The 113,928-nt window shown below is 75.0% G+C and carries 95 protein-coding genes, 1 tRNA gene and 1 pseudogene (1 of these 97 only partly in view); 57 read left to right on the forward strand and 40 right to left on the reverse strand.

Annotation, left to right across the window (positions count from 1 at the left end; all coding sequences use genetic code 11):
- Positions 1-422: 422 nt before the first annotated feature.
- From gcl to KDL28_RS22010, 3 genes are read right to left on the reverse strand one after another with little or no spacing between them, the layout of a single operon-like run.
- Positions 423-2,099, reverse strand: a complete 1,677-nt coding sequence (gene gcl, locus KDL28_RS22000; protein ID WP_252441510.1) for a glyoxylate carboligase — start codon at positions 2,097-2,099, stop codon at positions 423-425.
- 8 nt (positions 2,100-2,107) lie between these two features.
- The gene (locus KDL28_RS22005) at positions 2,108-2,989 is read right to left on the reverse strand and encodes a 2-hydroxy-3-oxopropionate reductase (protein ID WP_252441357.1); all 882 of its coding nucleotides are present in this window, start codon (positions 2,987-2,989) and stop codon (positions 2,108-2,110) included.
- A 25-nt stretch (positions 2,990-3,014) separates the two neighbouring features.
- Positions 3,015-3,872: a hydroxypyruvate isomerase family protein gene (locus tag KDL28_RS22010; protein WP_252441358.1), complete on the reverse strand. Its 858-nt coding sequence runs from the start codon at positions 3,870-3,872 to the stop codon at positions 3,015-3,017.
- 119 nt (positions 3,873-3,991) lie between these two features.
- Between KDL28_RS22010 and KDL28_RS22015 the strand changes: the two genes are divergently transcribed.
- Complete coding sequence (locus KDL28_RS22015) at positions 3,992-5,371, forward strand: MFS transporter (protein WP_252441359.1); 1,380 nt, start codon at positions 3,992-3,994, stop codon at positions 5,369-5,371.
- 6 nt (positions 5,372-5,377) lie between these two features.
- Here the strand turns inward: KDL28_RS22015 and KDL28_RS22020 are convergent, their stop codons facing one another.
- Positions 5,378-6,100 (reverse strand): GntR family transcriptional regulator, encoded by a 723-nt coding sequence (locus KDL28_RS22020; protein WP_252441360.1) that lies wholly within the window; start codon positions 6,098-6,100, stop codon positions 5,378-5,380.
- A gap of 263 nt (positions 6,101-6,363) precedes the next feature.
- Between KDL28_RS22020 and KDL28_RS42165 the strand changes: the two genes are divergently transcribed.
- Both KDL28_RS42165 and KDL28_RS22025 read left to right on the forward strand, forming a co-directional pair.
- A complete protein-coding gene (locus KDL28_RS42165; protein ID WP_372497045.1) occupies positions 6,364-6,429 on the forward strand; it encodes a putative leader peptide in 66 nt (21 codons plus the stop codon).
- Between the two features lie 100 nt (positions 6,430-6,529).
- Positions 6,530-7,480 (forward strand): LLM class flavin-dependent oxidoreductase, encoded by a 951-nt coding sequence (locus tag KDL28_RS22025; protein ID WP_252441361.1) that lies wholly within the window; start codon positions 6,530-6,532, stop codon positions 7,478-7,480.
- A gap of 28 nt (positions 7,481-7,508) precedes the next feature.
- On the opposite strand, the gene KDL28_RS22030 is transcribed toward KDL28_RS22025, so the two are convergent.
- Positions 7,509-8,768, reverse strand: a complete 1,260-nt coding sequence (locus KDL28_RS22030; RefSeq protein ID WP_252441362.1) for a heparan-alpha-glucosaminide N-acetyltransferase domain-containing protein — start codon at positions 8,766-8,768, stop codon at positions 7,509-7,511.
- Between the two features lie 367 nt (positions 8,769-9,135).
- On the opposite strand from KDL28_RS22030, the gene sbnA reads away from it, so the two are divergent.
- Genes sbnA through sbnB form a run of 5 tightly spaced genes read left to right on the forward strand, consistent with a single transcriptional unit; the run spans position 9,136 to position 20,596 of the window.
- Positions 9,136-10,191, forward strand: coding sequence for a 2,3-diaminopropionate biosynthesis protein SbnA (gene sbnA / locus KDL28_RS22035; protein WP_252441363.1), 1,056 nt, complete (start codon positions 9,136-9,138; stop codon positions 10,189-10,191).
- On the forward strand, positions 10,188-15,200 hold the full coding sequence (locus KDL28_RS22040; RefSeq protein WP_252441364.1) for a Pls/PosA family non-ribosomal peptide synthetase: 5,013 nt from the start codon (positions 10,188-10,190) through the stop codon (positions 15,198-15,200). Before sbnA ends, KDL28_RS22040 begins: the two co-directional genes overlap by 4 nt.
- A gap of 35 nt (positions 15,201-15,235) precedes the next feature.
- On the forward strand, positions 15,236-18,508 hold the full coding sequence (locus KDL28_RS22045; protein WP_252441365.1) for a non-ribosomal peptide synthetase: 3,273 nt from the start codon (positions 15,236-15,238) through the stop codon (positions 18,506-18,508).
- A 22-nt stretch (positions 18,509-18,530) separates the two neighbouring features.
- The gene (locus KDL28_RS22050) at positions 18,531-19,535 is read left to right on the forward strand and encodes a TauD/TfdA family dioxygenase (RefSeq protein ID WP_252441366.1); all 1,005 of its coding nucleotides are present in this window, start codon (positions 18,531-18,533) and stop codon (positions 19,533-19,535) included.
- A complete protein-coding gene (gene sbnB, locus KDL28_RS22055) occupies positions 19,532-20,596 on the forward strand; it encodes a 2,3-diaminopropionate biosynthesis protein SbnB (RefSeq protein ID WP_252441367.1) in 1,065 nt (354 codons plus the stop codon). The genes KDL28_RS22050 and sbnB overlap by 4 nt, the downstream gene beginning before the upstream one ends.
- 60 nt (positions 20,597-20,656) lie before the next feature.
- Here sbnB and KDL28_RS22060 read toward each other — a convergent pair whose 3' ends face one another.
- Complete coding sequence (locus tag KDL28_RS22060) at positions 20,657-23,104, reverse strand: Hsp70 family protein (RefSeq protein ID WP_252441368.1); 2,448 nt, start codon at positions 23,102-23,104, stop codon at positions 20,657-20,659.
- Positions 23,105-23,472: 368 nt separating this feature from the next.
- On the opposite strand from KDL28_RS22060, the gene KDL28_RS22065 reads away from it, so the two are divergent.
- From KDL28_RS22065 to KDL28_RS41620, 4 genes are read left to right on the forward strand one after another with little or no spacing between them, the layout of a single operon-like run.
- Entirely contained in the window at positions 23,473-24,036 is a 564-nt protein-coding gene (locus tag KDL28_RS22065; RefSeq protein ID WP_252441369.1) for a sensor histidine kinase, read from the forward strand.
- Positions 24,027-24,692, forward strand: coding sequence for a response regulator transcription factor (locus KDL28_RS22070; protein ID WP_252441370.1), 666 nt, complete (start codon positions 24,027-24,029; stop codon positions 24,690-24,692). The genes KDL28_RS22065 and KDL28_RS22070 overlap by 10 nt, the downstream gene beginning before the upstream one ends.
- A 10-nt stretch (positions 24,693-24,702) precedes the next feature.
- On the forward strand, positions 24,703-26,004 hold the full coding sequence (locus tag KDL28_RS22075) for a sensor histidine kinase (protein WP_252441371.1): 1,302 nt from the start codon (positions 24,703-24,705) through the stop codon (positions 26,002-26,004).
- Positions 26,001-29,906, forward strand: a complete 3,906-nt coding sequence (locus KDL28_RS41620) for an ATP-binding protein (RefSeq protein WP_252441372.1) — start codon at positions 26,001-26,003, stop codon at positions 29,904-29,906. The genes KDL28_RS22075 and KDL28_RS41620 overlap by 4 nt, the downstream gene beginning before the upstream one ends.
- A 10-nt stretch (positions 29,907-29,916) precedes the next feature.
- Here KDL28_RS41620 and KDL28_RS22085 read toward each other — a convergent pair whose 3' ends face one another.
- Positions 29,917-30,480: a TetR/AcrR family transcriptional regulator gene (locus KDL28_RS22085; protein ID WP_252441373.1), complete on the reverse strand. Its 564-nt coding sequence runs from the start codon at positions 30,478-30,480 to the stop codon at positions 29,917-29,919.
- Positions 30,481-30,541: 61 nt separating this feature from the next.
- On the opposite strand from KDL28_RS22085, the gene KDL28_RS22090 reads away from it, so the two are divergent.
- Together KDL28_RS22090 and KDL28_RS41625 are read left to right on the forward strand one after the other, a co-directional pair.
- Positions 30,542-31,411 carry an alpha/beta fold hydrolase gene (locus tag KDL28_RS22090; RefSeq protein ID WP_252441374.1) on the forward strand — a complete coding sequence of 290 codons (870 nt, stop codon included), beginning with the start codon at positions 30,542-30,544 and terminating at the stop codon, positions 31,409-31,411.
- A gap of 77 nt (positions 31,412-31,488) precedes the next feature.
- Complete coding sequence (locus KDL28_RS41625; RefSeq protein ID WP_308216041.1) at positions 31,489-32,469, forward strand: DedA family protein; 981 nt, start codon at positions 31,489-31,491, stop codon at positions 32,467-32,469.
- 564 nt (positions 32,470-33,033) lie between these two features.
- Here KDL28_RS41625 and KDL28_RS22100 read toward each other — a convergent pair.
- Complete coding sequence (locus tag KDL28_RS22100; RefSeq protein ID WP_372497041.1) at positions 33,034-34,422, reverse strand: RNA polymerase sigma factor; 1,389 nt, start codon at positions 34,420-34,422, stop codon at positions 33,034-33,036.
- 195 nt (positions 34,423-34,617) lie between these two features.
- Between KDL28_RS22100 and KDL28_RS22105 the strand changes: the two genes are divergently transcribed.
- A complete protein-coding gene (locus tag KDL28_RS22105) occupies positions 34,618-35,532 on the forward strand; it encodes an inositol monophosphatase family protein (RefSeq protein WP_252441375.1) in 915 nt (304 codons plus the stop codon).
- A gap of 25 nt (positions 35,533-35,557) precedes the next feature.
- Here KDL28_RS22105 and cei read toward each other — a convergent pair whose 3' ends face one another.
- Both cei and KDL28_RS22115 read right to left on the reverse strand, forming a co-directional pair.
- Positions 35,558-36,376, reverse strand: coding sequence for an envelope integrity protein Cei (gene cei, locus KDL28_RS22110; protein WP_252441376.1), 819 nt, complete (start codon positions 36,374-36,376; stop codon positions 35,558-35,560).
- Positions 36,377-37,468, reverse strand: coding sequence for a phosphotransferase family protein (locus KDL28_RS22115; RefSeq protein ID WP_252441377.1), 1,092 nt, complete (start codon positions 37,466-37,468; stop codon positions 36,377-36,379).
- Positions 37,469-37,750: 282 nt separating this feature from the next.
- Here KDL28_RS22115 and KDL28_RS22120 point away from each other — a divergent pair, with 282 nt between their 5' ends.
- Entirely contained in the window at positions 37,751-38,053 is a 303-nt protein-coding gene (locus KDL28_RS22120) for a DUF4193 domain-containing protein (protein WP_252441378.1), read from the forward strand.
- A gap of 33 nt (positions 38,054-38,086) precedes the next feature.
- On the opposite strand, the gene KDL28_RS22125 is transcribed toward KDL28_RS22120, so the two are convergent.
- Entirely contained in the window at positions 38,087-38,587 is a 501-nt protein-coding gene (locus KDL28_RS22125) for a DUF3093 domain-containing protein (protein WP_252441379.1), read from the reverse strand.
- 25 nt (positions 38,588-38,612) lie between these two features.
- On the opposite strand from KDL28_RS22125, the pseudogene dut reads away from it, so the two are divergent.
- The 6 genes and pseudogenes from dut to KDL28_RS22155 all read left to right on the forward strand — a co-directional run.
- A pseudogene (gene dut / locus KDL28_RS22130) lies at positions 38,613-39,164 on the forward strand (dUTP diphosphatase); the annotation flags it as partial.
- Positions 39,165-39,319: 155 nt separating this feature from the next.
- The gene (locus tag KDL28_RS22135) at positions 39,320-43,141 is read left to right on the forward strand and encodes a DUF3710 domain-containing protein (protein ID WP_252441380.1); all 3,822 of its coding nucleotides are present in this window, start codon (positions 39,320-39,322) and stop codon (positions 43,139-43,141) included.
- Between the two features lie 770 nt (positions 43,142-43,911).
- The gene (locus KDL28_RS22140) at positions 43,912-44,292 is read left to right on the forward strand and encodes an OB-fold nucleic acid binding domain-containing protein (protein WP_252441381.1); all 381 of its coding nucleotides are present in this window, start codon (positions 43,912-43,914) and stop codon (positions 44,290-44,292) included.
- 51 nt (positions 44,293-44,343) lie between these two features.
- On the forward strand, positions 44,344-45,006 hold the full coding sequence (locus KDL28_RS22145) for a DUF3159 domain-containing protein (protein ID WP_252441382.1): 663 nt from the start codon (positions 44,344-44,346) through the stop codon (positions 45,004-45,006).
- 191 nt (positions 45,007-45,197) lie between these two features.
- Complete coding sequence (locus KDL28_RS22150) at positions 45,198-45,956, forward strand: SAM-dependent methyltransferase (RefSeq protein ID WP_252441383.1); 759 nt, start codon at positions 45,198-45,200, stop codon at positions 45,954-45,956.
- 80 nt (positions 45,957-46,036) lie between these two features.
- Positions 46,037-48,097, forward strand: a complete 2,061-nt coding sequence (locus KDL28_RS22155; protein ID WP_252441384.1) for a putative bifunctional diguanylate cyclase/phosphodiesterase — start codon at positions 46,037-46,039, stop codon at positions 48,095-48,097.
- On the opposite strand, the gene KDL28_RS22160 is transcribed toward KDL28_RS22155, so the two are convergent.
- Together KDL28_RS22160 and KDL28_RS22165 are read right to left on the reverse strand one after the other, a co-directional pair.
- Complete coding sequence (locus tag KDL28_RS22160; RefSeq protein WP_252441385.1) at positions 48,091-48,747, reverse strand: potassium channel family protein; 657 nt, start codon at positions 48,745-48,747, stop codon at positions 48,091-48,093. The two genes, KDL28_RS22155 and KDL28_RS22160, sit on opposite strands and share 7 nt — an antisense overlap.
- Position 48,748: 1 nt before the next feature.
- A complete protein-coding gene (locus tag KDL28_RS22165; protein ID WP_252441386.1) occupies positions 48,749-49,411 on the reverse strand; it encodes a potassium channel family protein in 663 nt (220 codons plus the stop codon).
- 78 nt (positions 49,412-49,489) lie between these two features.
- Between KDL28_RS22165 and KDL28_RS22170 the strand changes: the two genes are divergently transcribed.
- Positions 49,490-51,550: an APC family permease gene (locus tag KDL28_RS22170; RefSeq protein ID WP_252441387.1), complete on the forward strand. Its 2,061-nt coding sequence runs from the start codon at positions 49,490-49,492 to the stop codon at positions 51,548-51,550.
- A 127-nt stretch (positions 51,551-51,677) separates the two neighbouring features.
- Here the strand turns inward: KDL28_RS22170 and KDL28_RS22175 are convergent, their stop codons facing one another.
- A complete protein-coding gene (locus tag KDL28_RS22175; RefSeq protein WP_252441388.1) occupies positions 51,678-51,986 on the reverse strand; it encodes a hypothetical protein in 309 nt (102 codons plus the stop codon).
- Positions 51,987-52,162: 176 nt separating this feature from the next.
- On the opposite strand from KDL28_RS22175, the gene KDL28_RS22180 reads away from it, so the two are divergent.
- From KDL28_RS22180 to KDL28_RS22190, 3 genes are all read left to right on the forward strand, one after another.
- Positions 52,163-52,990, forward strand: a complete 828-nt coding sequence (locus KDL28_RS22180) for a helix-turn-helix domain-containing protein (protein WP_252441389.1) — start codon at positions 52,163-52,165, stop codon at positions 52,988-52,990.
- Positions 52,987-53,184 (forward strand): DUF397 domain-containing protein, encoded by a 198-nt coding sequence (locus tag KDL28_RS22185; RefSeq protein ID WP_252441390.1) that lies wholly within the window; start codon positions 52,987-52,989, stop codon positions 53,182-53,184. Before KDL28_RS22180 ends, KDL28_RS22185 begins: the two co-directional genes overlap by 4 nt.
- Before the next feature lie 119 nt (positions 53,185-53,303).
- Positions 53,304-54,518, forward strand: coding sequence for a class I SAM-dependent RNA methyltransferase (locus KDL28_RS22190; RefSeq protein WP_252441391.1), 1,215 nt, complete (start codon positions 53,304-53,306; stop codon positions 54,516-54,518).
- A 1-nt stretch (position 54,519) separates the two neighbouring features.
- Here the strand turns inward: KDL28_RS22190 and KDL28_RS22195 are convergent, their stop codons facing one another.
- On the reverse strand, positions 54,520-55,080 hold the full coding sequence (locus KDL28_RS22195; protein WP_252441392.1) for a CGNR zinc finger domain-containing protein: 561 nt from the start codon (positions 55,078-55,080) through the stop codon (positions 54,520-54,522).
- A 164-nt stretch (positions 55,081-55,244) separates the two neighbouring features.
- On the opposite strand from KDL28_RS22195, the gene KDL28_RS22200 reads away from it, so the two are divergent.
- From KDL28_RS22200 to KDL28_RS22215, 4 genes are all read left to right on the forward strand, one after another.
- Complete coding sequence (locus KDL28_RS22200) at positions 55,245-57,776, forward strand: Tex family protein (RefSeq protein WP_252441393.1); 2,532 nt, start codon at positions 55,245-55,247, stop codon at positions 57,774-57,776.
- 567 nt (positions 57,777-58,343) lie between these two features.
- The gene (locus KDL28_RS22205; protein WP_252441394.1) at positions 58,344-58,547 is read left to right on the forward strand and encodes a hypothetical protein; all 204 of its coding nucleotides are present in this window, start codon (positions 58,344-58,346) and stop codon (positions 58,545-58,547) included.
- A gap of 234 nt (positions 58,548-58,781) precedes the next feature.
- Positions 58,782-60,515: a DEAD/DEAH box helicase gene (locus KDL28_RS22210; protein WP_252441395.1), complete on the forward strand. Its 1,734-nt coding sequence runs from the start codon at positions 58,782-58,784 to the stop codon at positions 60,513-60,515.
- 132 nt (positions 60,516-60,647) lie between these two features.
- Positions 60,648-61,262, forward strand: a complete 615-nt coding sequence (locus tag KDL28_RS22215; RefSeq protein WP_252441396.1) for a DUF1707 SHOCT-like domain-containing protein — start codon at positions 60,648-60,650, stop codon at positions 61,260-61,262.
- 7 nt (positions 61,263-61,269) lie between these two features.
- Here KDL28_RS22215 and KDL28_RS22220 read toward each other — a convergent pair whose 3' ends face one another.
- A complete protein-coding gene (locus KDL28_RS22220; RefSeq protein WP_252441397.1) occupies positions 61,270-62,211 on the reverse strand; it encodes an NAD(+)/NADH kinase in 942 nt (313 codons plus the stop codon).
- Positions 62,212-62,306: 95 nt separating this feature from the next.
- Between KDL28_RS22220 and KDL28_RS22225 the strand changes: the two genes are divergently transcribed.
- Positions 62,307-62,984: a FadR/GntR family transcriptional regulator gene (locus KDL28_RS22225; protein ID WP_252441398.1), complete on the forward strand. Its 678-nt coding sequence runs from the start codon at positions 62,307-62,309 to the stop codon at positions 62,982-62,984.
- 82 nt (positions 62,985-63,066) lie between these two features.
- On the opposite strand, the gene KDL28_RS22230 is transcribed toward KDL28_RS22225, so the two are convergent.
- From KDL28_RS22230 to KDL28_RS22255, 6 genes are read right to left on the reverse strand one after another with little or no spacing between them, the layout of a single operon-like run.
- Positions 63,067-64,035 (reverse strand): ABC transporter substrate-binding protein, encoded by a 969-nt coding sequence (locus KDL28_RS22230; protein ID WP_252441399.1) that lies wholly within the window; start codon positions 64,033-64,035, stop codon positions 63,067-63,069.
- A 47-nt stretch (positions 64,036-64,082) separates the two neighbouring features.
- Positions 64,083-65,111 carry an ABC transporter permease gene (locus KDL28_RS22235; RefSeq protein ID WP_252441400.1) on the reverse strand — a complete coding sequence of 343 codons (1,029 nt, stop codon included), beginning with the start codon at positions 65,109-65,111 and terminating at the stop codon, positions 64,083-64,085.
- Positions 65,108-66,694, reverse strand: coding sequence for a sugar ABC transporter ATP-binding protein (locus KDL28_RS22240; RefSeq protein ID WP_252441401.1), 1,587 nt, complete (start codon positions 66,692-66,694; stop codon positions 65,108-65,110). Before KDL28_RS22240 ends, KDL28_RS22235 begins: the two co-directional genes overlap by 4 nt.
- On the reverse strand, positions 66,691-67,554 hold the full coding sequence (locus tag KDL28_RS22245) for an amidohydrolase family protein (protein WP_252441402.1): 864 nt from the start codon (positions 67,552-67,554) through the stop codon (positions 66,691-66,693). The genes KDL28_RS22240 and KDL28_RS22245 overlap by 4 nt, the downstream gene beginning before the upstream one ends.
- Complete coding sequence (locus KDL28_RS22250; protein WP_252441403.1) at positions 67,551-68,504, reverse strand: aldo/keto reductase; 954 nt, start codon at positions 68,502-68,504, stop codon at positions 67,551-67,553. The genes KDL28_RS22245 and KDL28_RS22250 overlap by 4 nt, the downstream gene beginning before the upstream one ends.
- Positions 68,497-69,783 (reverse strand): enolase C-terminal domain-like protein, encoded by a 1,287-nt coding sequence (locus KDL28_RS22255; protein WP_252441404.1) that lies wholly within the window; start codon positions 69,781-69,783, stop codon positions 68,497-68,499. The genes KDL28_RS22250 and KDL28_RS22255 overlap by 8 nt, the downstream gene beginning before the upstream one ends.
- A 145-nt stretch (positions 69,784-69,928) precedes the next feature.
- Here KDL28_RS22255 and ilvD point away from each other — a divergent pair, with 145 nt between their 5' ends.
- A complete protein-coding gene (gene ilvD / locus KDL28_RS22260) occupies positions 69,929-71,620 on the forward strand; it encodes a dihydroxy-acid dehydratase (RefSeq protein WP_252441405.1) in 1,692 nt (563 codons plus the stop codon).
- Positions 71,621-71,627: 7 nt separating this feature from the next.
- Here ilvD and KDL28_RS22265 read toward each other — a convergent pair whose 3' ends face one another.
- Complete coding sequence (locus KDL28_RS22265; protein WP_252441406.1) at positions 71,628-72,989, reverse strand: PLP-dependent cysteine synthase family protein; 1,362 nt, start codon at positions 72,987-72,989, stop codon at positions 71,628-71,630.
- A 112-nt stretch (positions 72,990-73,101) separates the two neighbouring features.
- Between KDL28_RS22265 and KDL28_RS22270 the strand changes: the two genes are divergently transcribed.
- Positions 73,102-73,689: a class I SAM-dependent methyltransferase gene (locus KDL28_RS22270; protein ID WP_252441407.1), complete on the forward strand. Its 588-nt coding sequence runs from the start codon at positions 73,102-73,104 to the stop codon at positions 73,687-73,689.
- 4 nt (positions 73,690-73,693) lie between these two features.
- Here KDL28_RS22270 and KDL28_RS22275 read toward each other — a convergent pair whose 3' ends face one another.
- The gene (locus tag KDL28_RS22275; protein WP_252441408.1) at positions 73,694-74,512 is read right to left on the reverse strand and encodes a shikimate dehydrogenase; all 819 of its coding nucleotides are present in this window, start codon (positions 74,510-74,512) and stop codon (positions 73,694-73,696) included.
- Positions 74,513-74,621: 109 nt separating this feature from the next.
- Here KDL28_RS22275 and dprE2 point away from each other — a divergent pair, with 109 nt between their 5' ends.
- The 5 genes from dprE2 (at position 74,622) to KDL28_RS22300 (ending at position 79,279) form a co-directional block, all read left to right on the forward strand.
- Positions 74,622-75,359 carry a decaprenylphospho-beta-D-erythro-pentofuranosid-2-ulose 2-reductase gene (dprE2, locus tag KDL28_RS22280; protein ID WP_252441409.1) on the forward strand — a complete coding sequence of 246 codons (738 nt, stop codon included), beginning with the start codon at positions 74,622-74,624 and terminating at the stop codon, positions 75,357-75,359.
- Between the two features lie 146 nt (positions 75,360-75,505).
- Entirely contained in the window at positions 75,506-76,372 is an 867-nt protein-coding gene (locus tag KDL28_RS22285) for an ABC transporter permease (protein ID WP_252441410.1), read from the forward strand.
- Positions 76,369-77,244 (forward strand): ABC transporter ATP-binding protein, encoded by an 876-nt coding sequence (locus tag KDL28_RS22290; RefSeq protein WP_252441411.1) that lies wholly within the window; start codon positions 76,369-76,371, stop codon positions 77,242-77,244. The genes KDL28_RS22285 and KDL28_RS22290 overlap by 4 nt, the downstream gene beginning before the upstream one ends.
- A gap of 70 nt (positions 77,245-77,314) precedes the next feature.
- Positions 77,315-78,067 carry an ABC transporter permease gene (locus tag KDL28_RS22295; protein WP_252441412.1) on the forward strand — a complete coding sequence of 251 codons (753 nt, stop codon included), beginning with the start codon at positions 77,315-77,317 and terminating at the stop codon, positions 78,065-78,067.
- 36 nt (positions 78,068-78,103) lie between these two features.
- Complete coding sequence (locus tag KDL28_RS22300; protein ID WP_252441413.1) at positions 78,104-79,279, forward strand: ABC transporter substrate-binding protein; 1,176 nt, start codon at positions 78,104-78,106, stop codon at positions 79,277-79,279.
- Positions 79,280-79,354: 75 nt separating this feature from the next.
- Here KDL28_RS22300 and pip read toward each other — a convergent pair whose 3' ends face one another.
- The 7 genes from pip to KDL28_RS22335 all read right to left on the reverse strand — a co-directional run bounded on the left by pip (position 79,355) and on the right by KDL28_RS22335 (position 83,457).
- Positions 79,355-80,338: a prolyl aminopeptidase gene (gene pip / locus KDL28_RS22305; RefSeq protein WP_252441414.1), complete on the reverse strand. Its 984-nt coding sequence runs from the start codon at positions 80,336-80,338 to the stop codon at positions 79,355-79,357.
- A complete protein-coding gene (locus KDL28_RS22310) occupies positions 80,335-80,952 on the reverse strand; it encodes a class I SAM-dependent methyltransferase (protein ID WP_252441415.1) in 618 nt (205 codons plus the stop codon). The genes pip and KDL28_RS22310 overlap by 4 nt, the downstream gene beginning before the upstream one ends.
- Positions 80,952-81,344, reverse strand: a complete 393-nt coding sequence (locus KDL28_RS22315) for a PaaI family thioesterase (RefSeq protein ID WP_256502417.1) — start codon at positions 81,342-81,344, stop codon at positions 80,952-80,954. Before KDL28_RS22315 ends, KDL28_RS22310 begins: the two co-directional genes overlap by 1 nt.
- Positions 81,341-81,838, reverse strand: coding sequence for a DUF309 domain-containing protein (locus tag KDL28_RS22320; RefSeq protein ID WP_252441416.1), 498 nt, complete (start codon positions 81,836-81,838; stop codon positions 81,341-81,343). Before KDL28_RS22320 ends, KDL28_RS22315 begins: the two co-directional genes overlap by 4 nt.
- An 89-nt stretch (positions 81,839-81,927) precedes the next feature.
- A complete protein-coding gene (locus KDL28_RS22325) occupies positions 81,928-82,716 on the reverse strand; it encodes a CPBP family intramembrane glutamic endopeptidase (RefSeq protein WP_252441417.1) in 789 nt (262 codons plus the stop codon).
- Entirely contained in the window at positions 82,713-83,213 is a 501-nt protein-coding gene (locus KDL28_RS22330) for a Clp protease N-terminal domain-containing protein (protein WP_252441418.1), read from the reverse strand. Before KDL28_RS22330 ends, KDL28_RS22325 begins: the two co-directional genes overlap by 4 nt.
- Positions 83,200-83,457: a helix-turn-helix domain-containing protein gene (locus KDL28_RS22335; RefSeq protein WP_252441419.1), complete on the reverse strand. Its 258-nt coding sequence runs from the start codon at positions 83,455-83,457 to the stop codon at positions 83,200-83,202. The genes KDL28_RS22330 and KDL28_RS22335 overlap by 14 nt, the downstream gene beginning before the upstream one ends.
- Before the next feature lie 242 nt (positions 83,458-83,699).
- Between KDL28_RS22335 and KDL28_RS22340 the strand changes: the two genes are divergently transcribed.
- Positions 83,700-84,074: a hypothetical protein gene (locus KDL28_RS22340; RefSeq protein WP_252441420.1), complete on the forward strand. Its 375-nt coding sequence runs from the start codon at positions 83,700-83,702 to the stop codon at positions 84,072-84,074.
- Between the two features lie 32 nt (positions 84,075-84,106).
- Here the strand turns inward: KDL28_RS22340 and KDL28_RS22345 are convergent.
- A tRNA-Leu gene (locus KDL28_RS22345) sits at positions 84,107-84,180 on the reverse strand.
- 142 nt (positions 84,181-84,322) lie between these two features.
- On the opposite strand from KDL28_RS22345, the gene KDL28_RS22350 reads away from it, so the two are divergent.
- The 6 genes from KDL28_RS22350 (at position 84,323) to KDL28_RS22375 (ending at position 91,165) form a co-directional block, all read left to right on the forward strand.
- Entirely contained in the window at positions 84,323-84,958 is a 636-nt protein-coding gene (locus KDL28_RS22350) for an ANTAR domain-containing response regulator (protein ID WP_372497042.1), read from the forward strand.
- Between the two features lie 454 nt (positions 84,959-85,412).
- The gene (locus KDL28_RS22355; protein ID WP_252441421.1) at positions 85,413-86,660 is read left to right on the forward strand and encodes a branched-chain amino acid ABC transporter substrate-binding protein; all 1,248 of its coding nucleotides are present in this window, start codon (positions 85,413-85,415) and stop codon (positions 86,658-86,660) included.
- An 88-nt stretch (positions 86,661-86,748) separates the two neighbouring features.
- Entirely contained in the window at positions 86,749-87,681 is a 933-nt protein-coding gene (locus KDL28_RS22360; RefSeq protein WP_252441422.1) for a branched-chain amino acid ABC transporter permease, read from the forward strand.
- Positions 87,678-89,447 (forward strand): branched-chain amino acid ABC transporter permease, encoded by a 1,770-nt coding sequence (locus KDL28_RS22365; RefSeq protein ID WP_252441423.1) that lies wholly within the window; start codon positions 87,678-87,680, stop codon positions 89,445-89,447. The genes KDL28_RS22360 and KDL28_RS22365 overlap by 4 nt, the downstream gene beginning before the upstream one ends.
- Before the next feature lie 70 nt (positions 89,448-89,517).
- Complete coding sequence (locus KDL28_RS22370; protein WP_252441424.1) at positions 89,518-90,372, forward strand: ABC transporter ATP-binding protein; 855 nt, start codon at positions 89,518-89,520, stop codon at positions 90,370-90,372.
- Between the two features lie 70 nt (positions 90,373-90,442).
- Complete coding sequence (locus KDL28_RS22375; protein WP_252441425.1) at positions 90,443-91,165, forward strand: ABC transporter ATP-binding protein; 723 nt, start codon at positions 90,443-90,445, stop codon at positions 91,163-91,165.
- A gap of 22 nt (positions 91,166-91,187) precedes the next feature.
- Here KDL28_RS22375 and KDL28_RS22380 read toward each other — a convergent pair whose 3' ends face one another.
- Positions 91,188-91,577: a hotdog fold thioesterase gene (locus tag KDL28_RS22380; RefSeq protein WP_252441426.1), complete on the reverse strand. Its 390-nt coding sequence runs from the start codon at positions 91,575-91,577 to the stop codon at positions 91,188-91,190.
- Positions 91,578-91,958: 381 nt separating this feature from the next.
- Complete coding sequence (locus tag KDL28_RS22385) at positions 91,959-92,774, reverse strand: class I SAM-dependent methyltransferase (RefSeq protein ID WP_252441427.1); 816 nt, start codon at positions 92,772-92,774, stop codon at positions 91,959-91,961.
- A 280-nt stretch (positions 92,775-93,054) separates the two neighbouring features.
- Between KDL28_RS22385 and rpsA the strand changes: the two genes are divergently transcribed.
- The 5 genes from rpsA to KDL28_RS22410 all read left to right on the forward strand — a co-directional run bounded on the left by rpsA (position 93,055) and on the right by KDL28_RS22410 (position 98,375).
- On the forward strand, positions 93,055-94,527 hold the full coding sequence (rpsA, locus tag KDL28_RS22390) for a 30S ribosomal protein S1 (protein WP_252441514.1): 1,473 nt from the start codon (positions 93,055-93,057) through the stop codon (positions 94,525-94,527).
- Between the two features lie 271 nt (positions 94,528-94,798).
- A complete protein-coding gene (locus KDL28_RS22395; protein ID WP_252441428.1) occupies positions 94,799-95,422 on the forward strand; it encodes a hypothetical protein in 624 nt (207 codons plus the stop codon).
- Positions 95,423-95,448: 26 nt separating this feature from the next.
- The gene (gene coaE / locus KDL28_RS22400; RefSeq protein ID WP_252441429.1) at positions 95,449-96,642 is read left to right on the forward strand and encodes a dephospho-CoA kinase; all 1,194 of its coding nucleotides are present in this window, start codon (positions 95,449-95,451) and stop codon (positions 96,640-96,642) included.
- 273 nt (positions 96,643-96,915) lie between these two features.
- Positions 96,916-97,653, forward strand: a complete 738-nt coding sequence (locus KDL28_RS22405; RefSeq protein ID WP_252441430.1) for an RNA polymerase sigma factor — start codon at positions 96,916-96,918, stop codon at positions 97,651-97,653.
- Entirely contained in the window at positions 97,650-98,375 is a 726-nt protein-coding gene (locus tag KDL28_RS22410) for a hypothetical protein (protein WP_252441431.1), read from the forward strand. The genes KDL28_RS22405 and KDL28_RS22410 overlap by 4 nt, the downstream gene beginning before the upstream one ends.
- A gap of 18 nt (positions 98,376-98,393) precedes the next feature.
- Here KDL28_RS22410 and KDL28_RS22415 read toward each other — a convergent pair whose 3' ends face one another.
- Positions 98,394-98,909, reverse strand: coding sequence for a ribonuclease FAU-1 family protein (locus KDL28_RS22415; protein WP_252441432.1), 516 nt, complete (start codon positions 98,907-98,909; stop codon positions 98,394-98,396).
- A gap of 85 nt (positions 98,910-98,994) precedes the next feature.
- On the opposite strand from KDL28_RS22415, the gene uvrB reads away from it, so the two are divergent.
- Genes uvrB through KDL28_RS22430 form a run of 3 tightly spaced genes read left to right on the forward strand, consistent with a single transcriptional unit; the run spans position 98,995 to position 102,894 of the window.
- A complete protein-coding gene (gene uvrB / locus KDL28_RS22420) occupies positions 98,995-101,172 on the forward strand; it encodes an excinuclease ABC subunit UvrB (protein WP_308216044.1) in 2,178 nt (725 codons plus the stop codon).
- 52 nt (positions 101,173-101,224) lie between these two features.
- Positions 101,225-102,559, forward strand: coding sequence for a glycosyltransferase 87 family protein (locus tag KDL28_RS22425; protein ID WP_252441433.1), 1,335 nt, complete (start codon positions 101,225-101,227; stop codon positions 102,557-102,559).
- Positions 102,556-102,894, forward strand: a complete 339-nt coding sequence (locus KDL28_RS22430; protein WP_252441434.1) for an MmcQ/YjbR family DNA-binding protein — start codon at positions 102,556-102,558, stop codon at positions 102,892-102,894. Before KDL28_RS22425 ends, KDL28_RS22430 begins: the two co-directional genes overlap by 4 nt.
- Positions 102,895-102,924: 30 nt before the next feature.
- On the opposite strand, the gene KDL28_RS22435 is transcribed toward KDL28_RS22430, so the two are convergent.
- Positions 102,925-105,957: an ATP-binding protein gene (locus KDL28_RS22435; RefSeq protein WP_252441435.1), complete on the reverse strand. Its 3,033-nt coding sequence runs from the start codon at positions 105,955-105,957 to the stop codon at positions 102,925-102,927.
- Between the two features lie 65 nt (positions 105,958-106,022).
- Between KDL28_RS22435 and KDL28_RS22440 the strand changes: the two genes are divergently transcribed.
- Positions 106,023-106,517, forward strand: coding sequence for an anthrone oxygenase family protein (locus tag KDL28_RS22440; RefSeq protein ID WP_252441436.1), 495 nt, complete (start codon positions 106,023-106,025; stop codon positions 106,515-106,517).
- On the forward strand, positions 106,514-107,542 hold the full coding sequence (locus KDL28_RS22445) for an alpha/beta fold hydrolase (RefSeq protein ID WP_252441437.1): 1,029 nt from the start codon (positions 106,514-106,516) through the stop codon (positions 107,540-107,542). Before KDL28_RS22440 ends, KDL28_RS22445 begins: the two co-directional genes overlap by 4 nt.
- Positions 107,543-107,562: 20 nt before the next feature.
- On the opposite strand, the gene KDL28_RS22450 is transcribed toward KDL28_RS22445, so the two are convergent.
- Positions 107,563-108,474 carry a LysR family transcriptional regulator gene (locus KDL28_RS22450; RefSeq protein WP_252441516.1) on the reverse strand — a complete coding sequence of 304 codons (912 nt, stop codon included), beginning with the start codon at positions 108,472-108,474 and terminating at the stop codon, positions 107,563-107,565.
- Between the two features lie 71 nt (positions 108,475-108,545).
- Here KDL28_RS22450 and KDL28_RS22455 point away from each other — a divergent pair, with 71 nt between their 5' ends.
- Positions 108,546-109,478 carry an EamA family transporter gene (locus KDL28_RS22455; RefSeq protein WP_252441438.1) on the forward strand — a complete coding sequence of 311 codons (933 nt, stop codon included), beginning with the start codon at positions 108,546-108,548 and terminating at the stop codon, positions 109,476-109,478.
- 222 nt (positions 109,479-109,700) lie between these two features.
- The gene (locus KDL28_RS22460; protein ID WP_252441439.1) at positions 109,701-109,913 is read left to right on the forward strand and encodes a MerR family transcriptional regulator; all 213 of its coding nucleotides are present in this window, start codon (positions 109,701-109,703) and stop codon (positions 109,911-109,913) included.
- Positions 109,914-109,944: 31 nt separating this feature from the next.
- Here the strand turns inward: KDL28_RS22460 and KDL28_RS22465 are convergent, their stop codons facing one another.
- The 3 genes from KDL28_RS22465 to KDL28_RS22475 form a co-directional block, all read right to left on the reverse strand.
- Complete coding sequence (locus KDL28_RS22465; RefSeq protein WP_252441440.1) at positions 109,945-110,850, reverse strand: ABC transporter permease; 906 nt, start codon at positions 110,848-110,850, stop codon at positions 109,945-109,947.
- 5 nt (positions 110,851-110,855) lie between these two features.
- Complete coding sequence (locus tag KDL28_RS22470; protein WP_252441441.1) at positions 110,856-113,693, reverse strand: alpha/beta fold hydrolase; 2,838 nt, start codon at positions 113,691-113,693, stop codon at positions 110,856-110,858.
- Between the two features lie 111 nt (positions 113,694-113,804).
- Positions 113,805-113,928: the 3' portion of an antibiotic biosynthesis monooxygenase family protein gene (locus KDL28_RS22475; protein WP_252441442.1), read on the reverse strand. 227 nt of this gene lie beyond the right edge of the window; the window shows 124 of its 351 coding nt (coding positions 228-351); the start codon falls outside the window, past its right edge; the stop codon is at positions 113,805-113,807.

A 113,928-nucleotide genomic window follows, 5' to 3' on the forward strand; every position in this document is an offset into this window, starting at 1 on the left:
GAGCAGGGGTTCGGCCCCTGCCGTCACGTCGACCCGCCCAGGGTTGCACTCCCGGAGAAACCCCCGCACGCCTGGCATCGAGCACGCTGCGGCTGGCATCAGAGGGTGCGGGGGCCTCCGGGCGTGCACGCTGAGCGCGCCGACGTGACGGCAGGGGCCTCGGGTGGGGTGTGGGAGCTTCGCGCCCACCAGGGCTCGCGCCCTCCGCGCCCCGGCCCGGCCCCGTGAGCGAGCGGCGCGTTCGGCCAGTGTTGGGCGAGAGCGCCTTTCGCCCAACACGATCGCGACTTCGTCAGGCGGGTGGCGCTTCCGCTCGGGTCGCCGGCGGAGCCCGCTGCAACCGCGCGACATGAACCTGATGGGGCTCGGAAGCGCCGATGAGCCCCATCAGGTTCATGTCGCGGGGGTGGGGATCTTGAGGGTCAGGGGGTGGGTTCGAACTCGGTGATGGCGTCGAGGGACGGGCCCATGGCGGCGTTGGCCTCGCGCTCGACCATGATCTCGACGAGCACCGGCAGCTGCGCCCGTTCGGACTCCGCGCCGGCCCAGGCCAGCGCGGCGGCGATGTCGCCGGGGCTCTCGACGCGTCGGGCGGGGCAGCCGAAGGCGTCCATGAGCTTCACGTGGTCGATGCCGCCCTCGCCGTAGTGCAGGTCCACGGCGTAGTTCATGTCGTAGCCCAGCTCGGCCTGCCGGATCAGCCCCAGGTACTCGTTGTTGACCATGACGATCACGAAGGGGATCCGGTACTGCGCGGCCACCGCGACCTCCTCCATGAGGAACTGGAAGGAGTAGTCGCCGACCACCGCCACCACGGGCCGGTCGGGGAACGCGCACTTGACCCCGATCGCCGCGGAGACCTCCCAGCCCAGTGGGCCGGCCTGCCCGCAGACCAGGTAGTGCCGGGGCCGGTAGGTGTGCTGGAACTGCCCGGACCAGATCTGGTAGAGCCCGATCGCGGTGACGAACGTGGTGTCCGGGCCGAAGTGCGCGTTCAGCTCGCGGTACACGCGCGGCGGCTTGATCGGCACGTCGTCGAAGTCGTCGCGGCGGGGCAGGGTGGCGCGCAGCTCGCCCACCCGGCGCACCCACTCGCCCGCGCGGCGGCCGCCTGCCTGGGCCTGCGCCTCCTTGGCCAGCGCGGCCAGCGCCGGCCGGGCGTGCCCGACGATGCCCAGGTCGGGTTCGAAGACCCGGCCGAGCTGGGTGGGCTCGATGTCGACGTGCACGAACCGCCTGCCGCGCCGGTAGGTCTGCAGGTCGCCGGTGTGCCGGTCGCCGAAGCGGGCGCCGACGGCCAGCACCAGGTCGCTCTCCAGGAACGCCGCGTTGCCCCAGCGCGTCTGGGTCTGGATGCCGGCCATCCCGGCGAACAGCGGGTGGTCCTCCGGGAAGGCGCCCTTGCCCATCAGCGTGACCTGCACCGGCACCTGCAGCTGCTCGGCCAGCTCGCGCAGCTCGGCGCACGCCTCGCCGCCGACGACGCCGCCACCGGCCAGGATCAGCGGGCGCTCGGCCTCGAGCAGCATCCGCACCGCGGCCCGGACCGGGCCGGCCGCCGGGACCGGCACCTCCACCGGCAGCGGGGCGTCCAGCTCGGGGTCGTAGCGGCACAGGCCCTTCTGGACGTCCACCGGCAGGTCGATGAGCACCGGCCCCGGTCGGCCCGAGCGGGCGATCCGGAACGCCTCGCGGAACACCCACGGCGCCTGCCCCGGCTCCTTGAGCTGCACCGCCCACTTCGTCACCGGCTTGGCGATCTCGACGATGTCGACGGCCTGGAACGCCTCCTGGTGCAGCTTCGCGAGCGGCGCCTGCCCGGTGATGCAGACGATCGGGACCGAGTCGGCCAGCGCCGTGTACAGCCCGGTGACCATGTTCGTGCCGGCCGGTCCCGACGTGCCGATGGACACGCCGACCTTGCCGGTGGCCCGGGCCCAGCCGTCGGCGGCGTGGGTGCCGCCCTCCTCGTGGCGCACGGTCAGGTGCCGGATGCCGCTGTGCTGCAGCGCGGCGTAGAGCGGCAGGATCGCCGCGCCCGGGACGCCGAACACGACGTCGACGCCCTCGGACTCCATGACCGCGACCGCGGCCCGCATGCATCCGATCACCGGTAGTCCCTTCCTGAGATCGTCTCCAGCACCATGAGCAGGGCGGAGTGGTCCAGGGCGCCCAGGCCCTGGGCGCGGGCGGCGGCCACCAGCTGGGCGACCACCCCGGTCACCGGCAGCGCCACGCCGGCGTCGCGGGCCGCGGCCAGCGCGATGCCCATGTCCTTGTGGTGCAGGTCGATGCGGAAGCCGGGGGTGAACTCGCGGGCGATCATCGAGGCCCGCTTGAGCTCCAGGACCCGGCTGGCGGCCAGGCCGCCGGCCAGCACGTCCAGCGCCGGGGCGGGGTCCACCCCGGACGCCTCCAGCAGCACGATCGCCTCGGCGACCAGCGCGTACGTGCCGGCCACGACGAGCTGGTTGGCCGCCTTGACGGTCTGGCCCGCCCCGCTCGGCCCGACGTGGACGACCGTGCCGCCGACGACGTCGAGCACCGGGCGGGCGGCCTCGACGTCCCCGGTCGCGCCCCCGACCATGATCGAGAGCGTGCCGTCGACGGCGCCCTTCTCGCCCCCGCTGACCGGTGCGTCCAGCGCGCGCACACCGCGCTCGGCGGCCTCGCGCGCCACCCGCTCGGCGACGTCGGGCCGGATCGTGGACGCGTCGACCAGCAGCAGGCCGGGCTTGGCGTGCTCCAGGACGCCGCCCGGCCCGAGGACGACCTCCTCGACCTGCGGCGAGTCCGGCAGCATCGTGACGACGACGTCGGCCTCGGTCGCCGCGGCCACCGAGCCGGCCGCGGTGCCGCCCGCGGCGACCAGCTGCCCGACGCGACCGGCGTCGACGTCGTGGCCGAGCACCTCGTGCCCGGCCCGGACCAGGTTGGCCGCCATCGGCGTGCCCATGATCCCCAGCCCGACGAACCCGATCCTGCTCATCGCTCTCCCCCGCTCGCGAACTCGTTCACCGGACCGCCTCCCGCGTTCCCCGCCGCTCCCGCGGCAGCCAGTCGAAGCTGTCCGCGCTGGGGCCGACGGGCCGGTACTCCAGCCCGACCCGGCCGCGGTAGCCGGCCGCGGCCAGCCGGTCGAGCACGGCGGGGAGGTCGAGTGACCCGGTTCCGGGCTGGCCCCGGCCGGGGGAGTCGGCGATCTGGACGTGGCCGAACCGGTCGGCGTGGGCCGTGACCACCTCGGCGATGGGCTCGCCCATGCGGGCCAGGTGGTAGAGGTCGGCCAGGAACGCCACGTTGGGCACGCCGTGGCCGAAGCGCAGCTGGTCGACGAGCGCCAGCGCGCCGCGCGACGTGGTGATCGGGTAGTGGGGGTTCTCCACCGAGTTCAGCGCCTCGATGACGACGGTGGCGCCGATGCGCGCCGCCGCCCGTGCCGCCAGCACCAGGTTCTGCACGGCCAGCTCGCGCTGGGCCGCGGAGCCCGCGCGGACGTCGCGGTTGCCGTAAAGGGCGTTGAGCACGGTGCAGCCGGTCGCCTCGGCGAACCCGACGGCGACGTCGATGTTGGCGCGGAACCGGGCGCTGTCGGTGGGCCGGGAGAGCAGCCCGCGGGCGCCCGCGGCCATGTCGCCTGCGTCGAAGTTGAGCGCGACCAGCCGCACGCCGGCGTCGTCCAGGGCGCGGTGCAGGGCGTCGAGGTCGCGGTCGGGCGGGGCGGGCTCGGCGAACGGCCACCACAGCTCGACGGCGTCGAAGCCGGCCGCGGCGGCCGCGGCGGGCCGGTCGAGCAGCGGCAGCTCGGTGAACAGGATGGACAGGTTGACGTCGTAGATGGGGGTGGTCGCTAGGACTGCGGGATCGGGCACGGGTGTCCCCTCTGTTGGGCCGGTCGACTGTATGCAGTATCCAATTGGCTGTCGAGAGGGGTTGTGCTCCCCGTCACTCTCGTTCAGTATCTGGCATACAGTATGGAGAGGAGCGCGGCATGGCCGAGGAGCGAACTCCCCACCCCCGCGACGTGGTCGACTGGTCCGGCCGGCACTACCGGATCGGCGAGGACCCGCGCGAGCTGATCGGCTGGCCGCGGTGGAGCGTGCTGGTCCAGGCCTGGGTGGCGATGGCCGCGGTGGGCGTCCTGCAGTACGGCTACGGGGCCGTCGCCCCCGCCCTCATGGCGCGCAACGGCTGGTCGGTGGTCGAGGTGTTCTGGCCGTTGGCCGGGTGGGTGGTGTTCCAGGCGGCGGTCGGGTTGCCGGCCGCCCAGCTGCGCGAGCGCGGGCGGGTCGGCCCCCGAGGGCTGGCGCTGGTCGGGGCGGGCTGCTGCGAGCTGGGCCTGCTCGCGCTGGCCTACAGCCCGCACCTGCCCGTCGTGCTGCTCGGGTACTCGGTGGTCGGCGGCACGGGCGCGGGGCTGGTCTACGCGGCGTGCACGTCCACGGTCGGGAAGTGGTACCCCGAGCGCAGCGCGGTGCGGGTGGGCTCGGTGACCGGCGCCTTCGCCTACGGCTCGGCGCCCGTCGTCGCGGGCGCCGTGCTCGGGCTGGGCCCGTCGGACCTGCGTCCGGCGCTGCTGGTCGCGGCCGCCGTGCTGTTCCTGCTGGTCGCCGCGGCCGGGCTGAACTTCACCGACCCGCCCGCGCGCTGGTGGCCCGCCCACGTCGACCCGCGCGAGTGGGCGCTGGGCGGGCGCGGCGCGGGCCGCCGCCGCACCCCACCGGCGATCCGCGAGTTCTCCGCACCGGAGGCCCTGCACACCCGGGCCCTCGTGGTGATGGCGCTGATCCTGATGTGCGCGGGCGCGGTCTCGCTGTTCGACGCCGCGTTCCTGGTGGTGCTGGCCGCGCCGCTGGGGGCGGGCGCGGTGGTGGTCGCGGTCGCCGCGGCCCTGGTGACCGGGCTCAACGGGGCGACGCGCGCACTGGCCGTCGGGGTGTCCGAGCGGATCGGGTGCCGTCGGGCGCTCGGCCTCGTGCTCGCGGTGCAGGCGCTGGGGCAGCTGCTGCTGGCCGCGGCCGTGCACACCGCGTCACCGGCGCTGCTGGTGGTGGCCGCGGCCGTGGCCGGCCTGGGCGGCGGGGCGTTCTACCCGCTGTTCGCCGCGCTGGCGCGCGAGTACTTCGGCGAGGACCGGGCGTCGGAGGTGCACGGCGTGGTCTACAGCGCCAAGGCGGGCAGCGGCGTGCTCGGCGTGGGCCTGGCCGCGTGGGCCGTCGTCGCCTGGGGCGCGGGCACGACGTTCCTGGTGGCCGCGGCGGTGGCGGTGGCCGCGGCGTGGGCGACGACCGCCCTGCGCAGGCCCGGGCTGCCGCGCACGCTGCCCGGAGTGCCCGCCTGCCGCGCCCCGCTGCCCGGGCTGACTACCTAGTGGCCCCTAGATCGCTTCGTCGCTGCGCGCGTCGGCCGCGGTGGCGGCGGTGCCCCGCTCGGCGGAGTGCTCCAGGTAGGACTGCCGGGTCAGCTCCGTGTGGTGGCGCATCGCGTCGGCGGAGCGGGCCGGGTCGCCCGCGGCGATGGCCTCGATGAGGTCGGCGTGCTCGCGCCAGGACTGGGCCCCGCGCCTGCGGGCCACCGAGCCGTAGTACCAGCTGACCCGGCGGTCGACCTGGGCGACGAGGTCGACCAGGACGTCGTTGCCCGACATCCGGGTGACCGCGGCGTGCAGCTCGGCGTTGGCCGCGATCATCGCCGGGACGTCGTCGGCGTCCACGGCGGCGACGCCGCGCCGGCAGATCTCGCGCAGGCCAGCGACGTCCTCCGGCGTGGCGCGCCCGGCCGCGAGGCGGGCGGACTCGGTCTCCAGGACGCCGCGGACGACGAGCAGCTGGTCGGCCTCCTCGACGGTGGGGGAGTGCACGAAGGCGCCCTGGCCCGGGCGCAGGTCGACCCAGCCGTCGTTCTTGAGCCACTGCAGCGCCTCGCGGACGGGCTGGCGGGAGACCCCCAGCGTCACCGCCAGCTCGTTCTCCACCAGGTGCTGGCCGGGCTGCAGCTCGCCGCTGACGATCATGTCGAGGATGGCGTTGTAGGCGCTCTCCCGCAGCGGCACCGGGCGGGAGATGCGCCGGGCGGGGGCGCCGGTGGACGACTCGGGCATTCGGGAACTCCCAGTGGGATGGGGCGCCGCGGTGGTGCGCGGCACCCGGTGGGCCAGGACGGACGCGACCGGCCGACTGCCCACAGCATACAAAATGCCGAGGGTCGCGCGCCGTGAAGACCCTCACGCGAAGGAGGGGCGTCGTCGGGCGTGCCGCGCGCCACGTGCGCTTGTTCGGGTGGCGAACAGCGACGTACGTTGGCGGGAGCCGGGGACCCCTTGGAGGCGTCGTGCACCCGCCAGCCAGCGTCGCACTGCACACCGTGTGGCACGCCTGGCGCCGCCACGTCGACCTGTGCCGCACCGCCACCGCGCTCTGTCCGGGCTGATCCCGTCCCCCTCCGTGCCGGCGGCACGCCGTCGGCGACCCCACCCCGAGGACAGAGCGATGACCAGCACGATCAGCACGATCCGCCGGGCGGGCCGGCGATGACCGCGTTCACCCGGGCCCGGATGCACCTGGGCGTCGAGATCGACGGCGCCGGGCACCACCCGGCCGCCGCCGGCCGCACCGGCGCCGACCCGCGGGCGCTCTCCGGCGTCGGCCACCACCTCGCCATGGCCATGGCCGCCCGGCGCGGGCTCGACTTCGTCGCCCTGCCGGGTGGCGGCGAGACGGCCGCGTTGGAGCTGGCCACCCGGATCGGCCCGGTGGTCAGCGGCATCGACCTGCTCCCGGCCGCGCCGGTCACCGACGTCGACGACCCCACCGCCGCCCTGACGGCCTTCGCCGCCACCTCGGCGGGCCGGGTCGGCTGGCAGCCCGCCCCGCCGGGGGCCGACCAGCGCTGGGACGAGGTCGCCCGGGTCGTCGAGCGCGTGGCCCTGCGCTGGTCGGCGCCGCTGCGCGGATCCGCGACCCCGCCGCTGACCGTGCTGCGCGGCGACGACCCGGCCGCGCTGCCCGTTCTGGCCCGCTGGGCCGACGTCGTCCGGATCTCCGCACCCGGCCTGGACGCCGCGCACGAGACCCGCTCCCGGGTGCGGACGGCCGTCGCGGCGGCCGGTCGCGACCCCGACGACGTGGCCGTGCTGCTGGACGTCGAGGTGCACCTGGCCGCCGACCGGCACCGCGCCCGCGCCGAGCTCGCCCGGCTCGACGCCGTCCGGCCCGCCCCGGCGTCGTCGGTCCGGGTGCTCGGCCCGGCGGGCGACCTCGCCGACCTGGTCGGGGCCGCGCTGCGGCTGGGCGCCGCCGACGGCATCACCCTGCAGCCGCTGGTCCTGCCCGACGACCTGCGCCGCGTCGTCGACGAGGCCGTCCCGCTGCTGGCCGGGCGCGGCCTGCTGCGCTCCGGCTGGGCGGGCGTGCTGCGTCGGCCCGGCGCTGGCCGGGACCTGGTCGCCGCGGGTGCGCCGTGGCGGCAGCGGAGCGCCTGACCAACCGTCGCCGCGCCGGCCGCCCCGACTAGCCGGGATCGGCCGGCGCTGCCCGCCGGTCGCCGGCCCGCCGGGCGGCGGCGGAGGCCGAGGTCACCAGCGCCTCCAGCGGACCCCGGCCGAACCGCCGGCGCCACACCCAGGCCAGCGCGAGACCGCCGACCACCATGCCGACGAACAGCAGCCCCGGTCGGTCGTCGAGGATGCCGGTCGCCAGCAGCACCAGGTGCCCCGAGTACAGGGTCAGCGACATGGCGCCCGCGGCGGCCAGCGGCGAGAGCGCCTTGATGACGGCCGGGACGCGGCTCAGCAGCAGCGCGGCGCCCAGCACGGCCGCGGCCGAGCCGAGAGTGTGCAGCACGTCGACCGTGGTGTGCGAGTGCGGGGCGGGGATGGCGAGGTAGTCCCACGATGACGAGCGCTCGGGTGACCAGAGCAGCTCGGAGACCGCGGCCGGGTCGTCGTCGCGGTCGTCCTGCTCGATCAGCCGCCGGAGCCCGCCCATCGGGTTCAGCAGCACCGCCGACGCGACGCGGGCGGTCGCGGCGAGCGCCGCCCCGCCGAGCAGCAGCACCCACGCCAGGCGCGGCGAACGCAGGTCGAGCCGCCCGATCGCCATCCCCGCGCAGAGGTAGGCCAGGTAGACCACGACGGGGTACTCACCGGTGAGCAGGAGCAGCGCGAGCAGTCCGCCCGGGTCCCGGACCAGCATCGCGAGCGTCGGCTCGCCCCCCGGTTCGGCGAAGGGCAGCTCGGCGCCCGCCGTCGCCACCAGGAGCAGCGGACCCAGCGCGATCGCGGCGGCGGCCACCCCGAGCAGGACCGGGACCGGGGCGCCGAGCAGCGGGATCGCGAGCAGGAAGAGCAGCGCGTAGAACGGCAGGATCCCGTCGATGCCGTTCGCGGCGCCGAGGTGGCCCAGCACCAGGCCGATCACGCCGATCAGGGCGGCCCGGACCGCGAGGCCCGCGGACGCCGACACCCGCTCCCGCCCGCGGACACCCCGGCGGCCACCCGACAGGAACGCCAGGCTGACCCCGGCGAGGAGGACGAAGGTCGTCGCCGCCCGCCCGCCCGCCACGACGTGGACGAGCCCCGGACGGCCGTCGTCGTCCAGCGAGTCGAAGACGTGCGTCGCCGCCATCCCCACCAGCGCCAGCCCGCGCGCGATGTCGACCCCCGCGACGCGCGGCCGGGGACCTGGGGCGGCGGCGGTCCCGCCGCCGTCGATCGGGGCGCGCCCCGGGGGGACGGCGCGCTCTCCGGGCACCGGAACCGCAGTCGACACAGGAGCCACTCCTCGAACGGGCCCGCCGGCGCGGACCGTGCGTCGCGCCACGGATGCGGAAGCCCATGGAGCCGCCAACCCTGGCCCCGATCGTGTCCCGGGCCGAGGGGGCAGCCCCCACCCTCGCGCGGAGCCAGCCCCCGGTCGCGGGTGGGATCAGCCCTACCCAGGGGCCGTCGTCCGCCCAGGGGGTCGGGATAGCCCCAGTCGATCTCGGGGGAGCACCCCCACCCCCCGACGTGTCGGCCCCATCGCTCGGACGGGTCCGTGGCGCCACTCTTCTCGGCACAGCGCCCGAACTCGGGCCTGCGGCGGGTCGAGACGGCGGCGTCGCAGGTCGTCTCCGCCGCACTTCTGGGGGAACACCATGCCAGTCATCACCGCTCCGCAGGACTTCAACTCCGACGACCTGTTCGTCGACCTGCGCTCGACCGTGGGGTTCTCGCTGTTCCTCAAGTGCGAGGGCTTCAACTTCGCCGGCTCGGTCAAGCTCAAGGCGGCCCGGGGCATGGTGGAGGCCGCGGAGCGCAGCGGCGTGCTGCGGCCCGGGTCGATCCTGATCGAGTCGTCGTCGGGCAACCTCGGCGTGGCGCTGAGCATGATCGCGGCGAGCAAGGGCTACCGGTTCGTCTGCGTGACCGACTCGCGCTGCAACCTGACCACCCGGCTGCTGATGGAGGCGCTCGGCGCCGAGGTGCACACGGTCACCGAGCCCGAGCCGGTCGGCGGGCTGCTCGCGGCCCGGCTCAACCACGTCCGCGCCCGGTGCGCGGCCGACGCGCGCTACGTCTGGCTCGACCAGTACCGCAACGTCGAGGCCTGGAAGGCGCACTACTGCACCACCGGCCCGGCGATCGCCCGGCAGTTCCCGGACCTGGACGTGCTCTTCGTCGGAGCCGGCACCACCGGCACGCTGATGGGCTGCGCGCGCTACTTCCGCCGCTGGCACCCGTCGGTGCGGATCGTCGCGGTCGACCCGGTCGGCTCGGTGAGCTTCGGGACGCCGGCGGGCCGCCGGCTGATCCCCGGCCTGGGCATGAACGTCCGGCCCCCGCTGCTGGACGAGTCGTTCATCGACGACGTCGTCCACGTCGAGGAGGCCGACGCGATCCGCGCCTGCCACGGGCTGGCCCGGCGCGGCTTCCTGTTCGGCGGCTCGACCGGGACGGTGGTCAGCGGGGCGACGCGCTGGCTGACCGACCGCGAGGCCCACCAGCTGACCGCGGTGGCGATCTCCCCGGACCTGGGTGAGCGCTACCTCGACACCCTCTACCAGGCGAACTGGATCCACCACCTGTACGGCGAGGACGTGCTCGGCGCCGACGGGCTCGGGGTCGACGAGCTCGGCGTCGACGTCCCGGCCGCCCGGCCCCGGCCGGCCGCCGCGGGTATGACCGCGACCTCCACCCGGAGCCCGCGATGACCGCACTGGGTCGGGGCACGCGCCCCCACACCGCGGGCGACGCCGGGCGTCCCAGCCCGCGTCCCCGGCTGCGCGCCCTCCCGCGCCCGCGTGCGCGCTCGGCGGGCCGGGAGCGCGGGCCCGAGCCCGAGCCCGACCTGCTCGCCGCCTCGTCGGCGATGGAGCCGCGGGTGCCGCTGTCGGAGCTGGTCCTGGTGGACCGGAACGAGGCCCAGGGCTGGCGGGTCCGCCAGGACGAGCGCCTGGACCGCCTGTTCGAGGAGCGCTGCGACTGGGTCCGCACCTACGGCCCGCCCGGGCAGCTCGCCGTGGACGCCGAGGACTTCGCGCTCACCTACGACCAGCTCGACGTCCGGGCCAACCGGCTCGCCCGCTACCTGCGCCTGCACGGGGCCGGCGCGGGCGACCGCATCGCCCTGCTGCTGACCAGGCCGACCGACGCCTACGTGGCGGCGCTGGCCGTGCTCAAGGTCGGCGCGGCCTACGTCCCGCTGGACGCCGGGCTGCCCGCCGACCGCGCGGCCGCCATCGTCGCGGACGCGCGGGTGCGCCTGGTGCTGGCGACGGCGGCCGAGACCGCGGCGCCGTCGCGGATCGCGGCGCTGGTCGCGGCGGGCGCCGAGGTGCTGCGGATCGACGCGGCCGCGGCGCTCATCGCCGAGCAGGACGGGCGCCGGCTGCTCGACGTCGAGCGGGGGATCCGGCCGGGGCAGCTGGCCTGCATCACCTACTCCGCGGGTGCCGACGGCCGCCCCACCGGCGTGGCCGTGGACCACCGCAGCATCGCCAACTTCGTCAAGGTCGCCGCCGAGGTCTACGGGATCCGCCCGTGGGACCGGGTCTACCAGGGCAGCAGCCTCGCGTTCGACTTCTCCGTCGAGGAGGTCTGGGTGCCGCTGGCGGTCGGCGCCACCCTGGTGCCGCGCCCGGCAGGCCCGGTTCCGCACGGCCGCGACCTGCACGCGTTCCTCGCCGCCCGCCGCATCAGCGCGCTGTGCTGCGTCCCGGCCCAGCTGGCCGGCCTCGACGACCTGCCCGAGCTGCGGTTCGTGCTGGTGGCGCGGGCGGCCTGCCCGCCGGAGCTGGTCCGCAGGTGGTACCGACCCGGACGGCGCATGCTCAACGTCTACGGCCCGGCCGAGGCGACGGTGTCGACCACCTGGACCGAGCTGCACCCCGACCGGCCGGTGACGATCGGCGTCCCGCTGCCCACCTACAGCACGGTGATCCTCGACCCGGCCGACCCCTACCGCGCGCTGACGCACGGGCGGGTCGGCGAGATCGGCATCGCCGGGATCGGGCTCGCCTGCGGCTACCTCGGCCGCGACGACCTCACCGAGCGGGCGTTCATCCCGGACTTCCTGGGGATCCCGGCGAACCCGTCCGGGCGCATCTACCGCACCGGCGACCTGGGCCGGGTCAACTCCGACGGCGAGATCGAGTACCACGGCAGGCTGGGCGGGCCGGTGGCCCGCCACGACCGCACGGTGCCGGTCGCGACAGGGCTGGCCGCGCGCAGCGGGGCCGGGGACGCCGCCCCCGTGGCGCCGACCCGCGACATCGTGCTGCCGGCGCCGACCCCGGTTCCGGCGCCCACCCCGGCTCCGGCTCCGGCTCCGGCTCCGGCTCCGGCTCCGACTCCGGCTCCGACTCCGACCCCGGCACCGGACTCCGCGCAGGCCCGGACGGTGCGGCTGAGCCCCACCCCGCGGCCGCGACCGGCCGCGGCGCCGGAGGCGGATTCGGCGCAGGGCCGGACGGTGCCGGTGCCGACCTCGGCCCCGGACCCGGCGCCGGAGGCGGACTCCGCGCAGGGCCGGACCGTGCCGGTGACCCAGCCGACCTCGGCCCCGGACCCGGAGGCGGACTCCGCGCAGGGCCGGACGGTGCCGGTGTCACGGCCGACCCCGTCCCCGGCTCCGGCGCCCGCTCCGACGGTGCGGCTGACCCCGGGACCGGTCCCGACCCCGTCCCCGGCGCCCGCTCCGACGGTGCGGCTGACCCCGGGGCCGGCCCCCATCCCGGCTCCGGCGCCCGCCCCGACGGTGCGGCTGACGCCGACGCCGCGGCCGAGCCCCACCCCGCGGCCGAAGCCGGCTCCCGCCCTCGCCCCCGCCCCCGCTCCCGCCCCGGCCCCCGCGCCGCCGGCCGGCGCCGGGGACGGCATCGCCGCCGCGCTGGCCGAGGTGCTGGCCGGGGTGCTCGAGCGGGAGTCCGTCCCGGTGGACGCCAACGTCTTCGAGGACCTCGGTGCGGACTCGATGGTGATGGCGCGGTTCTGCGCGCGGGTGCGCAAGCGCGACGACCTGCCGACGGTGTCGATGAAGGACGTCTACGCGCACCCGACGATCGGTCGCCTGGCCACCGCGTTCGCCCCGGCCCCCGCGCCCGCCCCGGCGCCCGCCGCGGACGGTGCGGGCGAGCCGGCCGCGGTCGCGGTCCTCACGGCGGCGTTCGCCGAGGTCCTGGCGGCGGTGCTGGAGCTGGAGTCCGTCCCGGCCGACGCCAACGTCTTCGACGACCTCGGTGCGGACTCGATGGTGATGGCGCGGTTCTGCGCGCGGGTGCGCAAGCGCGACGACCTGCCCACGGTGTCGATGAAGGACGTCTACGCGCACCCCAGCGCCGCGTCCCTCGCCGCGGCGTTCGCGCCCACCCCGGCGCCCGCGGCCGACGCCGCCGCCGTGCACGAGGTCGTCCAGGCGAGCCCGGCCGACCAGGCCGACCTGCCGCTGATCACGGGCGCGATCCCGGTGCTCACCGCCGCGACGGTCGACACGCGGCCCCCGGGCCCGCGGACCGGGCGACCGCACCGCCTCCTGTGCGCGGTGGTGCAGCTGCTCGTCCTGCTCGGGTACCCGGCCCTGCTCAGCATCGGCGCCGTCATCGGCATCGAGTGGATCGCCACGGCCCCGGACCTGCTCGAGCTCTACCTGCGCTCCGTCGTGGTCGGCGCCATCCAGTTCGTGGCCATGTGCACGATCCCGGTGCTGGTCAAGTGGCTGCTGGTCGGTCGCTGGACGCCGCGCCAGATCCCCGTCTGGAGCCTGGCGTACCTGCGCTTCTGGATCGTCCGCACGCTCGTGCAGCGCAGCCCGATGACGCTGTTCGTCGGGTCGCCGCTCTACCTGGTCTACCTCCGGGCGCTCGGGGCCCGGATCGGGGCCGGCGCCGTGGTCTTCTCCAGGACGGTGCCCGTGTGCACCGACCTGCTCACCATCGGCGCCGGCGCGGTGATCCGGAAGGACTCGTCCTTCACCGGCTACCGGGCCCAGAACCAGGTGATCCAGACCGGCCCGGTCACGATCGGCGCGGACGTCCTCGTCAGCGAGGCGACCGTGCTGGACATCCAGACCTCGCTGGGCGACGGCGCCCAGCTCGGCCACACCTCCGCGCTGCACACCGGGCAGGCCGTGCCCGCGGGCGAGCACTGGCACGGTTCGCCGGCCCGCCCGACGGACGTCGACTACCGCCGGGTCGCCCCGGTCCGGTGCGGCCGGGCGCGCCGGGCGCTGTTCTCCGTCGTGCAGTTGCTGAACCTGCTGCTGGTGGCCCTGCCGCTGGCCGCAGGCGGGCTGATCCTGGTGGCCGGGCAGATCCCGCAGCTCGTCGAACTGGTCGGGACCGGCCCCTTCGCGTTCACCAGCCTGGACTTCTACCTGCACGTGCTGGTGGCGTCCACGGTGCTGTTCTTCGGGTTCGTGGTGCTGGGTCTCGCGTTCGCCACGACCGTCCCACGCGTGCTGGGCCTGCTGGTCCGGCCGGACCGGACCTACCCGCTCTACGGCTTGCACTACTGGGCCCAGCGGGTGATCGCGCGGACGACCAACCGGAAGTTCTTCACCCAGCTCACCGGCGACAGCTCGTTCGTCGTCGGCTACCTGCGCAGCATCGGCTACGGGCTGCGGCCGGTGGAGCAGACCGGGTCGAACTTCGGGGCCGAGGTGCGCCACGACAACCCGTACCTGGTCTCGGTCGGGACGGGGACCGTGGTCGCCGACGGCCTGTCGATCGTCAACGCGGACTACTCGAACACGTCGTTCCGCATGTCCCGGGTGACGGTCGGGCGGCACAACTTCCTCGGCAACAACATCATCTACCCGGCCGGCGGTCGGACGGGCGACGACTGCCTGCTCGCGACGAAGGTGATGGTCCCGATCGACGGACCGGTGCGCGAGGGCGTGGGCCTGCTCGGCTCGCCCAGCTTCGAGATCCCGCGCTCGGTGCAGCGCGACGTCGGGCTCGGCGGACAGAGCCCCGACGAGCTGCGCCGCCTGCTCGCCGCCAAGGCCCGGCACAACCTCGTCTCGATGGCGCTGTTCCTGCTGGTTCGGTGGTTCTACATCACGCTGCTGCTGCTCGTCGGCGCCGTCGCCGCGGACCTGCACCACGCGTGGGGCCCCGTGGTGGCCGTGCTGGTCGACGCGTTCCTCGTGCTGGTCGGGGTCGGTTACCACGTCGCGATCGAGCGTGCCTGCACGCGGCTGGAAGCCCTTCGCCCGCAGGGCTGCTCGATCTACGACCGCGCCTTCTGGCGCCACGAGCGCTACTGGAAGGTGCCGGTGCGCACCTACATGCCGCTGTTCAACGGCACTCCGATGAAGACCGGCCTGTGGCGGCTGCTCGGGGTCCGGGTCGGCCGGGGGGTCTTCGACGACGGCCTAATGCTGCCGGAGAAGACCTTCGTCAGCATCGGCGACGGCTGCACCTTCAACACCGGCAGCGTCGCCCAGTGCCACTCCCAGGAGGACGGCGCGTTCAAGTCCGACCGCATCGAGATCGGCTCGGGCGTGACCCTCGGCGTCGGGGCCTTCGTCCACTACGGCACGACCATCGGCGAGGACGCGGTGCTGGCCGCCGACTCCTTCCTGATGAAGGGCGAGGAGATGCCCGCCAACGCGCGCTGGGGCGGCAACCCGGCCGCGCGGATGCGCAAGCACTCGCCCGACCTGCAGGCCCACCTGGCCGGCCGGCGCGACGACGGCGCCGCGCTCGTCCGCGGCGCATGACATCCCGGCAACGACGACAGCGAAGGACCGGAGTGATGGAGAAGACGACTGTGGACCGGGAGTTCTGGCGGGACGTGCTGCGGGCGGGCGGGGCGACCGCGCTGCCCCGGTGGACGTCGACGCCGACGGCGGGGGCGGCCGCGCACGAGGCCGCGGTCCCCGCGGACGTCGTGGCGGGCCTGCACCGACTGGCCGACGAGCTGGACGTGCCGGTCGGCGCGCTGCTGGTGGCCGCGCACGCCAAGGTGCTCACCGCGCTGGCCGGGGAGACCGAGGTCGTCACCGGCTACCCGGCCGCCGCGGGCGGGCCGGCGCTGCCGTGCGGGCTGACGACCGCGCCCGGCACCTGGCGGGAGCTGGTGCGGGAGGTCGCCGGGGTGGTGGCGCGGCTGCGCGTCCACGCCGGCGTGGACGTCGACGAGCTGCGCCGGGAGCTGGGCGTGCCCGGTCCGTCGTTCGAGACGGTGGTCGACCCGACCGGCACCGACACCGCCCTCACCGGCGGCGTCGTCCTGGTGCTGGGTGCGGCGCCGGGGCTCGACCGGCTGCGCGTGCGGTACCGCACCGACGTGCTGGACGCGGACGCCGCCGCGCGGATCGCCGGCTACCACGTCAGGGCGCTGGAGCTGATCGCGGCCGACCCGGCGGCCGAGCACCGGCGGCAGAGCCTGCTCTCGGCCGCCGAGCTGCGCTTCCAGCTCGAGGGCCTGGCCGGGCCCCGGCGCGAGCTGCCGGACCTGCGCGCCCACGAGCTGTTCGAGCAGCGGGTCGCGGAGCACCCGGAGGCCGTCGCGGCGGTGCAGGGCGACCGGTCCTGGACCTACCGCGAGCTCAACGCCCGGGCCAACCGGCTGGCCCGGGCCCTGCTGGCGCGGGGCCTGCGCCGCGAGGGCGTCGTGGCGGTGGTGACCGAGCGGAACCTGGACTGGATGGCCGCGGTCCTGGCGGTCTTCAAGGCGGGCGGGGTCTACCTGCCGATCGAGCCGCACTTCCCGGCCGACCGGATCGCCACGACCCTGTCGCGGGCGGACTGCGGGCTGGTGCTGACCGAGCCGGGCAGCACCACCGGTCTGGACGAGGCGCTCGGCGGGCTGCCGGACGTGCGGCGGGTGCTCATCGACGACGCCTGCGCCGAGGACCGCGGCGACGGCGACCTGGGCGTGCCGGTCGCGGCGGACCAGCTCGCCTACATCTACTTCACCTCGGGCTCGACCGGGCAGCCCAAGGGCGCCATGTGCGAGCACGCCGGGATGCTCAACCACCTGTTCGCCAAGATCGACGACCTGGGGATCCGCGAGGCGCGGGTGGTCGCCCAGGTCGCCCCGCAGTGCTTCGACATCTCGCTGTGGCAGCTGGTGGCCGCGGTGCTGGTCGGCGGGCGGACCGTGATCGTCGAGCAGGACGTCGTCCTCGACGTCGACCGGTTCGTCGACACGATCGCCGCGCAGCGCGTCGCGGTGCTGCAGGTCGTGCCGTCCTACCTGGAGGTCGTCCTCACCCACCTGGGCCGGTACGGCCGCGCCCTGCCGGACCTGCGCTGCGTCTCGGCCACCGGCGAGGCGCTCAAGGTCGAGCTGGTGCAGCGGTTCTTCGCCGCGCTGCCCGGGCTCGCGCTGGTCAACGCATACGGGCTGACCGAGACCTCCGACGACACCAACCACGAGGTCATGACCGAGCCCCCGGCCGACGACCGCGTCCCGCTGGGGCCCGCGGTCGGCAACGTCCGGGTCTACGTGGTCGACGAGAACCTGTCCCCGGTGCCGCTGGGCGCCCCCGGCCTGATCAGCTTCTCCGGGGTCTGCGTCGGGCGCGGGTACGTCAACGACCCCGAGCGCACCGCGGCGGCCTACATGGACGACCCGCACCGTCCGGGCGAGCGGCTGTACCTGGGCGGCGACTACGGCCGCTGGCGCCCCGACGGCAAGCTCGAGTTCCTCGGCCGCCGCGACTCCCAGGTGAAGATCTCCGGGTTCCGGATCGAGCTGGGCGAGATCGACAACGCCCTGCTCGGGGTGCCGGGGGTGCGCGACGGCGCGGTCGTGGTGGCCGAGCGGCCGGACCGGAGCAAGCACCTGGTGGCGTTCTACGCCGGGCCGACCGCGCTGGACCCCGAGCTGATCCGGGCGCGGCTGGGCGCCTCGCTGCCGCACTACATGGTCCCGGCCCTGCTCCACTGGCGCGAGCGGCTGCCGCTGACCGGCAACGGCAAGATCGACACCAAGGCGCTGACCGCGCTCGCCGCCGAGCTCGGCGCCGGGGACGGCGCCGGCGCCGACGGGCCCGCCACGCCGACCGAGGAGCGGCTCGCCGTGGCCTGGTCCGGGGTGCTCGGCGTGCCGCAGGACCACATCGGCCGTCGCGACGACTTCTTCGACCGGGGCGGCTCCTCGATATCCGCGGTCCGGCTGGTGGTCGCGATGAACCGCGAGGTGTCGCTCAAGGACGTCACCGGGCACCCGGTCCTCGCCGACCTCGCCGCGCTGGTCGACACCCGGGCGCGGCAGCGCAGCGAGCCGGTCGCCGGCCCGGGCGGCGGGCTGCTGCAGCAGCTCTCGGACCCCGCCGGGTCGCGGGCCCCGGCGCTGGTCTGCTTCCCCTACGCCGGCGGCAACGCGGTGAACTTCCGGCCCATGGCGAAGGCCCTGGAGGGCAGCGGCACACCCGTGTACGCCGTCGAGCTGCCCGGCCACGACCTGGTGGCCGAGCGCGAGCCGTTCGCGCCGCTGCCGCGGATCGTCGAGCAGGTCGTCGACGAGATCATCGCGCGCAGGCTGTGGCGGGTGCGGCTGTGGGGCCACTCCTCGGGGGCGGCCATGGCGGTCGCGGCGGCCCGGTTGCTGGAGGAGCGCGGCGTCACCGTCGAGCGGGTGTTCCTGGCCGCGCAGCTGGCCGGGACGGCGACGGCCCGGCGGGCCGCGGCCGCCGCGACGGCCGCGCGCGCCACGGCCGCGATCGCCGCCGAGCTGAGCTCCGACAGCGGCTACTCCGAGCTCGGGGAGCTGGACGCGCAGCGCGCCGGGCACGTCGCCGCCGCCTACCGGCACGACTGCGCGTCCGCGCACGAGTACCTCGCCGATGCGCTGGAGGCCGGCTCGCCGCGCCGGGTCGCCGCCCCGGTGACCGTCGTCGTCGCCGCCGACGACCCGAGCACGGCCGGCTACCCGGACCGGCACCGCGAGTGGGAGTTCCTCGGCGACGACATCGCCGTGCACGAGCTCCCCGACGGCGGCCACTACTTCCTGCGCACCCGCCCCGACCAGGCGGCGGCCGCCGTCCTGCACGCCTCCGAACTGCTGACCACGTCCTGACCCGGATCGAGAGGAAACCGACATGCCATCCCCATTCCCCACCCCGATGCTCGATCTGGAACGCCGGCCGGGACGGCCCGCCGTGCTGCGGGTGCCGGCCACGGGCGACGCGCCGGGCTGGGCGGCCGCGCACCGCGACGCCCTGCGCGCGGCCGTGCTCGAGTACGGCGCGGTCCTGGTGCGCGGGCTGGGCCTGCGCGACTCCGCGCAGGTCGCCGCCGTGTTCGCCCGGCTGACCCACCACCTGATGGGCGAGGCCGAGGCGTTCGCGCCGCGCCAGAGCCACCCCGGCGGTGTCCACTCGTCCACGAAGTGGCCCGCCAACCAGCAGATGTGCATGCACAACGAGCTCAGCTACACCCTGGAGTTCCCGGGGATGATGCTGTTCGCCTGCCTGACGGCGCCGGAGACGGGCGGGGCCACCGGGGTGGCCGACTCGTCGGCCGTGCTCGACGCGCTGCCCCGCGACCTGGTCGCCCGGTTCGAGCGCGAGGGCTGGCTGCTGACCCGCTGCTACAACGACGAGATCGGCGGGTCGTTCGCGGAGGCGTTCGGCACCGAGGACCGGACGCAGGTGGAGCGCTACTGCCGGGCCAACGGGATCGCCTTCCAGTGGCAGCCGGACGGGGCGCTGCGCACCTGGCAGCGCCGCAGCGCGGTGGTGCGCCACCCGGTCACCGGTCGGCGCAGCTGGTTCAACCAGATCGCCTTCCTCAACGAGTGGACGCTCGACCCCGACGTGCGCGAGTACCTGGTCGACGTCTACGGCCCGGACGGGCTGCCGTTCACCACCCGCTTCGGCGGCGGCGAGCCGATCGGCGAGGACGTCGTGGCCCTGCTGAACGGCGTCTACCAGGAGCACACCGCGCGCGAGCCGTGGCAGTCCGGCGACCTGCTGATGGTCGACAACCTGCGCACCGCGCACAGCCGCGAGGCCTACACCGGCCCGCGCGAGGTGCTCGTCGGGCTGGCCGACCCGGTGCGGCTGGCCCACTGCGCCCCGACCGTGGACGTGGGTGCGCGATGACCGTCGCACCCGAGACCGCGGCCGGCACCGCCCCCGCGGTCGGCGCGCCGACGTTCGCGGTGATCTCCGGTGGGCAGGTGCAGCGGGCGCTGGAGGGCCGCGAGGCCGAGGTCGTCGCGATGGTCGAGGAGGCCTACCGCTGGCACGGCGAGGGCGACTCGGTGAACCCGCCGTCGTACTTCCTGCGCTTCCCCGACCGCCCCACCGCGCGGATCATCGCCCTGCCCGCGTCGCTGGGCGGGCGGGCCCGGGTCGACGGCCTGAAGTGGATCTCCAGCTTCCCGGAGAACGTCGCCGCCGGGATCCCCAGGGCGTCGGCCGTGCTGATCCTCAACGACCGCGAGACCGGCTACCCCTTCGCGGTGCTGGAGAGCTCGATCATCAGCGCCGCCCGGACCGCGGCGTCCGCGGCGCTGGCCGCCGACCGGCTCAGCCGCACCCGGACCCGGCCGCGGCGCGTCGGCTTCATCGGCACCGGGCTCATCTCCCGCTACATCCACGGCTTCCTCGCCGGCACCGGGTGGGAGTTCGACGAGATCGGCGTGCACGACCTGTCGGCCGACAGCGCCGCGGGCTACCGCGGCTACCTGGAGCGCTCGGGCGCCACCGGCCGGATCACCGTGCACGACAGCGCGGAGGCGCTGATCCGGTCGAGCGACCTGGTCGTGTTCGCCACCGTCGCGGCGCGCCCGCACGTCCACGACGTGGAGTGGTTCGCGCACAACCCGCTCGTGCTGCACGTGTCGCTGCGCGACCTCGACCCGGAGATCCTGCTGGCCTCGACGAACATCGTCGACGACGTCGAGCACTGCCTCAAGGCCGACACCTCCCCGCACCTGGTGGAGCAGATCACCGGCAGCCGGGACTTCCTGGACGGCACGCTGGACGACGTCCTGGCCGGGCGGGTGGCGGTGCCGGCCGACCGGCCGGTGGTGTTCTCCCCGTTCGGGCTGGGCGTGCTCGACCTGGCGGTCGGCAAGTACGTCTACGACCGGGTCGTCGGGTCGGGCGAGCTGCGGGTCGTCGACGACTTCTTCCACGAGCTGCGCCGCCACGGCTGAGCCCGGGTCGCCGTGCGCCGGCCCGCGGCCGGCCCGCGGCGACCCCGACCGCCCGCGCGGTCAGCCGTCCAGGTCGAGGACGGTCAGCGTGCCGCTGTTGAGGTTGGTGACGTAGCCCTTCGTCCCGTCCGGCAGCACGGCGATGCTCGTGGGCGCGTCGCCGGTGGGGACGGTGGCGACCGGCTGGAACCCCTCGGTGGCGATCACCGTCAGGTCGTCGGAGTCGACGTTGACGACGTAGAGGTGCCGCCCGTCGGGCGCCCAGGCGAGGTCCTGCGGGTGCGTGCCCACCGGGATGGTGGCCACCACCTGGTCGGTCGTCGTGTCGATGATGCTCACCGAGTCGCTGCCGTAGTTCACGGCGGCCACCAGCGGCAGGCCGGGGTGCACGGCGAGGCTGTGCGGGTTGGTCTGCACCGGGATCTCGGCGAGCACCGTCCCGGCGCCGGTGTCGAGCACGCTGACCAGGTCGGACTCGTGGTTCGCCGTGTAGGCCCGGGTGCCGTCCGCGGAGAGCTCCAGCCGGTGGGGGTGCGGATCGACGCGGATGTCGTCGACGATCTCGTCGCTGCCGGTGTCGATGACCGAGACGGTGCCGTAGCTGGGCACGTAGATGCGGGACCCGTCGGGCGAGACGTCCAGCCCGAACGGCGGGGAGCCGACCGGGATGCTGGTCAGGACCGCGTTCGAGGCGGTGTCGAGCACGGCGAGGCGGTTGGTCGAGGTCTCCGGCTCGGTCGAGACGCCGACGTAGAGCTGCGCGCCGTCGGGCGAGAACGCCAGGAGCTGCGGCGGCCCGTCCGGGACCGCGATGGTGGCGGTCGCCTGGTCGATGGTGGTGTCGACGACCGTGACGACCCCGGCCGCGCGGTTGGCGACGTACGCGGCCCTGCCGTTGGGCGCGATGGCGACGAAGCCCGGCGTCGGGCCGACCGGGACCTGCGCGCCGACCACCGGTCCGGGTGCGCTGGCGACCGGCTCGGGCGGCACCGACGGGGTCGTCTCCGGGTACTGCGCGGCCGGTGAGATCACCACCGTGCTCGGCACCGGCTCGGCCCGCGGCGCGCCGGCGGCCCGGCTCTGCACCAGGAGGTAGCTGATGGACGCGGCCAGCAGGACCAGCGCCGCGGCGGCGGCCGCGACGACCAGGACGCGCCTGCGCCGCTCCGCGGCGTCCGGCGGCGGTGCGGACGGCTCGGGGCCGGGTGGGGCCGCGAGGCCGGAGCCGGCGCGCGCGGGAGCCGACCCGCCCGGCGGAAGCGGTTCCACGTGGTCGTACCCCGACCCGGCCGGTGCCCACGCCGCGTCGGGCCAGGCGGGTGGCGTCGCCACCGACGGCCCGGCACCCGCGAGCGACCCCGGCGCGCGGGCGGCGTTCGGTGCCCGGGGGTAGGGCATGCGCGGCGCCACGGTGCTCCGGCCGCCGCGGAACCCGGCGGGCGCCGGGTCCAGCTCGGCCGCGAGCGCGGCGGCGCCGAGCGCGACGGCGTACTCCGGATGGGTGTCGACCAGCGTCGGGCGACGCAGCGCCTCGGTGATCATCCGGGCGACGAGCGGGATCCGGGAGGAGCCGCCGACCAGCAGCACCGCGCTGAGCTCGCTGCGGTCGACCCGCGCGGACTGCAGCGTGCGGATGAGCGCGCCGATGGTCGACTCGACGTGGGGGCGGATCATGTCCTCGAACTCGGCCCGGGTGAGGCGCACGTCGAAGTGCCGGTTGGGCAGGAACACCGGGATGGTGGCCTCGGTGTCGACCGACAGCGCCTCCTTGGCCAGCGTGCAGTCCTGGCGGAGCCGGGCCATCGCGGTGCCGGTCTGCGGGTCGGCGAGGTCCAGCTCCGAGAGCGCCCCGCCCGAGACGGCGTCGATGTGGGCCAGCACGGCGTCGTCGAAGTCGTCGCCGCCGAGGCGCTCGATGCCCTGCGGCACCCCCAGGATGTCGATGCTCGACGTGCGCTTGCGCAGCACGGTGACGTCGAAGGTGCCGCCGCCGAGGTCGTACACGGCCACGGCCTCGCCGTCGCGGAGCCTGCCCGCCGCGGCGTGGTGCGCCACCGCGGCCTGCGGCTCGGTGGTCGTCTGCGCCCGCGGGATGCCGGCGAGGTGCGGGACCTCGTCGAACAGCTCGCGGCGGTAGGGGCCCCAGCTCGCCGGATGGGTCAGCACGACCCGGTCCGGGGGGCCGCCCTCGGTCGCGCGGACCCGCGAGACGGCGTCGGACAGGACGGCGGCGAGCAGGGAGGTGACCGGGTGCCGCGACCCGCCCAGCAGCACCGGTGCGGGGTCGCCGAGGCGGCGCTTGAACCCGCGGCCCACGCGCTGCGGGTCGCTCACCGCACGGCGGTTGGCCGCGTCGCCGGTGACGATGCGGCCGTCGTCGCGGGCGAACACGACCGCGGGCGTCACCACCGTGCGGTCGCCGAGGGTGAGCATCTCGACGCGCGTCCCCCTGGCGACGGCCGCCGCCACGAAGGTCGTGCCGAGGTCGACCCCCAGGCTGTACGACACTACCGCCTCCTCCTCGTGACGCCCTTCACGTTACGAGGAGTCGTTGGGCGCGAGTGATACGTAACGGTCGTTCGCAAGGGACAACCACCTGCGGCGCGATCAGCCCCGTCTGGCGGCATGCGCCTGCCCCGACTGGTGGTGGGCCGACGGGGCGGGGGTGAACCCTACCCGCGGCGGGGGGCGCCCCCCTGTGGTCACGCTGCGCAGAGGTTCACACTCGCCTTATGACGCTAGAGTCCGTGCCACCCGGGGCGGGCCCCGCGTCATCTCCACTCCCCCCGTCCGGCTCGCGACCGACCGGGTGCACCGGCTCGCGCCCGGCCGGTGAGGACGAGGCGCGCCTGCGCCGCAGCGCCCACCGGCAGTGGATGCGCCGCCGCGACCTCGAGCGCCAGCTGCACGACGGCGCCGCGCTGCGGATCTCCGCGCTGGCGCTGCGGCTCGGCCTGCTGCGCCACCGCAGGCCCGACGACGACCGGGAGCTGCAGGACGCGATCGACGACCTGCAGGGTGAGCTGCACGAAGTGCTCCAGGAGCTGCGCGAGGTGGCGGGCAACCTCTACCCGCCGCTGCTCGACGAGGTCGGCCTGGGCCCCGCGCTGCGGGAGGTCGCGGACCGCTCGCCGGTGCCGGTGCGGATCGACGCCCCCGACGAGCGGTTCGGCGCCGCGGCCGAGGGGGCCGCGTACTTCACGCTGCTCGGCTGCCTGACCGCGCCCCCGAGCCGGCGCATACCCGAACAGACCAACGCACCAGCCGCCAGCCGGGTGATCGATGTCGTCATTCGTCGCGAGGGCGACGCCCTCGTGGTGGTCGTCGGCGGTGTCGACGCCTGCCATGCTGCTGCGATCCACGACGGAGTGCGCCTTCTGGGCGGGACCGTCGAGGTGGGGGCCGGGGCCCTGATCACTGTGAGGATCCCATGCGCGTAGCGCTCGCCGAGGACGGCGCCCTGTTCCGGGAAGGGCTGCTCATGCTGCTCAAGGCGGCGGGGCACGAGATCGTCGCGTGCGCGGCAGGCGGCGACGAGCTCGTCGCCACGCTGCGCGGCTGCCCCGCCGACGTCGCGATCCTGGACATCCGGATGCCCCCCGGGCCCGACGGCGGGCTGGTGACCGCGGAGCGGCTGCGGGCCGCGCACCCGGACATGGGCCTGCTGTTCCTGTCGCACTACGCCGAATCGCACTACCTGCTGCGCATCCTGCAGATCGGCACCGACGCCATCGGCTACCGGCTCAAGGAGAAGGTGGGCAGCGTCGAGGTGCTGTCCGACACGCTCACGCGGATCGCCGCCGGTGAGATCGTCATCGAGCCGGTGCTGGCCAAGCGCCTGGTCGAGCGGCCGCGCGCCGAGCGCAAGAGCCTGGTCTCGTCGCTGTCCGAGCGCGAGACCGACGTGCTGGCCCTGATGGCCGAGGGCCGCTCGAACGGTGGAATCGCCGCCCAGTTGTTCGTCACGCCCAAGGCCGTGGAGAAGCACATCGCGAACATCTTCGGCAAGCTCGGGCTGCACGCCGACACCTCCGAGCAGCACCGGCGGGTGCTGGCCGTGCTCACGTACCTCCGCGCGCAACGTGACGGCGAGTAGCGGACCCTTCGTGAACCGGGCACTCGCGGCCAGAGCGCTGCGGCTGCTGCTGGTCGCGAGCTGGACGGGCGCGGTCTTCGCGGTGGTGCTCGCGCTGGACCCGCTGGTGTGGGCGGGCCAGCGGGTGCTGCTGCCGTTCGTCGCCGCGGGAGTGGCGGCCGTCGGGATGGTCGCGGCCAGGGAGCCGATGGACCGGCTCGTCCGCAGGCTCACCCGCCACCGGTTCACCACGCCCTACTCGGTGCTCGCCCAGACGACGGCGCGGACCAGGGCCCGCTCCCTCGGGCAGGCGCTGCCCGGCCTGGCCCAGGTGCTCGCCGACGGCACCGGCGCGCAGCGGGCCGCGCTGTGGCTGGTGGTCGAGGGCAGGCTGCTGGAGGTGGCGGCGCACCCGCCAGCCGACGGGCCGGTTCCGATCGCGGAGAACCTCGCCGTGCTGCTCGCCCGGCCGGGCACCGACCACGTGGTGCCGGTGCTGGACGGGACCGTGCTGCGGGCCGCGCTCGTGATCGACAAGGCCGACGCCCCGGTCACCCCGGCCGACCAGCGCCTCATGCGGGACGTCGCCGACGGCGCCGGCCTGCTGCTGCGCAGCGTGCAGCGGCGCGCCGAGCTGCAGGAGCGCGTCCGCCAGGCCGCCGAGCTCGCCGACCAGCTCGGCGAGTCGCGGCGCAGGCTGACCCGGGCCAGGGAGGTCGAGCGGCAGCGGCTGGGCGCGGAGATCTCGCACGCGACGACCGAACGGCTCGAGGTGCTGCGCACCGCGCTGCGGGAGGCCACCGACGACCTGTCCGCCGCGCCGCGGCGACCCGGCCCGGCGGAGGAGGCGCTGGCGCGGGCCCGCGCCTCGCTGGACGAGCTGCTGGCGCGGTTCCGGGTGATCGCCCGCGGGGTGTACCCGGCGGTGCTGCGCGACCTCGGACCCGCCGCCGCGCTCGAGGAGGTGCTGGCCGACCTGCCCCGGGAGGTGCGGCTGACCGGCGAACCGGGGTCGCGGCTGGCCTGGGAGGTCGAGTCGGGCATCTACTACCTGGCCGCGGCCGCCGTCACCCACCTCGCGGGCCGGCCCGCGCACACCGAGCTGCACCTGCGCCTGGAGCACCGCGACGGCCGGCTGTCGGTGCGGATCGACGATCCCGAGCTGGGTCCCGGCTCGGCCGCCGCGCTGCGCACCGAGCTCGCCGGCGACATCGAGCGGTTGGCGGCGCTGGGCGGCGCCGTGGAGGTCACCGAGTACGCCGCGGGCACCACGGTGCTGGCCTGGCTCCCCGACCGGCTGGAGCCGCTGGTCGGCGCGGGGACGGCGACGTGACGGGCGTGCTCACCGCCGTGCGCGCCACCATCACCGGCGGCGCCCACCGGGGTGCGGGCCTGGCCGCCGCCACCGCCCGCGCAGGCCTCGGCGTGCTGCTGGTGCTGAGCGCCGCCGTCTCGGTGATCTGGCTCGTGCTGGGCGTCGTCGCGGCGGCGGTCCGGTACTCGCCGCAGGTCGCCGCGTCCCTCGGGGCGTCGGGGAGCTGGTGGGCGCGCGCGGCCGTGGACGCCGCACCGGCCAGCGGGCCGCTCGGCCAGCTCGGCCTGGACTACGGGTTCAGCACCCTCAACCTGGTCCTCGCGGTCGTGCTGATCACCGCGGGCCCGCGCACCTGGTCGATCCGGCTGCTCGCGGTCGCGCTGGCCGGCTCGGCCGGAGCGTTCAACATGCAGGCGCACGCCGCCTCCCGCGGCCTCGAGCAGGCGACCGGGCTCACCGCGAGCGGCGTGCACGGGGCCGTGCTGCTCGGCACCGCCTGCGCCGCGTACGTCCTGGCCCTGCTGCTGTTCCCGACCCCGCCGTGGGACCTCATGTCCGAGGGCTGGCCGGTCCGCCGGGCGCTCGTGGTGGTCGGCACCGCGGCCTTCGCCCTGGTCGGCCTGGGCGCCGCGCTGCTCCCGCACACCGCGAACTGCGTGCTGTTCTTCGGGTTCGTCGTCCCGGTGGTGGGGCTCGTGGTGCTGCCCCGCCGCGTCCGCCGCGGCCCCGGCGCCGCCGCCCGCACGCAGGCCCGCCTGCTGTTCAGCATGGTCGTCGGCGGCTTCGCGGTGATGGCCGTGCTCGCCGTGGTCACGCTGCTGCTCGACCTGCTGGGCGCCGCGCCGTACCTGGCGCTGGTCGAGCCGACCGAGCCCCGGTCGGGGACGGACACGGCCGGGCCCGTCGGCGACCCGACGGCGCTGCTGTTCTGGTTCTCCCGGCTGGCGTCGGCGGCCATCGCCGTCGTCGTCCTGCTCGCCGCGCGCCAGGACCGGTTGTGGACCGCGGAGCACTGGTTCAGCCGCGGCCTCGCGGTGCTGCTCGTGGGAGCGGTCGGTGGCGGGGGCTTCGTGCTGCTGGGGGCGCTCGCCGACGGCGTGGTCGACGCCGGGGTCGCGGAGGTGGCCGCGGGGGTGGCCGCCGCGGTGGCCCTCGGCCCGCTGTGCATCCGCGTCGAGCGGCTCGTCGACCGGCTGCTCTACGGGCGCCGCCCGGCCCCGTACCGGGTGCTGGCCGACGTCACGGCGCTGCTGCGCTCGAGCGCGGCCTCCTCGTCCGGTTCGGCCCCCGACCTGGCCCAGGTCGCCGAGGCCATCGCCCGCGGGCTCGGCGCGGGCGTGTGCCGGCTGACCGTGCGGCGGCCCGGGCTGCGCGACCGCCGCTACGAGTGGGCCGATCGCACCGGTGGCTTCGACATCGACGACCTGGTCGAGGTCCCCGTCCGCCACGGCGACGAGCAGGTCGGGGCGCTGGCCGTGGACCGCCAGGCGGTGTCGGGCGTCAACGCCCAGCGCGAGCAGCTGTTCACCGACATCGCCGACGGCCTCGGCGTGGTCCTGGAGGCCAGCCGGTCGGCGATCGAGCTCGAGCGGCAGCTGCGCGCGGCGCTCGCGCACGCGGAGGAGATCGCCGTGTCGCGGCGCCGGGCGGTCGCCGAGATGGACAGCGAGCGGCGCCGCATCGAGCGCGACCTGCACGACGGCGCCCAGCACAACCTGGTGTCGCTGCGACTCGCCCTCGGCCTGGTCGAGCACCACCTCGGCACCGGTGAGCTGGACCTCGCGCAGGAGCGGCTCGGCGTGCTGACCGAGCAGCTCGCCGCCGCGGAGGCGGTGCTCGCGGCCACGGCCGACGGCGTGTCCTCGCAGGTGGTGGCGCAGGAAGGGCTCGTGCCCGCGCTGCGCGCCGAGCTCGCCGCCGCGCACCCGCCCATCGACGTCGAGACCGACGGCGTGCCCGACGGCAGGCGGTTCCCGGCCGATGTGGCTGCGGCCGTGTGGTTCTGCTGCACCGAGTCGGTGGGCAACGCGCGCAAGCACGCCGCGGGCGCCCCGGTGACCGTGCGGTTGGCCGAGCGGGCGGGCGCCCTCGCCTTCACCGTGCGCGACGAGGGACCGGGGTTCGACCCCGCCGCGGACGCCGCGGGCGGGCGGGGCCTGCGGAACATGGCCACCCGGATCGCCGCGGTGGGCGGGGTCGTCACGATCCGGTCGGCACCGGGGGCGGGCACCACGGTCGAGGGCTCCGTCCCGGTGCCCCCGGAGGGCGGGTCCGCGGCCCCGCCCTCCGTCGACGAACCCACGGTGCCCACGACCGCGCGCGGGTCCGCGGCCACCACCGTGCTGATCGCCGTGCCCCAGCCCGAGCCGACCGCCGTGGTGACCCCGGTGCCCACGGCCGTGCCCGCTTCTGGGCCCACTCCTGGACCCACCGCCGTGCCCGATGTCGAGGCGCCGACCGTGCCCGCGTTCGACCCCCCGACCATGCCCGCCGTCGACCCCGTCGCCGTGCCCGAGCCGCCCCGGGAACCGGCGCCGGAGTCCGCCCCGGAGGAGGTGGCCGCGGACCTCCCCCTGGAGCTGCCCCGACTGGCCGGCCAGGTGCGCGCCCTGGCCCGGGCGACCTGCGTTGCCTACCGCGGCACCCCCGCGCAGTCCCGCGTCGACGACCTCGCGCACCGGCTCGACGAGCCGCTGCGCATCGCGGTGCTCGGAGCCGTGGACGACCTGCGGCGGATGTTGGTGGAGGCCATGGTCGGCACCCCCGCGGTGCCGCCGCCGCCGGCGGCGCCGGTGCCCGTCCGCTACGTCTACGGCGACGAGCGCGTCGAGTCCGGCCCCGCCGCGGTGGTCGCCCTCCCCGCTCCCGCGCTGCGGGCGATGACGCTCATCGACGTCCCGACCCCGCGGGTCCGCGGCCCCGAGCGCCTGTCCGCCGAGGCGCTCGGCCAGGTCCGGGCCCTGGTCGGGACCGCGGGCGGCGAACCGCCAGGAGCCGACGCGTTCGTGCTGCTGCTGCACTACGGGCGGCCCGCCGACATGGCGCTGCTCGACCTCCTGCACGCCGCGGGGCAGCGCGCGATCGGGGTGCTGGCCCGGGCGGACGACCCGACCGGGCAGGGCGGCGCGGCCGCCGCGGAGTACGCCGCGGACCCCGCCGTGCGCCGGGTCTGCCACACGGTCGTGCCGGTCGCGCCGGCCACGGCCGTCGCCGCGGCCCGCCTCGGCGACGAGGAGCACCGGCTGCTGCAGCGGTGGGCGACCGGGGACCCGGCCGACACGAGGGACGCCGCCACCGCGCTGATCGACCGGCTGGGCCCGCTGGGTGCCCGACGGGCGCTCGCGCTGGTGCGCTGCGGCGAGGGGGGCGGCCGCGCCGAGCTCGCGGCGGCGCTGGTGCGCCACAGCGGCCTGGCCGACCTGCAGGAGGTGGTCGCGTCCCGGTTCCTGCGCCGGAGCGATCCGCTGCGCACCCGGTCCGTGCTGACCGGGCTGGACACGGTGCTGGGGGCGTCGCCGCCACCCGGCGAGAGCGCCCGCTCGCTGCGCTACCAGCTCGAACGGGTCCGCGCCGGGGCGCACGAGCTGCGCGAGATCGAGCTGCTGGACGCGCTGCGGTCCGGCGAGCTGGGCCTGCCCGGCGACGAGCGCCGGGTGGCCGAGCGGCTGCTGGGCGCGGCCGGTGCCGACGTCCGGGTCCGGCTGGGCGTGGCCGTCGACACGACGGCCGGGCAGGTGCGGTCGGCGACGGCGCACCAGGCGGCCCGGTGGCGGGCGCTGGCCGCGCACCCGGTGGTCTCGACCCGGGCCCGCGAGGCCGCGCAGGTCCTGGTCCGCACCTGCGAGCGGCTGGGGGCCGAGGTCGACGACCCGGACCGGTCGGCGGGCGATCCGCCGGGGGAGGGGGAACGCCCCCGATGACGACCCCGCCTCAGGCGACGGCGTCGCGGACCCGACCCCGCAGCGCGGTCGTGGCCTCGTCGGCGGTGAGCTCGCCCAGCACCAGGTCGGTGCCGAGCTCGGCGAGCGTGCCGAGCAGGTCGCGGGCGGTCGCGGCCAGCCAGCCCGGTCCGCGCTCGGGTGCGGCGGCGGCCAGCAGGTCGCGCACCAGACCGGCGACGGCCCGGCGGCCGTCGCGGTAGTCGCGGTTGGTCTGCGGGTCGGTGAGCGCGAGCGCGAACAGCGCGCGGCCCGCCGCCTCGTCGAGCCGGGAGTCGGGGGTCGCGGGCAGCAGCGCGACCAGCGCGTCGGCCAGCGTCGTCGCGGCGTCGGTGGCGGGGTCGGCCACGGCGCCGCGCAGGCGCTCCCCGAGCCGGGCGGCCAGGGTGGTCGCGGCGAAGCGGACCAGCCGGGTGCGGTCGGGGAAGTAGTGCTGGACGAGCCCCTTGGACACGCCCGCCCGGCTCGCGGTCGCGCCGTAGCTGACCGCCCGGCCCTCGGCCAGCAGTTCCAGCAGCGCTCGGCCGATCGCCGCCCGCGTCCCGGGCTCGTCCATGCGGGCATCCTCCCAGCGTCCCCCTGCTACGATACGATCGTATCGTCAAGGAGGGGGACCGATGGCTGTCGGGGGATTCACCAGCACCGCGGCGCGCGAGCGGTTCGTGGCCGCCTACGACGAGGCGATGGCCGAGCTGCCCGCGCCGGCCGCCACCGACGACGTCGAGACGTCCTTCGGCACGGTGCGCACGTACCGGTTCGGGCCGGCCGAGGTCGGGCCGCCGCTCGTGCTGCTGCCCGGCACCGCGTCGAGCACACCGGTGTGGGCGGACAACCTCCCGTCCCTGCTGCGCATCGGGCTCCCCGTCGTGACGGTCGACCTGCTCGGCGAGCCCGGGCTGTCCGAGCAGACGCGCGCCATCACCGGCCCCGCCGACCAGGCCCGCTGGCTCGGCGAGACCCTCGACGGGCTGGGCCTGTCGGGCGTGCACCTGCTCGGCCTGTCGTTCGGCGGCTGGAGCGCGGCCAACCTCGCGATGCACCGCCCCGACCTGCTCGCCTCGCTCACCCTGCTCGACCCGGCCGGCACCGTCGGGCGGATCGGCGTCAAGGCCGTGCTGTTCTCGCTGGTCGCCACGCTCCCGCTGCCGAAGCGGGTGCAGCAGGCGAACCTCAGCTGGATCGCCGGCGGGGCCAGGGCCGAGGAGCACGCGGTCGGGCGGATGATCGAGGCCGGGATGCGGGGCTACCGCAGGGCGCAGCCCTTCCCGACGTACCCGACCGACGCGCAGCTCCGGGCGATCACCGCGCCGGCCCTCGTGGTGATCGCGGGCCGCAGCATCATCCACCACCCCGGCCGGGCCGCCGCCCGCGCCGGGCTGATCCCGAACGCGACGGTCGAGCTGTGGCCCGACGCGTCGCACGCGCTCAACGGCGAGTTCCCCGACCGGGTGGCCGACCGGGTCGCCGCACTGGTCGCCGCGGCCTGACGGGTTTCGCCAGGCAGGGGGACGCGGGCACCCCCGGGTGCGATGCCCGAAAAGGGTTCTTCTCTACCGTGTGTGGCATGAGTACCGTTCCGGTGGCCGCCGACGGTGGGATCGTCGGCTGGGTCGTTGGCCTCATGGAGACGCTCGGCGCGCCGGGGGTGGGGCTGGCGATCGCGCTGGAGAGCGTGTTCCCGCCGCTGCCGAGCGAGGTGTTCCTGCCGCTGGCCGGGTTCGCCGCCGCGCGCGGCGAGATGAGCGTGCTCGCCGCGATCATCTGGACCACGCTGGGCTCGCTGGTCGGCGCCCTGGTCCTCTACGGGGCGGGCGCCGCGCTGGGGCGCGAGCGCCTGATCGCCATCGCCGACCGGATGCCGCTGGTGGACGTGGCCGACGTGGTCAAGGCCGAGGAGTGGTTCGCTCGGCACGGCGCGAAGGCCGTGTTCTTCGGCCGGATGGTGCCGCTCGTGCGCAGCCTGGTCTCGGTGCCCGCCGGGCTGGAGCGGATGTCGCTGCCGCTGTTCGCCCTGCTGACCACGGCGGGCAGCCTCCTGTGGAACACCGCGTTCGTGCTGGCCGGCTACGGCCTGGGGGCGAACTGGGGCGTCATCGAGCCGTACATGTCGGTGGTCTCGAAGGTGGTCGTCGGGCTGCTCGGGGTCGCGGTGGTGTGGTTCGTCGTCCGCCGCGTCCGCGCCCGGCGCGCCGCGGCCGACGCGGTGGAGCCGGCGGCACCGCCCGCCGCCGAGCCGGCGGCCGTCGGGCCCGCGGCCATCGAACCGGTGGCCGTCGAACCGGCCGCGCCCGCCCGGCCCGTCGGGCCCGGCGTCGACGCCGCGACCGTCCGGATCGACGCGCCGACCGTGCGGATCGACCCGGGCGCGACCGTCCGCTTCGACCGCAGGGCCCCGCGCCCGCAGCCGGCGGTGCGCCGTCCCCACCACCCGCACCCGCACCCGCCCGCGCCCCGCCAGCCGCACCCGCCGGCCGGGCCGCGGGCCCACCCGCCGGCCTGGAACCAGCCCCGCGCGGCACCGAGCGACGACCGGCACCGCGGTTGAGCCGTCGCGGCACCCGCAGCCCGGGCGGCGCCGCGTAGACCAGCACGTTCGTGCTGGTGGTGAAGAGCACCGTCGTCGCGGGCGATCAGGTGGGCGGCCGGTGCAGGCTCGGAAGGGACCGTGTCCGAGCAGGAGGGGTACCCGCCCTCGCGGAAGACCAGATCCGCACGGAGCGCGACGACGACAGGTCGGCCGCGCCCGGGATGGAGGAGCCGAGCGGGCCGCTTCCCGCCGAGCCCGGCCCCGCCGGGGACGAGTAGCCGGTCGCGGGCGGGGGTGCCGGTGTCCCGGGACCTAGGCTGGTCGTCGATCCCGTGCAGCGCGCTGCCGGCGTTCGCCTCCCGCCGAGCTCATCGGCCTGCCGCCCCGACGAAGGGGCGGACGTCGGTGCGTGCGGTGGACGAGCGGGTGGTCGTGATCGTCGGTGCTCGCAGCGGGATCGGACGGGCCGCTGCGCCGGACCGGAGCCGGCCCGTGCCGGGGGAGGACCGCACGAGGGATCGCCCTCCGAGCCACGTCTCCGCGGCTCGAAGGGCGATCAGTCGATCTGTCGGTCGGTCTGTCTCAGTCCAGGTAGTCGCGCAGGACCTGCGACCGCGACGGGTGGCGCAGCTTCGACATCGTCTTGGACTCGATCTGCCGGATCCGCTCGCGGGTGACCCCGTAGACCTGGCCGATCTCGTCCAGCGTGCGGGGCTGGCCGTCGGTGAGGCCGAAGCGCAGCCGCACCACACCCGCCTCGCGCTCGGACAGCGTGGCCAGCACCGACTGGAGCTGGTCCTGCAGGAGGGTGAAGCTCACCGCGTCGACCGCGACGATGGCCTCGGAGTCCTCGATGAAGTCGCCGAGCTGGCTGTCGCCCTCGTCGCCGATGGTCTGGTCGAGCGAGATGGGCTCCCGGGCGTACTGCTGGATCTCCAGCACCTTCTCCGGGGTGATGTCCATCTCCTTGGCGAGCTCCTCCGGGGTGGGCTCGCGGCCCAGGTCCTGGAGCAGCTCGCGCTGGATGCGACCCAGCTTGTTGATGACCTCGACCATGTGCACCGGGATGCGGATGGTGCGGGCCTGGTCGGCCATCGCGCGGGTGATGGCCTGGCGGATCCACCACGTGGCGTAGGTGGAGAACTTGTAGCCCTTGGTGTAGTCGAACTTCTCGACCGCGCGGATCAGGCCGAGGTTGCCCTCCTGGATCAGGTCCAGGAACGCCATGCCGCGGCCGGTGTAGCGCTTGGCCAGCGACACCACGAGGCGGAGGTTGGCCTCCAGCAGGTGGTTCTTGGCGCGCTCGCCGTCGCGGACGATCCAGCGCAGGTCGCGGCGCAGCTGCGGGGACACCTTCTCGCCCGCGTCGATCGAGCGGCGCATCCGCTCCGCGGCGTAGAGGCCGGCCTCGATGCGCTTGGCGAGCTCGACCTCCTCCTCCGCGTTGAGCAGCGCGACCTTGCCGATCTGCTTGAGGTAGGCGCGGACCGAGTCGGCCGAGGCGGTGAGCTCGGCGTCCTTGCGCGCCTGGCGCAGGGCCTCGGACTCCTCCTCGTCCCAGACGAAGTCGCCGGTCTTCGCGTTCGACGAGCGCTCGCGCTGGGCGGGGCTGCGACGGTTGGCGCCGGTGTTGGCCGGTTCCTCGTCGTCGTCATCGTCGTCGTCTTCCTCGTCGACGACCACGACCTCGGCGGCGTCGTCGGGGACCAGCTCGGCGTCGAGCTCGACGTCCTCGAGCTCGACCTCCTCCGGGGCGCCTTCCAGCTCGCCCTCGGCGCCGTCGAGGTCGGTGACCTCGGCGTCGGCGCCCTTCTTGGCCGGTGCGCCCTTCTTGGCCGGACCGGCCTTCGACCGGGGCGCCTTCGCCGCGGTCTTCGTGGCGGCGCCGCCCGCCCGCGCACGGCGGGGAGCGGCCCCGGCCGACGGGTCGACGGACGGGTCGATGCGGGTTGCGGAGTCTGCGGCTGCCACTAGGCCCTCTCGCTACGGTGCGCTGTGCGGTGCGCCGGGACGTGTCGGAGATCCGGCTGCAGGTGGAGATGTTCTCTGATACCTCGCCGGATCGCACTCCGTGATGTGCTGTCGGAGCCGATCCCGCATCGGGTACCGGGCCATTGTAACGGCGCGTTCCCGCGAGGCTCGCGCCTCGGCACACCGAAGGCGCCGATGTGGTCGGATACAGGGGTGAGCGAGGCGCGGCCGATCGGTCAGAACCTGCCGGCAGATCCTGATGAGACACCCGCTGACCTGCGGCGGATCGCCGAACGCGTGGCGAAGGAGGCGGCCGAGCACCTGCGTTCGCTGCCGCGGCCGTGGGACGCGGCGTCCGGGGTGGACCGATCCAGCGACAGCGTGTCGACCAAGTCCACCCCGACCGACGTCGTCACGGCGTCGGACGTGGCGGTGGAGACGCTGATCCGCGGGCGGCTGGCCGAGCTGCGCCCCGGCGACGCCGTGGCGGGCGAGGAGCAGGGCGGTGCGCTCGCCGCGGCGAGCGGGTCCGGCGTGTGCTGGGTGGTCGACCCGATCGACGGCACCGTCAACTTCCTCTACGGGATGCCCTGGTACGCGGTGTCCGTCGCGGCCGTGCGCGACGGGCGCTCGGTGGCCGGGGCGGTGGTGGAGCCGGCGTCCGGGCGGCTGTGGAGCGCGGCGGCGGGCGGGGGCGCCACCTGCGACGGGCGGCCCCTGCGCGTCTCGGGCGCCTCGGACGTCGCGCTGTCGCTGCTGGGCACCGGGTTCTCCTACAGCGCCGAGCGGCGCTCCCGGCAGGTCGCGATGATCGGCGGGCTGCTGCCGCTCGTGCGCGACGTGCGGCGCACCGGATCGGCCGCGCTGGACCTGTGCGCGGTGGCGGCGGGCTGGGTCGACGCCTACCTCGAGCACGGCACCAACTGGTGGGACTGGGCCGCGGCCGCCCTCATCGCCGCCGAGGCCGGCGCGGTCGTGCGCGTGCCGGGGCCGACCGGCTCCGTCCCGCCCGACGACGGCCTGGGCGCCGACGCCCTGCTCGCGGCCACCCCGGCGATCGCCGAGGAGCTGGCCGCGCTGGCCCGCAGGCACGGCGCAGGCGGCGTCTGACCGTCTGGCCCGATGGTCGAGGTGGTCAGCAGATGGTCTCGCGGGCCTGCTCCAGCAGGGTCGGGTCGACCGAGGGGACCGGCGGCGGGCCGGCGTCGGCGGCGTCGGGATCGGCGTTGGCGGCCCCGTCCGAGCCCCCCGCGTCGTTGGTGAGCTGGTCGAGCGCGTCGCGGACCGGTCGGGCGGGGGACAGGTCGCCGAACGCGGTGCCCACCGAGACCTCCACGCTGTCGTCCGGGCGCCCGTCGCGGATGAGCTCCACGCAGGGCAGCACGAGCGCCATGGTGCTGGCCGCGGCCTCCCCGGCCGCGCCGAAGCGCAGTTGCCCGACGCACTCCATGTCGCCTTCGGGGTAGAACGGGTCGTTGCCGGGGGGCGCGCTGCGGGCGAAGCCCAGCTCCTCCAGCTCCGCGGCCACCAGGTTGGCCTGCTGGCGCTGGCCGCCGGCGTTGCGCACCTGCACCCGCACGGCCGACACCGGCGCGGGTGCCACCGCGTAGAGCGCGCTGCGCTCGACCGTCTCGCCCGGGGGCGGCCCGGCCACCGGGGGCGGGCAGGTGCCGTCGCCGAAGCCGTCGGACGCCGTGGACAGCACCGTCACCCACGTCCCGGCGGCGACGAGCGCCAGGAACGCCACCACCACGATGATCGGCCCGCGCCTGCGGCGCTGGTAGGGGCGCACGCGCGCGGGGCGCGGGTTCAGCGCGGCCGCGGTGCGCGCCGCGGCCGCCTTGGCCGCGGCGGCGCGGCCGGGGCCGTCCGGCGCGTCGGCGTCGCCGGGCCGGCGCGTCGCGGTGCCCCCCGGGCGGCCGGGGATGCCGTTGCGGTCGGATCCGGTCGTCATCTAGTCGAGCCCTTCGGCAAGTACGTGCCGGCCCAACGTGACCAGCGGCAGCACGCTACCGAGGCCGACCGCCATCGTCTCGGGCACCATCCCGGCCCGCACCCTGGCCACGATCCCGGCCAGCACGACCGCCAGCTTGAACGCGCCGAACGCCACGTACCAGGGCAGGGGCGCCAGGTCGAGGCCGGTCGCGGCGGCGTACCGCCCGGCGATCTCGGCGCGGCGCGGGAACCCGGGCAGCGCCGTCGGGCCGGGCACCCCGCGTGAGTCGCGCCACGCCGGGCCGTCGTCGGCCTCGCGCCAGTAGACGAGCAGCAGGCCGAGATCGGCGAGCGGGTCGCCCAGGGTCGACATCTCCCAGTCGAGCACCGCCTTGATGGTGCCGGGGTCGTCGGCGGCGAAGATGCAGTTGTCCAGCCGGTAGTCGCCGTGCACGATCGTGTGCCGCTGGGTGGTGGGCAGCGCGTCGGCCAGCGCGTCGGCCAGTGACTGCAGCGGCTCGGCGATGCCCTCCTCGGGCACCGCCACGCGGGCGTGCTCCCACTGGGTCACCCAGCGCCGCACCTGCCGGGCCATGAAGCCCTCCGGGCGGCCGAAGTCGGCCAGCCCGTGCGCCGCGGGGTCGACCGAGTGCAACCGGACCAGCACGTCGACCAGTGCGTCGCCGGCGCGCCTGCGCTCGTCCGGGGTCTCGGCCCAGCCCGGGGGCAGCGTGCCGAGCGGGACGACGCCGTCGACCAGCTCCATGACGTAGCACGGCGCGTCGACCGGCGGGCCGCCGTCCGACCAGGCCAGCACGGCGGGCACGGGCACGTCGCTGTCGGCCAGCCCGGAGATGATCCGCCGTTCCCGGCCCATGTCGTGCGCGGTGGCGGCGACCTGGCCGACCGGCGGCCTGCGCAGCACCACGGCCCCGGCCGCGCTCTGCACGCGGTAGGTCAGGTTGGAGCGCCCGGCCCCGATGGGCGACAACGCGCAGTCGCGCCAGGCCGGGTCGCCGAGCCGGTCGGCGAGCCAGGGCCCCACCGCGGCCGGGTCGGCGCCGGGGACGGCGGCGGGAGCGGGGGACACGTCGTCGCGAGAGACACCCACGGCCGGCACCTTAACCCGCTATCGGGGCCTGTCAGCCACGTCGACGGGTCCAGCCGGTGGGGTGACGGGCACGACGCCGGGGACTGGGTTACCCTCTGCGCCCCGGGGGCACCCGAGCACGCCCGCGAACATGCGTCGGGATCGATTAAGTCGACTTCGGGCGCGGCTGCTGTCCGGGATCCAGGCTGAGACCGGCGTCACTCCGCCGCCGGGCACAAACCCCGGCGCTCTGGCGTTGTCCAGCCGCACGATGACGACTTGTGTGTTAAGAGGGTGGGAACGATGGCGACCGATTACGACGCGCCACGGCGCAACGAGACCGACGACATGGCCGAGGACTCGCTCGACGAGTTGAAGGCCCGCCGCAACGAGGCGCAGTCGGCTGTGGTCGACGTCGACGAGTCCGACACCGCGGAGAGCTTCGAGCTGCCCGGCGCCGACCTGTCCGGCGAGGAACTCACGGTCAAGGTGCTGCCGAAGCAGGCCGACGAGTTCACCTGCGCCAGCTGCTTCCTGGTCCACCACCGCAGCCGGTTGGCCGAGACCCACGGAACGCAGTACATCTGCCGCGACTGCGCCGCCTGATCGGCGCCGCGCCGGGGCGGTGCGCCGCGGGACTCACCGTCCCAGCGCCGCCACCAGCGCGGCCGTGTCGCGCACGCTGAAGATCCAGTACGGGGTCCGGTCCGCGGAGGCGCCCTCGGCGTCCTCCCCGGGACGGACCTCGACGCGTACCACGGGCCCGATCCACGGCCGGTGCACCAGGTGGGCCATCGGGTCGAGCTCCGGGCCCAGCGCGGCCTGCTTGCCCGCCGCGGGCACCACCTCGACCTGGCCCACCCGCTCCAGCGGCAGGGCCCGCTCGCCGACCCGCAACTCGCCGTCGGCCACCTGCACGCGGGTGCGGCTCAACCACACCAGCGCGCCCACGACCAGCGGCACGGCGATCGCGTAGCCGATCCACGAGCGCACCCCGGGGTAGCCCATGTGCACCTCGGCGCCGATCAGCACGGCCAGCCCGACCGCAGGCAGGAACCACCACAACGGCACGGACAACCGCTCGTCGAACGCGGGGCCGCCGGACGTCGCAGCCCGGCCGCTCGAAGGATGCTGACCCACGTCGGCCAGGGTAGCGTCGCCCGTCGTGCCCGGCCCCGTCGACGCTCCCCGCCCCGAGCCGTTCGTCCCGCCGCTCCCGGTCGGGGACGGCCCGTCGGCGCCGCACGCCGATCCGGCGCCCACCGCGCCCCTCGACGTCCAGCTCGTCCGCCTCGACCCCGGCCTCCCGCCGCCCTCGTACGCGCGGCCCGGGGACGCCGGCGCCGACCTGCGCACCGCGGCCGACGTCCGGCTGGAGCCGGGGGAGCGGGCCGTGGTCGGCACCGGGGTCGCGATCGCGCTGCCCGACGGCTACGCCGGGTTCGTGCACCCCCGGTCCGGGCTGGCCGCGCGGGCCGGGCTGTCGGTCGTCAACGCCCCGGGCACGGTCGACGCGGGCTACCGGGGCGAGATCCGGGTCTGCCTGGTCAACCACGACCCGCGCGAGGCGGTCGAGCTGCGCCGCGGCGACCGGATCGCCCAGCTGGTCGTGCAGCGCGTCGAGCGGGTGCGCTTCGTCGAGGTCGCCGAGCTGCCGGCGTCCGAGCGCGGGGCCGGTGGGCACGGCTCCACCGGCGGGCACGCGTGGCTGGCGCCGGCCGTCGAGGTGGCTGATGTCACCGATGTCACCGACATCAGCGAGGACGCCGAGGACGCGGTGCGGGGTGCGGTGCCGGGCGACCCGATGGACGCCCAGGCCGTGCCGATGGACCTCGCCGCCGGCTCCGGCCCGCGCCCCGGCGGGAGCCGGTAGTGCCCCGCCAGCACCGGACCGGGACCTTCCCGGCCGGCGGCGTGGCCGTCGAGTCGCGCCCGCGGCCGTCCGGCACGCGGCCCGCGCGCACCGCGGGCCCGTACGACAGCGAGGCCGAGGAGATCGAGGAGCGCGCCCCGGCCGGGGCCGCCGACTTCGGGTCGCTGCGCCTGCCGCTGCCCGAGAGCGGCTCGCTGACCACCGATCCCGCCGCCGCCACGGGCCCGATGCAGGCCGTGCACCTCGCCCTGCCCGAAGGCAGGCTCTCGGTGAGCGCGCTGGCCGCGCCCAAGAGCGGCAAGCTCTGGCCCGACCTGGCCAAGGAGATCGACGCCTCCCTGCGCGAGAGCGGCGCGCGCGTGCGGTCGTTCACCGGCGAGTGGGGGCGCGAGCTGCACGCCACCACCGGGGCCGCCACCTCCCTGTTCCTCGGGGCCGACGGACCCCGCTGGATGGTCTACGGCGTCGCCACCGGCCCGACGAGCACCGCCCCCGCGCTGGCCGAGGAGCTGCGCAAGCTGCTGCGCGGCACGGTCGTGGTGCGGGGCCGCTCGCCGTACCCGGTGCGCACGGTGCTGCCGCTCACCGTCCCCGAGGGGATCGAGCTCTCGTCCGGCGCGGTGAGCGTCGCGGCGAAGAAGCCCGCTCCCGCACCGAAGCCGGTCAAGACCAGGGGCGCCGACATCGCCGGGGTGGCCGGCGGGCGGCCCGGGGCGCCCTCCGCTGGAGGCGCGCGGATGGCGCGGCCCGCCCTCGCGGACGGCGCCGAGGACACCACCCGGGACGGGCAGGACGCCGATCCCGCGATCACCGGCTCAACGCCCACCACCGGCTCGACCCGCACCACTGGCTCGACGCCCACTCCCACCACCGGCGCGAGCCCCGCGGACGGCGTGAGCGGCCCCGTCGCCGCCCCCGTCCGCGAGGAGCGCGGGCCCTCCCGGCCCACCCGCCTGCCCGTGGACCGTCCGACCCCGCCCGGCCCGGGCACCGGTACGTTCCCCGTCGGCCCCCGATCTCCGGGCGGCCCGCACACCCACGGCGACCCGCTCGTGGCCCGCTCGGGCGCCCTGCCGCGGACCGGGGCGGTACCGCCCGCCGCGCGTTCCGACGGGCCGGCGGCCCCCTGGTCGTCGGACAGCACCGGGCGCACGCCGGCCGCCACGCCGTCGGAGTCGCCGACCGAGCGCTGGATGGTCCCGCCCATCCCGGCCGCGGGCGCCGCGCCCCGCTCCGCCCCGCCGAACGGCCCCTCGCCCGCGACCCCACCGCCCTCCGGGGCCCGGCCGGACGCGGGCGGACCCCGCGGGCCGGTCGGGTGGGGCCCGCAGTCCGCGCCTGCGTTCCCACCGCGCCAGGTTCCCGACAACCCGGGTCGTTTCCCGATGGGTGGTCGTCCGGCGCCTGATGGCTCGGGTCGGTTCCCGGCGGGTGGTCGTCCGGCGCCTGATGGCTCGGGTCGGTTCCCGGCGGGTGGTCGTCCGGCGCCTGATGGCTCGGGTCGGTTCCCGGCGGGTGGTCGTCCGGCGCCTGATGGCTCGGGTCGGTTCCCGGCGGGTGGTCGTCCGGCGCCTGATGGCTCGGGTCGGTTCCCGGCGGGTGGTCGTCCGGCGCCTGATGGCTCGGGTCGGTTCCCGGCGGGTGGTCGTCCGGCGCCTGATGGCTCGGGTCGGTTCCCGGCGGGTGGTCGTCCGGCGCCTGATGGCTCGGGTCGGTTCCCGGCGGGTGGTTACCCGGCGCCTGATGGCTCGGGTCGGTTCCCGGCGGGTGGTTACCCGGCGCCGGACAGCTCCGGTCGGTTCCCGCTGGGTGGCTATCCCGGGCCTGGCGCCTCCGGTGGGTTCTCCACCGGTGGTCATCCGGCGCCCGGCAGCTCCGATCGGTTCCCGACTGGTGGTCATCCGGCGCCCGACACCTCGGGTCGGTTCCCGGCGGGTGGCCATGCGGCGTCTGATGGCTCGGGTCGGTTCCCGGCAGGTGGTGGTCATCCGGCGCTCGACACCTCGGATCGGTTCCCGACGGGTGGTCATCCGGCGTCTGACGGCTCGGGTCGGTTCCCGACCGGTGGGCGTCCGGCGCCCGACAGCTCCGGTCGGTTCCCGATCGGTGGGCGCCAGCACCCCGGCCCCGGGTTCCCGCCGCCGGGTGGGCCGCCGCCGGGGTCGGTGCCCCGCCCGCCGGGTGGGCCCCGCACCGGCCCGGCCCGACCGCCTGCCGACCCGCAGGCCGGAGCGCCGGGTGCGCTCGGCACGGGTTTCCCGCCGCCGGAAGGCGCCCAGGTTCCCGGGGCCCGTCCGCCGGTCGGCCCGCGCCCGCCCCACGCGGAGGGCACGGGTGGGTGGAGATCGGTCACCCCGGCTGACCCGTCGGTGTCCGACTCGGGCTACTTCACCCCGGCCACCCCGGCCACCCCGGCCACCCCGGCCACCCCCGCGACCCCGCCGCCGTCCGACTCGGGCTACTTCACCCCGGCTACCCCGGCCACCCCGGTGGCGCCGCCCCGGGTCGACGTCTCGGGCCGGTTCCCGGGCGGTGCGCCCACGTCCGGCGGGCCGGGGGCGACCGAGTCGCGACGGGCCGACATCCCCCGCGTCCGGCCGATCGAAGGCCTGGCGGCGTCGCTCGACCGACCGCTCTCCGAGTGGACCGGCTCCTGGTTCGACCGCGACCCCGGCGGGGAAACCGGCGCCGCCGCGGGCGCCGCCCCCGCGGCCGCCGTGGCCGATGCCCCCGCGGATGCGCGCCCCGCCGAGCCCCGCTCCGGCGCGATGTCGACCGGTGCCCACCCGGCCGCCGGTGCCCACCCGGCCGCCGGTGCCCACCCGGCCGCCGGTGCCCACCTGACCGGCGGTGCCCACCTGACCGGCGGTGCCCTCCCGGCCAGCGGTGTCGACCCGACCGCCGGCGCCCGGCCCCAGCCGCCGCTCGGGATGCAGGACGCCAGGCGGTCCACCGAGAAGCTGGACCTGCGCTCGCCGGCCGCAGCTCGGCTCGCCGCCCAGGCCGCCCGCCGCGGCATCCAGGACTCCTCCCCACCGGAGGCTCCGGCGCCGACCGACACCCGAACGGCCCCGGACACCTCCGCGCCGACGAGCGCCCGAACGGACTCAGGTGCCCCCGCGCCGACGAGCGCGCGAACGGCCGCGGCTCAGTCGACGAGTGCCCGAACGGCCGAGGACCAGGGGGCCGAGCGCCGCCGACGGTCGGTCGAGTCCCACACCGGCACCCACACCGGCACCCACACCGGCACCGGCACCGGCACCGGCACCGGACCGTCGGTCGGCCCGGCGGTCGTCGAGCGCACGGGCGCCCACCCGGTCGTCGAGTCCGCCACGGGCACCCAACGCGCCACCGCCACCACGTCCGCCACCTCGTTGACCACCTCGTCCACCTCGTCCACCGGTGCCCACCCGGCCGCAGCCGCCCGGGCCGGCGTCGCCGCGGCGCGCGCGGCGGCGAAGGCAACGCGCACCGGCCAGTTCGACCCGGTCCGACCCGCGGCCACCCCCGCCGACCCGGCGCCCGACGACCTCTTCGGCCCCGCGGAGCGCCCCGCCCCCCGGGCGTGGCCGTGGTCGGACGGCGGCGAGTCGGCCGTGCCGCGAGGGGCCGAGACCCGCCCCGTCCCGGCCGTCGTCCCGAAGGCGGCGAACGTGGATGCAGCCGACCCGGAGCAGGCCGCCCGCCGCCGCTCCCTGCACTCCCGCCCCGAGACCGCCGGGACCAGCGGCGTCGCCGGGCAACCGGCTCCGCCGCCTGCAGCGGAACCTGGCGAGCCCGCGCGGCGCACCGGGCGCCACCACCGGCGCGACCCCGGCTGACCTCACGTCGAGGCCCGCCGACCCTGCGGCCCGCGACCGGCCCGCCCGACGGCCCGCCGCTGGCGACCGGCGGACCGGGAACCCCGCAACCCGCGGACCCGGGAACCCCGAACCGGCGGACGCGGGAACCGGGAACCCGCCGACGCGGGAACTGCGGACCCGGCGACCCGGCCGACCCGGCGAGCCGCCGACCGACCGACCCGCGACCGACCGACCCGGCGACCCGCGACCGGCCCGACTCGGCGACCCGCGACCGGCCCGACTCGGCGACCCGCGACCGGCCCGACTCGGCGACCCGCGACCGGCCCGACTCGGCGACCCGCGACCGGCCCGACTCGGCGACCGGCTCGACTCGGCGACCGGCGGACCTGCCGACCGGGACCTGGCGACCGGACCGGCGGACCTGCCGACCGGGACCTGGCGACCGGACCGGCGGACCCGGCGACCGGGACTGGCTACCGGCGAGCCCGGCGATCGGCGAGCCCGGCGGCCGGCGGACCGGCGACCCGATCCGTGGGCCCCGCGCCCGGCGGACCGCCGCCGGGCGCCCCACCCCAGCACCTGCGGGCCGGGCCCGAACCCCGCCGCACGAACACCCGTCGAACCCAGCCGGAACGCCGAGGCCGCACGCCCGGCGGCGGATTCGCGCCCGCCCGCGGTGAGGGAACGGCGCCATGGGCGGCATGCAGGGTTTCGGGCGGGTTACGCTGGTGTCGACAGCCGGGTTCCAGGGGTGGATCGGGGCTGGATCCGGAGGATCTGGGGGAGACATGGGCGGCACCGACGCCGGCGCGTTCCGAAGGATGCTGCGCAAGCTGACCAGCGACGTCGAGGTGCTCGACGCCGACGACCTGACCGAGGACTCGGCGAAGTCCGGCGCGCAGCGCGCGGCCGAGTGCGCCTGCGGTCAGGAGGTCACGGTGATGGGTAGACTGCGCAGCGTCGATTTCTGCCCGCAGGACGCGGAGGCGTCGCTGGAGGCCGAGCTGTTCGACGGCACCGAGGGCGTCACCCTGATCTGGATGGGTCGACGTCGCATCCCGGGCATCGAGCCGGGCCGGACCATGCGCGTCCGCGGCCGGCTGTCCGTCCGCGGTGGCCGCAAGGTGCTCTACAACCCCTACTACGAGATCTGCCAGGCCCAGACGTGATGCCGGGCCGGTGCCCCGCACCGGCCCGGAGCAGGACCATCCAGGAGCAGCGTGACCCAGCCGCCCGTCGAGCCCGAGCCCGAGCGCACCCGTCCGGAGCCGGAGCGCCCCGAGCGCAAGGCCCCGACGATCATGGAGCAGATGGGTGGCGTGCCCGGCATCGTGGCGTCGACCGCGCCCGTGCTGGTCTTCATCATCGTCAACGTCCTCACCTCCCTGCAGCCGGCGCTGATCGCCGCGCTGGCCGCCGGCGCGGCCGTGGCGGTCTGGCGCCTCGTGCGCAAGCAGGCGCTGATGCCGGCGCTGTCGGGCCTGCTGGGCGTGGGGGTGGCGGCGTTCATCGCCTACCGCACCGGCGAGGCCCGCGGCTTCTACCTGCCCGGCCTGCTCACCTCCGCGGCCTTCGGGCTGGCGTTCCTGGTGTCGGTGCTGGTCCGCCGCCCGCTGGCCGGGGTGATCTGGCACGGCATCAACGGCCACGGCCAGACCTGGCGCCGCGACCCGCGGCTGCTGCGCGCCTACACGTGGGCGAGCCTGCTGTGGGTCGTGGTGTTCGCCTCGCGCGTGGTCGTGCAGGGCTGGTTGTACGACGCCGAGGAGGAGACCTGGCTCGGTATCGCGCGGCTGGCGATGGGGCTGCCGCTGTTCGGGCTCGCCCTGCTCGGCACGGTCCTGGCGGTGCGCCGGGCGAACCGTACTCCACTCGGCGCCTGACGCCCGCCATCGCGGAGGCCTTCCGCTGGTCCGCACGGGTGAGCACGTGCTTACCGCAGGCCCGCGCGGGTAGGGTGCCGCTCGGCGCGCCGGTACTCGACGCGCCGATTCGCAGCCCCGGGGGGAGCTACGTGGACCGACCGAGCTGGGCGCCGTCCGATGTCGATGTCACCCGTCCGAGCGTCGCACGGGTGTACGACTACTACCTGGGCGGCTCGCACAACTTCGAATCCGACCGCGCGTTCGGCGACCAGACGCTGCGGGCCATGCCCGACCTGCCGTCGATCCTGCGCGACAACCGCGACTTCCTGCGCCGCGTCGTGCGCAAGCTGTGCGCGCTGGGCGTCGACCAGTTCCTCGACCTGGGGTCGGGCATCCCGACCGTGGGCAACGTGCACGAGGTCGCGCAGGCCGCGGTACCCGGCGCGCGGGTCGTCTACGTCGACCACGACCCGGTCGCGGTGGCCCACAGCCGCGCCCTGCTGGAGGGCGTCCCGCTGACCGCGACGGTCCTCGCCGACGTCCGCGAACCCGACGTCGTGCTGGACGCGGTGCGGGAGACCGGCCTGCTCGACCTGAGCCGCCCGGTCGGCGTGCTGATGATCGCCCTGCTGCACTTCATGCACGACGAGGACCGCCCGCGCGAGCTCGTCGCCGCCTACATGGACGCGCTACCGGTCGGCAGCCATCTCGCGGTCAGCCACGCCAGGGCCGACGGCCACCAGGGGATGCGCGACGCCGCCGCGGTCTACGACCAGTCCCGCTCGCCCAACCCGATGCGGTTGCGCTCGGCGGAGGAGGTCCGCGACCTGTTCGGCTCGCTGACCATGGTCGACCCGGGCGTCGTGCTGCTGCCGCGCTGGCACCCGGACGTCGTCGACGACCGCAACGCCGGTTCGGAGGTCGACGACGACTACCCGGGTTTCGGCGGGCTGGGCCGGCGGGATTGACCTCCCCGGGCCGTCCGCCGAGCGCCGACCAGCTGGCCGGTCGCTGGCGGGCGGCCGTGGCCGGCACCAGCGTGGTGTCGGTGAGCCAGCCCGCGCTGCTGGAGCTGCTGCGCGGACTGGCGGCCGACGTGCTCGACGCGCTGTCGACCGCTGAGGGCGCCGACGCGGGGGTCGGCACCGGGATCGACACGCAGCGGCTGCGCCGGGTCGGCGCCCGGCTGGTGGAGGCCCACCTCACCGAGCCCGCGGCCCTGCAGCGGACCCTGGAGCTGTTGAGCGCCGAGCTGGCCGGTCCGCGCACCGCGGTGGCCATGGCCGCGCTGGCCGCCGGGTACGCGCAGGCGCTGCGCTCCCGCACCCGCGACGAGCAGCAGCGGATCATGACCGCGGCCATGGAGTCGCGGCTGGCCGCCGAGGCCAGGTTCGCCGCGATCTTCGACGCGGCGGCCATCGGCATCACCGTCTGCCACGTCGACGGCGAGATCCTCGAGGTCAACCGGGCCCTGTGCGACATGCTCGGCTACGCGCCCGCCGACCTCGTCTCGCGCCAGTTCTGGGAGTTCGACCACCCCGACGACCGGCCGGGGCTGTGGGACCGCACCAAGGACCTGCTCACCGGCGCCGTCGACCACCTGCGCCTGGAGAAGCCCTACTTCCGCCGCGACGGCACCACGGTGCTCACCGATCTGGTGCTGTCGCTGGTGAGCGACCCCGACGGCCGCTCGCGCTACGTCGTGGCGATGATGCAGGACATCACCGAGCAGCGGCGGATGCAGGACCGGCTCGCCCACCAGGCCACCCACGACCCGCTGACCGGCCTGCCCAACCGGACGATGTTCTTCGAGCGCCTGGACGCCGCGCTGCTGCCGGTCGGCGACGGGCCCGCCGTCGGCGTCTGCTACCTCGACCTGGACGGCTTCAAGGCCGTCAACGACACGCTCGGCCACGACGTCGGCGACGAGCTGCTGCGCGCGGTGGCGCAGCGGCTGGAGACGGAGCTGGGCCACGACGGGCACGTCGTGGCCCGGATGGGCGGCGACGAGTTCGTCATCCTGGTCGAGCACTGCCCGGACACCGCCGCGCTGGAGGCCGTCGCGGCGGCGGCGCTGGACCTCGTGCGCACGCCGGTCCGGGTGGGCGGCACCGAGGTGCAGGTCTCGGCGAGCGTCGGCGTGGTGCGCCACAGCGGGGGCGCGACGACCGCCGCCGACCTGACCAAGGCCGCCGACACCACCATGTACTGGGCCAAGTCCGACGGCCGCGACCGGTACGCCCTGTTCGACGCCGACCGGCACCGCGACGACGTGCACCGCTACGGGCTCTCCGCCCGGATGCCGCAGGCGCTGGAGCGCGGGGAGTTCGTCGTCGAGTACCAGCCGCTGGTGCGGCTGGCCGACCAGCGCGTCATCGGGGTCGAGGCGCTGGTGCGCTGGGAGCTGCCCGACGGGCGCCGCCTCGGTCCCGACGAGTTCGTGCCGATCGCCGAGCACAACGGGCTCATCGTGCCGCTCGGGCGGTCGGTGCTGACGGAGGCCTGCCGGGCCGCGGTCGGGTGGGCGGCGGAGCTGCCGGAGCACCCGCTGCTGATGAGCGTCAACCTGGCCGCCCGCCAGGTGCGCGAGCCCGGGATCGTCACCGCGATCGCCGGGATACTGGCCGACACCGGCTGGCGCCCCGAGCTGCTGCAGCTCGAGCTGACCGAGAGCGACCTGATGGGGTCGACGGGCGAGACGCTGAGCGTGCTGCGGACCCTGGCCGCGATGGGCGTGCGGATCGCCATCGACGACTTCGGCACCGGCTACTCCAACCTCGCCTACCTGCGCCACCTGCCCGTGCACACCCTCAAGCTCGCCGGACCGTTCGTCACCGGCGCGAACCTGCCCGACGGGCTGCTGAGCGCCCCGCGCGGCGCCGCCGACGACGTCGACGCCCGGGTGCTGGCGGCGGTCGTCGAGCTGGCGCGGGTGCTCGGGCTGTCGGTGACCGCGGAGTCGGTGGAGACCGCCGGCCAGCTGGAGCGGCTGCGCGCGCTGGGCTGCGACACCGGCCAGGGCTGGTACTTCGCCCGTTCGGTGCCCGCGGCCGAGGTGCTGGACATGGTGCGCGACCCGCCGTGGCCGGCGCCGCCGGGGCCTCAGTAGCCGAGCGCCCCGCGGACCTGCTCCTCGACCGCCGCCGTCGCCACGAACAGCAGCTCGTCGCCCGGCTCCAGGCCGTCGTCGGCCTGCGGCGCGATGACCCGCCCGCCCCGCAGGATCGCGACCAGCGCGGAGTCGCGGGGGAGCTTCAACGTGCGCACGGCCTTGCCGGCCAGCGGGGTGTCGCCGGGCAGGGTGACCTCCACCAGGTTGGCCTCGCCCTGGCGGAAGGTCATCAGCCGGACCAGGTCGCCGACGGCGACGGCCTCCTCGACGAGCGCGGCGAGCAGGCGGGGCGTGGAGACCGCGACGTCGACGCCCCAGTTGCTGTTGAACAGCCACTCGTTGCGCGGGTCGTTGACCCGCGCCACCACGCGGGGCACCGCGAACTCGGTCTTGGCCAGCAGCGACACGACCAGGTTGACCTTGTCGTCGCCGGTGGCGGCGATGACGACGTCACAGCGCTCCAGGCCGGTCTCCTCCAGCGAGGTCAGCTCGCAGGCGTCGGCGTGCACCCACTCGGCCTCCTCGACGGCCTCGGGCTCGATCTGGTTGAGGTCGCGCTCGATGAGCATCACCCGGTGCTTGTTCTCCACCAGCTCCAGCGCGATCGACCGGCCCACGGCGCCTGCCCCGGCGATGGCGACGCGCATGTCAGGCCTCCTGCGGCGGGGCGGCGGCGGCCGCGGTGACGTCGCTGACGGTGCCGGACACCGCGGCGACGTAGACCGTGTCCTCGGCCTGCACGGCGGTGTCGGACTTGGGCAGCACCCCGGTGCCGAACCGGACGATGAACGCCACCCGGCAGCCGGTGGCCTGCTCCAGCTCGCGGATCGGGCGGCCGACCCAGTCCTCGTGCACGGGCAGCGGCAGAATCGCCACCGTGCCGGTGGGCTCGCGCCACGCCGAGGCGACGCCGTCGGGCAGCAGCATCCGCATGAGCCGGTCGGTGCTCCACGGCACGGTGGCCACGGTGGGGATGCCGAGCCGCTCGTAGACGGCGGCCCGCTTGGCGTCGTAGATGCGAGCGACCACCCGGTCGATGCCGAAGGTCTCCCGCGCCACCCGGGCGGAGATGATGTTGGAGTTGTCGCCGCTGGACACCGCGGCGAAGGCGTCGGCGCGCTCGACGCCCGCCGCGGTCAGCACCTCGCGGTGGAACCCCTGCCCGACGATCTGGCGGCCGCGGAAGTCGGCGCCGAGCCTGCGGAAGGCCTGCGGGTCGCGGTCGATCACCGAGACCTCGTGGCCGAGGCGCTCGAGACCGGCGGAGAGGGACGAACCGACCCGTCCGCAGCCCATGATCACGACGTACACCGCTGACCTCCGCCGATCCTCGCCCGGTACGGCGAACGCTAGCGCGTCGGCCGGGTCGGCACCGCATAGGCTGCCGCCGTGCCCAAGCTCGGCGTCGCGGTCAAGCGCGTCCTCGTCGGGCGGCCGCAGCGCAGCGACCGTCTCGCCCACAACCTGTTGCCCAAGCGCATCGCGCTGCCGGTGTTCGCCTCCGACGCCATGTCCTCGGTGGCCTACGCCCCGGAGGAGATCTTCCTGACCCTGTCGATCGCCGGCCTGAGCGCGTACGCGTTCTCGCCGTGGGTCGGGGCCGCCGTGGTCGTCGTCCTGCTGACGGTGGTCACCAGCTACCGGCAGAACGTGCACGCCTACCCGTCCGGCGGCGGCGACTACGAGGTCGCCACGGTCAACCTGGGCCGGCGGGCCGGCCTGACCGTGGCCAGCGCGCTGCTCGTCGACTACACGCTCACCGTGGCCGTCTCGATCTCGGCGGCGGCGGCCAACGTCGGCGCCCTGATCCCGTACGTGGGCCAGCACAAGGTGCAGTTCGCGGTGCTGGCCATCGTGGTGCTCACCGCGGTCAACCTGCGCGGCATCCGCGAGTCGGGGGTCGCCTTCGCCGTCCCGACCTACGCGTTCATGATCGGCATCGGGACGCTGGTCGTCTGGGGGCTGACCCGGATCCTGGTGTTCGGCGAGGTGGTCCGGGCGCCCAGCGCCGACCTGCAGATCATCGCCGAGGGCGACGCGCTGACCGGCTTGGCGCTGGCGCTGCTGGTGCTGCGCTCGTTCACCCAGGGCTGCGCGGCGCTGACCGGCGTCGAGGCGATCAGCAACGGCGTGCCGGCGTTCCGCAAGCCCAAGTCGCGCAACGCGGCCAGCACGCTGCTGCTGCTGGGCGGGCTGTCGGTGGCCATGTTCTCCGGGCTCATCGCGCTGGCCACCCTGACCGACGCGAAGATCGTCGAGTCGCCGGCGACGCAGATCGTCGGTGCCCCCGGCTACGTGCAGGAGACACTGGTCGCCCAGCTCGCCGAGGCCGTGTTCGACGACTTCCCGGTGGGCTTCTACTTCGTCGTCGTGGTCACCGCGCTGATCCTGGTGCTGGCCGCGAACACCGCCTACAACGGCTTCCCGGTGCTGGGCTCGATCCTGTCCCAGGACCGCTACCTGCCCCGCCAGCTGCACACCCGCGGCGACCGGCTGGCCTTCTCCAACGGCATCCTGGTGCTGGCCGCGATCGCGATCGTGCTGGTGGTGGGCTTCCAGGCCGAGGTCACCCGGCTCATCGCGCTCTACACCGTGGGCGTGTTCACCTCGTTCACGCTGAGCCAGGCCGGGATGCTGCGGCACTGGCAGCGCCACCTGGCCACCGAGACCGACCCCGACACCCGGCGCCGGATGCGGCGCTCGCAGGCGATCAACGGGTTCGGCGCGGCGATGACCGGCGTGGTGCTGGTCATCGTGCTGATCACCAAGTTCACCCGCGGCGCGTGGATCGCGATCGCCGCGATGGCCGTCTTCTACGTGATGATGCAGGCCATCCGCAAGCACTACGACCGGGTCTCCGAGGAGCTCGTCGCGGGCGAGAGCGACGGCGTGCTGCCCTCGCGCAACCACGCGATCGTGCTGGTCTCCACGCTGCACAAGCCCACCCTGCGGGCGGTGGCCTACGCCCGCGCCACCCGACCCGACGTCCTGGAGGCGGTCACCGTCAACGTCGACGACGCGGACACCAAGCGGCTCATGCGCGAGTGGCAGCGGCGCAAGCTGCCGGTGGCGCTCAAGGTGATCGAGTCGCCCTACCGGGAGATCACCAAGCCGGTGCTCGACTACGTCAAGCGCGTGCGCTCGGACAACCCGCGCGACGTGGTGACCGTGTTCATCCCCGAGTACGTCGTGGGCCACTGGTGGGAGCAGATCCTGCACAACCAGAGCGCGCTGCGGCTCAAGGGCAGGCTGCTGTTCCAGCCCGGGGTGATGGTCACCAGCGTGCCCTGGCAGCTGGTCTCCTCCGAGCGGCTCAAGGTGCGGCGGCCGGAGACGCCACCCGGGGCCTCCCGCCGGGGCTACGACCCGTCACCGGGCCAGGGCGCGCCCGGTCGCGGCGGCGACGCGCCCGCCTCCCCGTCCCCGTCGGCCCCGGTGCCGCACCGCTGAGCGCTGGGCGCGGGCGGGGGTGCCGGAGGTCGGGGCTCGGACAGCACCCCCACCCGCTGCGCGGGGCGCCGCCGCAGGGCGCGGGCGGTGCGCCAGCCGCGGAAGCGGGCGAGGTACCAGGCGACGATCACCGGCCGGTCCGCTTCCGGAGCAGGAGCGTGGCCCGCACGCAACCGAGGTCGACCAGGTCGAGGCGCTCGTCCTCGGTGCTGCAGGACCAGCAGACCGAGGGGACCGCGCCGACGCCGGGTCTCGCGTAGCAGCCGCTCGGCCACCACAGGCACAGGTCCGCCGATCCCCAGGTGGCCCGGGCGCGGCAGCGCACGCACGCGATCTCGTCGGCGGCCAGCGGGCCGCGCGGGCGGTGGCGCCGGACGGCCGCGGCCAGCGGGACGATCTCGGTAGGCCCCCGCCACCGCTCACCCGGTGCACTCACGAACCCGTCCCCTCGTCGTCCGGGGCAGGGCCGGCGTGTCGCCCCCTCGGTCATGAAGGACACCGGCCCTGCCGTGGACTAACCTGGCGTGACCGACCGAGCACCTGCAATCGTTCATTTTGAAACACCCGGCGTGTCGCTTTCACTCTTCGGGGTGACGGTGGGACGTTCTGTACATGGACGCAGCAGAGGGATCGACGCTCGCCCGCCGCCAGCTCGGCCGCCGCATGCGGCGCGTCCGCGAGGCCGCCGGGAAGTCGATCGAGGACGTGGTGTTCGCCGGCGTGGCGAGTCGGACGAAGCTCTGGCGCATCGAGCACGGGCGCACGGCGGTGAAGACCGGTGACGTGCTCGCGCTGACCCGGCTCTACGGCACCGAGCCGGCGGTGGTCGACGAGCTGGTGCCGCTGGTCGAGGCCACGAGATCGTCGGGACTGATCGAGGACTACGGCGCCGCCGTGCCGCAGGGCCTGGGCCTCTACGCCGAGCTGGAGGCCACCGCCACGACGGTCCATGCCTACAGCTCTGAACTCATCCACGGCCTGCTGCAGACCGAGGACTACACCCGTGCGGTGATCGAGGCCGACCGGTCCCTCACCCCGGAGGTGGTCGCGCAGCGCGTGGCGTTCCGGATGGAGCGGCAGCGCAGGTTCTTCGACCGCGCCGAGTCCGGGCGGCTGGAGGCGGTCGTCACAGCGGGGGCGATGAACCTCGTCGTAGGATCGGCCGCGGTCATGGAGGAGCAGATCGCCCACCTGCGGGCGGTCGCGGACGGGGGAGCGGCTCGGATCGGCGTCCTGCCGGCGACCGACGGCGTCCACCGGGCGATGCGGGGCCCGTTCGTCGTCCTCGACTTCGAGGACCCGGAGGACCCGGACGTCGCCTACGTGGAGAACCTGGTGGGTAGCCGGTACCTCGACAAGCCCGCGGACGTCACGCGGTTCCGCGAGGCGTTCGAGGAGGTGCGGGACCGGGCGCTGCCCCTGGAGGAGTGGTTGCGATGAGCGGGACGACGCCCTGGGTCAAGGCCAGCGCCAGTGACAGCGCCGGGGAGTGCGTGGAGCAGCGGCGCCACGACGGGATGGTCGAGGTCCGCGACAGCAAGGACCCCGGAGGCCCGGTGCTGCGGTTCACCGCCGCCGAGTTCGCCGCCTGGCTCGACGGAGTCCGCAAGGGCGAGTTCGACCACCTGGCCTGACCGCGCCGATCGCGATCCGGGGACATCAGCCGCGCCTGCGCGGCTCATGTCCCCGGACCGTCGAGTAGCAAGGTGCCCCGCGGGTCGGGCGGGACACCCGGTGCTGGACCCTGGCTCGCATGCGAGCCGTGGATAGACGGGGTCCGGCACCGACCGTCGATCGGTTGGACTGGACCGACCAGGTGCTCGACCTCGAGGTCGGCCCGATCGCGCACGGCGGGCACTGCGTGGCCCGGCACGAGGGCCGGGTCGTGTTCGTCCGGCACGCGCTGCCGGGGGAGCGGGTGCGCGCGGTCGTCGACGAGGACGGCGGCGGCTCCTACTGCCGCGCCGACGCGGTGACGGTGCTGCGGGCCTCCCCCGACCGGGTCGAGGCGCCCTGCAGCTGGGCGCGGGCGGGCGGCTGCGGCGGCTGCGACCTGCAGCACGCCGACCCGGCGGCGCAGCGCGCGCTCAAGGCCGAGGTGCTGGCCGAGCAGCTGCGCAGGCTGGCCGGTCTGGAGCGGTCGGTGCCGGTGGAGGAGCTGCCCGGCGGTGCGCTGGGCTGGCGGCACCGGGTGCGGCTGGCCGTCGACGAGGCCGGGAGCCCGGGGCTGCGCGCCCACCGCAGCCACGACGTGCTGCCGATCGCCGACTGCCCCATCGCCCCGGCGGGCGCGCTGCCGCCGGTGCTGGCCCGCGGGTTCGCCCCCGGCAGCGAGGTCGAGGTGGCCCGCGACGCCGACGGCGTCGTGCACGTCGTCCCGGACCCCGACGGCGCTCCCGACCGGCGCGTCGTGCAGCGCGCGGCCGGCCGCGAATGGGCGCTGTCGCCGGGCACGTTCTGGCAGGTGCACCCGGCCCTGCCGGACGCGCTCGCCGACGTCGTGCGCGAGTGGGCGCGCGCTCCGCGCGGCGGCATGGCGTGGGACCTCTACGGCGGGGTCGGGCTGTTCGCCGCGGTGCTGGCCGAGCAGGTCGGGCCGGACGGCCGGGTGGTCCTCATCGAGTCGTCGCGCCGGGCGGTGGCCGACGGCCGGGCGGCGCTCGCCGACCTGCCGCAGATCGACTGGCGGGCCGGTCGGGTCGAGGACCTGCTCGGGCGGTTGGGCGGGCGTCCGGACGTCGTGGTGGCCGACCCGCCCCGGCGCGGGCTGGGCCGCGCGGCGGTGGACGCCCTGTGCGCGCACGAGCCCGAGCGGGTGGTGCACGTGGCGTGCGACCCCGCGGCGCTCGCCCGCGACATCGCCCTGTTCGACGCCGGTGGCTACCGGCTCGCGGAGCTGCGGGCGTTCGACGCGTTCCCGATGACCCACCACTTCGAGTGCGTCGCGCTGCTGGAGCGGCTCGGGTAGCTCAGTCGGCGCGCCGGGCCCGGTGGCCGCGGACCTTGGCCAGGTTGCCGCAGCGCTCCATCGAGCACCAGCGGCGGCGGCCGGGCCGGGAGGCGTCGACGAACAGCAGCCCGCAGTCCTCCGCGGCGCACACCCGGATGCGGGCGGCCAGCCTGCCGCCGAACAGGTCGACGGCGTCGCGGGCCAGCGAGGCCAGCGCGGCCGCCGCGGTGGGCTCGACCAGGCGGGTGCCGCCCTCCCAGTGCAGCGAGCGCACCAGCGGGGGCTGCGCGGCGAAGGCGTTGAGGACGTCGACGTCGGCGGGCAGCGGGCGGGTGCCGACGGCGAACCCGTAGGCCATGCGCATGACGGCGGAGCGCAGCGTGCGCATGGCGGCCAGGTCGTGCGCGTCGGCCGGGATGGGCGGGGCGCCGAGCAGGATGCCGAGGAAGCGTCCGAGGTCGGCCGGGGTGTGCACCACCTCCGCCCGGTCGAGCTCGACCGCGCCGCCGGTGTGCACGAGGTTCAGCGAGGGGCGCCCGGACCGGAACCGGCGGCGCAGCTCCATCGGCAGCGCAGACATGTAACCACTATAACGGGTTACTCAGCGTCTTCCCGCAGGTGGGAGGCGTGATCCCAGCATCCGTCATGCGGTCGCCGTCCGCCAGGCCCCTTCCGCTGCGCGGAGGCGCTCCCGCACGGCCACCCGGACGGCGCGCGACCTCGCCCGCCCGGGACCATGTAGGGGTGACGACCAGCACGCCGCCCAGCACGCCGCACTCGAGCCGGCCCCACTCGATCCAGCAGCGCATCGCCGACGAGCTCGGCGCCCGACCGAACCAGGTGGCCGCCGCCGTCGACCTGCTCGACGGCGGGGCGACGGTGCCGTTCATCGCCCGGTACCGCAAGGAGGCCACCGGCGCCCTCGACGACGCCCAGCTGCGCACCCTGGAGGAGCGGCTGCGCTACCTGCGCGAGCTGGAGGAGCGGCGCACCGCCGTGCTGGAGGAGATCCGCAAGCAGGGCAAGCTGGACGAGGCGCTGGAGTCGCGGATCCTGGCCGCGGAGTCCAAGGCCCGGCTGGAGGACATCTACCTGCCCTACAAGCCCAAGCGGCGGACCAAGGCGATGGCCGCCCGGGAGGCCGGCCTGGAGCCGCTGGCCGACACCCTGCTGGCCGACCCCACCCAGGACCCGCAGGAGGTCGCGGCCGGCTACCTGAACGAGCGGATCGCCGACGCCGCGGCCGCGCTGGACGGCGCCCGGGCGATCCTGGTCGAGCGGTTCGCCGAGGACGCCGACCTGATCGGCGGCCTGCGCGAGCGGATGTGGACCCGCGGGCGGCTGGTCACCAGGGTCCGCGAGGGCAAGGAGACCGAGGGCGCCAAGTTCACCGACTACTTCGACTTCGCCGAGGCCTTCACCACGCTGCCCAGCCACCGCATCCTGGCGGCGTTCCGCGGCGAGAAGGAGGAGGTCCTCGACGTCGCGCTGGAGCCGGAATCCGACCCGGTACCCCCCGGGGAGACCACCGACTACGAGCGGATCATCGCCGCGGCCGTCGGGGTGGCCGACCGGGGCCGCCCGGCCGACAAGTGGCTCGCCGACACCGTCCGCTGGGCCTGGCGCACCCGCATCCTGCTGCACCTGGGCATCGACATCCGGGTCCGGCTGCGCACGGTGGCCGAGGAGGGCGCCATCGGCGTGTTCGCGATGAACCTGCGCGACCTGCTGCTGGCCGCCCCGGCCGGCAACCGCGCCACCATGGGCCTCGACCCCGGCCTGCGCACCGGCGTCAAGGTCGCCGTCGTCGACGCCACCGGCAAGGTCGTGGCCACCGACACGATCTACCCGCACGAGCCCCGCCGGGCCTGGGACGCCTCGCTGGCCACGCTGACGAAGCTGTGCGCCGAGCACGACGTCGAGCTGGTCGCCATCGGCAACGGCACCGCATCGCGGGAGACCGACAAGCTCGCCCGCGAGCTGGCCGCGCGCAACCCCGGCCTCAAGCTCACCCCGGTCATGGTCAGCGAGGCGGGCGCCTCGGTGTACTCGGCGTCGGCCTACGCCTCCGCCGAGCTGCCCGACATGGACGTCTCGCTGCGCGGCGCGGTGTCGATCGCCCGGCGCCTGCAGGACCCGCTGGCCGAGCTGGTCAAGATCGATCCGAAGTCGATCGGCGTCGGCCAGTACCAGCACGACCTGTCCGAGTCGTCGCTGTCGCGCTCGCTGGACGCCGTCGTCGAGGACTGCGTGAACGCCGTCGGCGTCGACGTGAACACCGCCTCGGCGCCGCTGCTGCGCCGGGTGTCGGGCATCACCGACTCGCTGGCCACCCAGATCGTCGCGCACCGCGACGCGAACGGCCCCTTCCGCACCCGCCGCGCGCTGGCCGACGTGCCGCGGCTGGGCCCGAAGGCGTTCGAGCAGTGCGCGGGCTTCCTGCGCATCCGCGGCGGCGACGACCCGCTCGACGTCTCCGGCGTGCACCCCGAGTCCTACCCGGTGGTCCACCGCATCCTGGAGGCCGCCAAGCTCGACATCGCCGAGTTGATCGGCAACGCCACCAAGATCAAGACGCTCAAGCCCACCCGGTTCGTCGACGAGACGTTCGGCCTCCCGACGGTGACCGACATCCTCGCCGAGTTGGAGAAGCCCGGCCGCGACCCGCGCCCCGCCTTCCGCACCGCGGTCTTCGCCGAGGGCGTGCACAAGATCGCCGACCTGCGCCCGGGCATGGTGCTGGAGGGCCAGGTGACCAACGTGGCCGCGTTCGGCGCGTTCATCGACGTGGGCGTGCACCAGGACGGCCTCGTGCACGTGTCGGCGATGTCGACCAAGTTCGTCTCCGACCCGCGCGAGGTCGTCAAGTCCGGCGACGTGGTGAAGGTGAAGGTGCTCGAGGTCGACGAGGCCCGCAAGCGCATCTCGCTCACCCTGCGCCTGGACGACGAGGTCGGCGCGGGCGGCGGGAAGCCCCGCGACGGCGGACGGTCGGAGGATCGGCGTGGTCGCGACGGCGGCCGCGACGGCGGTGGTCGCGACAGTGGTGGTCGCAACGGCGGCGGCGATCGGCGCGGTGGTCCGAAGGGCGGCGGCCGCGGCGGCGACCAGCGCAGTGGCGGTGGAGGCAGGGGCGGCCAGGGTGGCGGTGCCCAGGGCGGCGGGCAGCGCGGTCGGGCCCGGCAGGACTCCGGTTCCGGCTCCGGGCTCGGCGGTGGGGCGATGGCCGATGCGCTGCGGCGGGCCGGGTTGGCGCCGGATCCCAAGAAGCGCTGACGGCTGGGTTCCCCGGCCCGGGTAGGGCCGGGGAACCGTCGTCTGTCTCGTCGGCGTGTCTCGTCGGGTCCCGGTGGCGGTAGGGGCGCGTGAGATGCACACCAGGCACCTCTCGGCGCCTTCCGAGGTGCGTCAGGTGCATCTCGGTGTGCGCCAGGGCGCGGCCGACCGGAGCGCGAGCAGCAGGGCGTGCCGCTGGTGCAGCACGCCCTGCGCGGTGGCCGGCCCGCGGCCGTGGCTCGTGGCGAGCGGCGGGGCTTCTGCCCGGCGCCCGCGTTCGTTGATCGGCAACCGACCGTAACGGGCGTCACACCTTCTGTTCAATCCGCCGATCCGCTGAACGACGGATGTGGCATACGGCGCATGGCTGATGCTACTGATCCTTGCGGCTGCACAGACCTGGCCTGACCTGGTGATCATCGCCGGCCCTCAGCAGAGCCCTCAGGCCGGCCGCGCACCCGGCACCTCGCACGACGCGGAACACCGATGCCGAAGGGGTCCCCTTACGCCGAACCTGGACACAACGCCGACCGCCGCAGTCGACGATGTCGAGGAAGGGGACCCGAGATGACCGGTTTGATCATTGTTGCCCTGCTGGTGGTCGTCGCGCTGGCCGCGCCGCGCTACGGGGCCGACAGCCACACCTCCGACAGCTGGACGGGGGAGCGCAGGGGGGAGCGGGCGATGCCGCGCAGCCGGGCCACGATCCGGGGCGACCTGACCACCGCGTGGTCCGCCCTGGTGCGCCGGACCGGCCGCGCCCGCGCCTGAGTCGTCCGGCCCGTCGGGGGCACATCACGAGCGGCACCTCCGCACCGGCGGAGGTGCCGCTCGTCGGCGTCTGCGGGGCCCGGTTCCGGGGTGATCGCCGTCACCTGGGAGTATTCTCGTCTGGTGGTGTGTTGACACCATCGAGACCGCACGGCCGGGCAGAACTCGTGCAGAGGCGTCGCGGGCTCACCGCGGGAGCACGCGCTCCCGACGCACTGCGACGAGAGACTGAATTTGACCCTGAACGAGTCCGAGTTCGACCTGCGATCCTTCGCCGACCTCCCCCTCCGCCCCGAGCTGCAGGCCGTCGTGGCCGAACTCGGCTACACCGAGCCCAGCCCGATCCAGGCGGAGTCGATCCCCACCCTCGTCGAGGGCCGCGACCTGCTGGGTCAGGCCGCGACGGGCACCGGCAAGACGGCGGCCTTCGCGCTGCCCATGCTCCAGCGCTGGGCCGAGCAGCGCCCCGAGCGCAACCGCGGCGACGCGCCCTTCGGCCTGGTCCTGGCCCCGACCCGGGAACTCGCCCTGCAGGTGTCCGAGGCGGTCACCCGCTACGGCGCCGGCCTGGGCGCCCGCGTGCTCACCGTGTACGGCGGCGCCCCCGTCGGCCCGCAGTGGAAGTCCCTGCAGCAGGGCGTGGACGTGGTCGTGGCCACCCCGGGCCGGGCCATCGACCTGATGAACCGGGGTGCCCTCAAGCTCGACGCGCTCGAGGTCGTCGTCCTCGACGAGGCCGACGAGATGCTCGACATGGGCTTCGTCGAGGACATCGAGACCCTCCTCGACGCCACCCCCGACACCCGCCAGGCCGTGCTGTTCAGCGCGACCATGCCGCGGCGGATCGAGACGCTGGCGCAGAAGTACCTGCGCGAACCGGTCACCGTGCGCATCCGCCGGGCCGAGGTGGCCGAGGGCGAGGCGCCCAAGGTCCGCCAGGCGGCCTACCTGGTGCAGCGCACCCACACCACCGCCGCCCTGGGGCGCGTGCTGGAGGCCGAGCGGCCGAAGGCGGCGATCGTGTTCTGCCGCACCCGGCTCGACGTCGACGCCGTCACCGAGACGCTGACCGGTCGCGGCCTGCGCGCCGAGGCGCTGCACGGCGGCATGGACCAGGAGCACCGCACGCGCGTCGTCGAGCGGCTGCGCAGCGGGCGCACCGAGCTGCTGGTCGCCACCGACGTGGCGGCCCGCGGCCTCGACATCGACCTGCTCACGCACGTGGTCAACCACGACGTGCCGCAGTCGTCGGAGGCCTACGTGCACCGCATCGGCCGGGTCGGCCGGGCGGGCCGGGAGGGCGTGGCGATCACGCTGGTCCCGCCGTCGAAGATCTACGCGCTGCGCGCCGTCGAGCGCCTCACCGGGCAGCCGATCGAGTTCGCCCCGGTCCCGACCGCGGCCGACCTGCGCGAGGCCCGGCTGGAGCGCACCCGCGCCTCGCTGGTCGAGCAGCTGACCGGTGAGCCCGCCGCGGACGGTGTCCGGGCCATGATCGAGGGCCTGGCCACCGAGTTCGACCCGGTCGACGTGGCCGCGGCCGCGGTCCGGCTGCTCAGCGCGGCCGCCGGTTCGCCCGACGACGACGAGGACATCCCCGTGGTCACGGCGCCGCGCGGTGGTGCCCGCACCGGGACGGTCCGCGATCCCCGCAGCCGCGGTGGCGCCGCCGGCACCCGGCCGCCGAAGGCCGGCACCACCCGGCTGTTCGTCAACGCCGGTCGCGCCAGCGGCGTGCGCCCGCAGGACATCGTGGGTGCGCTGGCCAACGAGTCGAACCTGTCCGGGCGCGACATCGGGGCCATCCAGATCCACGAGCGGCACGCGCTGGTGGAGATCCCCGAGCACGCGGCCGACGAGGTGCTGCGCAGCCTGCGCGGCGGCACCACGCTGAAGGGCCGGCGGGCCAACGTCCGCCGCGACCGGGGCCTGGTGGGCTCCGGCGCCGGTCGCCCCCAGCGCGACTGACCGTCCACCGCTGAGTGACAGGAAAGCCACCTTCGGGACGTCCTCCGTCCTGAAGGTGGCTTTCCTGTCATCGGGGGAGGGGGTCGACGGGCGCCGCCGCGGAGATGGCGGTCGCGCTCGGCCGCTGCTGAGATGGCCACCGTGGTGGACCGTCCCCGGCCGGGTGTCCGGCTGACCGACGCCGAGCGCGAGCACGCCGCGTCCCGCCTCCACGCCGCGCACGCCGAGGCCCGCATCTCCCTCGACGAGCTGGACCAGCGGCTCGCGGTCGTCTACCGGGCGAGAGTGGCCGGCGACCTCGAACCCGCCTTGCGCGATCTCCCCACCGACCGGGAGCGCGCGCTGTTGTCCGGTGAGGTCGAGGACGGGCTCGTGCGCCTGGGTCCCGGTGAGTTCGTCCAGCGGGGTCGGTGGGCTGTACCGCGGCGGCTGGTCGTCGACACCGTCGACGTGCCCGCCGTCCTCGCCCAACCGGTCGTGTCGGACCTGCGGGAGGCGGCGGTCCCGCACCCGCGGGTCGACGTGGAGCTGCGGACGCTCCACGTGGCCCAACTCGTGCTGCCCGCCGGGGCCTCCGCGGACGTCAGCGGCGTGCGCGGGCACGGGTCGCCACGGCGTACCGCGGTGCCGACCACGCCCGTCCCCGGTCGGTTGCACGTTGTGGTGCGCGGTGTCATCCCGCGCCGCTGGATGCTGTGGGTGGACCACCGCCCCGCCCCGCTGTGGTGGCAGCTCACCCGGGCCTGAGCCTGACCTACTGCGGCGGGTCGGGGACGCGCAGCCCGCGCTCGGCGCGGATGTGCGCCGGGACCAGGTCGAGCAGCTGGTCGGGGCGCAGCGGCAGGTCGAGCAGGCTGAGCTGGACGCGGTTGCGGCGGGCGTGCCGGGCCGGGTCGAACCGGACGATGTGCGCGGCGTCGGGCACGTAGTCGATGCGCACCGCGGAGCCGCCCGGGACCTCCAGGTGCTCCGCCCCGTCGGCCTCCAGCGTCGCCGGGTGGCCGGCGTCGGGCCGCAGCACGACCGGCTCGTCCGGGCCGAGGACGAGCGCCCGGCTGATCCCGGACATCGGCGCCACCGGCGTCACCACCACGGTCTGGGCGGACGGCGAGACGACCGGACCGCCCGCGGCGTAGTTGTAGGCGGTCGAGCCGGTGGGCGTGGCGACGATGAGGGCGTCGGCGCGGTAGCGGCCGAAGTGGTCCGCCCCCACGACCAGTTCCGCCGACATCGCCCCGCGCGTGCCGCGCAGCACCATGTCGTTGAAGGCGACGAGCCGCGGCCCGTCGCCGTCGTCGACGCGCAGCGCGCCCCGCGACTCCACCGAGAACTCCCCGGCGACGAGCCGGGCCAGCGCGCCCTCCAGCTCGGCGGGCGAGACCTCGGTGAGGAAGCCCAGGTTGCCGTGGTTGACCCCGAGCACCGGCACCGGCTCCGGTCGGTCGGCGACCAGCCGCAACGCCCCGAGCATCGTGCCGTCACCGCCGAGGCTCAGCACGCCCTTCACGCGCCGGGCGAAGTCGGCGTCGGGCAGGGCCGCGACGCCGTCCGGCAGGCGGGCGCGGTCGACCTCCCGGCCCAGCACGCCGACGTCGTGCGACCGCGCCCAGGCCAACGCCCGGTCCAGGGAGCCGGAGACGTCGTTGCGGGGGTGCAGCACCAGCCCGACGGCCAGGTCGGGGGCGGAGGGGGTCACCGGGTGGTCCGTCCGTGGCGGGGCATACCGGAGATCATTCCCTCCCGGGCCCCGACGGCGCCCGAACCGGCCGGTCCGAACACTAGAATCGGCAGGTGGCGGTCACGGACGAGGCGATCTTGAAGATCAAGGCGATGATCCTGTCCGGGGAGCTGGGGCCGGGGGACCGGCTGCCGCCGGAGAAGGAGCTGAGCGAGGCGCTCGGGCTCTCCCGCAGCTCGCTGCGCGAGGCGGTCAAGGCGCTGGCGATCATCCGGGTGCTCGACGTCCGCCGCGGCGACGGCACCTACGTCACCAGCCTGACCCCGAGCCTGCTGCTGGACGCGATGTCGTTCGTGGTCGACATCCACCAGGACGACTCGGTGCTGGAGCTGTTCGAGGTGCGCCGGATCCTGGAGCCCGCCGCCGTCGCGCTGGCCGCGCCGCGCCTGGACGGCGCCGACATCGCCGAGCTGCGCGCGCTGGTGGCCCAAGTCGACGAGACCACCTCGCCCGACGACCTGGTGGCCAACGACATGGTCTTCCACCGCTACATCGCCGAGCGCGCCGGCAACGCCTACCTGACGAGCCTGCTGGACACGCTGTCGAGCAGCACCGTGCGGGCGCGGGTGTGGCGGGGGCTGACCGAGCAGGGCGCGGTCACCCGCACCCTCACCGAGCACAGCGCCATCGTCGACGCCCTGGAGGCCGGCGACGTCGACCTGGCGCGCGCGCAGGCGACCGTGCACATCAGCGGCGTCATGCAGTGGCTGCGCCGCGCCTCCGAGGTCTGACCCCCGTCGAGAACGAACCTGTTGTCGTTTGGACCGGTCCAAAACGACGACAACTTCGTTCTCGACGGGGCTGGGGGGAGGGCTACTCGTAGAGGACGGCCTTGATGTCGGGGCTGTCGATGTTGGACTTGTCGTACCAGAAGAAGCCGGTGTCGATGACCTCGGGCAGCTGCTCGCCCTTGGTCGCCTTCACCGCCGCCTGCACCAGCTGCTCGCCCATGCCCACCGGGTCCTGGGTGATCGCGCCGAGCATCGTGCCGCTGTTGATGGCGTCGATCTGCGCCTTGCCGGAGTCGAAGCCGATGATGGTCAGGCCGGTCGCGCCGCTCTCCTCGACGCCCTTGATCACGCCGACGGCCGAGCCCTCGTTGGCGGCGTAGATGCCCTTGAGGTCCGGGTTCGCCGAGATGATCGACTTGGTGATGTCGGCTGACTTGGCCTGGTCGCCGCCGCCGTACTGGGGGTCGAGCAGGGTGATGCCGGGGGCGTTGGCCGTCATCCACTCGACGAACCCGTCGCGGCGGTCGGTGCCCGACTTGGAGGTCTGGTCGTGCACGACCATCGCCACCTTGCCGGTGCCGCCCAGCGCCTCGGCCATGTGCTTGGCCGCCTCGGCCGCGGCGGCCTTGTTGTCGGTGGCCGCGGTGGTCAGCGGGACGTCGCTGTCGACGCCGGAGTCGAACGCCACGACGGGGATGTTCAGGCTCTTGGCCTGGGCCAGCAGCGGCGCGGCGGCCTTCGAGTCCAGCGCGGCGAAGCCGAGCGCCGAGGGCTGCTTGGCCAGCGCGTTGGTCAGCATGGTGACCTGCGCCTCGATGTCGGACTCGGTGGCGGGGCCCTCGAAGGAGATGGTCACCCCCTGCTTGGCCGCCTCCTGGTCGGCGCCCTTCTTGACCGCCTGCCAGAACTGGTGCTGGAAGCCCTTGGAGACGATGGCGATGTAGGGCTGTTCGCCCCCGCCGCCGCCCCCACTGCCTGCCTGCCCGCCGCAGGCGGTGAGGGTCAGGGCCAGGGCGGCCGCCGCCACGGCCGCGAGTCGGGATCTGCGCATCTTGGGTCGAACTCCTTTGGTCGAGACAGCGGGGGAAGTCGGGGCCGCTAGGTGGCGGAGCCGCGCTTGCGGGCCTGGTCGGCGTAGACGGCGACGAGGATGACGCAGCCGAGGATCACGTTCTGCCACTCCTGCGGGATGGACATGATCTGCAGGCCGTTGTTGAGCACCGAGATGATCAGCGCGCCGATCACGGTGCCGACGATCGAGCCGCGCCCGCCCGACAGCGACGTCCCGCCGATCACGACGGCGGCGATCGCCTGCAGCTCGTAGCCCATGCCGGTGGCCGGCTGGGCGGACCCGAGCCGGGCCGAGATCATGATCCCGGCCAGGCCGGTGAACAGCCCGGCCAGCGTGTAGATGATGATCTTCCAGCGGCGGACGTCGATGCCGGAGAGGGCCGTGGCCTCCTCGTTGCTGCCGATCGAGAAGGCGTAGCGGCCCAGCACGGTCCGGCTGAGCAGGACGCCGGCGACGACCGCGGCGATCAGCAGGATCACCACGGCGTTCGGGAACCCCGAGCCCGGGATCAGCGTGCCGATGGAGATGTCGATGTAGCCGGGGGAGTCGGTGAAGTAGATCGGCGCGCTGTTCGACACGACCAGCGCCAGTCCCTGCGCGACCAGCATCATGGCCAGCGTCGCGATGAACGGCGGCAGCCCGAGCACGGCCACGTTGAACCCGTTGACCAGCCCGATCAGCCCGCCGAACAGGATGGTCAGCAGAACCCCCACCGGCACCGGCAGCCCGGAGTTCACGATCAGCACGCCGGACATCACCGCGCACAGCGCCATCCCGGTGCCGATCGACAGGTCGATGCCGCCGGTGATGATCACGAACGTGGTGCCCAGCGCCAGCGTCCCGATCACCACGGTGGAGAACAGGATGTTGGTGACGTTGCCGTAGCTGGAGAAGACCGGGCTGAGGATCGAGAAGAACGCGAAGATCACGATCAGGCCGGCGAAGGCGAGCAGTTGCTGGAGCCGGTCGCGCAGGGTGCGCGGGGCCCCGGCCGCGGCGGCGCCCCGCCCGTCCTGCTTCTCGGGGGTCGGCGGTGTCACGGTGGGGGACGTCATCGTTCTCCTGCCTCGGTCGAGGGCGCGTTCTCGTCGGGGGCGGCCTGGTCGGGGAGCTCGTCCCCCTCGGTGGCGGGGCGCAGCGTCGCGAGGTGCATGACACTCTCCTGGTCGGCCTCGGCGGCCGACAGCTCGCCGGTCACCCGGCCCTCGCTCATCACGACCACCCGGTGCGACATCCGTAGCACCTCGGGCAGCTCGGAGGAGATCATGATGATCGACTTGCCCTGCCCGGCCAGCTCGTTGAGCAGCGCGTAGATCTCCTCCTTGGCGCCGACGTCGATGCCCCGGGTCGGCTCGTCGAAGATCAGCACGTCGCAGTCCTTGGCCAGCCACTTGGCGATGACGACCTTCTGCTGGTTGCCCCCGGACAGGTTCTTGGCCGTCTGGTCCACCGAGGGCGTGCGGATCCGCAGCGTGGACACCAGCTCGGTCGAGCGGGCCCGCATGGCCCGCGCGCGCACGAACCCGAGGGACTGGAACCGCTGGCCCAGCGCGCTCAGCCCGATGTTGGCGTTGACGTCCTGCTCCAGCAGCAGCCCGAGGTGCTTGCGGTCCTCGGACAGGTAGCCGATGCCGTGCCGGGCGGCCTCGGCCGGGTTGGCGATGCGCACCGGCTCGCCGCGCAGCCGCACGGTGCCCGCGCTGATCGGGTCGGCCCCGACGAGCGCGCGGGCGACCTCGGTGCGCCCGGCGCCCATCAGCCCGGCGAACCCGAGGATCTCGCCGCGGCGCAGCTCGAACGACACGTCGTCGAGCAGCGCCTTCGTGCTCAGCCCCTCGACCGACAGCACCACCTCGCGGTCGTCGCGCACGTCCTGCGGCTTCGCGTCGCCGACGATCTCCCGCCCGACCATCCGGGTGATGACCTCGCGCATCGAGGTCGACGCCGTGTCCAGGGTGTCGATGAACCGGCCGTCGCGGATGACGGTGATCCGGTCGGCGATGGCCTTGAGCTCGTCCATCCGGTGGGAGATGTAGATGACGCCGGTGTCCGGGCGGCGGAACCGGCGGATCAGCTCGTGCAGGACCTTGACCTCGGCGTCGTTGAGCGCCGCCGTGGGCTCGTCCATGATCAGGATGCGGGCGTCGTAGGACAGCGCCTTGGCGATCTCGACCATCTGCTGCTTGGCCACCGTCAGCCCGCCGACCACCTCGCGCGGGCGCAGCGGCAGGTGCAGCCGGTCGATCAGCTCCTGGGCCTTCGCGTCCAGCGCGCGGTCGCGCAGGAAGAACCCGCCCGCCCGCGGCTCGCGGCCGATGAAGACGTTCTGCGCGACCGTGAGGTCGGGCATCAGGTTGAACTCCTGGTGGATGATGCTGATCCCGAGGTCCTGGGCCTGCTTGGGACCGGTGATCTCCACCGGCCTGCCGTCCAGGAAGAACTCGCCCTCGTCGGCGGCGTGGATGCCCGAGAGCAGCTTCATCAGCGTGGACTTGCCCGCGCCGTTCTCGCCGACGAGCGCCAGCACCTCGCCGCGGCGCAGGTCGAGGTGCATGTCCTGGAGCGCCTTGACGCCGGGGAAGCTCTTGGCGACCCCGCGCACCTCCAGCAGCAGCTCCTCGGTGAGCTGACCGGTCATCGTGGTGAACCCTCCCCGGCGAGCCGGTACACCCGGGTCGCCGTGCCGGACAGGATGGTGGCCCGCTCGTCGGCCGTCAGCTCGTCGACCAGTGCGGCCATGACCTCCCACGTGCCGGCGTAGCCCGCGGTGAGCAGGGTCATCGGCCAGTCGCTGCCCCACAGCAGCCGGTCGGGGCCGAACAGCTCCAGCGCGGCCTCCCAGGCCGGGCGCACGCCGGCCACCGTGAACGGCCGCCCGCGCACCTGCAGCCCGGAGACCTTGGCCACGGTGTTGGGCGCGGCCGCGATCTCGGCGAGCGTCGTGCGCCAGACGACGAAGTCGGCCTGCGCGGCCGGGGGCTTGCCCAGGTGGTCGAGCACGACCGTCAGCTCGGGCAGCGCGGCGGCGAGGTCGGCGACGGCGCCCAGGTGCCGCGGCCAGGCGTCGGGCACGTCGAACGCGATCCCGGCGTCGGCCAGCAGGCCCAGCGACTCCCGGACGGCGGGCAGGGCCAGGAAGTCGTCCCTCGGGTCGTCGTGCACGAGGTGGCGCACGCCGCGGAACGCGGGGTGCGCGAGCCACCGGTCGAGCTGCTCCTGCGCGGTCACCGGGTCGTCGAGCCTTACCCAGCCGACCACACCGGCGACCCAGTCGTGGGTGTCGGCGACCTCCAGCATGAACGCGGTGTCGGCCGCGGAGTCCTCGGCCTGGACGAGGACGGCCCGGTCGATCCCGCAGGCGTCCAGCTCGGCGTGGGCGCGCTCGGCGGTGATCGTGGTGTGCAGCGGGCCCAGCTCCGGGGTGATCCAGGAGTAGGCGCTGCGCCCGAGGTCCCACAGGTGCAGGTGCGCGTCGATGCGCGGGGTGGGGAGGGTCATGCCGGGACCATCCCCTGGGCGGCCAGCGCCTCCCACAGCGCGTCCGGGACGGGTGCGTGCGCGCGGTCCACGGTCTCGCGCAGCTCGGCCGCCGACCCGGCGCCGAGCACGACCGAGCGCACGCTCGGCTCGCGGCGCGGGAACTGCAGCGCCGCGGCCGGCAGCTCGACGCCGAACCCGTCGCAGACGTCGGCCAGGCGCCGCGCCCGGGCCAGCACCCCGGCCGGCGCCTCCAGGTACTCGTAGCGGGCGCCCTCGCCGGGGCGCGGGGAGGCCAGCAGCCCGGAGTTCAGCACGCCGGCCGCGACGACCCCGATGCCGCGCTCGCGGCACTCGGGCAGCAGCTCGGCGGCCGCGGGCTGCTCCAGCAGCGTGTAGCGCCCGGCCACCATGAGCAGGTCGAGCGCGCCCGTGCGGGCCGCCGCCACGAGCGCCCCGGTCGAGGTCGATCCGACGCCGACCGCGTCGACCAGGCCCTCCTCGCGCAGGGCGACCACGGCAGGCACGCCGGTGGCCAGCGCACCCTCCAGCCCGGCGCCCTCCGGGTCGTGCAGGAACAGCACGTCGACGCGGTCGAGGCCGAGGCGCTCCAGCGACTCCGCGAGGCTGCGCCGCACGCCGTCGGCGGTGAAGTCCCAGACGCGCTCGACGTCGGCAGGCACGTCGTACAGGTCGGCGTCGCGCTCGCCCGCCGTCCCCGGGCTGGGGCGCAGCAGCCGGCCCGCCTTGGTCGAGACCACGTACTCCGCGCGCGGCTTGCCGGCCAGGAACCGGCCCAGCCGCCGCTCGGAGAGCCCGAGCCCGTAGTGCGGGGCCGTGTCGAAGTAGCGGATGCCGGCGTCCCAGGCGGCCTGCAGCAGCTCCGCGGCCCCGTCGTCGGTCATCGGCGCGAACAGGTTGCCCAGGTTCGCCCCGCCGAAGCCGAGCGGCCCCAGTCGGAGCTCACCCATGCGCACCGACCGTGTACTCGGCCAGCGACGCGGCCAGCATCTCGGTGCCCGCGCCCGGGGCGAGCGGGGTGCGGTAGCGGCCGTCGCCGACCTCGACCGGGGTGACGAAGTGCTCGTGCAGGTGGTCGACGAACTCGATCAGCCGGCCCTCGCGGGTGCCGGAGACGGCGACGAAGTCGAACATCGCGATGTGCTGCACGGCCTCGCAGAGCCCGACGCCGCCCGCGTGCGGGCACACCGGCACCCCGAACTTGGCCGCCAGCAGCAGGATCGCGATGTTCTCGTTCACCCCGGCGACCCGGGTGGCGTCGAGCTGGAGCACCTGCAGCGCGTCGGCCTGCAGGAACTGCTTGAACATGACCCGGTTGGCCATGTGCTCGCCGGTCGCCACCGGGATCGGGGCGATGCCGCGCGAGATGGCCGCGTGGCCCAGCACGTCGTCCGGGCTCGTCGGCTCCTCGACCCAGGCCAGGTCGAACGGCGCCAGCGCGGTGACCCAGGCGATGGCGTCGGCGACGTCCCAGCGCTGGTTGGCGTCCACCGCGATCCGGATGCCGGGCCCGACGGCCTCGCGGGCCAGCTTCAGCCGGCGCACGTCGTCGGCGAGGTCGGCGCCGACCTTCAGCTTGATCTGGGTGAAGCCCTCGGCCACCGCCTCCCGGCACAGCCGGGCCAGCTTCTCGTCGTCGTAGCCGAGCCAGCCCGGGGTGGTGGTGTAGGCGGGGTAGCCCTCGCGCACCAGCGCGGCCTCCCGCTCGGCCCGCCCCGGCTCGGCGGCCCGCAGGATCGCCAGCGCCTCGTCGCGGGTGAGGGCGTCGCTGAGGTAGCGGAAGTCGACCAGGTCGACCAGCTCCTCGGGGCTCATCGCGGCCAGCAGCCGCCACAGCGGCTGCCCGGTCCGCTTGGCCTTGAGGTCCCACAGCGCGGTGACCGCGGCGCCGATGGCCATGTGCATGACGCCCTTCTCCGGGCCCAGCCAGCGCAGCTGCGAGTCGTGCACGAGGGAGCGCCAGGTGCCGCCCATGTCGGCCAGCAGGGCCTCGACGTCCTGGCCCGTCAAATGCTGTGCCAACGCGTCGATGGCGGCCACCTGCACGTCGTTGCCGCGCCCGATGGTGAAGACGAACCCGTGCCCGGTCAGCCCGTCGTCGGCGTCGGTGTCGACGCGCAGGTAGGCCGCCGAGTAGTCGGGATCGGGGTTCATGGCGTCGGACCCGTCGAGCATGAGCGACGTCGGGAAGCGGACGTCCGCCGTGGACAGGCCAGTGATGCGGCTCACGGCGGTACGGTAGACATCCGATGTCTCAGCGGTCAATGCCGCTGGCGGCCGACGCCGGATCGTTATTCAGCCGTCCGGGTGGGTGAACATCGGATGTTCAACCAGGGGTTCGGCGTAGCGGGGCGGTCCGGTGCAGACTCGGCCGATGGACGCCACCGACCCCGGAGTCGATCTCAAGCCCCGCTCCCGCGCCGTCACCGACGGGCTGGAGGCCACCGCGTCCCGCGGCATGCTGCGCGCCGTCGGGATGGACGACGGCGACTTCGCCAAGCCGCAGATCGGGGTGGCGTCGAGCTGGAACGAGATCACCCCGTGCAACCTGTCCCTGCAGCGGCTGGCCACCGCGGCCAAGGAGGGCGTGCACGCCGGCGGCGGCTACCCGCTGGAGTTCGGCACCATCTCGGTCTCCGACGGCATCTCCATGGGCCACGTCGGCATGCACTACTCGCTGGTCAGCCGGGAGATCATCGCCGACTCGGTGGAGACGGTGGTGCAGGCCGAGCGGCTCGACGGCACCGTGCTGCTGGCCGGCTGCGACAAGAGCCTGCCCGGCATGCTCATGGCGGCCGCCCGCCTCGACCTGGCCTCGGTGTTCGTCTACGCGGGCTCGATCCTGCCCGGTTACGTCGACGGCCGGGAGGTCACGATCGCCGACGCGTTCACCGCCGTCGGCGCCTGCGCGCGCGGGCTGATCAGCCGCGAGGAGGTCGACGCCATCGAGCGGGCGATCTGCCCGGGGGAGGGCGCCTGCGGCGGTATGTACACGGCCAACACCATGGCCAGCGCGGCCGAGGCGCTGGGGATGGCGCTGCCGGGGTCGGCGAGCCCGCCCGCGGTCGACCGGCGCCGCGACGGCATCGCCCGCGCCTCGGGGCAGGCGGTGGTGGCCCAGCTGGCCAAGGGCATCACCGCCCGCCAGATCATGACCAGGGAGGCCTTCGAGAACGCGATCGCGGTCGTGATGGCCTTCGGCGGGTCGACCAACGCCGTGCTGCACCTGCTGGCGATCGCCCGGGAGGCGGGCGTGCCGCTGGAGCTAGACGACTTCAACCGGATCGGCGACCGGGTCCCGCACCTGGCCGACGTCAAGCCGTTCGGCGCGCACGTGATGTCCACGATCGACCGGGTGGGCGGGGTGCCGGTGGTGATGAAGGCGCTGCTCGACGCCGGCCTCCTGCACGGCGACGTGCTGACCGCGACCGGCCGGACGATGGCCGAGAACCTGGCCGAGATCGACCCGCCCGGCCTGGACGGGTCGATCCTGCGGGCCCTGGACAACCCCATCCACCCCACCGGCGGGCTGACGATCCTGCGCGGCTCCCTCGCCCCGGACGGCGCGGTGGTCAAGAGCGCCGGCTTCGACGCGGCCACCTTCGAGGGCACCGCCCGCGTCTTCGACGGCGAGGCGGGCGCGATGGCGGCGGTCGAGGACGGCACGCTCAAGGCGGGCGACGTCGTCGTCATCCGCTACGAGGGCCCGCGCGGCGGTCCGGGCATGCGCGAGATGCTCGCCGTCACCGGCGCGATCAAGGGCGCGGGCCTGGGCAAGGACGTCCTGCTGCTCACCGACGGCCGGTTCTCCGGGGCGACGACGGGGCTGTGCGTCGGGCACGTGGCCCCCGAGGCCGTCGACGGGGGGCCGATCGCCTTCGTCCGCGACGGCGACCGCATCGTGCTGGACATGACCACCCGCACGCTGCACCTGGACGTCGACGCCGAGGAGCTGGCGCACCGCAGGGAGGGCTGGGTGCCGCGGGAGTCGGCGATGCGGTTCGGGGTGCTGGCCAAGTACGCGAAGCTGGTCGGCTCCGCGGCCGAGGGGGCGGTCTGCGGCTGAGGGTCCGTCAGCCGCGCAGCAGCTCGGCGGGGTGCACGGCCACCACCCGGCCGTCGACGAGCAGCAGGACGTGCTCGGCGGGGCCGAGCCGGGCGGCGGCGCTGTCGACCGCCTCCCCGGCGCCCACGGCCGTGGCCGGGACCGCGTGCCCGGCCACGTCCTCGTCGGCGCGGCCGGGCTCGCCGTCCACCACCGCCCGCAGCGCCTCCACCCGCACCACGCCGAGCACCTCGGGCAGGGAGCGGGTGGGGTCGCCGGACTCGCGCGCGACGACCACGGCGACCGGTCCCTCGCGGTGCGCGCGCAGCACCTCGGCCAGCGGAGTGCCGCCCGGGGCGACCGGGAGCCGGGCGGCGCCCGGCAGCCGGTCGCGCACCCGGGGGCCGGCCGCGGCGTCCTGGAAGCCGAGCCGGGTCAGCCAGCCGTCGTCGAAGTACTTGGACAGGTAGTTGCGCCCGGAGTCGGGCAGGATCACCACGACCAGGTCGCGCGGGCCCAGCTCCTCGGCCAGCCGCAGGGCGGCGGCCACCGCGCAGCCCGACGACCCGCCGACCAGCAGCCCCTCCTCGTGGGCGAGGCGGCGGGTCATCCGCAGCGACTCGCGGTCCGGGACGCGCAGCATCCGGTCGACCACGGCGGGGTCGTAGACCTGCGGGGAGTCCTCGCCGCGGGTGTCGGGGTGGCGGTAGTGCCCGACGCTCTCCACGTAGTACGGGCTGCCGTCGCCCCCGCCGTACACCGAGGCCTCCGGGTCGGCGCCGACCACGACGACGCCGTGGCCGCGCAGGAAGCGGCCGGTGCCGCTGATGGTGCCGCCGGTGCCGATCCCGGAGACCAGGTGGGTGACCCGCCCGTCGGTCTGGCGCCAGATCTCCGGGCCGGTGGTCAGCTCGTGCACGCGCGGGTTGGCGGGGTTGTCGTACTGGTTGGCGTACCAGCCACCGGGGGTCTGCTCGGCGATGCGCGCGGCCAGGTTCTTGACGTGGCGGGGGTGCTCGCGGGGCAGCGTGCCGATGGTCTCCACCACCTCGGCGCCGTAGGCCCGCAGCAGCGTGACCTTCTCCCGGGCGATCGTGTTCGGCACCACGAACACCGCCCGGTGGCCGTGCTGGGCGGCGACCACGGCCAGTCCCACCCCGGTGTTGCCCGACGTGGCCTCGACGATCACCCCGCCGCCGGTGGGCGGCAGCGCCCCCGTGCGCTCCGCGTCGCGGACCATGGCGAGGGCCGCGCGGTCCTTCACGGAGCCACCAGGGTTGCTGAACTCCACCTTGCCGTACACGGCCGGGGCCAGGCCCGCGGTCACGCGGTTGAGCCGGACCAGCGGTGTTTCGCCGACGGCATCCAGGACGGATTCGTGGATGGTCACGTCCTGATCGTGCCTCACCGATCCCGCACGCATGTACGAGTTGGCGAAGGAGGCCAGCCTCTCGGCTGGTGTGAACCGGGACGGCGGGCGTCGCGGTCCGTAGGCTGCCGCGGTGTCGACATTGCCCGGGGACTGGAGCAGCTGGCGCGACCGGTTCACTGTGGACGGTTACGACGAACGGTGGCGGGCGATGGCGGCCGCCGGTCGCGACCCGCACGGCGAGGCGGCCTTCGTGATGGCGTTCTCGCCGGTCAGCGCCCTGGACGCGGGGTGCGGGACCGGGCGGGTCGCGATCGAGCTGGCCCGCCGGGGAGTCGACGTGGTCGGCGTGGACGCCGACCCGGAGATGGTCGACGCGGCCCGGCGCAAGGCCCCGGAACTGCCCTGGCGGGTCGCCGACCTGGCCGAACTCGATCTCGGGCGGCGGTTCGACGTGGTCGTGCTGGCCGGCAACGTCGTGCCGTACGTCACTGCGGCCTCCCGAACAGCCGCGATCGCACGCTGTGCGCGCCACCTCACGCCCGGTGGCCGTCTGGTGGCCGGGTTCGCGCTGCGACCCGGCTGGCCGACCCCGGCCGAGTACGACCGCTGGTGCGCCGACGCCGGCCTGCTGCCGACCGAGCGGTACGCCACCTGGGACCGCGAGGCCCTCGGCGACGACCCCCGCTACGCCGTCCTGGTGCACGCGGCGCCGGGGTGAGGGCTCACGCCCGGGCGGCGACGGCGTCCTCCAGGGCCACGCGCATCGCCCCCACCGGGCCCGGCCGCCCGGTCATCAGGGCCACCTGGGCCGCCGCCTGGTGCAGCAGCACCTCCAGCCCGCTGACGACCCGGGCGCCCGCGGCCGCCGCGGCCGCCGCGAACGGCGTCGGCCACGGCGCGTAGACGACGTCCAGGACGACCGCGCCGCGACCGGCGCCGGTGAGCGCGTCGGCGGCCGGGCCCGGCAGGGTGGAGATCGCGACCTCCGCGCCGGCCAGCGCCCGCGCCGCGCGCACCGGGTCGGACAGGTCCTCCCGCAGCGCCGGAGCCATCCCGAGCCGCTCGGCCGCGGCGCGCAGCTCGCCCGCCCGGGCCGCCGACCGGACGAGCACGGTGACGTCGGTCGCGCCGATCTCGCGCAGCGCGGCCAGCGCGGCCTGCGCCGTCCCGCCCGCCCCGAGGACCACCGCCGGCCCGGTGCCCGCGCCGGCCCCGCGCAGGGCGGCGACGATCCCGGCGACGTCGGTGTTCTCGGCGCGGCGGCGCCCGCCGCGCAGGACCAGGGTGTTGGCCGCGCCGGTCGCCGCGACCAGCGGCGAGACCTCGTCGGCGACCTCCAGGGCGACCCGCTTGAGCGGCATCGTCAGCGACAGCCCCGCCCAGTCGTCGTCCAGCCCGGCGACGAAGCCGGCCAGCTGGTGCTCCGAGCACTCGTGGGCGTCGTAGTGCCAGTCGTGCAACCCGAGGGCGGCGTAGGCCGCCCCGTGCAGCACGGGCGAGAGCGAGTGCCCCACCGGGGACCCCAACACCGCAGCGCGCATGGGGCCAGCATCCCATTGCGGTCCGGGCGCCCGACCCGTGCCGCCCCCGGCGCGGTCGGGGTGACCGTGCACCGCTACGTCGAGGACGTCCGGGCCTAGGGTGCGCGGCGTGGCTGAGACGGTGCTGGTGCTGGGCGGACGCAGCGAGATCGGGATCGAGGTGGCGCGGCGGCTGGCGCCGGGCGCGACGGTCGTGCTGGCCGCCCGGCGGGCCGACGACCTCGACGCCGAGGAGAAGCTGGTGCGGGAGGCCGGGGCGGCCGCGGTCGAGCGTGTCGAGTTCGACGCCGACGACCTCGACGGGCACGGCCCGTTCCTGGACGGCGTGCTGGCTCGCCACCCCCGGCTCGACGTCGTGCTCGTCGCGTTCGGGATCCTCGGCGACCAGGCGCTCGCCGAGCGCGACCCGGCGCACGCGGTGCGGATCGTGCACACCGACTACGTCGCCCAGGTCGCCGTCCTCACCCGGCTGGCCACGGTCCTGCGCGCGCAGGGCGGCGGCCGGCTGGTGGTGTTCTCCTCGGTGGCCGGGGCCCGGGTGCGGCGGGCCAACTACGTCTACGGCTCGGCCAAGTCCGGGCTGGACGGGTTCGCCTCCGGCCTGGCCGACGCCCTGCACGGCAGCGGCGTGCGGCTGCTGCTGGTGCGCCCGGGCTTCGTCATCGGCCGGATGACCGAGGGCATGCGCCCGGCGCCGTTCTCCTCGACCCCCGAGCAGGTCGCCGAGGCCACCGTCGCCGCGCTGCGCCGCGGTCGTGGCGAGGTGTGGGTGCCCGGCGTCCTGCGCCCGGTGTTCGCCCTGCTGCGCCACGCCCCCCGGGCCCTCTGGCGCCGCATGCCCCGCTGACCGGTTCGGGGCGGGTGGACTCCGCGGGGTGATAGCGCCTACTGGAACCGTTTCGTAACGTCAGCGTCATCCGTGCCTCGCAGGATCGCCTTTCCCGCGACGGGTGATCGGCGCCAGTTCGATCAGTGGCAGTCAGGAGCCAGGACATGGGCGGCAGATGGCGGTCGGCGCTGATGACCGCCGCCGGGTTCGTGCTGCTGGTGCTGCTGTGGGAGCTGGCGAAGCTGGTGCTGCCCGACGCCGGCGTGAGCGTGGGCGACACCCGCGTCCTGCCGCGCACCGACGACGCCGCCATGCCGCACGTGTGGACGGTGCTCGCCCAGCTCGGCCGGCCCGAGGTGGCCGTGCCCGGTGCGCGCCTGGTCGGCGTCGCGGTCGCCGCGGCCGCGCTGTTCACCCTCGGGCTGGCGCTGGGCGGGCTGGTGCTCGGCGCGGTGCTGGGCATGGTCCTGGCCCTGGTGATGCTGCGCTTCGAGCTGGTCGAGCGGGCCGCGCTGCCTTACGTCGTGCTGTCCCAGACCGTGCCGCTGATCGCGATCGCGCCGCTGGTCGCCGGCTGGGGCGGCAAGATCGCGATCCTGGGCTGGTCGTGGCAGCCCTGGGCCAGCGTCATGGTGATCTCGTCGTACCTGGCGTTCTTCCCGGTGGCGGTGGGCATGCTGCGCGGGCTGTCGTCGCCGATCCGGGCGGACGTCGAGCTGTTCCGCGCGATGGCCGCCGGCTGGTGGACCACGCTGCTGCGGCTGCGGCTGCCGGCCTCGGTCCCGCACCTGCTGCCCGCGCTGCGGCTGGCCACGGCGGCCGCCGTGGTCGGGGCCATCGTCGCGGAGATCTCCACCGGCACCCGCGGCGGGATCGGCCGGCTGATCATCGAGTACGCCCAGTCGGCCACCGGCGACCCGTCGCGGATGTACGCGGCGATCCTGGGCGCGGCCGTGCTGGGCCTGGTCGCCGCGGGCGCGGTCGGGTTGCTGGACGTGGGGTTGCGGCGCTACCGGGGGAGTGTGCGGTGACGGGGACGGCGGACGGGGCCGGGGACGAGACGGCGGACGGGGCGGCGGACGCGACGGCCGCGGTGCGGCTGGTCGGCCTGGACAAGGCCTTCGGGTCGGTGCGGGCGCTCACCGGGATCGACCTGACCGTGGCCGGCGGCGAGTTCGTGTCGCTGATCGGGCCGTCGGGCTGCGGCAAGTCGACGCTGCTGCGCGTGGTGGCCGACCTGGAGCAGCCCACGGCCGGCACCGTCGAGGTCAGCGGCAAGACGGCCCGCCGCGCCCGGCTCGACCAGGACTACGGGATCGCGTTCCAGCAGGCGGGCCTGCTGGAGTGGCGCACGGTCGCGGAGAACGTGGAGCTGCCGCTGCAGGTGCACGGCGTCGGGAAGGCCGAGCGCCGGCAGCGGGCGGGCGAGCTGCTGGAGCTGGTCGGCCTGGCCGACTTCGCCGGTTCCCGGCCCGGCCAGCTCTCCGGCGGCATGCAGCAGCGGGTGGCGATCGCCAGGGCGCTGGCCCCGAGCCCGCAGCTGCTGCTGATGGACGAGCCGTTCGGGGCGCTCGACGAGATGACCCGGGAGCGGATGCAGGCCGAGCTGCTGCGGATCGCCGGCGAGACCGGGGCGGCGGTCCTGTTCGTCACGCACTCGATTCCGGAGGCCGCCGTGCTGTCCGACCGGGTCGTGGTGATGTCGGCGCGCCCGGGCCGGATCACCGACGTCATCGACGGCTGCCGCCCCCGCGGGACCCGCGCGCCCCTCGGGCACGGCGTCGACGGCGCCGAGCTCGCCGGGGACGCCCTGTCCGACCGGGTCGACGACGTCCGCGAGTCCACCGCCTTCTTCGCCGCGATCACCGCGGTCCGCGAGGCCCTGCGCAAGGGGCACGGATGAGCGAGCTCGCGAGCGGACCAGCGACGCAGCGCCTGCCCGCGTCGCCGAGCGAGCGCAGCGGGGGAGAGCGATGAGGTCTGTGCTGAGGGCCTGGCCGCCGCTGGCGCTGGGCGTGCTCGGGCTGGTGGCCTGGGAGCTGGTCGTGCGGCTGGCCGGGGTGCCGGCGTTCCTGCTGCCCGCGCCCAGCGCCATCGGCGCGGCGATCGGCCAGCAGTTCGGCGTGCTGCTGAGCACCTCGGCCGTCACCGGCGGGAACGCGCTGGTCGGGCTGCTCGCCGGGTTCGGGCTCGGCGTGCTGCTGGCCCTGCTGGCCGCCTGGTCGCGGCTGCTGCGCGAGCTGACCACCCCGGTGGTGCTGGCGGCCAGCGCGGTGCCGATCGTGGCGCTCGCGCCGGTGTTCACCACGATGTTCGGCTCCACCACCGAGCTGCCGCGCCGGCTGGTGGTCACGATCGTCGTGCTGGTGCCGGTGTTCGTCTCCACGGCCCGCGGGCTGCGCCAGGTCCTCCCCGTGCACGACGAGCTGATGACCGCGCTGGCCGCGTCGCCGTGGCAGCACGCCCGGTTCGTCCGGCTGCCCGGCGCGGTGCCCCACATCGTCACCGGGCTGCGGCTGGCCGCCCCGGCCGCGGTCATCGCCGCGATCGTCGCCGAGTACTTCGGGGGCCTGCAGAACGGGCTGGGCAGCCGGGTCTCCTCCGCGGCCGCCAACACCGCCTACGCCAGGGCGTGGGCCTTCGTCGCCGCCTCGATCGTGCTGGGGCTGCTGTTCCACCTGGCCGGGTCGCTCACCGAGCGCCTGGTGACCCGCGGCCGGACCTGAGGGTCCGGGCGCGGGAGTCCACGAAGGAGGGGTCAGATGTCCCGACGACCAATGCTGTCGCGCCGGCCGCTGCGCGTGTTCGCGGTGGCCGCGGCGCTGGCGGTGTCCGTCGCCGCCTGCACCACGACGCCCGAGGGCGGCGGATCCGACACCTCCGGCGGTGGCGGTGCCGCCGCGGGCGGCAACCAGAAGGTGACCCTGCAGCTGCAGTGGTTCGTCCAGGGCCAGTTCGCCGGCTACCTGGCCGCCGTCGACCAGGGCTTCTACACCGACCAGGGACTCGACGTCGAGATCAAGGAGGGCGGGGTCGACATCGTCCCGCAGACGGTGCTGGCCCAGGGCCAGGCCGACTACGCGATCGCCTGGGTGCCCAAGGCGCTGGCCTCGCGCGAGCAGGGCGCCGGGATCACCGACGTCGCGCAGGTCTTCCAGCGCTCGGGCACCTACCAGGTGTCCTTCGCCGACAGCGGCATCGCCTCCCCGGCCGACCTGCGCGGCAAGAAGGTCGGCAACTGGGGCTTCGGCAACGAGTTCGAGCTGTTCGCCGGGATGACCGGGGCCGGGATCACCCCCGCCACCGACGTGACGCTCGTGCAGCAGCAGTTCGACATGCAGGCCCTGCTCTCCGGTGAGATCGACGCCGCGCAGGCCATGTCCTACAACGAGTACGCCCAGGTGCTCGAGGCCACCAACCCTGACACCGGGCAGCTCTACCAGCCCTCGGACTTCACCGTGATCGACTGGAACGACGTGGGCACCGCGATGCTGCAGGACGCGATCTGGGCGAACACCGAGCGGCTGTCCGACCCGGCCTACCAGGAGACGACGGTCAAGTTCATCGCCGCGTCGCTCAAGGGCTGGGCGTACTGCCGCGACAACCTGGAGTCCTGCCGCGACATCGTGGTGAAGGCGGGCTCGACGCTGGGCGCCAGCCACCAGCTGTGGCAGATCAACGAGGTCAACAAGCTGATCTGGCCGGCCCCCTCCGGCGCCGGCCTGATCGACCAGGCGGCGTGGGACCGCACCGTGCAGGTGGCCCGCACGGCGGTCAACGCCGACGGGCAGACCGTGCTCACCCAGGACCCGGACCCCGAGGCGTTCAGCAATGAGTACGTCCAGCAGGCCCTCGACCTGCTCAAGGCCGACGGCGTGGACGTGGTGGGCAGCTCGTACCAGCCCACCGAGGTGACCCTCAACCCCGGCGGCGCCTGATCCGGTCGTGGGGGGGGGGGGGGGGGGGGGGGGGGGGGGGGCCCCGCCCCCCCCCCCCCCCCCCCCCACCACCCGCTACAGCGCGGCGAAGCGGTCGAAGGCGGCGCTCAGGACGGCGCGGCGCTGCTCGCCGCCCTGGTGGCCGGCGCCCTCCAGCACCACCAGCTCGGCGGCGGGCCAGTTCCGGACCATCTCCCACGCGGTCTCGAGCGGGCCGCCGAGGTCGAGGCGGCCGTGCACCAGCACGGCCGGGATGTCGGCCATCCGGGCGGCGTCCCGGATCAGCGCGCCCTCCTCCAGCCAGGCGCCGTTGGCGAAGTAGTGCGCGCAGATCCGGACCATCGCCGCGAGGTCGCGGCCGGGCTTGTCGCTGAAGGGGTTGGCGTCGCCGCCGGGCTCCCCGCCCATGACGGCGTCCTCCCAGGCCGCCCACTCCCGGGTGGCGTGCTCCCGCACGGCCGGGTCGGGGTCGTCGAGCATCCGGACGTACTCGGCCAGCAGTGCGCCGGCGCCCTCGGCCGCCGTCACCCGGGCCCGCTCGGACTCCGGGACCCCGTCGCGGAACCGCTCCCACTCCCGGGGGAAGAACCGGCCGACCCCGCGGTAGAGCCAGTCGACCTCGCTGCGCCGGGTGGTGGTGATCGCCGACAGCACGATCGCCGAGACCCGCTCGGGGTGCCGCTCGGCGTAGGCGAACGCCAGCGTCGAGCCCCACGAGCCGCCGGTCAGCAGCCACCGGTCGATGCCGAGGTGCGCGCGCAGCAGCTCCAGGTCGGCGAGCAGGTGCTCGGTGGTGTTGACGCTCATGTCCGTGTCGACGTCGGCGGCGTGCGGGGTGCTGCGCCCGCAGCCGCGCTGGTCCACGAGCACGATCCGGAACCGCTCCGGGTCGGCGGCGCGGCGCATCCGGGGCGAGGTGCCCTGGCCCGGGCCCCCGTGCAGCAGGACGACGGGCGTGCCCTCGGGGTTGCCGCTGGTCTCCCAGTGCACGTGGTTGCCGTCGCCGACGTCGAGCAGGCCGCTGTCGTGGGGCTCCGGGTCGGGCCGCGGGTCGGTCATCCGCCGATCGTGCCCACCTCGGCCCAGACCGCGTACAGGGGGTCGCCGCGCCCCGTCGGCGTGCGCAGCGCGGCGGTGGCCGGCCCGAAGCCGCCCGACAGCGCGAAGTACCGGCTCACGATCGCGATGTGCTCGTCGTCGTCGCTGGTCAGCCAGCCGTGGATGGCCTTGGTCGGGAAGCAGCGGTCGGAGAAGGTGACCGCGAACCGCCCGCCGGGGCGCAGCACGCGGGCCACCTCCCGGAACACCGCCACCGGCTCCACGAGGTAGTCGACCGACGCGCAGCAGACGGCGTCGTCGAAGCAGCCGTCGGGGAGGGGCAGCGCGGGGTCGGCGTTGAGGTCGTGCACCACGTGCCCGGCCAGCGCCCGGTTGGCCAGCAGCTCGGCACTGTTCATGCCCAGCCCGATCAGCCGGCGCGGGGGGCGCTCGAAGTGCGAGACCCACGACGACATCAGGTCGAGCACCTCGCCGTCGATGCCGAGCTCGGAGTAGAGCGCGCCGACCGCGGCGATGGCCCGGTCGTCGATGTGGGTGACCATCCGGGTGGCGCCGTAGAAGGCGGCGTCCGGGCCCGGGTCGGTGCGGGCGAAGAAGCCGGGGGGGAAGTCCACTAGCCCGTGATCACCGCTTGGGTCTGGGTGACCAGCGCGACCCGCTTGCCGCGGTCGTCGCGCAGGTCGGTCTGCACGACGATGGTCGTGCGCCCGACGTGCAGCGGGGTCGACGTGCCGTGCACCCGCCCGGAGCGCACGCCCCGGAACAGGTTGGTCTTCGACTCGATCGTCGAGGTGCCCGCGCCCGGCGGCAGGTTCAGGAACGCGCAGATGGCGCCCAGGCTGTCGGCCAGCGTCATCAGCGCCCCGCCGTGCACCAGCCCGCCCGTGGTGCACAGCTCCGGCCCCCAGTCCAGGTGCCCGACGACCTCCGCCGGGTCGGCCGCGGTCACCGCCATCCCCAGGGCCTTCGCGTACGGCATCGTGTCGACCAGCTGTTCGGGCGTCATCGGGAGGACTCCTCGTCGCGGCGCAGTCGGGGGCGCAGGTCGTCGGCCGGGACGGCGCCGGTCCCGTGCCGCTCGACCTGCCGGGCCAGCGCTTCGGCCCGGTCGGCCAATCCCACCAGGTCGAGTCCCGCCGGCGGTACTCCGACCCACCGGCGCAGCCCGTCGGCGGCCCGCTTCAGCAGCGCCGTCGCGCCCCGGGCGTTGCCCCGCTGCACGTGGGTGAGCCCCACGGCGACCTGGGCCATCGCCCGCCACAGCCCCCGCTCGGACTCCGGCGCGGCCTTCCACGCCGCCTCCAGCACGTCGTGGGCGGGGAAGGGCAGGCCCTCGTCGATCAGCCGCTGGGCCTCGGTGACGGCCTCGTCCGGGGCGAGGACGAGGTCGTCGGGCACCCGTTCGACACCGGTGGCGCCCCGCGGCAGCGGTCGGCCGGCGGCGTCGCGGGGGCGCAGGTTGCGGGCCCGGCCCGCGTCGTCCCGGTCGCGTCCGATCACCCGCCCACCGTGCCACGTCCGCGCCCCGTCGTCCCGACGGCGCGGACCATGCCGCAGCGCCCGGGCCCGTCGCGCAGACCCGCGCCGGGCTAGGAACCCACGCCGAACAGGACGGCGATGAGGACGACCGACTGCGTCAGCGTGTTCGCCCCGCAGTGCACCCAGAGCGAGATCCGCAGGTCCTTCTTCCGCCAGGTGGCCCAGACCGTCGGCAGGAAGAACCCGAGGCGGGAGAGGAACAGCCACGGCGTCCAGAAGTGGTACAGCGAGAAGAGCGCGGTGTTCAGGACGGGCGCCCATCGGCCGAGGTGGGCCAAGCGGGGCAGCAGGAAACCGCGGAAGTAGAGCTCCTCGATCGCGGGCAGCACGATCCCGCTGAGCACCACGCTCACCGCCAGTGTGATCACGACGGTCGCTCGCGGGTACCCGGCGATGAACCCGCCGGCCCCGCCCGTGCTCTCGAACGGGATCCACGAGAACAGGTACTTGTAGATCATGTTGTTGAGCGGGCTCAGGACGAACGACACGACGATGACCACGACGATCAGGCCGGCGACGATCCCGGCCAGCGGGCCGGGCCGGGTCGGCCTGTCGACGTAGTCGAGCACGCCCCGCAGCGACGCCCGGCCGTTGCGGCGGCGGCCCAGGTACAGCAGCAGTCCGAGCTCCATCGGCACGAGGAGCACGCACATGGCGAGCACGAGGCCGAGCAGCGGTGGCCAGTTCAGCTGGGTCATCAGCGGCGCCCCCACCAGGACGTAGCCGGCTGTGATGATCGCACCCGGCGCGAGGTGCAGGGCGATCGACAGCGGTAGCGCATGCCGTTTCGCGACCAGCCGGTCGGCGATGCCGCCGGCTCCCGTGCCCGTCAAGGTCATGGCGCTTCCTCGCCGTCCGGGCGCTCGCTCCTCGCGAGACCCTCTCGCACCCGATCCACCAGCGCGGATCGGTCGATCCCGGCCAGGCTGAGCGCTCGCGCCACGGATCCGACCTCGGCCCGCAGGACCCCGAGCAGCACATGCGCCTGGCGCAGGTCCTTCTTGCGGGCGACGCTCGCGAACCCCCGCTCGAGCGCGAGCTTGGCTGACGAGCCCAGCCGCGGATGGTCGGGCGATGCGCTCGGCCGCGGCAGCGCGTAGGTCGCAGGCGAGAAGCCGACCGTGCTCAGGCTGTGCTCGAACTCCCGGTCCAGCGCTGCACGCACGCCCTGGTGGTCGAGCCCCACCGGGCCGAGCACCGCCTGCGTGATCGCTTCGGGCTCCCCGGCGAGCGCCAGGAGCAGATGCCGCGCCTCGACCGTCGGTGAGCTGTCGTGGCGAGCCTCGTCCTCCGCCGCGGCGAGCACCGCAGCGAGGAGTTCGTCAACCGCGGACATCGTCGCGCCTCCTCAGCTTGACCCCGGCCGCGATGAGCCGTTTCGCATGTTTCTTGTGCACCGCCTGGCGCGTGATCCCCAGGGCCTCGGCGACGTCGGGCCAACTCCAGCCCGATCGCATCGCCTGCTCGACGGCTGCGTCCTCCAGCTGGTCGGCCAGCCGGCGCAGTGCCGCCACCGCCGCCAAGGCGTCCGCGGGATCCCGAACTCCGGTAGCGTCCTGATCGGGCATGTAAGCAACCATAGTTGACTAAGTCGCTATCAGTCAACCGCGGTTGCTTGCGACGCACGGTGAGTTCGCGGCTCCGGCCGGATCTGGGGTCGCCCACTCCCGCGCCGACAACGCCCCCCGACGTCCGCCTCCCGGATGAACGGCAACCACCGCGGCGCGACCACCTGGTACCAGTGCTGGCCCGGCGGCAACCACCGCGGCCGCACCGACCGGCTCGTCGGGCACCCGAGGCGGTCCACCTCGACGAGCGCGCCGTGCTGGACGCGGTCTGCCGCTTCTGCGCCGAGCGGGTGTTCGGTCCCGACCGCGCCGCGCTGCTCGCCGTCGACCTCGCCGGTGGCGACGACCGGGCCGCGGCCGCCCGCCAGACCGAGCGGGAACGCCTCGAACGCGTAGTGGCGGACCTGGTCCGCCGCCGACGCGGCCTCGTGCGCCAAGCCCAGGGCGGCGACCCGGACGACCCGTTCACCAAAGCCCCGCGCCACGGCTGCAACGGCCTTGAGAAGGAGAAGCGCACCGCCCTGTCGGCCGTCTGCGATCTCGACACCGCCGACGCGGCCGACACCGCTCGCCCCGGCCCGGCGGACATCGCCCTGCTCGACGCACTCCACCGGCACACGCAGGGATGAACCCCAGCTCAGCGGTTCGCAGAACCTGTCTGTGCCCCCGGTGGGATTCGAACCCACACTGGACGCTGTTTGAGAGCGCTGTCTCTGCCGGTTGGACTACAGGGGCCGGTCCGGCGGGCCGGACGAGCGCAGCGTAGCGGTCCGGTCGTGGACCACGGCGTGCCGGTTCGGGATCACAGCGGGGTGATTCGGGCCCGGCGGTATTCTGAATCCTTCCGGTACGACAACCCGGTGTGAGGGAGTGCCCTGTGACCCAGCAGGTTTCCGAGAACGCCACGAGCTCGACCGAGGCCGAACCGGTCACCGGGCTGCGTGTGCTCGTCGTCGAGGACGAGGCGCTCATCCGCCTCGACCTCACCGAGATGCTGTCCGAGGAGGGCTACGTCATCGCCGGCGAGGCGGGCGACGGCGAGCAGGCCGTCGAGCTCGCCCGCGAGCTGCACCCCGACCTGGTCATCATGGACGTCAAGATGCCCAAGGTGGACGGCATCGCGGCCGCGGCGCTGATCGTCGAGGAGCGGATCGCCCCGGTCGTCATGCTCACCGCCTTCAGCCAGCGCGACCTCATCGAGCAGGCCCGCGACGCCGGCGCCATGGCCTACCTGGTCAAGCCGTTCGCCCGGCACGAGCTGGTGCCGGCCATCGAGCTGGCGGTCTCCCGGTTCGCCGAGAAGCGCGCCCTGGAGGACGAGGTCGCCACGCTGACCGACCGCCTCGAGACGCGCAAGGTCGTCGACCGGGCGAAGGGCCTGCTGATGACCCGGCAGAAGATGACCGAGCCGGAGGCGTTCCGGTGGATCCAGCGCACCGCGATGGACCGCCGCACGACCATGAAGGCCGTCGCGAACGCCGTCGTCGACGGACTCGCCGCCCCGGCGTCCTGATCCGCTCGCGACCGCGCCGCACCGGCGCGGTCGCGAGCCGAACGACGCGCAGCCCTCGCGCCGATCTCCCTTCCCCGATCGGGAGCGGATCGGCCCGGGGGCTGCTTTTCGGGATCCTCCCGGCACTCGCGGGTTACCGAACCCGCGGAGTCGCCCGTGAGGTGCCTTGGGGTGCCCCGCACCGTGTCTACCTGCGGGGTTGTGGTAATGGGTCGCACGGAGCCCGGCGCTCCTGCCCCTGCGCCCCGCGCCTAGCGGTAGCTTCTGAGCGACGAGCGGTCGCCAGTGGGAGAACTCCGGACCCTTCTGGTTGCGAACCGGTAAAGGACAGGGCGCCGGTGGTGACGGCGTACCGACGAGTCCCTTAACGTCCGCGACGCTCGCGTCGGACCGCACCCATGGACCGCGCGCGACTCAGACACCCTCGCGGTAGCGCGGTACGGAAGGACACAGCATGACTCGGAGGCGGACGATCATCACCGCCGCGATCCTCGCCGGGACCCTCGGGCTCACAGCCTGCGGGACGAACCGGGAGGAGGGCGAGGGCGAAGGCGGCGGCGGCACAACCGCAGGAGCCTGCGACACCAGCAAGGGCACCCTCATCATCGGCATGGTCGCCCCGTTGTCCGGCGGTCTCTCCGCGCTGGGCCTCGGTATGCGCAACTCGGCCCAGCTCGCCGTGGACCAGGCCAACGAGGCCTGCAAGGTCCCCGGCTACGAGCTCGCCTTCCAGGCGGAGGACGACCAGGCCAACCCGCAGGTCGCCGGCCAGGCCGCCACCAAGCTCGCCTCGGACGAGAACGTCGTCGGCGTCATCGGCACGCTCAACTCGTCGACCTCGCAGACGGTGCAGCCCATCCTCAAGCAGGAGGGCATCGTCCAGGTCTCCCCGGCCAACACCGGCCCGGCGCTGACCCTGGGCGAGAACTACGCCACCGCTCCGGCGCGGCCGTTCGACAACTACTTCCGGGTGTCCACCACCGACCTGGTGCAGGGCCCGTTCGCGGCCAACTACCTGGTCGAGACGGCCGGCAAGAAGGCCATCGCGGTCATCGACGACGGCAAGACCTACGGCGCCAACCTGGCCGAGCAGTTCGCCCAGCAGGCCCAGAAGAAGGGCGCGCAGATCGTCGCCCGCGAGAAGGTCGGCGAGCGGGACACCGACTTCTCCGGCGTGATCACCACGATCCGCGCCCTCAACCCGGACGCCGTCTACTACGGCGGCGAGTACCCGGTGGCCGGTCCGCTGTCCGCGCAGCTGGCCGCGGCGGGGCTGAACATCCCGCTGATGGGCGGCGACGGCATCGTCGACGCCACCTACGTCTCGCTCGGCGGTCGCCCCGGCGACCTGGCCACCAGCGTCGGCGCTCCGGCCGAGTCGCTGCCCAGCGCCAAGCAGTTCCTGGACGACTACGCGGCCAAGAACTTCACCGAGGAGTACAGCACCTACGGCGCGCTGACCTACGACGCCACCAACGTCGTCATCGAGGCCCTCGCCAAGGCCCTGGCCAACGGCGACTACTCGGCGGAGCGGCGCGCCGACATCGTCGCCGCGGTGCAGGAGACCAACCTGCAGGGCGCCAGCGGTGAGATCTCCTTCGACGAGTTCGGCGACACCACCAACAAGGTGCTGACCGTCTACCAGGTCGAGGGCGACAGCTTCGCTCCGGTCGAGGGCTCCACGGGCGCCTTCGAGGGCTGACCGACTCCACATCCAACTGCACGACCGACGCCAGGGGGGCGGGGGGACACCCCGCCCCCCTGGCGCACGCGGAGAGGGACCACCACCCTTGCTGTCCACCCTGTTGTCCCAGATCGTCAACGGTTTGGTGACCGGCGCGCTGATCGGTCTGATCGCCCTCGGCTACACGATGGTCTACGGGATCATCCAGCTGATCAACTTCGCGCACGGCGAGATCTTCATGATCGGCTCCTACGGCGGCCTGGCCATGTTCACCTACCTGCTGCCGACCGCCATCCAGAACCAGTGGTACTTCGCGCTGCCGCTGCTGCTCATCGCCGGCGCGGCCGTGTCGGTCGGGGTGGCGGTGCTCATGGAGCGCTTCGCCTACCGACCGCTGCGCAACGCTCCCCGCCTCGCGCCGCTGATCACCGCCCTGGGCGTCTCGGTCGCCCTGCAGGAGGCGGTGCGCGTGTTCTACCCCGGCGCCACGGCCGCCCTGCCGTTCCCCAAGGCCTTCGTCGAGGGCACCTGGGAGATCCCGGTGCCCGGCGGCACGGTGCCGCTGCGCTGGACCGGCCTGCTGATCATCGTCGTGGCCCTGGTGCTGACGTTCGCGCTGAACACCTTCGTCAACAACTCCCGGATGGGCCGCGCGATGCGGGCCACCTCCCAGGACCGCGACGTCGCCCGCCTGATGGGCATCGACCCCGACCGGGTCATCGTGCTCACCTTCGTGCTCGGCGCCGCGCTGGCCGGCGTGGCCGGCGTCCTCAACGGCGTCGACCTCGGCTTCACCAACATCGACCTCGGCTTCCAGAACGGCATCTTCGCCTTCACCGCGGCGGTGCTCGGCGGGATCGGCAGCATCAAGGGTGCCGTCGCGGGCGGGTTCGCCATCGGGCTGGTCAAAGCGCTCGGCGGCCAGTACCTGCCGGGCGGCACGGCCTACGACTACGTCTGGATCTTCGTTGTGCTGATCGCGGTGCTGGTGTTCCGGCCGCAGGGCTTCTTCGGCGAGACCGAGCGGGTGCGCGCATGACCGCCCTGGAGAAGGACGTCGTCACCGAGCCCGGCCCGGCGGTCGAGCCGCGCGGGCGCCTCGCCGCGCTCGCGCCGTACGCCACCGCCCTCCGGGCCGCCGGTGGCCTGCTGACCGTGATCGGGGCCTACCTCCCCTGGGCGACCTTCGTGCTGAACGAGGGCCCGTACCCGGAGAAGGCCACCCTGGAGTTCTTCACCGCGCCGTTCGGCGTCAGCGGGTTCCGGCTGCACCTGCTGGTGTTCGGCATCGTCGCGCTCGTGCTGGCGTTCGTGCGCACCCTCCCCTCGCGCGGGCGCATCCTGCGCGCGCTGGGCTGGGGGATCGTCGCGGTCACCGTGGCCAACGGGCTCTACCTGACCGTCCTGGGCGGCGGGTTCGGCGCGATCACCGCGGCCGACGGCGCGGTCGCGTTCGGTGCGATCGTCGCGCTGATCGGTGGCGCGCTGGTGCTGGTCGGCGCGTTCGCCGGCGGGCTCGGCGAGCAGCTGCGCTGGGGGCGCCCGCTCGGGCGCTACGCCGAGTGGGCGATCCTGCTCGTCGTCTTCACGCTGCTGCTCCTGCTGGTGGCCGCGGTGCTGACCAGCGGCGGCCAGGGCAGCGTCGCCAACCCGTACTCCGGGGCCGTCTTCCTGTCCTTCCTCGGAGCGGTCGGCGGCCTGCTCGCCGCCCTGCACGCCGCGGGGGTGCTGACCTGGGTCACCGCGATGTCCGAGCGGCACCGCGCGTTCAGCGCGATCGTCCTGCTGGTGGTGGCGCTGGCGCTGCCGCTGACCGGGGCAGGCACCCAGTACTGGATGACGGTGGCGGCCAACATCGGCGTCTACGCCGCGACCGCGATCGGCCTCAACATCGTGGTCGGCCTGGCCGGCCTGCTCGACCTGGGCTACGTCGCCTTCCTGGGCATCGGGGCGGTCGTCGCGGCCAACTTCTCCGGCGCCACGGCCGCGCGGTTCGACATCGTGCTGCCGTTCCCGCTGGTGATGGTCATCTCGGCGGTCGTCGCCGGCATCTTCGGTGCGATCGTCGGCTCGCCGACGCTGCGCGTGCGCGGCGACTACCTGGCCATCGTGACGCTGGCCTTCGGTGAGATCTTCGTGCGCAGCTCGCAGAACAACATCGGCGGGCTGACCGGCGGCTCCAACGCGATCCCGGGCATCCCCCCGGTCTCGGCGTTCGGCCAGGCGTTCAACGAGAAGCTCACCGTCGGCTCGGTGGAGCTGCCCGCGGGCGCCCTCTACTACTTCCTGATCGTGGTGATCGTCGCCGCGGTCATGGCGGTGTTCGGCAACCTGAAGAACTCGCGGCTGGGCCGGGCCTGGATCGCCATCCGGGAGGACGAGGACGCGGCCCGCGCCATGGGCATCCGCACCGGTCCGGTGAAGATCCTCGCCTTCATGATCGGCGCCACGCTGGCCGGGCTGGCCGGCGCGTTCTTCGCGCACAAGACGGGCACGGTGTCCTACGAGAGCTTCCGGTTCCTGGAGTCGGTCACCCTGCTGGCCGCGGTCATCCTGGGCGGCATGGGCACCATCCCCGGCGCGGTGCTCGGTGCGTCGATCCTGTTCGTGCTGCCCGAGAAGCTGCGCGAGTTCTCCGACTACCGGCTGCTGATCTTCGGCATCGCGCTGGTGCTGATCATGCGGTTCCGCCCGCAGGGCCTGGTGCCCGACTCGCACCGGCGCGCCGAGCTGGCGCCCGAGGCCGAGCCGCCACCGCCGGACCCGGGTACCGGCACCGCCACGGGGAAGGTGGCCGTCCAGTGAGCGAGCTTGCGAGCGAATCATCGACACAGCGCCTTCGCGAATTGCCGACCGAGCGCAGCGAGGGGGAGCGATGAGCGCCAAGCACGCCATGCCCGAGGCCCCCGCCCCGCGCACGCCGTCGGGAGCGGGGCTGCTGACCGCCTCCGGCGTCACGATGCAGTTCGGCGGCCTGAGGGCGCTGAACGACGTGTCGTTCGGGCTGTCCGAGGGCGAGATCATCGGCCTGATCGGGCCGAACGGCGCCGGCAAGACCACCTTCTTCAACTGCCTGACCGGCCTGTACGCGCCGACGTCGGGCAGCGTCGCCCTGCGCGGCACGCCGCTGCCGCAGGACCCGGCGAAGGTGACCGACCGGGGCATCGCCCGCACGTTCCAGAACATCCGCCTCTTCCCGAGCATGACCGCGGAGGAGAACGTCCTGGTCGGGCGGCACGTGCGGATGAAGCAGGGGCCGCTGTCGTCGCTGCTGCACGGGCCGGGCTTCAAGCGCAGCGAGGCCGAGGCGCGCTCGCGCACCGCCGAGCTGCTCGAGTTCGTCGGGCTCACCCGGTTCTCCGGCGAGCTCGCGCGCAACCTGCCCTACGGCGACCAGCGCCGGCTGGAGATCGCCCGCGCGCTGGCCACCGAGCCGTCGGTGCTGCTGCTGGACGAGCCGACGGCCGGCATGAACGCGCAGGAGACCGAGGCCACCCGGCAGCTGATCTTCGGGATCCGCGACCTGGGCACCTCCGTCGTGGTCATCGAGCACGACACCAAGTTCATCTTCACCCTGTGCGACCGTGTGCTCGTGCTGGTGCAGGGCGAGCTGCTGGTCGAGGGCTCGCCCGACGAGGTCCGCGGCGACCCCCGGGTCGTCGAGGCCTACCTCGGCGCCCCGCCCGACGAGGTGGAGCACCAGATCCACGCTGCGGAGGAGAACCCGTGAGCGAGCTTGCGAGCGAACCATTCGACACAGTGCTCGCGCAGCGTCGACCGAGCGTCAGCGAGGGCGGACGATGAGCTTCTTGGAGGTCCGGAACCTCACTGTCGCGTACGGGGCCATCCAAGCCGTCCGCGGCGTGACGTTCAGCGTCGAGAGGGGCCAGATCGTCAGCCTGATCGGCAGCAACGGGGCGGGCAAGACCACCACGCTGCGCACGATCTCCGGGCTGCTGCGCCCGGTGACCGGCGAGATCCTGCTCGACGGCAAGCCGATCCACCGGCTGCCCGCCCACGAGATCCTGGGCCTGGGGGTGTCGCACAGCCCCGAGGGCAGGCGGCTGTTCGCCCGGATGACGGTCGAGGAGAACCTGCGCCTCGGCGCCTACTCGCGCCACGACGAGGCGGGCATCGTCGCCGACCTCGACCGGATCTACGACATGTTCCCGGTGCTGGGGCAGCGGCGGCGCAACAAGGCGGGCCTGTTCTCCGGCGGCGAGCAGCAGATGCTGGCCATCGGCCGGGCGCTGATGTCGCAGCCCAAGCTGCTCATGCTCGACGAGCCGTCCATGGGGCTCTCGCCGATCATGACCCAGCAGATCTTCACCACCGTCCAGGAACTGCGCGAGGAGGGCACGACCGTGCTGCTGGTCGAGCAGAACGCGCTCTCCGCGCTGGCGCTGTCCGACCACGGCTACGTCATCGACCTGGGCCGCACCACCCTGTCGGGCACCGGCCGCGAGCTGCTGGCCGACCCCCGCGTGCAGGAGGCCTACCTCGGCGAGGGCGTCACCGGGTAGGACCGGCGACCCGGCCGGGGGGCTACCAGCCGTCCGGCCGGGTGTCGCGGTGCAGGCAGGTGAGCTTGGCGGTGCAGATCCGCCTGCCCTCCTCGTCGCTGACCACGATCTCCGACGTCGAGGTGCTGCGCCCCACGTGCAGCGGCCGCGCCACCCCGGTGACCAGCCCCGAGGTCGCCGACCGGTGGTGGGTGCAGGCCAGCTCCAGCCCGACGGGGAACCGCTCGGGCAGCGAGTGCAGCGCCGCCAGCGTCGACCCGAGCGTCTCGGCGAGCACGCCGCTGGCGCCGCCGTGCAGCAGCCCGAACGGCTGCCGGTTGCCTTCGACGGGCATCGTCCCGACCACCTCGTCGTGGCTGAGCGAGACGAGCTCGATCCCGAGCTTGTCGGCGAGCTGCTCGACTCGGCTCATCGGGGGGAGGGCGGAGGGGTCGATCGGCACAGCCGGACCCTATGCCGGTGTCGCCGGGGGCCGTGGTCCGGCTCGGGTTCGGGAAGCTCGTCGTCGAGCCTCCGGCGGCGGTGTCCACCGGCGCGAGTGGTACATCAGCGGGCTCGCCGGACGGCAGAAGCCCGCTGGTGCGCCACTCGACGGCGTTGATCATGATCAGCGGCCCGGATCTCGACCGCGTTGATCTCCCCCGAGCACCGTCCGGAGCTCCTCGCAGACCCTGTGTGGTCCTCACAGGTGCGGTGGCCCCTGCGCGGACCTCGTCGCCTCTGCGAGGACAGCCCGGACGCCTCGCACCCGGAGCGGGTCCGCCGGAGGCAGAAGAGCCCCCAGGACCGAGCCTCAGGGGCGGTGCGTGCGGAAGATCGCCGTGCCCGGGAAGTAGCCGCCCCGCAGCGGCGACCACTGCCCCCACACCAGCTCCCGGCCCTCCGGCCACTCCGGCTCCACGAGGTCGTCGAGCACCAGCCCGGCGGCCACGACGTCGCGGATCCGGTCGCCCAGGGTGCGGTGGTGCTCGACGTAGGTGGCCCGGCCGGCGTCGTCGACCTCGACGTAGGGGGTGCGGTCGAAGTAGGACTGCTGCACCACCAGGCCGTCGGGGCCGGGGTCGTCGGAGAACATCCAGCGCATCGGGTGGTTGACCGCGAACACCCAGCGACCGCCCGGGCGCAGCACGCGCGCGACCTCCCGCATGACCCGCTCCGGCTCGGCGACGAAGGGCACGGCGCCGAAGGCGGAGCAGGCGACGTCGAACGTGGCGTCGGCGAACGGCAGCCGCTCGGCCCCGGCCTGCACCAGCGGCACCCGCACGCCGGTCGACTCGCCGAGCTCGGCGGCGTGGCGCAGCATCTGGCCGGACAGGTCGAGCGCCACCGCCGACGCGCCCGCCGCGGACAGCCAGCGCGCGCACGGCGCCGATCCGCAGCCGACCTCCAGCACCCGGGCGCCCGCCACGTCGCCGAGCAGCCGGGCGTCGGCCTCCCGCAGGCCCTCGGGGCACCAGACGAAGTCGACGTCGCCGATGTCGCGGCCGTGCTCGGCGAGGTAGTCCGCGGCGTCGGCGTCCCACCAGGCCCGGCTGGCCCGTTCGGACTCCGGCCCGTCGACCGGGCGGCGCACGACGCCGGTCGTGCCCAGGAATTGCTCGGCGCTCATCCGCGTTACCCCCTGCAAGCTCCGGATCAGTGATCCGCGGTCGTGGCCGAATCGTGGCTGCTGGCGACGTGCACCCGCATTGCCCTGCCGATCTGTGCCCGCGTAGCATGGGTGGCGCGCTGTGGTCGACGTCCGGGCACGTCACAGCCGGTCGGCCACGGATCGCGCGATCTAGGAGTACCACTCGGCACGGTAAGCAAGGGTTCAGAGCATCACGTCACCAGACGTACACCACCAGATTCGTACCACCAGACCATCCATGACCGGAGCACCCCACTACATGTCCACCGACACCACCGCCGCCCCGACCACGACGCCCCAGGTTGCCGTCAACGACATCGGGTCGGAGGAGGATTTCCTCGCCGCCATCGACCAGACCATCAAGTACTTCAACGATGGCGACATCGTCGAGGGGACCATCGTCAAGGTGGACCGGGACGAGGTCCTGCTCGACATCGGCTACAAGACCGAGGGTGTCATCCCCTCTCGGGAGCTGTCGATCAAGCACGATGTCGATCCCGCCGAGGTGGTTTCGGTCGGCGAGTTCGTCGAGGCCCTCGTCCTCCAGAAGGAGGACAAGGAGGGTCGCCTGATCCTGTCCAAGAAGCGCGCGCAGTACGAGCGCGCCTGGGGCACGATCGAGGCCCTCAAGGAGGCCGACGAGCCCGTGGAGGGCACGGTCATCGAGGTCGTCAAGGGCGGCCTGATCCTCGACATCGGCCTGCGCGGCTTCCTGCCCGCGTCGCTGGTCGAGATGCGCCGCGTCCGCGATCTGCAGCCCTACGTCGGCCGCAAGATCGAGGCCAAGATCATCGAGCTGGACAAGAACCGCAACAACGTGGTCCTGTCCCGCCGGGCCTGGCTGGAGCAGACGCAGTCCGAGGTCCGCAGCGAGTTCCTCAACCAGCTCGCCCGGGGCCAGGTCCGCAAGGGCGTCGTCTCCTCGGTGGTCAACTTCGGTGCGTTCGTCGACCTCGGCGGCGTCGACGGTCTGGTGCACGTCTCCGAGCTGTCCTGGAAGCACATCGACCACCCCTCCGAGGTCGTCGAGGTGGGCCAGGAGGTCACCGTCGAGGTCCTCGACGTCGACCTCGACCGCGAGCGGGTCTCGCTGTCGCTCAAGGCGACGCAGGAGGACCCGTGGCGGCTCTACGCCCGGACCCACGCGATCGGCCAGATCGTCCCGGGCAAGGTCACCAAGCTGGTCCCGTTCGGCGCCTTCGTCCGCGTCGAGGAGGGCATCGAGGGCCTGGTCCACATCTCCGAGCTGGCCGAGCGCCACGTGGAGATCCCGGAGCAGGTCGTCCAGGTCGGCGACGACGCCATGGTCAAGGTCATCGACATCGACCTCGACCGGCGCCGCATCTCGCTGTCGCTCAAGCAGGCCAACGAGGGCATGACGGTCGACACCGAGTTCGACCCGACCCGCTACGGCATGGCCGCCGAGTACGACGACCAGGGGAACTACATCTACCCCGAGGGCTTCGACGTCGAGACCGGCGACTGGCAGGAGGGCTTCGAGTCCCAGCGCGAGGCGTGGGAGAAGGAGTACGCCGAGGCGCACTCCCGCTACGAGCAGCACATCGCGCAGATCCGCAAGTCGGCCGAGGCGGAGGCCGAGGCGGCCGCGGACGGCGGGGGGACCAACTACTCCTCCACCGCGGGCGGCGCGACCACCGAGACCACCGGTGGCTCGCTGGCCAGCGACGAGCAGCTGGCCGCGCTGCGGGAGAAGCTCTCCGGCGGCGCCTGATCCCAGCACCCGCGACGGCCCCGACGACCACTGGTCGCCGGGGCCGTCCGGCGTCCGGGACCAGGGCGGTGGCGGGTTCCCGCCACCTCTCGCGGCCGCCGCACGGCGATCGCAGCGCGGCCGTTCTCGGAGAGACGCGCGAGGCCAGGTCACGGTTGTGCTCCGAACCGGTGACGCACACGTGGGCTGGTGATGCACACCGCCCAGGGCCCACTACCGTGTACCCATGAGCGTGGCATTCGGCCGATCGGCGGCTCTCGCCCTCGGGCTAATGCTTGTTCTCAGCGCCTGCGGCGCCGACCGGACCGGGCCCAGCGTGCCCACCTTCGCCGATCCCGCGGCGGCGGCCGAGGTCGCCGGCGGCGGCTCGACCGAGGACGACGGCGCCGTCCCGGACGACTGCACCAGGCTGATCGCCGCCGCCGACCTGAACGCCCTGCTGGGGCTCCCGCTCGACTCGGTGGCCGTGCGCACCACCCAGCACGTCGGGTCGCCCTCGGTCGGTCGGACGGAGCGGGTGGCCTGCGACTACACCGGCCAGGGCTCGGTCAAGGGCAGGCTGCTCCAGCTGGACGTCTCCGCCTACACCGACGCCGAGGCCGCCACCGCGCAGTGGCGGGTCAACTCCGACGCCGAGGACGGCGACCGCACCGAGATGTCGATCGGCAGCGCGTCGGCGGTGCTGGTGCAGCGCCGCTCGGACGCGGTGCTGCGGGTCGTGTACGGCATCCACAACCTGGCCTTCGTGCTCCCGGCCCGCAAGCTCCCGGTGGAGCGCACGGCGGGCGAGGCGCTGGTCGACCTCGCGCTGCGCGTGCTGGCCGCCGTCGACGGCGGCGCCGGGGTGGTGGCGCCCCCGTCGACGGCGCAGGCGAAGGTGCCCGACGCGCCCTGAGCCGGCCGGACAGTAGCCTTCGCCGCGTGCTGAGGGTGGGGTTGACCGGGGGGATCGGATCGGGCAAGTCGACGGTGGCGCGCCGGCTCGTCGAGCGCGGCGCGGTGCTCGTCGACGCCGACGCGCTGGCCCGCGAGGTGGTGGCGGCCGGGACCGACGGGCTGGCCGAGGTGGTCGCGGCCTTCGGCGAGGGCGTCCTGGGCCCGGACGGCGAGCTCGACCGGCCCGCGCTGGCCGGGGTCGTCTTCGGCGACGACGGGGCGCGAGCGCGGCTCAACGGGATCATCCACCCGCGGGTGCGCCTGCGCACCGAGGAGCTGATCGCCGCCGCGCCCCCGGAGGCGGTCGTCGTCCAGGACATCCCGCTGCTGGTCGAAGGCGGCATGGCCGCCTTCTTCGCGCTCGTGCTGGTCGTGCACGCCGACGTCGAGGAGCGGGTCCGCCGGCTCGTCGAGCTGCGCGGGATGCCGGAGGCCGACGCCATGGCCCGGATCGCCGTGCAGGCCACCGACGAGCAGCGCCGCGCCGCCGCGGACGTCTGGTTGGACAACTCCGGCGACCGGGACGCCCTGCGCGCCGCGGTCGACGTGCTGTGGGACGCGAGGCTGGTCCCCTTCGAGGAGAACCTCCGGCTGCGCCGCCCGGTCCGTGGCGGCCCGGCGCGCCTGGCCGACCCCGACCCGGAGTGGGCGGCCGAGGGGCGGCGGCTGGTCGCGCGGGTCGCGGCGGCCGCGGGGGAGCGCGGGCGCGGGGTGAGCCACACCGGCTCCACGGCGGTGCCCGGCCTGGCGGCCAAGGACGTCATCGACCTGCAGCTCGGGGTGGGGTCGCTGGCCGACGCCGACGCCGTGCGCGACGCGCTGCAGGACGCCGGGTTCCCGCACCGGCCCGACATCGACTCCGACCGCCCGAAGCCCGCGGGCTCCGCCCCGTGGCCGAAGCGCTACCACGGGTCCGCCGACCCGGGCCGGGTCGTGCACCTGCACGTCCGCGAGGTCGGTTCTCCGGGGTGGCGCTTCGCGCTGCTGTTCCGCGACTGGCTGCGCGCAGACCCCGTCGCGCGCGACGAGTACCTCGCCGAGAAGCGCGCGCTGGCCGAGCGCCACCGCGGCGACCCGGACGCCGGCGGCTACGCGGAGGACAAGGAGCCCTGGTTCGACGCCGCGCTGCCCAGGGCCGAGGGATGGGCGTCGGCGACCGGCTGGACGCCCGCCCCCTAGGACCCGGATCCGGGCCGTGGCACGCGTCCGCAGCCGCACCGGGCCCGCCCGCCGTTCGTTACCCCGATGGCGTGGCCGCCCCGCGCCGCGCCGTGGTACCACGGACCTTGTCACCCGGTTGTGGCCTATCCGATGAACGGTCGCCGACCCGGGTTTCGCGGTAACGCGTCGAAGCCGTATCACGATGGTCGAGGTGGGCAGACCTCCGATCGAGTGATCCACGGCAGAATCGGGTCGCCGGTGCGGACGGATGAAGGGCAGGGGGTGGGAGCAGTGGTCGACCGACGCGCGTCCGTCGCCTCCGGTCCCCTGCGGTCCGCCGCCCCCGGCTACGACGTCTACGGCGGCGCCGCGGCCCCCTATGCCGGCGGCTACGAGGACGACTACGGCGACGACTACGCCGACGACTACGCCGACGACTACGGCGACCAGGACCTCACCGTGGCCGCGCCGATGTCCGGGCGGCCGCGCCGGGGGCCGCTGAGCCGGGCGCAGCTGCGCTCCGACTTCGGCGCCCACTTCGAGGACAACTACCAGCGGCTGGTCGCCCAGCTGTTCGCGATCACGCTGAACTCGGGCGAGGCGCACGAGGTCGTGCAGGACGCGTACTCGCGGGCCTGGCGGCAGTGGGCCACCGTCGGCAGGCTGCGCGACCCCTCGGAGTGGATCCGGCGGGTCGCGGTCCGCTCGACCATCCGCAGCTGGCGGCGCACCCTGGCCCGGGTGGGCTTCGGGCGTCCGAAGCCGATCGGCGACGACGCGGTCGAGCCGCGCACGGCGGCCCTGCTGTCCGCGCTCGCCCGGCTCCCGATCGCCGAACGCCGCGCGATCGTGCTGCACCACATGGTGGGCTGGTCGATCGCGGAGATCGCGGTGGTCGAGCGGTCCTCGCCGGGCAGCGTCAGCGTCCGGCTGGCCAGGGCCGCGCACCTCGTCGGGCGCGCCCTCCCCGACCTCGTCGACCGGTACGAGGACGAGTACGACCCCGACCAGGGTGAGGAGCAGCGGTGAGTCAGCCATCCAGCAGCCGGGTGAGCGAGGAGTTCCGGCGGCTCGACGACGAGCTGGCCGCGGCCGTCACCCTTCCCCCCGTCGACTCGGTGATCCGCCGGGCGAGCGCGCTCAACCGCACCACCACGGCCGCCGCCGCGGCGGTGGTCACGGTCGGGGCGCTGGGCGGGGTCACCGCGGTCGCGCAGCTGGGCCTGTTCGCGCCGGAGGCGGAGCCGGTGGCGGCGGTGGTGCCGGCGGCGCCCCCGGTCGAGCAGCCCCTGACCACGACCGACGCCCCCACCGAGGCGCCGGTCGAGCCGGCGCCCGTCGTCGAGGAGAAGAAGCAGGAGGCGCCCGCGCCGAAGCCGAAGGCCGTCGCGCCCGCCCGCACCACCGAGGCGCCGCCCCCGCCGCCGGTCGTCGTGCCGACGCCACCCCCGGTCGTCCCGACGCCGCCCCCGGTGGCCACGCTCCCGCCGCCGATCACGCAGCCCCCGGTCACCACGGACCCGCCGGTCACGACGGAGCCGAGCACCCCGGGCACGACCACGCCGGGCGGCGGCACCACGACGCCGGACGACGATGACGACGACACCGAGGGCGGCGAGACGGGCACCAGCACCCAGCGCCCCGACACGACGACCGGTGGGACGACCACCGGCAGCACGACGCCGGGGACCTCGACGGGCACCACGACCGCGGGCACGACCACCGACCAGGCGGGCACGGCGACGCCCTGAGCCCGGGCGGCCCCGCGCTCAGCCGCGGCGGGGCCGCTTCCAGGCCAGCTCGATCCCCATGCCGCCCAGCCAGCGGTCCAGGTCGTGGCCGTGCGCGGCCAGGCCGTCGACGGCGCGGTGGGTGCGGTGCATCGCCACCTCCGCCACCGGCGGGTCGAGCAGGCCGAGCGCCACGGCGGCCACGAACTCGTCGACGTCGATCACCACGGCCTCCTGCCGGGTGCGGACCACGATGTCGAGGTAGTGGTCGGTGAGCAGCCAGCGCCCGCCGTCGACGACGATCTCGCAGATGTCGAGGTAGTAGTCCTGCCGGCGCTCGTGGCCCGGGCTCCACCACCAGTCGGTGACGCACACCCCGAGCTCGGGCAGCAGCCACGACTCCACCCAGGTGGACGTGGGCCGGTTCACCATCGCCCGGCTCATGTACAGGCCGAACTCGGTGACCCGGTACTCGTCGACGATCCGCCGCTCGCCCTTGGTGTCGATGTTGACCATGGCCGGGACGTCGAAGGTGGCGCGCTTCGGCGGATGCATCGGCAGATGGTGGCAGACCGGCCCCGGCCCGCACCCCGAGACGCGTCCGGCGCAAAGTGTCGGTCGCGGCTCGTACCCTGGAGCCGTGGCATTCGCGACAGAGGTCCCCGGCAGCGCGGCGCAGCAGGACGTGCCCGTCGCCCACTCGGAGTTCCGTCCGGTGGGTGCGATCCCGCGCACCGGCGGGCGCTTCGAGGTGGTCAGCGACCACAAGCCCGCGGGCGACCAGCCGGCCGCGATCGCCGAGCTGGAGAAGCGCATCACCGCGGGCGAGCAGGACGTCGTGCTGCTGGGCGCCACCGGGACGGGCAAGTCGGCCACCACGGCCTGGCTGATCGAGAAGCTGCAGCGGCCCACGCTGGTCATGGCCCCGAACAAGACGCTGGCCGCCCAGCTGGCCAACGAGCTGCGCGACATGCTGCCCAACAACGCCGTCGAGTACTTCGTCTCGTACTACGACTACTACCAGCCCGAGGCCTACATCGCGCAGACCGACACCTACATCGAGAAGGACTCCTCGATCAACGAGGACGTCGAGCGCCTGCGCCACGCGGCCACGTCCAACCTGCTCTCCCGCCGGGACGTGGTGGTGGTCGCGTCGGTGTCGTGCATCTACGGCCTGGGCACGCCGCAGTCCTACCTCGACCGTTCGGTCAAGCTCGCGGTCGGGGACGCGGTGGACCGCGACCAGCTGCTGCGTGCACTGGTCGACGTGCAGTACACGCGCAACGACATGGCCTTCAACCGCGGCACGTTCCGCGTCCGCGGCGACACGGTCGAGATCATCCCGGCCTACGAGGAGCTGGCGGTCCGCATCGAGTTCTTCGGCGACGAGATCGAGGCGCTGCACTACCTGCACCCGCTCACCGGCGACATCATCCGCCAGGTCGACGACGTGCGGATCTTCCCGGCCACGCACTACGTCGCCGGCCCGGAGCGCATGGAGAAGGCGGTCCAGCAGATCGAGGCGGAGCTGGAGGAGCGGCTGGCCGAGTTCGAGCGCCAGGGCAAGATGCTCGAGGCGCAGCGGCTGCGCATGCGCACCCAGTACGACATCGAGATGATCCGCCAGGTCGGGTTCTGCTCGGGCATCGAGAACTACTCCCGCCACATCGACGGCCGCGGTCCGGGCTCGGCGCCGGCCACCCTGATCGACTACTTCCCCGAGGACTTCCTGCTGGTCATCGACGAGTCGCACGTCACCGTGCCGCAGATCGGCGGCATGTACGAGGGCGACATGTCCCGCAAGCGCAACCTCGTCGAGTTCGGCTTCCGGCTCCCGTCCGCGGTCGACAACCGCCCGCTGACCTGGGAGGAGTTCGCCGACCGGATCGGCCAGGTCGTCTACCTGTCGGCCACCCCGGGCCCCTACGAGCTCGCCCGCACCGGAGGGGAGTTCGTCGAGCAGGTCATCCGGCCCACCGGCCTGGTCGACCCGCAGGTCGTGGTCAAGCCGACCAAGGGCCAGATCGACGACCTCATCCACGAGATCCGGCTGCGCACCGAGCGCGACGAGCGCGTCCTGGTCACCACGTTGACCAAGAAGATGGCCGAGGACCTCACCGACTACCTGCTGGAGCTGGGCATCCGGGTGCGCTACCTGCACTCCGAGGTCGACACGCTGCGCCGCGTCGAACTGCTGCGCCAGCTGCGCCTGGGCGAGTACGACGTGCTGGTCGGCATCAACCTGCTGCGCGAGGGCCTCGACCTGCCCGAGGTGTCGCTGGTGGCCATCCTCGACGCCGACAAGGAGGGCTTCCTGCGCTCGGGCACGTCGCTGATCCAGACCATCGGCCGCGCGGCGCGCAACGTGTCCGGTGAGGTGCACATGTACGCCGACAAGATCACCGACTCGATGCGGCACGCCATCGACGAGACCGACCGCCGCCGGGCCAAGCAGATCGCCTACAACACCGCGCACGGGATCGACCCGCAGCCGCTGCGCAAGAGGATCGCCGACATCCTCGACCAGGTCTACCGGGAGGCCGACGAGGACGCGGTGCCGGTCGGCGGGTCGGGTCGCAACCAGTCGCGCGGCAAGCGCGCCGCGGGGGAGCCGGGCCGGGCCAGCTCCGGGGTGGTCTCCGGGCGCGACACCTCGACCATGCCCCGCGCCGAGCTGGCCGACCTGGTCCAGCAGCTGTCCGACCAGATGATGGCGGCCGCGCGCGACCTGCAGTTCGAGCTGGCCGCCCGGCTGCGCGACGAGATCGCCGACCTGAAGAAGGAGCTGCGCGGGATGGACGCCGCGGGCGTGCGCTGACCGGGGCGCCCGGTCGGGCGCCGGACCCTGCGGCTACCGTGAGCTGGGATCCGTGTCGAGCGTGGAGGAGGCGAACAGCGTGACCGTGGTGCCCGCCGCCCGCTCCCGGGCCGAGCGGTACGCGCTCGCGCTGCTGCGCCGGCCGCGCCGCGTGCTGCTGGTCGCGGTGCCGCTGCTGGCGCTGGCACTGGCCGGGGTCGTCGTGCACACCGGCGGTCGCCACATCGACCTGGAGGTCTACCGCTTCGGCGTGCAGGCCTGGCTGGCCGGTGGCGACCTCTACGGTCCGCTCCCGGAGACCTCGGGGCACATCGCGCTGCCGTTCATCTACCCGCCGTTCGCGGCGGTGCTGATGGTGCCGCTGGCCGTCGTGCCGTGGACGGCGTCGTGGGTCGCGCTGCTCGCGCTGTCCACCGCGGCCCTCGGGGCCACCCTCTACGTGGTGGCCCGAAGGCTGTGGCCCGGGGGCGGCCCGGGCGGGGCGCTGTCGGTGGCCTCCCTCGCGCTGCCGCTCTGCCTGCTGGTCGAGCCGGGCCGGGCCATCGACTTCGAGCGCCCGATCGAGGGCATCCAGCGGGCCACCCTCAGCCTCGAACCGATCATGCAGACGATCGAGTTCGGCCAGGTCAACCTGCTGCTGATGGCCCTCGTCGCCGCCGACTGCCTGGTCGCGCGGCCGCGCTGGCGGCGCGGGCTGCTGGTCGGGCTGGCCGCGGCGATCAAGCTGACGCCCGCCGCGTTCGTGCTGTACTTCCTGGTCCGCCGCGACTACCGGGCCGCGGTCACCGCCGCCGTCACCGGGGTCGTGGCCACCGTGGTCGGGTTCGTGGTGGCGCCGGGGCAGTCCTGGACGTTCTGGCTGGACAACCCGACCGGCGGCGTCAGCGGCTCCCCGTTCTTCACCAACCAGACCTTCGAGGCGGTGCTGGTCCGCGCGGGCGTCGACGGCCTTCCGCTGACCGCGGGCTGGTTGCTGCTCAGCGCCGCGCTGCTCGCGGTCGCCCTGCCGGTCATCCGCCGGGCCGACGCCCCGCTGGCCCTGATGGCCACCGCCGGGGTCGCGCTGCTGGTCTCGCCGACGTCGTGGTCGCACCACTGGGTGTGGATCGCCCCCGCGCTGCTGGTCATGGCGGCCACGGCGTGGCAGCGGCGCTCGGCGGTGTGGGCCGCGGCCACCGTCCTCACCGCGGCGGTGTTCGTGCTGGCCCCGCACCAGTGGCTGCCCCGCGCCGGCAGCGTCGAGCTCACCTGGAGCACGACCGACCAGGTCCTGGGCAGCACCTACGTGTGGTTCACGGTGCTGCTGTTCGTGCTGGTCCGGGTCGGCCTGCCGGCCGGCCGGGCCGACGACCCCGCCGCCGGGCCCACCCCGGACACCACCCGATGACCCACGACGAGGTCGTCGCCTACTGCCTGGCCAAGCCGGGCGCCGTCCCGGACGAGCCGTGGGAGGGCGACACGGTCGCCAAGGTCGGCGGCAAGATCTTCGCGTTCCTCGGCAGCGGGGGCCTGGGCGTCAAGTGCGGCCGCGACGCCGACGAGGCCGCCGAGCTGCGCCACCGCTTCCCCGGCTCGGTGTCCAAGTCGGCCTACATCGGGCAGCACGGCTGGAACCGGATCGAGCTGGACGGCGCCATCGACGACGACGAGCTGCGCGAGCTGGTCGACGCCTCCTACGACGCGATCGTGGCGAAGCTGCCCAAGCGGCTGCGCCCGACGTAGCGGCTCGGCTCCCGCGGGTCGGGGCAGCGGTCAGCGCGTCGGCGCGACCGCACGGGTGAGCAGGGCGGTGGCGGCGGGGCCGTCGAGGCGGCGGGCCCGGTCGTAGGCCGTGTCGAAGCCCTCGCCCATCGCCCGGCGCAGGTCGCGGGTCAGGGCCACCACGTCGGGGTGCAGCGGGTCGGCCGCGCCGCGGATGCGGTGGGCGGCGCCGAGGGTCGCGGCCGCGGCGACGGGCTCGCCCCGGGCCCGGTGCAGCGCGGCGCCCGCGACGCCGGTGTCGGCCAGGGCGGCGTGGTCGGGCGCGGCGTCCAGCGCGGCCCGCAGGTCGGTGGCCGCCGCGACGAGCAGCGCCGCGCGCTCCGCCGGGGCGGCCGCCGCGGCGCGGGCGAGCGAGAGGTGCGCGCGGGCGGTGTGGTGGGCGCTGCGGAACGGGCGGCCGGGCTCGCCGTTGAGCGCCGCGGCCCGCTCGGCGTCGGTGTACTCGCGGTCGGCGGCGGCGAGGTCGCCGCCGCGGCGGTGCAGGTCGCCCCGGCGGAGGTGCGCCTGGGCGATGTCGTGCGGCGCGGGTGCCCCGGCGAGGACGGCGGCGAGCTCCGCGAGGGCCGCGCCCGGTTCGCCGGCGTGCTCGTGGGCGGTGGCCAGCCAGATCCGCTGCCGGTCGTCCCGGCCCAGCTCGGCGGCCGGTGCGCGGGCCCGGCGCAGCGCGTCGATCGCACCGTCCGGGTCGCCGAGCCGCAGGCGGGCGGCGGCGAGGCGGGTCAGGGCGGTGGCCAGCCCCCAGCGCTCGCCCACGGCGGCGAACCGGTCGGCCGCGGTGGCCAGGTCGTCCGCGCTGCGGCGGAGGTCGCCGCCGTGGTCGCGCACCAGCGCGCGCAGCAGCCAGTACAGCGCCCGGCCCCACGGGGTGGTCCGCGACGGCGGGGTGGCGGGCAGCTCCGCACCGCCGGAGTCGCCCGACAGCGCCGCCAGCAGCGGCCCGATCGCGTACGCGGACGGGTGGTCGGTGCCGGCGGCGGGCCGGAACCGGTCGAGCCCGGCCGGGGTGGTCCCGGCCAGCAGCGAGTTGAGGAAGTAGCCGGCCACCGCCGCCGAGTACCCCCGGGCGGACGCCGCGCCGGGCAGGTCGAGCGCGGCCCGCAGCAGCCGCGCGGCCTCCGTGTGGTCGCCGTGCAGGGTGAGCGGGAACGACATCGCCGACGCCAGCCGGACGGCGGTGTCGACGTCGCCGGCGTCGACGGCGAACCGCAGGGCGCCCAGCAGGTTCTCGCGGTCGGCCAGCAGGGCGGGCAGGCGCCGCAGCTGGTCGGGGCCGCGCAGCTCGGGCACGGCCGCCTCGGCGGTCTGCAGGAAGTACCGGGCGTGCGCGGCCCGGGCGGCGTGCGCCCGGTCGGCGAGCCGGTGCGCGCCGTACTCGCGGATCGTCTCCAGCATCCGGTAGCGCACCTCCGCCCCGGCCGCCGGCTGCAGCAGCGACTTGTCCACCAGCGCGGCCAGCAGCGCCCGGACCGGCGCGGACGGCCGCCCGACGTGCTCGGCGGCCGTCGGGGTGATCGTCCCGGGGAACGCGGACAGGGCCTCGACCAGCGCGCGCTCGTCGTCGTCGAGCAGGTCCCAGCTCCAGGCGACGACCGCGGCCAGGGTGCGGTGGCGGGGCGGCGCCGTGCGGGCGCCGGTGGTGAGCACGGCGAACCGGTCGTCGAGCACGGTGGCCAGGTGCTCGACCGGGACCGACCGCGCCCGCGCCGCGGCCAGCTCGATGGCCAGCGGCAGGCCGTCCAGCCGCCGGCAGAGCTCGGCCACCCCGGCGGTGCTCGTCGGGGTCAGCGCGAAGGCCGGGTTCGCGGCGGCGGCCCGGTCGGCGAACAACCGCACGGACGGACTGGCCGCCAGCTCCGCGAGCGGCGCGCCCGCCGGGGGGACGGGCAGCGGCGGCACCGGCACCAGGGCTTCGCCCGCCGTCCCCAGCGGCTCCCGGGAGGTCACCAGCACCCGCAGCCCCGGGTGCCGGTGGAGCAGTTCCTCGACCACGGCGGCGACCGGGTCGAGGAGGTGCTCGGCGTTGTCCAGCACGAGCAGGACATCCGCCGCGGTTGTGCCGAGCGCGGCGCGCGCGGCCGGGCCGACGCCGTCCGGGTCGCGCAGCCCGGCCAGCTCCACCAGCACCGCGCCGCCGGCCCGGTCGGTGCCCGCGGCGACGGCCAGCCGGGTCTTGCCCGCCCCGCCCGGTCCGGTCAGCGTGACCAGCCGGTGGTCGGCGAGCCGTCCGGCGATCAGCGCCAGCTCGGCCTCCCGGCCGACGAAGCTGGTCAGCGGCACGGGGAGCCGGGGGCGGGGGCGCTCGGGGCGCAGCACGGCGAGGTGCGCGGCGCGCAGCTCGGGGGACGGGTCGGCGCCCAGCCGGTCGGCGAGCGCGGTGCGCAGCCGGGCGTAGTGGTCGAGCGCCTCGGCCGTGCGCCCGTCCGCGTGCAGGGCGCGCAGCAGCAGGGCGTGGGCCCGCTCCCGGGTCGGGTGGGCCGAGGTGAGCGCGTGCAGCTCGGCGACCACCCCGGCGGGGTCGGCCCCGGTCCGCAGCTCGGCCTCGGCGCGGTCCTCGCGGGCGGTGCGGCGCAGCTCGTCGAGCCGGGCCGCGGCGGCCACCGCGAACGGGACGTCCGGGAGGTCGGCCAGCGCGTCGCCGCGCCACAGCTCGAGCGCCGCGCGCAGGTGCTCGACCGCGCCGGCGGAGCGGCCGGTGCGCAGCGCGTCCCGCCCGGCCCGGGCCAGCTGCTCGAAGCGGACGGCGTCCACCGCGTCCGGCGGCAGGTCCAACCGGTAGCCGCCGGGCAGGGTGCGCACCGCCTCGGGCGCGGGCAGCGCGTCGCGCAGCCGGGTCATCAGCGAGTGCAGCGCGTGCCGGGCGTCGGTCCGGGTCGGCCAGAGCGCGTCCGCGAGCGCGCTCACCGGCACCGTGCGCCCGGCGTCGAGCGCGAGGCGGGCCAGCAGCGTGCGCATCCGCGCTCCGCGCAGCGCCACCGCGGTGCCCGCCGCCCGGACCTCCAGCGGTCCGAGGATGCCCACCTGCACGCGGCCACTCTGCCAGGCCGGTCGATGTGTGCGATCCGTGTGCGGTGCCCGCCAGCCTGGAGCCCATGGAACGAACTGCGAACGTCCGGGTCGCCGCGGTGGTCGCGCTGGTGCCGGTGGGCCTGCTGGCCGGGGCGCTGTCCTACGGGCGGGTGAACGTCGTGCCGACCTTCGACGCGGTGCCGCTCGACGTCCACCTCACATTCCGGGTCGCGTTGTTCGCGGCGAACGGCGTGGTCATGCCGGTGCTGATGGGTGTGGCGTTCGCCGGGGCGGTGTGGTTGGCGGTCGCCGCTCGGGGGCGGCTGCGCGCCGCCGCGCTGGCCGCAGTGGTGCTGAACGCGGTCACGGCGGCGGTCACCCGCTTCGGCAACGTCCCGGTGAACGACGAGGTGCGCGCGTGGCTGGCCACCGGCCCGACCCCCGACTTCGCCGAGCGGCGGCGGTACTGGGGGATCCTCAACGACGTCCGACTGGCCACCGCGGTGACCGCGTTCGCCGTGCTCGTGGTCGCGCTGGCGCTGGCACGCGCACCGCGGCCGGTGGAGGTGTCGCGGTGAGAGCGGTCCGCGTGCCGCGACGGGTGCGCCGGTTCCTGGTCGGCGGGCTCGCGGTGCTCGTCGGCGTGCCGGTGCTGGCGGTGGCGGCGCTGCTGGTGTGGGACGGCGGGGTCGACACCGGCCCGCGCCGCGAGCTGCTGCCCGGGGTCCAACTCGACCTGCGCACCGCGCAGACCCGACTGGGGCCCGTCGAGTACGACCTGGCCGGTGCCGACGGGCCGGTGGTGCTGTCCGTGCACGCCGGAGCGGGCGGCGCCGACCAGGCGCGGCTGTTCGCCGACTGGCTGCGCCCCGCGGGCTACCGGATCCTCAGCCCGTCCCGGCCGGGGTACCTCGGCACCCCGCTGGACAGCGGCCGGACGCTGGAGGAGCAGGCCGACCTGCTCGTCGCGCTGCTGGACGAGCTGGGCGTCGACCGGGTCGGCGTGTTCGCCGCGTCCGCGGGCGCCCCGGTGGCCTACGCGTTCGCCGCCCGCCACCCGGACCGGGTGTGGGGGCTGGTCGCGGTGGGCGGCACCAGCCGGTCGAAGCCGCCCGGCGGCCCGTCGAGCCCGGTGCGGGCGGTGTTCATGAGCACCGTCGGCCAGAAGCTGGTGCGCCTCACCGCCGAGCTCTCCCCGCGCACCGTGCTGGCCGGCACCCTGGACGAGACCAGCACGTTCACCGACGAGCAGAAGGCCGCGCGGACGGCGTACGTCATGGACACGCCGCCGGTGCGGGAGTTCTTCGCGGCGATGCTGGGCACCACCTTCCCGTACGCGGAGCGGCGGCCCGGCACCGCGAACGACGCCGAGCTGGCCCGCGCTCCGCTGCCGCTGGACCGGATCACCGCCCCGACGCTGGTCGTGCACGGCACCCGGGACGGCGACGTGCCCTTCGCCGACGGCGAGCACGCCGCCGCCACCATCCCCGGCGCCGAGCACCTCTGGCTGCCCGACGACGACCACCTCGGCTTCTGGCTCGGGCCCTCGGCCGCCTCCGCCCGGTCCGCGGTCGGCGCCTTCCTCGACGTCCACCGACCCTGACCGCACCGGGTGGGCGCCGGTCAGCCGCGGGCGACGACCGCCGCGGCCTCGGCGCGCAGCGCGTCGAGGACGGCCCGCACGGCCGGGCGCTCGGCGGTGCTGGGCCGCACCACGGCCTCGATGAGCCGGGCGGCCCGCACCCCGGCCAGCGGTCTGCGCACCAGCCGCCGGCCGCCGCGGTCGTCGGTCGAGTAGTGCGGCAGCAGGGCGATCCCGTGCCCGGCCGCGACCAGCTCCTCGGTCACGGAGAAGTCGTTGATGCGCTGCACCACCCGCGGCGACGCCCCGGTGCGCAGTGCGATGGTGCGCAGGACGTCGTCGACCGGCCAGCCGACCTCGACGCTGATCCACGGTTGGTCGGAAAGCTCGTCCAGGCGCAGCCGCCGGCGCCGGGCCAGCGGGTGGCCGGGGGGCAGCACGACGTCGAGCGGCTCGCGCAGCAGCGGCACGACCAGCCGGGAGTCGGCGTAGGGACCGGCCATCGCCTCGTCGCGGTGGCTGACCACGACGTCGAAGTCGGCGCTGAGCGCGAGCACGGACGTGGGGGTGAGGTCGACGTCGCGGCACTGCAGGTCGACGTCGGGCGCGCCGGCGATCCGGGTCAGCAGCCCGGCCAGCATCATCCGGGCCCCGGACGGGAACATCGCGGTGCGGACCAGCCCGCGCGGGGTCGTGCGCAGCCGGTCGACCACGGCGTCGGCCCGGGCCAGCGCGGTCAGCACGGCCTCGGCCTCGGCCGCCAGCAGCCGCCCGGCCTCGGTCAGCCGCAGCCCGCGCCCGGCAGGCTCGGTGAGCGCCACGCCGACCTCGTCGGCCAGCGCCCGCAGCTGCTGGGAGATGGCCGAGGGGGTGAAGGACAGCGCCGCCGCGACCGCCGTCACCGAACCGCGGTCGGCCAGCTCGCGCAGCACCCGCAGCCGCTGGACGTCCATGCAGCTCATCTAAAGAGACCCTGAAGACTTTGTCGATTGTCTTCGCAGTGCGCGCGGCGCAACGTGGGGTGGTGACCACCCGGGACCGCCTGCTCGCCTGCTTCGTCGCCGTGCTGTGGGGCGTCAACTTCCTCGCCATCCACACCAGCCTCGAGCACTGGCCGCCGCTGCTGCTGGCCGCGGTCCGGTTCCTGGTCATCGCCGTGCCCGCGGTGCTGCTGGTGCCGCGCCCGGCGGTCCCCCTGCGCTGGCTGCTGGCCTACGGCGCCGGGTTCGGCACGCTGCAGTTCCTGTTCCTCTACATCGCGATGCGGGTCGGGATGCCGACCGGGCTGGCGTCGCTGGTGCTGCAGGCCTCGGCGCCGTTCACGGTGCTGCTGGGCGCCGTGCTGCTGCGCGAGCGGCTGGCCCCCCGGCAGGCCGTCGGGATCGGGCTGGCGGTCCTCGGGCTGGGCGCGATCGCGGTGGCCAGGGCGCAGACCGCGGCGCTGCTGCCCGTCGTGCTGACCCTGCTGGGCGCGCTGGGCTGGGCGATCGGCAACCTGGCCAACCGCCTCGCCCTGCGCGACGCCCGCGGCCCGGTCAACCCCATGCACCTGGTGCTGTGGATGTCGGTGGTGCCGCCGCTGCCGATGCTGGCGGCGTCGTGGTTCGTCGAGGGGCCTGCCGCCTGGGCGACCGCGTTCGCCGCGGCCGTCACCCCGGCCGGGGTGCCGGGGCTGCTGGGCCTGGCCTACACCGTGCTGCTGGGCACGCTGGTCGGCTCGGGCATCTGGACGGTGCTGATGCGCCGCCACCCGGCCGGCGTGGTGGCGCCGTACTCGCTGCTGGTGCCCGTGGTCGGGATGGCGACGGCCGCGGTGGCGCTGGGGGAGCGGCCCAGCGCCGTCGAGCTGGTCTCCGCCGCGGTGATCGTGGGCGGGGTACTGCTCGGCACCCCGCGGGCCCGCCCCGCCCGGCCGGGTCCGGCCGAGGCCGTCGCGGTGGTGGCGGCCAGGCCGTAGGGCGCGCCCGCGGCCTTGTGGCGAGCGGCGCCGCGCGGCCTCCCCGCTGCACCGGGTGCTGCCCGACCTTTCGGTCAGCGCCTTCGTGACGACGTCGAGCGCACCCGGTGTGCGCGCTTTGGCGCAGGGGCGCTGAGCCGTTCCGGCGCTCTTCGGTCTTGTTGCGGTTCATTGCCGTCTGGACGCGACACTGTCGCCGGGTAGCCACATAGGGTGATACCCGTGCCCGACGAACGACCCAGCTTGCTCACGACGGCTCAGCTGGCCCGTCGGCTCAACATCGCGGCCCGGACACTGCAGCGCTGGCGGCAGGAAGGGTGGATCACACCCGAGCTGCTGACGGTCGGGGGACAGGCGCGGTGGGTGGAGTCCGACGTCCGAGCGCAGCTGCGCGCCATCGCCCAGCGGGAGCGCACCGACGAGGAACCGACCTGACGCGCGGGGCGCGCCCGCGCGCCCCGCGCACTCAGCTGGTGATGTCCTTGCGCTGGAACCGCCACACCGCGGCCGCCCCGAAGACCAGGGCGTAGGTCAGCGAGGAGAACAGCCCGCGGGTCATCCCGGCCCAGTCGACCTGGAACGACAGCAGGTCGGCCCAGGCCGTGGAGTAGCGGGTGGGCAGGTAGTCGCGCAGGTCCTCCAGCGCGGTGATCTGGTTGAGGATCTGGGAGACGATCGCCGCCATCACCGCGCCGCCGACGGCGCCCAGCGGGGCGTCCGTGGACACCGACAGCAGCATGGCCAGCGCGGCCACCCAGCTCAGCTGCACGGCCACGTAGACGGCGCCGAGCAGCACCCGGCCCACCGCGGTCCAGTAGTCCAGCGACTCGCCGGTGGGCGAGACGAGGTCGCCGCCGCCGTAGGCGAGGGTGCCCACGACCAGCGAGACCACCGGCAGCACCAGCAGCACCGCGGTGGACAGCACCCCGGCCACGATCGCCTTCTGGCGCAGCAGCCGGGCCCGCGGGATGGGCGCGGCCAGCAGGTAGCGCAGGCTCGACCAGGACGCCTCGGCCGCGACGGTGTCGCCGAAGAACAGCGCCACCACCACGACGAGCAGGAACGACGCCGAGGCGAACAACGCGAACGTGGCGAAGTTGGTACCGCTGCCCATGGCCAGGTCGACCAGGTTCAGCGACCCGGTGGGCGGGCCGTCGTCGGTGAGCGAGAACGCCGCCCACAGCACCACGGGCAGCAGCGCCGTCAGCCCGAACGCCACCTGGGTCCGGCGGCGGCGCAGCTGGCGGACCAGCTCGACGCGCAGCGGCAGCGTCCGGCCGGGCCGGTGCGGCGCGCGCGGGGGTCCGTCGTCGGCGAGGGCGCCGACGGTGCCCCGCACGGTCGAGGGGAGGTCGGGCGGATCGGTGGGCACGTTCTTCACGGTGTCGTGTCCTCCCCGACGAGCTGCAGGAACGCGTCCTCCAGGCGGCGGCGCGGGCCGGCCGAGGTCACGTCGACCCCGGCGGTGACCAGCGCGCGCACCGCGGAGGAGCGCGGGGTGCCGTTGAGCTCGGCGTGCACGGTGCCCGGGCCCGTCCCGACCTCGACCGAGAGCACGCCGTCGAGGGCGCCGAGCACGGCCGCGGCCCGGTCGGGGGCGTCGACGCCGAAGGTCGCCGCGCCGCCGCCGGCCATGATCTCGTCCACGGTGCCGTCGGCGACGACCCGGCCCTTGTGCATGACCACGACGTGGGTGCACGTCTGCTCGACCTCGGCCAGCAGGTGGCTGGAGACCAGCACCGTGCGCCCGCCCTGGGCGTAGCGGCGCAGCAGCTCGCGCATGGCGTGGATCTGGGGCGGGTCGAGCCCGTTGGTCGGTTCGTCGAGCACCAGCAGCTCGGGCAGGCCCAGCATCGCCTGGGCGATCGCCAGCCGCTGGCGCATGCCCTGGCTGTAGGTGCCGACGCGGCGGTGCACCGAGTCGCCCAGCCCGGCGATCTCCAGGGCCTCGCCCAGGTGCGCCTCGGCCTCGGGGCGCCCGGTGGCGGCCCAGTACAGCCGCAGGTTCTCCGCCCCGGACAGGTGCGGCAGGAAGCCGGGTCCCTCGACGAAGGCCCCGATGCGGGCCAGCACCGGCGAGCCGGGTCCGACGCGCTCCCCGAACGCCGAGATGCTCCCCGCCGTGGGGGTGATCAGGCCCATCAGCATCCGCAGCACGGTGGTCTTGCCCGCGCCGTTGGGGCCCAGCAGGCCGAGCACCATCCCGCGCTCGACGTCGAAGGAGACCCCCTTCACCGCGCTGAACCCGCCGCGGTAGGTCTTGGCCAGGTCGCGGATGCGCAGGGGGACGTCGGCGTCGGCGGGGTCGGCCGGGGCGGCGGCCCGGTCGCGGCGCCTGCCGAGGACCCGCCCGACCACCCAGGCGAGCAGGGCCAGCGCCAGCACGACGCCGATGCCGATCAGCGGGCCCGACGGGACCGTGCTGGCCGTGACGTTCTCGCCGGGCACCTCGGGCACGGTGAGCGCGGCGTCGGGCCCGGTGCCGACCCGCCACACCGCGGGCTCGACGCCGCCGGCGTAGCCCTGGTCGGTGGTGCTGACCGAGACCATCAGGGAGTTGCCCGCCTCGATCGGCGCGACGACGCCGGGCAGGGTGACGGTGCTGGTGACCGGGCTGCCGTCGGCCGGCACGGCGACCCGGAACGGCGCCACCGCGCTGCCGAGCAGCGTGCGCAGCCCGCCCGGGGCCACCTCGTAGACCTTGGCGAACAGCACCGCGTCGGCCGGAGCGGGCTGGCCGGGCAGCCGGGCCACCGTCACCTGCACCCGCGGCGCGCCGGTGACCAGCGTGGACGCCTCGAACGGCGCGGTGCGGAACTGCGCGGACTGCCCGGGCAGCTCGGCGGTGAACGCGGTGACCCGCCCGCCGATGGCGCCGAGGGCGCCGCCCAGACCGGGCAGCGCGGTGATCGCCGCCGGGTTGCCGCCCGCCGGGCGCACCACGAGCTGCGGCGCGCCGTCCAGGGGCAGGCTCCGCGCCTGGAGCTGACCGCGGCCGGGCAGGCCCGGGTACTCCGGGGCGAGCAGCGAACGGGTGGTCGGGGTGTTGCTGCCGCCGCGCACGCCGCTGACGACGGTGTAGCCGAAACCGGTTCCCGGGTCGTCGCCGCGCCCGGCGAGGTGGAAGTCGAACCACTCGCCGATCTCCTCGCGCAGCGGCTCGCCGGGCGCGGTGCCGTCGTGGCCGCCGGAGTACCAGATGACCTTGACCGGGCCGCCGGCCGCGGCGATCTGCCGGGCGTTGGCGTCGGCCTGGTCGAGCCCGAACAGGGTGTCGGCCTCGCCCTGCACGATCAGCGCGGGCGCGGTGATGCGGTCGGTCACGGTGGCCGGGGAGGAGCGGCCCAGCAGGTCGGCGGTGGCCGCGGAGAGCCGCCCGGTGGTCGCCGCCTCGGTGTAGGCCGCGCAGACCTCGGCGGTGAACCGCCCGCAGTTGGCCGGCTGCCCGCCGGTCGGCGGGACGACCCCGCCCGGAGCGGTGCCGGCGGCGGGGGCGCTGGGCAGCGCCGCGCCGGTGCCCGGCGCGTCGGCGCCCGCCGGGTCCTGCCCGGTGTCGGCCGGCCCGAGCCCGGCGGAGAAGAACACCCCGGCCCACCCGCTCTTGAAGACCCCGTCGGCGCCGAACGCGCCGTGCGCGGGGGTGTCGGCGGGCGGCGCCTGCGCGGCGGCCGCGTTCGGGAACAGGGCCTGGCCGAGGTCGTTCCAGGTGATCACCGGGGCCAGCGCGTCGACCCGCTGGTCGTAGCCGGCCAGCATCAGCGACAGCGCCCCGCCGTAGGAGCCCCCGGTGACCCCGATCCGCGGGTCGCCGGGCCCGTCGAGCCGGACCTCCGGCCGCGCGGCGAGCCAGTCGACCAGCGCGACGGCGTCGGCGACCTCGGCGTCGGGGGCGTTGAGCGCGATCTGCCCGGTGCTCGTGCCGAAGCCGCGCGCCGACCAGGCGAGCGCGACGAACCCGCGGGCGGCCAGCTCGCGGGCGTCGGTGTCGACGGTGGCCTTGCTGCCGCCGAACCCGTGCGCGACCAGCACCGCGGGCGCCGGCAGCGTGGCCGGCAGGTAGAGGGTGGTGTCCAGGTCGGCCCCGGCGGTGCGGATGCGCTGCTCGCTCGTGCGCGCCTCGTCGGCCGGAGCGGCGGCGGCCGCGCCCGTCGTGAGCGGGGTCGCGGCGATGACCAGCACGACGACGGCCGCGAGCCTGCGCAGGATGGGGGGCACGCGCCGACGGTAGGGGACTGCGTGTGGGGCGCCGGTGGACGGGCCTCAGCGGGTTCTCAGCCGCCTGCGCAACGTCCCGCGCAGGCCAGCGGCCGTGCGCGGGCCGCGGGCCTACAGGGTGATCTCGTCGACGTGCTCGACGTGCGGGGCGCCGTCCAGGAACGGGCCGATCACCCCGCGCCAGCGCCCGAAGTTCTCCGACTCCCGGAAGCCAACGGTGTGGGCCTCCACACTG

It is taken from the genome of Pseudonocardia humida, assembly GCF_023898865.1.
Taxonomy (GTDB): Bacteria; Actinomycetota; Actinomycetes; order Mycobacteriales; family Pseudonocardiaceae; genus Pseudonocardia; species Pseudonocardia humida.

What these genes read in the sequence shown, in the direction of transcription:
- KDL28_RS22430 (WP_252441434.1), top strand. Translation starts at nt 102,556, where the DNA reads ATGACCCACGACGAGGTCGTCGCCTACTGCCTGGCCAAGCCGGGCGCC.
- KDL28_RS22235 (WP_252441400.1), bottom strand. Translation starts at nt 65,111, where the DNA reads ATGACGTCCCCCACCGTGACACCGCCGACCCCCGAGAAGCAGGACGGG.
- KDL28_RS22335 (WP_252441419.1), bottom strand. Translation starts at nt 83,457, where the DNA reads ATGGTTGCTTACATGCCCGATCAGGACGCTACCGGAGTTCGGGATCCC.
- KDL28_RS22160 (WP_252441385.1), bottom strand. Translation starts at nt 48,747, where the DNA reads ATGCGCGTCGCCATCGCCGGGGCAGGCGCCGTGGGCCGGTCGATCGCG.
- KDL28_RS41625 (WP_308216041.1), top strand. Translation starts at nt 31,489, where the DNA reads ATGAGTACCGTTCCGGTGGCCGCCGACGGTGGGATCGTCGGCTGGGTC.
- KDL28_RS22295 (WP_252441412.1), top strand. Translation starts at nt 77,315, where the DNA reads ATGAGGTCTGTGCTGAGGGCCTGGCCGCCGCTGGCGCTGGGCGTGCTC.
- KDL28_RS22380 (WP_252441426.1), bottom strand. Translation starts at nt 91,577, where the DNA reads ATGAGCCGAGTCGAGCAGCTCGCCGACAAGCTCGGGATCGAGCTCGTC.
- KDL28_RS22070 (WP_252441370.1), top strand. Translation starts at nt 24,027, where the DNA reads ATGCGCGTAGCGCTCGCCGAGGACGGCGCCCTGTTCCGGGAAGGGCTG.
- KDL28_RS22120 (WP_252441378.1), top strand. Translation starts at nt 37,751, where the DNA reads ATGGCGACCGATTACGACGCGCCACGGCGCAACGAGACCGACGACATG.
- sbnB (WP_252441367.1), top strand. Translation starts at nt 19,532, where the DNA reads ATGACCGTCGCACCCGAGACCGCGGCCGGCACCGCCCCCGCGGTCGGC.
- KDL28_RS22315 (WP_256502417.1), bottom strand. Translation starts at nt 81,344, where the DNA reads ATGACGCCCGAACAGCTGGTCGACACGATGCCGTACGCGAAGGCCCTG.
- KDL28_RS22090 (WP_252441374.1), top strand. Translation starts at nt 30,542, where the DNA reads ATGGCTGTCGGGGGATTCACCAGCACCGCGGCGCGCGAGCGGTTCGTG.
- ilvD (WP_252441405.1), top strand. Translation starts at nt 69,929, where the DNA reads ATGGACGCCACCGACCCCGGAGTCGATCTCAAGCCCCGCTCCCGCGCC.
- KDL28_RS22195 (WP_252441392.1), bottom strand. Translation starts at nt 55,080, where the DNA reads ATGTCTGCGCTGCCGATGGAGCTGCGCCGCCGGTTCCGGTCCGGGCGC.
- KDL28_RS22275 (WP_252441408.1), bottom strand. Translation starts at nt 74,512, where the DNA reads ATGCGCGCTGCGGTGTTGGGGTCCCCGGTGGGGCACTCGCTCTCGCCC.
- KDL28_RS22355 (WP_252441421.1), top strand. Translation starts at nt 85,413, where the DNA reads ATGACTCGGAGGCGGACGATCATCACCGCCGCGATCCTCGCCGGGACC.
- KDL28_RS22450 (WP_252441516.1), bottom strand. Translation starts at nt 108,474, where the DNA reads ATGGACGTCCAGCGGCTGCGGGTGCTGCGCGAGCTGGCCGACCGCGGT.
- KDL28_RS22230 (WP_252441399.1), bottom strand. Translation starts at nt 64,035, where the DNA reads ATGCGCAGATCCCGACTCGCGGCCGTGGCGGCGGCCGCCCTGGCCCTG.
- KDL28_RS22440 (WP_252441436.1), top strand. Translation starts at nt 106,023, where the DNA reads ATGGAACGAACTGCGAACGTCCGGGTCGCCGCGGTGGTCGCGCTGGTG.
- KDL28_RS22180 (WP_252441389.1), top strand. Translation starts at nt 52,163, where the DNA reads ATGGACGCAGCAGAGGGATCGACGCTCGCCCGCCGCCAGCTCGGCCGC.
- KDL28_RS22415 (WP_252441432.1), bottom strand. Translation starts at nt 98,909, where the DNA reads ATGCATCCGCCGAAGCGCGCCACCTTCGACGTCCCGGCCATGGTCAAC.
- KDL28_RS22020 (WP_252441360.1), bottom strand. Translation starts at nt 6,100, where the DNA reads ATGCCCGAGTCGTCCACCGGCGCCCCCGCCCGGCGCATCTCCCGCCCG.
- KDL28_RS22050 (WP_252441366.1), top strand. Translation starts at nt 18,531, where the DNA reads ATGCCATCCCCATTCCCCACCCCGATGCTCGATCTGGAACGCCGGCCG.
- KDL28_RS22190 (WP_252441391.1), top strand. Translation starts at nt 53,304, where the DNA reads ATGCGAGCCGTGGATAGACGGGGTCCGGCACCGACCGTCGATCGGTTG.
- KDL28_RS22105 (WP_252441375.1), top strand. Translation starts at nt 34,618, where the DNA reads ATGTGGTCGGATACAGGGGTGAGCGAGGCGCGGCCGATCGGTCAGAAC.
- KDL28_RS22395 (WP_252441428.1), top strand. Translation starts at nt 94,799, where the DNA reads ATGCTTGTTCTCAGCGCCTGCGGCGCCGACCGGACCGGGCCCAGCGTG.
- KDL28_RS22300 (WP_252441413.1), top strand. Translation starts at nt 78,104, where the DNA reads ATGTCCCGACGACCAATGCTGTCGCGCCGGCCGCTGCGCGTGTTCGCG.
- KDL28_RS22365 (WP_252441423.1), top strand. Translation starts at nt 87,678, where the DNA reads ATGACCGCCCTGGAGAAGGACGTCGTCACCGAGCCCGGCCCGGCGGTC.
- KDL28_RS22375 (WP_252441425.1), top strand. Translation starts at nt 90,443, where the DNA reads ATGAGCTTCTTGGAGGTCCGGAACCTCACTGTCGCGTACGGGGCCATC.
- KDL28_RS22045 (WP_252441365.1), top strand. Translation starts at nt 15,236, where the DNA reads ATGGAGAAGACGACTGTGGACCGGGAGTTCTGGCGGGACGTGCTGCGG.
- KDL28_RS22215 (WP_252441396.1), top strand. Translation starts at nt 60,648, where the DNA reads ATGGCCACCGTGGTGGACCGTCCCCGGCCGGGTGTCCGGCTGACCGAC.
- KDL28_RS22205 (WP_252441394.1), top strand. Translation starts at nt 58,344, where the DNA reads ATGACCGGTTTGATCATTGTTGCCCTGCTGGTGGTCGTCGCGCTGGCC.
- KDL28_RS22240 (WP_252441401.1), bottom strand. Translation starts at nt 66,694, where the DNA reads ATGACCGGTCAGCTCACCGAGGAGCTGCTGCTGGAGGTGCGCGGGGTC.
- sbnA (WP_252441363.1), top strand. Translation starts at nt 9,136, where the DNA reads ATGCCAGTCATCACCGCTCCGCAGGACTTCAACTCCGACGACCTGTTC.
- KDL28_RS22285 (WP_252441410.1), top strand. Translation starts at nt 75,506, where the DNA reads ATGGGCGGCAGATGGCGGTCGGCGCTGATGACCGCCGCCGGGTTCGTG.
- KDL28_RS22245 (WP_252441402.1), bottom strand. Translation starts at nt 67,554, where the DNA reads ATGACCCTCCCCACCCCGCGCATCGACGCGCACCTGCACCTGTGGGAC.
- KDL28_RS22185 (WP_252441390.1), top strand. Translation starts at nt 52,987, where the DNA reads ATGAGCGGGACGACGCCCTGGGTCAAGGCCAGCGCCAGTGACAGCGCC.
- KDL28_RS22330 (WP_252441418.1), bottom strand. Translation starts at nt 83,213, where the DNA reads ATGTCCGCGGTTGACGAACTCCTCGCTGCGGTGCTCGCCGCGGCGGAG.
- KDL28_RS22325 (WP_252441417.1), bottom strand. Translation starts at nt 82,716, where the DNA reads ATGACCTTGACGGGCACGGGAGCCGGCGGCATCGCCGACCGGCTGGTC.
- KDL28_RS22005 (WP_252441357.1), bottom strand. Translation starts at nt 2,989, where the DNA reads ATGAGCAGGATCGGGTTCGTCGGGCTGGGGATCATGGGCACGCCGATG.
- cei (WP_252441376.1), bottom strand. Translation starts at nt 36,376, where the DNA reads ATGACGACCGGATCCGACCGCAACGGCATCCCCGGCCGCCCGGGGGGC.
- KDL28_RS22140 (WP_252441381.1), top strand. Translation starts at nt 43,912, where the DNA reads ATGGGCGGCACCGACGCCGGCGCGTTCCGAAGGATGCTGCGCAAGCTG.
- KDL28_RS22025 (WP_252441361.1), top strand. Translation starts at nt 6,530, where the DNA reads ATGACCGCGTTCACCCGGGCCCGGATGCACCTGGGCGTCGAGATCGAC.
- KDL28_RS22065 (WP_252441369.1), top strand. Translation starts at nt 23,473, where the DNA reads ATGCGCCGCCGCGACCTCGAGCGCCAGCTGCACGACGGCGCCGCGCTG.
- gcl (WP_252441510.1), bottom strand. Translation starts at nt 2,099, where the DNA reads ATGCGGGCCGCGGTCGCGGTCATGGAGTCCGAGGGCGTCGACGTCGTG.
- KDL28_RS22040 (WP_252441364.1), top strand. Translation starts at nt 10,188, where the DNA reads ATGACCGCACTGGGTCGGGGCACGCGCCCCCACACCGCGGGCGACGCC.
- rpsA (WP_252441514.1), top strand. Translation starts at nt 93,055, where the DNA reads ATGTCCACCGACACCACCGCCGCCCCGACCACGACGCCCCAGGTTGCC.
- KDL28_RS22370 (WP_252441424.1), top strand. Translation starts at nt 89,518, where the DNA reads ATGAGCGCCAAGCACGCCATGCCCGAGGCCCCCGCCCCGCGCACGCCG.
- KDL28_RS22250 (WP_252441403.1), bottom strand. Translation starts at nt 68,504, where the DNA reads ATGGGTGAGCTCCGACTGGGGCCGCTCGGCTTCGGCGGGGCGAACCTG.
- KDL28_RS22015 (WP_252441359.1), top strand. Translation starts at nt 3,992, where the DNA reads ATGGCCGAGGAGCGAACTCCCCACCCCCGCGACGTGGTCGACTGGTCC.
- KDL28_RS22385 (WP_252441427.1), bottom strand. Translation starts at nt 92,774, where the DNA reads ATGAGCGCCGAGCAATTCCTGGGCACGACCGGCGTCGTGCGCCGCCCG.
- pip (WP_252441414.1), bottom strand. Translation starts at nt 80,338, where the DNA reads ATGACCGACCCGCGGCCCGACCCGGAGCCCCACGACAGCGGCCTGCTC.
- KDL28_RS22085 (WP_252441373.1), bottom strand. Translation starts at nt 30,480, where the DNA reads ATGGACGAGCCCGGGACGCGGGCGGCGATCGGCCGAGCGCTGCTGGAA.